The organism is Mesorhizobium sp. M0664, assembly GCF_040320565.1.
Classification (GTDB): Bacteria; Pseudomonadota; Alphaproteobacteria; order Rhizobiales; family Rhizobiaceae; genus Mesorhizobium.
In genome coordinates this window covers 1-111,865 of record NZ_JAMYPW010000003.1, presented here as the reverse complement: position 1 = coordinate 111,865, position 111,865 = coordinate 1, and the positions used below count along the sequence as shown (strand labels likewise).

Annotated in this window: 106 protein-coding genes and 2 pseudogenes (1 of these 108 cut by a window edge); 48 read left to right on the top strand and 60 right to left on the bottom strand. The window is 62.5% G+C overall.

Annotated elements, in window-relative coordinates; all coding sequences use genetic code 11:
• Nucleotides 1-1,261, bottom strand: the beginning of a protein-coding gene (locus tag NKI39_RS06000; protein WP_352831055.1) for a GcvT family protein. The gene continues 1,325 nt to the left of window position 1, outside the view; only the first 1,261 of its 2,586 coding nucleotides appear in the window; the start codon lies at nt 1,259-1,261; its stop codon lies beyond the left edge, outside the window.
• A gap of 132 nt (nt 1,262-1,393) precedes the next feature.
• Complete coding sequence (locus tag NKI39_RS05995) at nt 1,394-2,971, bottom strand: trimethylamine methyltransferase family protein (protein ID WP_352470303.1); 1,578 nt, start codon at nt 2,969-2,971, stop codon at nt 1,394-1,396.
• A 209-nt stretch (nt 2,972-3,180) separates the two neighbouring features.
• Between NKI39_RS05995 and NKI39_RS05990 the strand changes: the two genes are divergently transcribed.
• The 6 genes from NKI39_RS05990 to NKI39_RS05965 all read left to right on the top strand — a co-directional run bounded on the left by NKI39_RS05990 (nt 3,181) and on the right by NKI39_RS05965 (nt 10,190).
• Nucleotides 3,181-4,341, top strand: a complete 1,161-nt coding sequence (locus tag NKI39_RS05990; RefSeq protein WP_352470304.1) for an MFS transporter — start codon at nt 3,181-3,183, stop codon at nt 4,339-4,341.
• Between the two features lie 95 nt (nt 4,342-4,436).
• The gene (locus NKI39_RS05985) at nt 4,437-6,506 is read left to right on the top strand and encodes a prolyl oligopeptidase family serine peptidase (RefSeq protein ID WP_352831053.1); all 2,070 of its coding nucleotides are present in this window, start codon (nt 4,437-4,439) and stop codon (nt 6,504-6,506) included.
• A gap of 254 nt (nt 6,507-6,760) precedes the next feature.
• Nucleotides 6,761-8,140, top strand: coding sequence for an aspartate aminotransferase family protein (locus NKI39_RS05980; RefSeq protein WP_352539670.1), 1,380 nt, complete (start codon nt 6,761-6,763; stop codon nt 8,138-8,140).
• Nucleotides 8,141-8,625: 485 nt separating this feature from the next.
• A complete protein-coding gene (locus tag NKI39_RS05975; protein ID WP_352831052.1) occupies nt 8,626-8,934 on the top strand; it encodes a DUF6422 family protein in 309 nt (102 codons plus the stop codon).
• Between the two features lie 19 nt (nt 8,935-8,953).
• Complete coding sequence (locus NKI39_RS05970) at nt 8,954-9,253, top strand: hypothetical protein (protein ID WP_352831051.1); 300 nt, start codon at nt 8,954-8,956, stop codon at nt 9,251-9,253.
• Between the two features lie 112 nt (nt 9,254-9,365).
• Complete coding sequence (locus NKI39_RS05965) at nt 9,366-10,190, top strand: class I SAM-dependent methyltransferase (protein WP_352831049.1); 825 nt, start codon at nt 9,366-9,368, stop codon at nt 10,188-10,190.
• Between the two features lie 406 nt (nt 10,191-10,596).
• Here the strand turns inward: NKI39_RS05965 and mmsB are convergent, their stop codons facing one another.
• From mmsB to NKI39_RS05950, 3 genes are all read right to left on the bottom strand, one after another.
• Nucleotides 10,597-11,481, bottom strand: coding sequence for a 3-hydroxyisobutyrate dehydrogenase (mmsB, locus tag NKI39_RS05960; RefSeq protein WP_352831047.1), 885 nt, complete (start codon nt 11,479-11,481; stop codon nt 10,597-10,599).
• Between the two features lie 43 nt (nt 11,482-11,524).
• Entirely contained in the window at nt 11,525-11,893 is a 369-nt protein-coding gene (locus tag NKI39_RS05955) for a four helix bundle protein (protein ID WP_352613985.1), read from the bottom strand.
• A 79-nt stretch (nt 11,894-11,972) separates the two neighbouring features.
• Nucleotides 11,973-13,139, bottom strand: a complete 1,167-nt coding sequence (locus NKI39_RS05950; RefSeq protein ID WP_352613986.1) for an isobutyryl-CoA dehydrogenase — start codon at nt 13,137-13,139, stop codon at nt 11,973-11,975.
• 152 nt (nt 13,140-13,291) lie between these two features.
• Here NKI39_RS05950 and NKI39_RS05945 point away from each other — a divergent pair, with 152 nt between their 5' ends.
• Both NKI39_RS05945 and NKI39_RS05940 read left to right on the top strand, forming a co-directional pair.
• Nucleotides 13,292-13,906: a dimethylsulfonioproprionate lyase family protein gene (locus NKI39_RS05945; protein ID WP_352539675.1), complete on the top strand. Its 615-nt coding sequence runs from the start codon at nt 13,292-13,294 to the stop codon at nt 13,904-13,906.
• Between the two features lies 1 nt (nt 13,907).
• Nucleotides 13,908-15,377: a cobyric acid synthase gene (locus tag NKI39_RS05940; protein ID WP_352613988.1), complete on the top strand. Its 1,470-nt coding sequence runs from the start codon at nt 13,908-13,910 to the stop codon at nt 15,375-15,377.
• Between the two features lie 52 nt (nt 15,378-15,429).
• Here the strand turns inward: NKI39_RS05940 and NKI39_RS05935 are convergent, their stop codons facing one another.
• From NKI39_RS05935 to NKI39_RS05925, 3 genes are all read right to left on the bottom strand, one after another.
• The gene (locus NKI39_RS05935; protein ID WP_352613989.1) at nt 15,430-15,849 is read right to left on the bottom strand and encodes a VOC family protein; all 420 of its coding nucleotides are present in this window, start codon (nt 15,847-15,849) and stop codon (nt 15,430-15,432) included.
• A gap of 73 nt (nt 15,850-15,922) precedes the next feature.
• Nucleotides 15,923-16,750 (bottom strand): helix-turn-helix domain-containing protein, encoded by an 828-nt coding sequence (locus NKI39_RS05930; RefSeq protein WP_352490695.1) that lies wholly within the window; start codon nt 16,748-16,750, stop codon nt 15,923-15,925.
• Between the two features lie 111 nt (nt 16,751-16,861).
• Nucleotides 16,862-17,032 carry a hypothetical protein gene (locus NKI39_RS05925; RefSeq protein ID WP_352451984.1) on the bottom strand — a complete coding sequence of 57 codons (171 nt, stop codon included), beginning with the start codon at nt 17,030-17,032 and terminating at the stop codon, nt 16,862-16,864.
• Between the two features lie 153 nt (nt 17,033-17,185).
• On the opposite strand from NKI39_RS05925, the gene NKI39_RS05920 reads away from it, so the two are divergent.
• Entirely contained in the window at nt 17,186-17,617 is a 432-nt protein-coding gene (locus NKI39_RS05920; protein ID WP_352831045.1) for a TerB family tellurite resistance protein, read from the top strand.
• A 90-nt stretch (nt 17,618-17,707) separates the two neighbouring features.
• Here NKI39_RS05920 and NKI39_RS05915 read toward each other — a convergent pair whose 3' ends face one another.
• From NKI39_RS05915 to NKI39_RS05870, 10 genes are all read right to left on the bottom strand, one after another.
• A complete protein-coding gene (locus tag NKI39_RS05915) occupies nt 17,708-17,947 on the bottom strand; it encodes a hypothetical protein (protein ID WP_352831043.1) in 240 nt (79 codons plus the stop codon).
• A gap of 153 nt (nt 17,948-18,100) precedes the next feature.
• Nucleotides 18,101-18,739 (bottom strand): hypothetical protein, encoded by a 639-nt coding sequence (locus NKI39_RS05910; protein ID WP_352831041.1) that lies wholly within the window; start codon nt 18,737-18,739, stop codon nt 18,101-18,103.
• 455 nt (nt 18,740-19,194) lie between these two features.
• Nucleotides 19,195-20,238, bottom strand: coding sequence for an RHS repeat-associated core domain-containing protein (locus NKI39_RS05905; RefSeq protein ID WP_352831039.1), 1,044 nt, complete (start codon nt 20,236-20,238; stop codon nt 19,195-19,197).
• A gap of 395 nt (nt 20,239-20,633) precedes the next feature.
• The gene (locus NKI39_RS05900; protein WP_352719647.1) at nt 20,634-20,939 is read right to left on the bottom strand and encodes a hypothetical protein; all 306 of its coding nucleotides are present in this window, start codon (nt 20,937-20,939) and stop codon (nt 20,634-20,636) included.
• Between the two features lie 325 nt (nt 20,940-21,264).
• Nucleotides 21,265-22,017, bottom strand: coding sequence for a CPBP family intramembrane glutamic endopeptidase (locus NKI39_RS05895; RefSeq protein WP_352831037.1), 753 nt, complete (start codon nt 22,015-22,017; stop codon nt 21,265-21,267).
• A 151-nt stretch (nt 22,018-22,168) separates the two neighbouring features.
• Nucleotides 22,169-23,791, bottom strand: coding sequence for an ABC transporter ATP-binding protein (locus NKI39_RS05890; protein WP_352831035.1), 1,623 nt, complete (start codon nt 23,789-23,791; stop codon nt 22,169-22,171).
• Nucleotides 23,788-24,657 (bottom strand): ABC transporter permease, encoded by an 870-nt coding sequence (locus NKI39_RS05885; RefSeq protein WP_352831033.1) that lies wholly within the window; start codon nt 24,655-24,657, stop codon nt 23,788-23,790. The genes NKI39_RS05890 and NKI39_RS05885 overlap by 4 nt, the downstream gene beginning before the upstream one ends.
• Nucleotides 24,654-25,601 (bottom strand): ABC transporter permease, encoded by a 948-nt coding sequence (locus tag NKI39_RS05880; RefSeq protein ID WP_352816973.1) that lies wholly within the window; start codon nt 25,599-25,601, stop codon nt 24,654-24,656. The genes NKI39_RS05885 and NKI39_RS05880 overlap by 4 nt, the downstream gene beginning before the upstream one ends.
• A 241-nt stretch (nt 25,602-25,842) precedes the next feature.
• A complete protein-coding gene (locus NKI39_RS05875; RefSeq protein ID WP_352831032.1) occupies nt 25,843-27,321 on the bottom strand; it encodes an ABC transporter substrate-binding protein in 1,479 nt (492 codons plus the stop codon).
• A 130-nt stretch (nt 27,322-27,451) separates the two neighbouring features.
• The gene (locus tag NKI39_RS05870; protein WP_352831030.1) at nt 27,452-28,741 is read right to left on the bottom strand and encodes an acetylornithine deacetylase/succinyl-diaminopimelate desuccinylase family protein; all 1,290 of its coding nucleotides are present in this window, start codon (nt 28,739-28,741) and stop codon (nt 27,452-27,454) included.
• Nucleotides 28,742-28,963: 222 nt separating this feature from the next.
• On the opposite strand from NKI39_RS05870, the gene NKI39_RS05865 reads away from it, so the two are divergent.
• The gene (locus NKI39_RS05865) at nt 28,964-29,392 is read left to right on the top strand and encodes a L,D-transpeptidase (protein ID WP_352831028.1); all 429 of its coding nucleotides are present in this window, start codon (nt 28,964-28,966) and stop codon (nt 29,390-29,392) included.
• 143 nt (nt 29,393-29,535) lie between these two features.
• On the opposite strand, the gene NKI39_RS05860 is transcribed toward NKI39_RS05865, so the two are convergent.
• The 5 genes from NKI39_RS05860 to NKI39_RS05840 all read right to left on the bottom strand — a co-directional run bounded on the left by NKI39_RS05860 (nt 29,536) and on the right by NKI39_RS05840 (nt 34,469).
• A complete protein-coding gene (locus NKI39_RS05860) occupies nt 29,536-30,528 on the bottom strand; it encodes a lipid A biosynthesis lauroyl acyltransferase (protein WP_352831026.1) in 993 nt (330 codons plus the stop codon).
• A 1-nt stretch (nt 30,529) separates the two neighbouring features.
• Complete coding sequence (locus NKI39_RS05855; protein WP_352831024.1) at nt 30,530-31,558, bottom strand: zinc-binding dehydrogenase; 1,029 nt, start codon at nt 31,556-31,558, stop codon at nt 30,530-30,532.
• A gap of 36 nt (nt 31,559-31,594) precedes the next feature.
• A complete protein-coding gene (locus tag NKI39_RS05850; protein WP_352816962.1) occupies nt 31,595-32,884 on the bottom strand; it encodes a beta-ketoacyl-ACP synthase in 1,290 nt (429 codons plus the stop codon).
• A 74-nt stretch (nt 32,885-32,958) separates the two neighbouring features.
• Nucleotides 32,959-34,146, bottom strand: coding sequence for a beta-ketoacyl-ACP synthase (locus NKI39_RS05845; protein ID WP_352816959.1), 1,188 nt, complete (start codon nt 34,144-34,146; stop codon nt 32,959-32,961).
• Nucleotides 34,147-34,184: 38 nt separating this feature from the next.
• On the bottom strand, nt 34,185-34,469 hold the full coding sequence (locus tag NKI39_RS05840) for an acyl carrier protein (RefSeq protein WP_023719977.1): 285 nt from the start codon (nt 34,467-34,469) through the stop codon (nt 34,185-34,187).
• A gap of 198 nt (nt 34,470-34,667) precedes the next feature.
• Here NKI39_RS05840 and NKI39_RS05835 point away from each other — a divergent pair, with 198 nt between their 5' ends.
• From NKI39_RS05835 to NKI39_RS05825, 3 genes are all read left to right on the top strand, one after another.
• On the top strand, nt 34,668-34,937 hold the full coding sequence (locus NKI39_RS05835) for a ribbon-helix-helix domain-containing protein (RefSeq protein WP_352831022.1): 270 nt from the start codon (nt 34,668-34,670) through the stop codon (nt 34,935-34,937).
• Nucleotides 34,934-35,119, top strand: coding sequence for a hypothetical protein (locus tag NKI39_RS05830; RefSeq protein ID WP_352816954.1), 186 nt, complete (start codon nt 34,934-34,936; stop codon nt 35,117-35,119). Before NKI39_RS05835 ends, NKI39_RS05830 begins: the two co-directional genes overlap by 4 nt.
• 322 nt (nt 35,120-35,441) lie before the next feature.
• A complete protein-coding gene (locus NKI39_RS05825; RefSeq protein WP_352817182.1) occupies nt 35,442-36,602 on the top strand; it encodes an epoxide hydrolase family protein in 1,161 nt (386 codons plus the stop codon).
• 225 nt (nt 36,603-36,827) lie between these two features.
• Here the strand turns inward: NKI39_RS05825 and NKI39_RS05820 are convergent, their stop codons facing one another.
• Nucleotides 36,828-37,376, bottom strand: a complete 549-nt coding sequence (locus tag NKI39_RS05820) for a histidine phosphatase family protein (protein WP_352470325.1) — start codon at nt 37,374-37,376, stop codon at nt 36,828-36,830.
• Between the two features lie 106 nt (nt 37,377-37,482).
• Entirely contained in the window at nt 37,483-40,494 is a 3,012-nt protein-coding gene (locus NKI39_RS05815) for a caspase family protein (RefSeq protein WP_352831020.1), read from the bottom strand.
• 149 nt (nt 40,495-40,643) lie between these two features.
• On the opposite strand from NKI39_RS05815, the gene NKI39_RS05810 reads away from it, so the two are divergent.
• From NKI39_RS05810 to NKI39_RS05795, 4 genes are all read left to right on the top strand, one after another.
• Nucleotides 40,644-41,594 carry an AEC family transporter gene (locus NKI39_RS05810; RefSeq protein ID WP_352685107.1) on the top strand — a complete coding sequence of 317 codons (951 nt, stop codon included), beginning with the start codon at nt 40,644-40,646 and terminating at the stop codon, nt 41,592-41,594.
• 232 nt (nt 41,595-41,826) lie between these two features.
• Entirely contained in the window at nt 41,827-43,284 is a 1,458-nt protein-coding gene (locus tag NKI39_RS05805) for an NAD-dependent succinate-semialdehyde dehydrogenase (protein ID WP_352749015.1), read from the top strand.
• Nucleotides 43,285-43,364: 80 nt separating this feature from the next.
• A complete protein-coding gene (locus tag NKI39_RS05800) occupies nt 43,365-44,390 on the top strand; it encodes an aldose epimerase family protein (RefSeq protein WP_352831018.1) in 1,026 nt (341 codons plus the stop codon).
• Nucleotides 44,391-44,731: 341 nt separating this feature from the next.
• A complete protein-coding gene (locus NKI39_RS05795; protein ID WP_352831016.1) occupies nt 44,732-46,489 on the top strand; it encodes an adenylate/guanylate cyclase domain-containing protein in 1,758 nt (585 codons plus the stop codon).
• A 354-nt stretch (nt 46,490-46,843) separates the two neighbouring features.
• On the opposite strand, the gene NKI39_RS05790 is transcribed toward NKI39_RS05795, so the two are convergent.
• The 5 genes from NKI39_RS05790 to NKI39_RS05770 form a co-directional block, all read right to left on the bottom strand.
• Complete coding sequence (locus NKI39_RS05790; RefSeq protein WP_352500914.1) at nt 46,844-47,764, bottom strand: phosphorylase family protein; 921 nt, start codon at nt 47,762-47,764, stop codon at nt 46,844-46,846.
• Between the two features lie 14 nt (nt 47,765-47,778).
• A complete protein-coding gene (locus NKI39_RS05785; RefSeq protein ID WP_352804038.1) occupies nt 47,779-48,570 on the bottom strand; it encodes an ABC transporter permease in 792 nt (263 codons plus the stop codon).
• Nucleotides 48,563-49,450, bottom strand: a complete 888-nt coding sequence (locus NKI39_RS05780) for an ABC transporter permease (RefSeq protein WP_352816942.1) — start codon at nt 49,448-49,450, stop codon at nt 48,563-48,565. The genes NKI39_RS05785 and NKI39_RS05780 overlap by 8 nt, the downstream gene beginning before the upstream one ends.
• Entirely contained in the window at nt 49,447-50,484 is a 1,038-nt protein-coding gene (locus NKI39_RS05775; RefSeq protein ID WP_352816939.1) for an ABC transporter ATP-binding protein, read from the bottom strand. Before NKI39_RS05775 ends, NKI39_RS05780 begins: the two co-directional genes overlap by 4 nt.
• Nucleotides 50,485-50,610: 126 nt before the next feature.
• The gene (locus tag NKI39_RS05770) at nt 50,611-51,651 is read right to left on the bottom strand and encodes an ABC transporter substrate-binding protein (RefSeq protein ID WP_023676450.1); all 1,041 of its coding nucleotides are present in this window, start codon (nt 51,649-51,651) and stop codon (nt 50,611-50,613) included.
• 146 nt (nt 51,652-51,797) lie between these two features.
• On the opposite strand from NKI39_RS05770, the gene NKI39_RS05765 reads away from it, so the two are divergent.
• Nucleotides 51,798-52,847: a LacI family DNA-binding transcriptional regulator gene (locus tag NKI39_RS05765; protein WP_352831014.1), complete on the top strand. Its 1,050-nt coding sequence runs from the start codon at nt 51,798-51,800 to the stop codon at nt 52,845-52,847.
• A 12-nt stretch (nt 52,848-52,859) separates the two neighbouring features.
• On the opposite strand, the gene NKI39_RS05760 is transcribed toward NKI39_RS05765, so the two are convergent.
• Entirely contained in the window at nt 52,860-53,444 is a 585-nt protein-coding gene (locus tag NKI39_RS05760) for a TetR/AcrR family transcriptional regulator (RefSeq protein WP_352685094.1), read from the bottom strand.
• A gap of 106 nt (nt 53,445-53,550) precedes the next feature.
• Between NKI39_RS05760 and NKI39_RS05755 the strand changes: the two genes are divergently transcribed.
• The 3 genes from NKI39_RS05755 to NKI39_RS05745 all read left to right on the top strand — a co-directional run bounded on the left by NKI39_RS05755 (nt 53,551) and on the right by NKI39_RS05745 (nt 56,407).
• Nucleotides 53,551-54,366, top strand: coding sequence for an oxidoreductase (locus tag NKI39_RS05755; protein ID WP_352831012.1), 816 nt, complete (start codon nt 53,551-53,553; stop codon nt 54,364-54,366).
• Nucleotides 54,367-54,452: 86 nt separating this feature from the next.
• Nucleotides 54,453-55,400 carry an alpha/beta fold hydrolase gene (locus NKI39_RS05750; RefSeq protein ID WP_352831010.1) on the top strand — a complete coding sequence of 316 codons (948 nt, stop codon included), beginning with the start codon at nt 54,453-54,455 and terminating at the stop codon, nt 55,398-55,400.
• A gap of 5 nt (nt 55,401-55,405) precedes the next feature.
• Nucleotides 55,406-56,407: an NADP-dependent oxidoreductase gene (locus tag NKI39_RS05745; protein ID WP_352685087.1), complete on the top strand. Its 1,002-nt coding sequence runs from the start codon at nt 55,406-55,408 to the stop codon at nt 56,405-56,407.
• Here the strand turns inward: NKI39_RS05745 and NKI39_RS05740 are convergent.
• Nucleotides 56,400-57,329 (bottom strand): sugar kinase, encoded by a 930-nt coding sequence (locus tag NKI39_RS05740; protein ID WP_352831008.1) that lies wholly within the window; start codon nt 57,327-57,329, stop codon nt 56,400-56,402. The two genes, NKI39_RS05745 and NKI39_RS05740, sit on opposite strands and share 8 nt — an antisense overlap.
• 157 nt (nt 57,330-57,486) lie before the next feature.
• Between NKI39_RS05740 and NKI39_RS05735 the strand changes: the two genes are divergently transcribed.
• A complete protein-coding gene (locus tag NKI39_RS05735) occupies nt 57,487-57,933 on the top strand; it encodes a FixH family protein (protein WP_352470464.1) in 447 nt (148 codons plus the stop codon).
• 7 nt (nt 57,934-57,940) lie between these two features.
• On the top strand, nt 57,941-59,140 hold the full coding sequence (locus tag NKI39_RS05730; RefSeq protein ID WP_352816925.1) for a cytochrome-c peroxidase: 1,200 nt from the start codon (nt 57,941-57,943) through the stop codon (nt 59,138-59,140).
• Nucleotides 59,141-59,167: 27 nt separating this feature from the next.
• Here the strand turns inward: NKI39_RS05730 and NKI39_RS05725 are convergent, their stop codons facing one another.
• Nucleotides 59,168-59,620: an Lrp/AsnC family transcriptional regulator gene (locus NKI39_RS05725; RefSeq protein WP_023676441.1), complete on the bottom strand. Its 453-nt coding sequence runs from the start codon at nt 59,618-59,620 to the stop codon at nt 59,168-59,170.
• Nucleotides 59,621-59,782: 162 nt separating this feature from the next.
• Here NKI39_RS05725 and putA point away from each other — a divergent pair, with 162 nt between their 5' ends.
• The gene (putA, locus tag NKI39_RS05720) at nt 59,783-63,394 is read left to right on the top strand and encodes a bifunctional proline dehydrogenase/L-glutamate gamma-semialdehyde dehydrogenase PutA (RefSeq protein WP_352831006.1); all 3,612 of its coding nucleotides are present in this window, start codon (nt 59,783-59,785) and stop codon (nt 63,392-63,394) included.
• Between the two features lie 69 nt (nt 63,395-63,463).
• Here the strand turns inward: putA and tolA are convergent, their stop codons facing one another.
• Genes tolA through NKI39_RS05705 form a run of 3 tightly spaced genes read right to left on the bottom strand, consistent with a single transcriptional unit; the run spans nt 63,464 to nt 67,436 of the window.
• Nucleotides 63,464-64,738 carry a cell envelope integrity protein TolA gene (tolA, locus tag NKI39_RS05715; RefSeq protein ID WP_352831004.1) on the bottom strand — a complete coding sequence of 425 codons (1,275 nt, stop codon included), beginning with the start codon at nt 64,736-64,738 and terminating at the stop codon, nt 63,464-63,466.
• A gap of 48 nt (nt 64,739-64,786) precedes the next feature.
• On the bottom strand, nt 64,787-65,218 hold the full coding sequence (locus tag NKI39_RS05710; protein ID WP_352831002.1) for a hypothetical protein: 432 nt from the start codon (nt 65,216-65,218) through the stop codon (nt 64,787-64,789).
• 4 nt (nt 65,219-65,222) lie between these two features.
• On the bottom strand, nt 65,223-67,436 hold the full coding sequence (locus NKI39_RS05705; RefSeq protein WP_502898547.1) for a TonB-dependent hemoglobin/transferrin/lactoferrin family receptor: 2,214 nt from the start codon (nt 67,434-67,436) through the stop codon (nt 65,223-65,225).
• A gap of 201 nt (nt 67,437-67,637) precedes the next feature.
• On the opposite strand from NKI39_RS05705, the gene hemP reads away from it, so the two are divergent.
• The 5 genes and pseudogenes from hemP to NKI39_RS05680 all read left to right on the top strand — a co-directional run bounded on the left by hemP (nt 67,638) and on the right by NKI39_RS05680 (nt 71,739).
• Entirely contained in the window at nt 67,638-67,844 is a 207-nt protein-coding gene (gene hemP, locus NKI39_RS05700) for a hemin uptake protein HemP (protein WP_352830999.1), read from the top strand.
• Nucleotides 67,845-67,853: 9 nt separating this feature from the next.
• Nucleotides 67,854-68,911 (top strand): annotated as a pseudogene (locus tag NKI39_RS05695) (hemin-degrading factor).
• Nucleotides 68,912-68,922: 11 nt separating this feature from the next.
• A complete protein-coding gene (locus NKI39_RS05690; RefSeq protein WP_352830998.1) occupies nt 68,923-69,831 on the top strand; it encodes a heme/hemin ABC transporter substrate-binding protein in 909 nt (302 codons plus the stop codon).
• 5 nt (nt 69,832-69,836) lie between these two features.
• Nucleotides 69,837-70,940, top strand: a complete 1,104-nt coding sequence (locus tag NKI39_RS05685) for a FecCD family ABC transporter permease (protein ID WP_352830996.1) — start codon at nt 69,837-69,839, stop codon at nt 70,938-70,940.
• Between the two features lie 10 nt (nt 70,941-70,950).
• Nucleotides 70,951-71,739, top strand: coding sequence for a heme ABC transporter ATP-binding protein (locus tag NKI39_RS05680; protein WP_352830995.1), 789 nt, complete (start codon nt 70,951-70,953; stop codon nt 71,737-71,739).
• 245 nt (nt 71,740-71,984) lie between these two features.
• On the opposite strand, the gene rirA is transcribed toward NKI39_RS05680, so the two are convergent.
• Nucleotides 71,985-72,446, bottom strand: a complete 462-nt coding sequence (rirA, locus tag NKI39_RS05675) for an iron-responsive transcriptional regulator RirA (RefSeq protein WP_023676431.1) — start codon at nt 72,444-72,446, stop codon at nt 71,985-71,987.
• A gap of 191 nt (nt 72,447-72,637) precedes the next feature.
• On the opposite strand from rirA, the gene NKI39_RS05670 reads away from it, so the two are divergent.
• The 3 genes from NKI39_RS05670 (at nt 72,638) to NKI39_RS05660 (ending at nt 75,087) form a co-directional block, all read left to right on the top strand.
• The gene (locus NKI39_RS05670) at nt 72,638-73,942 is read left to right on the top strand and encodes a DUF445 domain-containing protein (protein WP_352830993.1); all 1,305 of its coding nucleotides are present in this window, start codon (nt 72,638-72,640) and stop codon (nt 73,940-73,942) included.
• An 81-nt stretch (nt 73,943-74,023) separates the two neighbouring features.
• On the top strand, nt 74,024-74,452 hold the full coding sequence (locus NKI39_RS05665; RefSeq protein ID WP_352830992.1) for a phasin family protein: 429 nt from the start codon (nt 74,024-74,026) through the stop codon (nt 74,450-74,452).
• A 137-nt stretch (nt 74,453-74,589) separates the two neighbouring features.
• The gene (locus tag NKI39_RS05660; RefSeq protein WP_023676428.1) at nt 74,590-75,087 is read left to right on the top strand and encodes a MaoC family dehydratase; all 498 of its coding nucleotides are present in this window, start codon (nt 74,590-74,592) and stop codon (nt 75,085-75,087) included.
• Between the two features lie 30 nt (nt 75,088-75,117).
• Here NKI39_RS05660 and NKI39_RS05655 read toward each other — a convergent pair whose 3' ends face one another.
• Nucleotides 75,118-76,521 carry an aminotransferase-like domain-containing protein gene (locus NKI39_RS05655; protein ID WP_352830990.1) on the bottom strand — a complete coding sequence of 468 codons (1,404 nt, stop codon included), beginning with the start codon at nt 76,519-76,521 and terminating at the stop codon, nt 75,118-75,120.
• Between the two features lie 104 nt (nt 76,522-76,625).
• Between NKI39_RS05655 and NKI39_RS05650 the strand changes: the two genes are divergently transcribed.
• A complete protein-coding gene (locus NKI39_RS05650) occupies nt 76,626-77,534 on the top strand; it encodes a DMT family transporter (protein WP_352830989.1) in 909 nt (302 codons plus the stop codon).
• A 42-nt stretch (nt 77,535-77,576) separates the two neighbouring features.
• Here the strand turns inward: NKI39_RS05650 and NKI39_RS05645 are convergent, their stop codons facing one another.
• Complete coding sequence (locus tag NKI39_RS05645; RefSeq protein ID WP_502898546.1) at nt 77,577-79,025, bottom strand: MFS transporter; 1,449 nt, start codon at nt 79,023-79,025, stop codon at nt 77,577-77,579.
• A gap of 139 nt (nt 79,026-79,164) precedes the next feature.
• Between NKI39_RS05645 and NKI39_RS05640 the strand changes: the two genes are divergently transcribed.
• Nucleotides 79,165-80,058 (top strand): LysR family transcriptional regulator, encoded by an 894-nt coding sequence (locus NKI39_RS05640; RefSeq protein WP_352831274.1) that lies wholly within the window; start codon nt 79,165-79,167, stop codon nt 80,056-80,058.
• A gap of 19 nt (nt 80,059-80,077) precedes the next feature.
• Here NKI39_RS05640 and NKI39_RS05635 read toward each other — a convergent pair whose 3' ends face one another.
• The 3 genes from NKI39_RS05635 to NKI39_RS05625 are packed head-to-tail and all read right to left on the bottom strand — an operon-like array spanning nt 80,078 to nt 82,509.
• Nucleotides 80,078-81,118, bottom strand: coding sequence for a zinc-dependent alcohol dehydrogenase family protein (locus NKI39_RS05635; RefSeq protein WP_352830987.1), 1,041 nt, complete (start codon nt 81,116-81,118; stop codon nt 80,078-80,080).
• Between the two features lie 33 nt (nt 81,119-81,151).
• Nucleotides 81,152-81,802, bottom strand: a complete 651-nt coding sequence (gene maiA, locus NKI39_RS05630) for a maleylacetoacetate isomerase (protein WP_352500892.1) — start codon at nt 81,800-81,802, stop codon at nt 81,152-81,154.
• Nucleotides 81,799-82,509, bottom strand: coding sequence for a fumarylacetoacetate hydrolase family protein (locus NKI39_RS05625; RefSeq protein ID WP_352614016.1), 711 nt, complete (start codon nt 82,507-82,509; stop codon nt 81,799-81,801). Before NKI39_RS05625 ends, maiA begins: the two co-directional genes overlap by 4 nt.
• A 372-nt stretch (nt 82,510-82,881) precedes the next feature.
• On the opposite strand from NKI39_RS05625, the gene NKI39_RS05620 reads away from it, so the two are divergent.
• Complete coding sequence (locus NKI39_RS05620) at nt 82,882-83,904, top strand: acyltransferase family protein (RefSeq protein WP_352830985.1); 1,023 nt, start codon at nt 82,882-82,884, stop codon at nt 83,902-83,904.
• 19 nt (nt 83,905-83,923) lie between these two features.
• On the opposite strand, the gene NKI39_RS05615 is transcribed toward NKI39_RS05620, so the two are convergent.
• Both NKI39_RS05615 and NKI39_RS05610 read right to left on the bottom strand, forming a co-directional pair.
• Entirely contained in the window at nt 83,924-84,421 is a 498-nt protein-coding gene (locus NKI39_RS05615) for a GNAT family N-acetyltransferase (RefSeq protein WP_352830983.1), read from the bottom strand.
• Between the two features lie 19 nt (nt 84,422-84,440).
• A complete protein-coding gene (locus NKI39_RS05610; RefSeq protein WP_352830982.1) occupies nt 84,441-85,205 on the bottom strand; it encodes a copper homeostasis protein CutC in 765 nt (254 codons plus the stop codon).
• Nucleotides 85,206-85,446: 241 nt separating this feature from the next.
• Between NKI39_RS05610 and NKI39_RS05605 the strand changes: the two genes are divergently transcribed.
• Complete coding sequence (locus NKI39_RS05605; RefSeq protein WP_352830980.1) at nt 85,447-85,902, top strand: carboxymuconolactone decarboxylase family protein; 456 nt, start codon at nt 85,447-85,449, stop codon at nt 85,900-85,902.
• A gap of 27 nt (nt 85,903-85,929) precedes the next feature.
• Here NKI39_RS05605 and NKI39_RS05600 read toward each other — a convergent pair whose 3' ends face one another.
• Nucleotides 85,930-86,838, bottom strand: a complete 909-nt coding sequence (locus NKI39_RS05600) for a LysR family transcriptional regulator (protein ID WP_352830978.1) — start codon at nt 86,836-86,838, stop codon at nt 85,930-85,932.
• Between the two features lie 128 nt (nt 86,839-86,966).
• On the opposite strand from NKI39_RS05600, the gene NKI39_RS05595 reads away from it, so the two are divergent.
• From NKI39_RS05595 to NKI39_RS05580, 4 genes are all read left to right on the top strand, one after another.
• On the top strand, nt 86,967-87,470 hold the full coding sequence (locus NKI39_RS05595; protein WP_352490639.1) for a nuclear transport factor 2 family protein: 504 nt from the start codon (nt 86,967-86,969) through the stop codon (nt 87,468-87,470).
• Nucleotides 87,471-87,529: 59 nt separating this feature from the next.
• On the top strand, nt 87,530-88,513 hold the full coding sequence (locus NKI39_RS05590) for an alpha/beta hydrolase (RefSeq protein WP_352830976.1): 984 nt from the start codon (nt 87,530-87,532) through the stop codon (nt 88,511-88,513).
• Nucleotides 88,510-89,064, top strand: coding sequence for a nuclear transport factor 2 family protein (locus NKI39_RS05585; protein ID WP_352685043.1), 555 nt, complete (start codon nt 88,510-88,512; stop codon nt 89,062-89,064). Before NKI39_RS05590 ends, NKI39_RS05585 begins: the two co-directional genes overlap by 4 nt.
• Nucleotides 89,065-89,194: 130 nt before the next feature.
• Nucleotides 89,195-89,641 carry a nuclear transport factor 2 family protein gene (locus tag NKI39_RS05580; RefSeq protein ID WP_352539721.1) on the top strand — a complete coding sequence of 149 codons (447 nt, stop codon included), beginning with the start codon at nt 89,195-89,197 and terminating at the stop codon, nt 89,639-89,641.
• 55 nt (nt 89,642-89,696) lie between these two features.
• On the opposite strand, the gene NKI39_RS05575 is transcribed toward NKI39_RS05580, so the two are convergent.
• Nucleotides 89,697-90,128 carry a cupin domain-containing protein gene (locus NKI39_RS05575; protein ID WP_352539722.1) on the bottom strand — a complete coding sequence of 144 codons (432 nt, stop codon included), beginning with the start codon at nt 90,126-90,128 and terminating at the stop codon, nt 89,697-89,699.
• Nucleotides 90,129-90,197: 69 nt separating this feature from the next.
• A complete protein-coding gene (locus tag NKI39_RS05570; protein ID WP_352685039.1) occupies nt 90,198-91,028 on the bottom strand; it encodes an AraC family transcriptional regulator in 831 nt (276 codons plus the stop codon).
• Between NKI39_RS05570 and NKI39_RS05565 the strand changes: the two are divergent.
• A pseudogene (locus tag NKI39_RS05565) lies at nt 90,933-92,302 on the top strand (amidohydrolase). The gene NKI39_RS05570 and the pseudogene NKI39_RS05565 sit on opposite strands and share 96 nt — an antisense overlap.
• On the opposite strand, the gene NKI39_RS05560 reads toward NKI39_RS05565, so the two are convergent.
• The 7 genes from NKI39_RS05560 to NKI39_RS05530 all read right to left on the bottom strand — a co-directional run bounded on the left by NKI39_RS05560 (nt 92,280) and on the right by NKI39_RS05530 (nt 98,445).
• Nucleotides 92,280-94,502: a xanthine dehydrogenase family protein molybdopterin-binding subunit gene (locus NKI39_RS05560; RefSeq protein ID WP_352830975.1), complete on the bottom strand. Its 2,223-nt coding sequence runs from the start codon at nt 94,500-94,502 to the stop codon at nt 92,280-92,282. The pseudogene NKI39_RS05565 and the gene NKI39_RS05560 overlap by 23 nt on opposite strands.
• Entirely contained in the window at nt 94,499-95,488 is a 990-nt protein-coding gene (locus tag NKI39_RS05555; protein ID WP_352830973.1) for an FAD binding domain-containing protein, read from the bottom strand. Before NKI39_RS05555 ends, NKI39_RS05560 begins: the two co-directional genes overlap by 4 nt.
• The gene (locus tag NKI39_RS05550; protein ID WP_352830971.1) at nt 95,485-95,970 is read right to left on the bottom strand and encodes a (2Fe-2S)-binding protein; all 486 of its coding nucleotides are present in this window, start codon (nt 95,968-95,970) and stop codon (nt 95,485-95,487) included. The genes NKI39_RS05555 and NKI39_RS05550 overlap by 4 nt, the downstream gene beginning before the upstream one ends.
• 671 nt (nt 95,971-96,641) lie before the next feature.
• A complete protein-coding gene (locus tag NKI39_RS05545; RefSeq protein ID WP_352766966.1) occupies nt 96,642-96,788 on the bottom strand; it encodes a hypothetical protein in 147 nt (48 codons plus the stop codon).
• A gap of 62 nt (nt 96,789-96,850) precedes the next feature.
• Nucleotides 96,851-97,054, bottom strand: a complete 204-nt coding sequence (locus tag NKI39_RS05540; protein ID WP_352470375.1) for a cyclophilin-like fold protein — start codon at nt 97,052-97,054, stop codon at nt 96,851-96,853.
• 66 nt (nt 97,055-97,120) lie between these two features.
• Nucleotides 97,121-98,167, bottom strand: coding sequence for an alpha/beta hydrolase (locus NKI39_RS05535; protein WP_352830969.1), 1,047 nt, complete (start codon nt 98,165-98,167; stop codon nt 97,121-97,123).
• A gap of 50 nt (nt 98,168-98,217) precedes the next feature.
• On the bottom strand, nt 98,218-98,445 hold the full coding sequence (locus tag NKI39_RS05530; protein ID WP_352470377.1) for a hypothetical protein: 228 nt from the start codon (nt 98,443-98,445) through the stop codon (nt 98,218-98,220).
• A gap of 186 nt (nt 98,446-98,631) precedes the next feature.
• Here NKI39_RS05530 and NKI39_RS05525 point away from each other — a divergent pair, with 186 nt between their 5' ends.
• Nucleotides 98,632-99,537, top strand: a complete 906-nt coding sequence (locus tag NKI39_RS05525) for a LysR family transcriptional regulator (RefSeq protein WP_352771454.1) — start codon at nt 98,632-98,634, stop codon at nt 99,535-99,537.
• Nucleotides 99,538-99,996: 459 nt separating this feature from the next.
• Here the strand turns inward: NKI39_RS05525 and NKI39_RS05520 are convergent, their stop codons facing one another.
• Nucleotides 99,997-100,170 carry a hypothetical protein gene (locus NKI39_RS05520; protein ID WP_352830967.1) on the bottom strand — a complete coding sequence of 58 codons (174 nt, stop codon included), beginning with the start codon at nt 100,168-100,170 and terminating at the stop codon, nt 99,997-99,999.
• Nucleotides 100,171-100,482: 312 nt separating this feature from the next.
• On the opposite strand from NKI39_RS05520, the gene NKI39_RS05515 reads away from it, so the two are divergent.
• From NKI39_RS05515 to NKI39_RS05490, 6 genes are all read left to right on the top strand, one after another.
• Complete coding sequence (locus NKI39_RS05515; protein ID WP_352830965.1) at nt 100,483-101,187, top strand: hypothetical protein; 705 nt, start codon at nt 100,483-100,485, stop codon at nt 101,185-101,187.
• Nucleotides 101,188-101,381: 194 nt separating this feature from the next.
• On the top strand, nt 101,382-102,284 hold the full coding sequence (locus NKI39_RS05510; protein WP_352830963.1) for a GGDEF domain-containing protein: 903 nt from the start codon (nt 101,382-101,384) through the stop codon (nt 102,282-102,284).
• A 391-nt stretch (nt 102,285-102,675) separates the two neighbouring features.
• On the top strand, nt 102,676-103,122 hold the full coding sequence (locus NKI39_RS05505) for a Csu type fimbrial protein (protein WP_352831272.1): 447 nt from the start codon (nt 102,676-102,678) through the stop codon (nt 103,120-103,122).
• 27 nt (nt 103,123-103,149) lie between these two features.
• Nucleotides 103,150-103,869 (top strand): fimbrial biogenesis chaperone, encoded by a 720-nt coding sequence (locus NKI39_RS05500; RefSeq protein ID WP_352830961.1) that lies wholly within the window; start codon nt 103,150-103,152, stop codon nt 103,867-103,869.
• Nucleotides 103,841-106,261 (top strand): fimbria/pilus outer membrane usher protein, encoded by a 2,421-nt coding sequence (locus tag NKI39_RS05495; RefSeq protein ID WP_352830959.1) that lies wholly within the window; start codon nt 103,841-103,843, stop codon nt 106,259-106,261. Before NKI39_RS05500 ends, NKI39_RS05495 begins: the two co-directional genes overlap by 29 nt.
• Nucleotides 106,262-106,275: 14 nt before the next feature.
• Nucleotides 106,276-107,226, top strand: a complete 951-nt coding sequence (locus NKI39_RS05490) for a Csu type fimbrial protein (protein ID WP_502898551.1) — start codon at nt 106,276-106,278, stop codon at nt 107,224-107,226.
• Nucleotides 107,227-107,318: 92 nt separating this feature from the next.
• Here the strand turns inward: NKI39_RS05490 and rnhA are convergent, their stop codons facing one another.
• The 5 genes from rnhA to NKI39_RS05465 all read right to left on the bottom strand — a co-directional run bounded on the left by rnhA (nt 107,319) and on the right by NKI39_RS05465 (nt 111,070).
• Nucleotides 107,319-107,801 (bottom strand): ribonuclease HI, encoded by a 483-nt coding sequence (gene rnhA, locus NKI39_RS05485; RefSeq protein WP_352830955.1) that lies wholly within the window; start codon nt 107,799-107,801, stop codon nt 107,319-107,321.
• Nucleotides 107,798-108,523: a hypothetical protein gene (locus NKI39_RS05480; RefSeq protein ID WP_352830953.1), complete on the bottom strand. Its 726-nt coding sequence runs from the start codon at nt 108,521-108,523 to the stop codon at nt 107,798-107,800. Before NKI39_RS05480 ends, rnhA begins: the two co-directional genes overlap by 4 nt.
• Nucleotides 108,524-108,629: 106 nt before the next feature.
• Complete coding sequence (locus NKI39_RS05475) at nt 108,630-109,949, bottom strand: hypothetical protein (protein WP_352830951.1); 1,320 nt, start codon at nt 109,947-109,949, stop codon at nt 108,630-108,632.
• 92 nt (nt 109,950-110,041) lie between these two features.
• Entirely contained in the window at nt 110,042-110,662 is a 621-nt protein-coding gene (locus NKI39_RS05470) for a recombinase family protein (RefSeq protein ID WP_352830949.1), read from the bottom strand.
• A 267-nt stretch (nt 110,663-110,929) separates the two neighbouring features.
• Nucleotides 110,930-111,070 carry a hypothetical protein gene (locus NKI39_RS05465; protein ID WP_352830947.1) on the bottom strand — a complete coding sequence of 47 codons (141 nt, stop codon included), beginning with the start codon at nt 111,068-111,070 and terminating at the stop codon, nt 110,930-110,932.
• Between the last annotated feature and the right edge of the window lie 795 nt (nt 111,071-111,865).

The following is a 111,865-nucleotide window of genomic DNA, read 5'->3' as shown; positions in this document are numbered from 1 at the left end:
GTCTTGCCGCCGGTAATTCCTCGTTGGGAAAGCGGATGGAGAAACGGCGCGAATAATTTTCGCGGACCTTTGCGTTGGTATAGCGCAGCGTTGCCCATTCGCCGAAGCGCGCAACGTCCATGCCCCAGACGTCGAAGCCGGGGTCGCCATGGACCATCCAGTTCGACAGCGCCAGGCCGACGCCGCCGCCCTGGCTGAAGCCGGCCATGACGGCGCAGGCGCACCAGAAATTGGTCAGGCCCTGCACCGGGCCGACCAGCGGGTTGCCGTCCAGCGCGAAGGTGAAGGGGCCGTTGATGATCTGCTTGATGCCGGCCTTTTCGATGCCGGGGAAATGCTTGAAGCCGATCTCGAGCGACGGCGCGATGCGGTCGATGTCTGGCTGCAGCAGCTCGTGGCCGAAATCCCAGGGCGTGCTGACCGGCGACCACGGCTTGCAGGCCTTTTCATAGGTGCCGAGCAGGATGCCGTTGCGCTCCTGGCGGGTATAGATCTCGCCCTTGAAATCGAGCACGCCAATCATCTCGCGGCCGGTCGACTTGTTGAATTCCTCGACCTCCGGCATCGGCTCGGTCAGGAGATACATATGCTCCATGGCCAGCACTGGCAGTTCGACGCCGACCATGCGACCGATCTCGCGCGCCCACAGGCCGCCGCAGTTGACCACATGCTCGGCTTTGACTGTGCCTTGCTCAGTGACGACGTTCCAGGTGCCGTCGACCTCCTGCGTCAGTTCCACGACGCGGTTGCGCAGTACGATCTCGGCGCCTAGCTTCCTGGCGGCCTTGGCATAGGCATGGGTGGTGCCGGAAGGGTCGAGATGGCCCTCGACTGGATCCCACATGGCGCCGACGAAATTCGTCTCGTCCATCAGCGGGAACATTGCCTTGGCTTCGGACGGCGTGATCAGTTCGGTGTCCATGCCGAGATAGCGGCCCTTGGCGTGGGCGAGCCGCAAGAAGTCCATGCGCTCGGGCGTGTCGGCCATCATCACGCCGCCGGTCAGGTGCAGCGAGCAGGATTGGCCGGAAATCTCCTCGATCTCCTTGTAAAGCTGCACCGTATAGGCCTGCAGCTTGGCGACGTTGGGATCGCCGTTCAGCGTATGGAAGCCGCCCGCCGCATGCCAGGACGAGCCGGAAGTGAGCTCCGAACGCTCGATCAGCATGATGTCGGTCCAGCCAGATTTGGCCAGATGATAGAGCACCGAGCAGCCAACGACGCCGCCGCCGATGACAACCGCTTTTGCATGAGATTTCATGAAGATAGATCCGTTTTTGAAGAGATTGAATCGAGTGAGCGGGGCGCGAAAACAAAGCGGAGATGGGATACAGCGATGTTTCGGGCCAGCCTGCCATCAAGACGGAGTGGGGGTCGACTACTCATCAGATGATCAAAAATCGGTCGGCGCGCCGCCTTCGGCCCGGCGCTTGTCGACGAAGGCGTTGAGCTCCTCCCGGATTGCCGGATCCATGTAAGGCTCTTCATAGGAGGCCAGCCGTTCCTTCCAGACGCGATTGGCCTTTTCGAGCGCCGTCGGCGATCCGGCCTCCGCCCAACTCTCGAAATTGCGCCAGTCCGAGATAATAGGCGCATAGAACGCGGTCTTGTAGCGGTCCTGCGTGTGCTGGGTGCCGAAGAAATGGCCGCCGGGGCCGACGGACTGTATGGCGTCGAAACCGAGTGCTTCCTCGGAAAGATCGAGCGGCGTCAGGAACTCTGCGACCATCTGCAACAGGTCTATATCCAGGATGGTCTTCTCATAGGAGCAGCGCAGGCCGCCTTCGAGCCAGCCGGCGGCATGCATCATCAGGTTGCCGCCGCCCTGGATGGCGCCCCACAGCGAGAACACACTTTCATAGGCGGCCTGCGCGTCGACCGTGTTGGCTGCGCAGGTGTTGGAGGTGCGGTAGGGGATGTTGTAGCGGCGGGCGAGCTGCCCGCCGACCAGCTGCGCCTTCATATATTCCGGCGTGCCGAAGGCCGGCGCGCCGGACTTCATGTCCACATTCGAGGTGAAGCCGCCGTAGCCGACAGGCGCGCCCTTGCGCACCATCTGCGCGAAGGCGATGCCGGACAGCGCCTCGGCATTCTGTTGCACCAGCGCGCCGGCAATCGTCACCGGCGCCATAGCGCCGGACAGGGTGAACGGCGTCACGATGACCACCTGGCCCTTGCTCGACATCTGGATGATGCCTTCCATCATCGGCACGTCGAGCTTGAGCGGCGAATTGGTGTTGATGATGGTGAATACCGACGGCTCCGCAAGCAACTGCTCATGGCTGATGCCACGTGCGATCCTGGTGATCTCGATGCCGTCGACGTTGCGCTCCTTGCCGAGCGAATAGATGTGGAACATCTTGTCGGTCAGCGTGGCGAGGTCACGTATGCATTCAAGGTGGCGGACGGACGGATGGATGTCGATCGGCTCGACCGGATAGCCGCCCGTGCAGTTCAATATGTTGTGCATCTGCGCAAGCTTGAGGAAGTTGCGGTAGTCCTGCTGGTTGCCCGGCCGGCGGCCGCGGTCGACGTCGGAGCAATTGGGCGCCGACGCCATCATCGAGATGATCAGATTATCGCCGCCGAAGCGCACGTTGTGCGCCGGGTTGCGGGCGTGGATGGTGAATTCCGGCGGGCAGTGCGCAACCAGTTCCAGGATCATGTCACTGTCGAAGCGCACCCGCTCGCCGCCTTCGCGTACATCGGCGCCATGCGCCTTCATGATGCGCCGGGCTTCGTCATGCAGCACGTCGACGCCGATTTCCCGCAGCACGCGCAGAGAGGCGAGGTGGATAGATTCCAGCTCGTCGTCGGAAACCAGCCGGGTCGGCGCCAGCGGGTTCTTCAACTGCCGAAACGGCGGCTGCTCGAACGCCGCCGATCCGCCGGCACGCTTTCCCGCGCGGCCGCCGCGACGGGCGCGGTCGTTTGCCAATGCAGGTTCGGCGGGCTGAATGGCGGCGGTCATGATAGTCCTCGTACGCTGCGGCAATGCGGCGGCATAATGGACTGCCGGCCGGCCAGCCATTGCGGAGGCGGCGACCACTAGGACGAGGGAAGCGACATGCCTAAAGGGCAGCCGGAGGGATCGTCAGGCTCTTATTCTCTTCCGGCTGGCGCAAGCGGTTTTCGTTGCCGGTGCTTACCGCGATGAAAGCGAAACGCTAGTCCTGCATCATGGACCGGGCGGAACAGGACAGCGGCGAGACAGTGCAATGGGCGGCGATCACCGGCGTGATCGCCACCGTCTCGGTGTTCGCCATCGCGCAAGGGCTGAGCTATCCGCTGTTGAGCTTCATCCTGCAGCGCCAGGGCGTCTCGCCGGCCATGATCGGCCTGTCGGCGGCAATGACGCCGATCGGCTTCATCGTCTCGTCGCCGCTGGTTCCGGCGCTGGCGGGGCGTTTCGGGGCAGGGCGCACCGCGCTTACTTGCGCGGCACTTTCCGCGCTGGTGCTGGCGCTGATCGGCTGGACGCAAAATGTCTATCTGTGGTTTCCTCTGCGCTTTTTGATCGGCGCCGTCACCAACCCGCTCTACGTGCTGAGCGAAGTCTGGGTGATCGCACTGGCGCCGCCGACACGCCGCGGCCGCGTCATGGGCATCTATTCGACCATCATTTCGGCGGGCTTTGCGGCGGGGCCGCTGTGCCTGCTTGCCGTCGGCACCGAGGGGTGGCCACCGTTCGTCGTCGGCATTGCCGCATTCCTGTTTTGCGGCGCCTGCCTCGCCTCGGTGCTGGCACGGCTGCCCAAGGTCGACGAGAGCGGGCACCGGGTTTCGGTCCTGGGGTTCGTGCCGCAGGCTTGGCTGTTGTTATCGGCCGTCGTCGTGGCCGCCGGTTTCGAACAGGCGGTGCTCGCCTTGCTGCCGGTCTACGGAACACATTATGGCATTGCGGAAGCGCGCATGTCGGCGCTGCTGTCGGTGATGATCGCCGGCAACATCGCTATGCAGGTGCCGCTCGGCCTGCTGGCGGAACGACTGACAGCGCGGCTGGTGCGGTTCATCTGTGTTTCGATGACGGTGCTCGGATGCGTTCTGTTGCCGGTTCTCATCGAGACGCCGCTGATCTGGCCGTGCGTCTTCATCTGGGGCGCGGTTTCCTACGGCATTTACACGATGTCGATCATTGAACTCGGCGAGCGGTTCACCGGCTCGGCACTGGTCGCCGGCAACGCCGCCTTCTCGCTGATGTGGGGCGTCGGCGGCATCGCCGTGCCGCCGCTGGCGGGCAGCGCCATGGATGTTGTTGGCGCCGGCGGCCTGCCAATGACGCTCGGTGCCATTTGCCTGGCGCTGGCAGTTGTAACGGTCATTCGAAGACGGATGGTGTGAATGCCAGAAAGCCGCCGTTTCTGACGAATGACTTGAATGTAAGCGGCCCCATGTCGATCTTGGCTATGTCGCCACCCGACTCAACCGGAGACCTCATGAGCAAATCGAATACCAAGGGCCAGCCGGGTTCGGCGGCCGAAGACCCGTTTCTCTGGCTTGAGGACAGGAGGGGCAAGCAGGCGCTCGACTGGGTGCATCACCAAAATGCAGTTACGGTCGGGGAGCTGCAGGGTGATCCGTCCTATCAGATGTCGTTCGAGACGGCGCTCGACCTGATGACAGCCGAGGATAACATCGCCGTCGGGGCCGCTATCAACGGCTACGTCTATAATTTCTGGCAGGACCGGACGAACGTACTCGGCCTCTGGCGGCGCACCACCGTCGCCTCCTACAAGACCGACAAGCCGGAATGGCAGACGATCATCGACTTCGACAGTCTGGCGGCGAAAGAGGGGGTGAAATGGGTGTTCAGCGGCGCCAGCCGGCTCTACCCCGACTTCAGCCGCTGCCTGCTCAACCTGTCGCCGGATGGCGGCGATGCCAGCGAGATGCGCGAATTCGATATCGAAAGCAGATCGTTCGTCGATGGCGGCTTTCGCGCTCCCGCCTCGAAATCGAGCTTTAGCTGGCTGGACGAGGACACGGTTATCGTTTCCGCCGCCTTCGAGGAGGACGACAAGACCCAGTCCGGTTATCCGCGCGTGGTCAAGCTTTGGCGGCGCGGCACGCCACTGGAAGCGGCGATGCCGATCTTCGAGGCGCTGAAGCAGGATCTTGCCGCCGGCGGGTCCGTCGAATTCGACGGCGACAAGCGTCATGTCTTCCTCGCCCGAACCATCGACTTCTTCGCCTCGCACAGTTTCCTGCGGCTGCCTTCCGGCGAGAACAGGCGCATCCCGTTGCCGGACGACGTCACCGATACAGCGCTGTTCAAGGGCCAGCTCGTCTTCGGCGTGCGTACCCCGTGGACTGCGCCGGGCGGCACTCTGTGTAAGCCCGACGGACTCTATTCACTCGATTTCGAGCGCTGGATCGAAACCGGGCTATTCAGATCCCTCGATACCGTGCTCGAGCCGGCGCACCGTGTCTCGATCGCCGGTATTGCCCGCACGCAGGACCGGCTGTTCATCAATTTGATGGACAATGTGCGCGGCAAGGTCGTCGCCGGCAAGCGCAGCGACAGCGACTGGGAGTTCAAGCCCGTGGCGTTGCCCGAAAACGGCAATGTCGGCATCAGCCATGCCGAGCATTTCGGTTCCAGCGTCTCCTTCTCCTTCACCGATTTCCTGACGCCGAGCTCGATCATCTGGTCGGACGACAACGCTGCGGGGCTGGCAACGGTGAAGTCGCAGCCGGCGCGTTTCGACGCGTCGTCCCTGCTCTCCGAACAGTTCGAGGCACGCTCGAAGGATGGCACGATGATCCCGTACTTCGTCGTCAGGAAGCGCGACTTGCATGGACCCGTGCCGACATTGCTTTACGGCTATGGCGGCTTCGAAGTGCCGCTGCTGCCCGGCTATGCCGGCGTGCGCGGCAGGCTGTGGCTGGAGAAGGGCAATGCCTATGTGCAGGCCAACATCCGCGGCGGCGGCGAGTTCGGCCCGAACTGGCACCAGGCAGCGCTCAAGGCCAATCGCCAGAATGCCTTCGACGATTTCGCTGCCGTCGCGCAAGATCTGATCAAACGCGGCATCGCTACGCCCGCCACACTGGGCATCCAGGGCGGATCGAATGGTGGCTTGCTGACCGGCGTCTCGCTGACCCAGCACCCGGAATTGTTCGGTGCAGTGATCATCGACGTGCCGTTGCTCGACATGCTGCGTTACACCGAGCTGCCGCCCGGCGCGTCATGGATGGCCGAGTATGGCGATCCGGCGAAGTCGGAAGAGGCAGCCTGGCTCGCCGCCTATTCGCCCTACCAGCATGTAGACACGGATGCAGCCTATCCGCCGGTGTTGCTGACGACCTCGACCGCCGACGATCGCGTCCATCCCGGCCATGCCCGCAAGATGGCGGCACGGCTGCAGGCGGCCGGCCACGGCAAGACGCTGTTCTTCGAGGAGACCGAAGGCGGCCATGGTGGACGCGGCGACCGGCGGCCGCAGGCCGCACAGGCGGCGATGAAGTACGTCTTCCTGCAGCGGGCCCTGACTGGCACCAATTGACTGGCACCAATTGACCGGCGTCGCTTGACCGGCACGGCTTGAACTGAGGGCTCGAGGCAGCCTAAGGTACATGCATGGCTCGGCTGGCGAAATCGGGTTGCGCATTTGGGGTGGCGGTGACGCCGTCGTCGCGCACGCTACGCGCCGAGCTGTTGCGGCTCTGCGCTCGCATCGGCTATTCGCCGCCCGCTGTCCTCTGACGAATCCGCCCCGGCGCGAAAGCTGCCGGATTGGTTCAAGAGGAAAGACCAGACATGACCTACCAGAATTATTCGCTGAAGCAGCTTCAGCAGATCGATGCCGCGCATCACCTTCATCCGTTCACCGACCACAAAGAGATGCGCGAGACCGGCTCGCGCATCATCACCCACGCCAACGGGCCGTTCATCTATGATGCCGAAGGGACGGAAATCCTCGACGGCATGGCTGGGCTGTGGTGCGTCAATGTCGGCTATGGCCGCGACGAGCTTGCCGACGCCGCCTACGCCCAGATGAAGGAGTTGCCCTACTACAACTCTTTCTTCAAATGCTCGACGCCGACGCCGGTTCTGCTGTCGAGAAAGCTGGCGGAGATCGCGCCAAGGCACATCAACCAGGTGTTCTACGGCTCGTCCGGTTCGGAGGCCAACGACACGGCGCTGCGCCTGGTCCGTCACTATTGGGTGCTGGAAGGCAGGCCCGAGAAGAACCGCATCATCTCACGCAAGATGGGCTATCACGGCTCGACCATCGCCGGCGCCTCGCTCGGCGGCATGGATTTGATGCACAAGCAGCTCGGAGGCGCCGTGCCCAACATCGTCCATGTGATGATGCCCTATGCCTATGAGCTCGCACTGCCCGGCGAAAGCGACCATGATTTCGGCCTGCGCGCGGCAAAAGCGGTCGAGGACGCCATCCTCGAAGCCGGCGCCGACAAGGTGGCCGCCTTCATCGGCGAGCCGGTGATGGGGGCAGGCGGGGTGAAGATCCCGCCGATGAGCTATTGGCCGGAGGTGCAGCGCATCTGCCGCAAATACGATGTCCTGCTGATGCTGGACGAGGTCATCACCGGATATGGCCGCACTGGCGAGTGGTTCGCCGCACAAGCCTTCGATGTCGAGCCCGACACCATCACCACGGCCAAGGCGCTGACCTCTGGCTATCAGCCGCTGTCGGCGCTGCTGGTCGGCGACCGCATCGCGGCGACGCTGGTCGAGAAGGGCGGCGAATTCTATCACGGCTACACCTATGCCGGGCATCCGGTGGCCTGCGCGGTGGCGCTGAAGAACCTCGAGATCATCGAGCGCGAAGGCCTGGTCGAGCGCGTGAGGAACGACACCGGGCCTTACTTCGCCAGGGCGCTGCAGGAACGTCTCGGTGGGCACGATCTGGTCGGCGAGGTGCGCTCGTTCGGGCTGATGGGGGCGATCGAGATCGTCAAGGACAAGGTGACCAAGGAGCGCTTCCTGCCTGCCGGCAGCGCGGCGGTGATGGTTCGCGACCACGCGATTGTCCAGGGCATGATGCTGCGCGCTACCGGCGACACGATGATCCTGTCGCCGCCGCTGATCTGGACGCGCGAGACGATCGACATGGCCTGCGACCGCATCGCCACGGCGCTCGATCTGGCGCAAGCGGATTTGCGCAAGGGGTAAGGTAGAACTATCGCCGGGCGTCCTGCAGTCGGACGCTCGGCGATCGCTGCGTCGATCGCCGAGCAGATGATCGAGGACGTGGACAAAGTCAGTTCGAATTCGGCTGCGGGTGGAAACGCGCCCCATCCAGGCACTGCCGACTATTCAGCTTTGGCGCGCCAAGCCTACCTCACTCCCCGGCTGGCAAAACTCGTCCATGCCGAGCGCGGCAAGCGTGCGAACGGCGCCCGTCTTGTCACCTGCCGCCGATCAGCGTGACTTCCGTAAGCCATCCGTAAGTCCGGTCCTGTCAACTTCGCCTGATCAACTTCAGCAAGGGATCATTCGTTCAAGGAGACCAAAATGGGCGACTAGCTGTCCTTAGCGCCACGTCGCAACGAATAGCGCCACGTTGAAGAGCGAACAAGTCGAGCGGTGTGCAAATTGAAGCATGCTTGCTTTCCCAATTGAGGCATTTGGCGAATCCAAATCTGAGGGAGTGACACATGTTTAAATATCTGTCTCGGGAGGGTCTCACGCGCGAACAATCGGAAGCCCTGGAAAAGGCCGCGTTCTTGATCATCAGCGCGCGGAAAGAAGCCGCGGCCCTACTGGCGCGGGCGGGAGTAACTTTACCTGATGATGGGTTTGGGTTCGGGAACCCTTGCAACGCGCACATAGAGGCGCACGGCAACTGCCCGTGCAACGATTACACGGGCGATGGTGGGCCATGTTTGACGCAGACTACCCTCGATACGGCCTTCCCCCCGTTCCGGAGTTGCGGCCATCCACCATCAAAACATCTCTCCACGTAAGGCGTATTGGAGACAGTTGATGCGCACCATTTCTTTGATCCTAGCCTTGGTTATGCAATCGGTCATCACTGTATCTCTTGCGCAGGACGCCAAAACACCTTTCAAAAGGCCGGCTCCAGAAGAGCACAAGGACTTCGTGGCGGAAATTGAGGGTGTTTTCAGGAAATATCCAAAGGCGATCGCTCGCTACAAACTCGTGGATGTCGGCCTCGTAAATATTGGCGAGATGCCGCGCGTGGAGTGCACAGTAGAATGCGAGTTTGATTCTACTTGGGGCGGATGGTGCAAAGACCGTTGTGATACGGAACGCGAAGAATAGCACCCTGCCGGTTTCCATTGCCCGGTTGCTAGTCGACAGACACGCGCTTTATGATGGCTGCGGAAGCGCCGATCGGGCCCGTTGCCCGAGATCGTTGTGCGGGAGGGACACTATGGCCCAGCAGGAGCAGTGGCAGCTGGAAGGCAGCGCCGCGGACCTCTACGAGCGCTACCTGGTCCCGGCAATCACAGCCCTGTGGGCTGCGGACCTGATGGATCGTGCTGCGCCTCAATCTGGTGAGCGGATTTTGGACGTAGCTTGCGGCACCGGCGTGGTGGCACGCTCGGCGGCCGAGCGTATGGGAAGTGGGCAGGTCGTCGGCCTCGACATCAATACGGGCATGCTCGCCGTTGCTCGGTCGCTCCCGAGAGGCGCTGGAGCGCGTATCGACTGGCACGAGGGAAGCGCGCTCGAAATGCCGTTCCCTGACTCCGCCTTCGATCTGGTTCTTTGCCAGCTCGGACTGCAGTTTTTTCCGGATCGATCTAGTGCGCTCCGTGAGATGTTCCGGGTTCTGGTGCCTGACGGCCGACTGGCTTTAAACGTTTTCAGCGCTATTGAGCACACTCCTGCGGCGAACGCGCTGGCGGATGCCTTGGATCGACACCTCGGTCCAGGCGCTTCGGCAACGAAAAGGTCTGAGCATTCACTCGCCGATGCGGACGAGCTTTACCGATTGGTGGCCGAGGCGGGATTTCGTCAGGTGACCATCCACACGACGACACAAAACATCCGATTTCCCTCGTCTAGGGAATATGTGCGACTACAGCTGGCAGCGACTCCGCAGGCCGGGCTGGTCAGCAGAATTGATGCCGGGCATCGGGAAGCAGTCATCGCAGCGATCACCGGTGATCTAGATTTTTCGCTGGCAATCTATTCAACTGAAGGGGAGCTGATGTTCCCCCAAGAGGCCCACGTCGTGCTCGCACGCAAGTAGCGTAGCTGACCGATGAGCCATGGCACCGACGCGCTGGGGGATTGGGGCGCGACCACCTGTGGGTCGACGTAGCTCAGGACAGCAGCCACGACGCCGACGATCATCTGGAGACACGCCAGGGCGATCGCCTCATTGTCCTTGAAGAATGCGAAACGCAAAAACCGCGCTCCATCGGAACGCGGCTTTGCCAGATACGCATGGCGCTTCGCCAACAATACACTTGCGAAACTTACGGCGAAACTTACGGGCTCCGGTACGCGAGACCTGATCCGGAGCGCCGGGCGGATGTCCGCCTCGCAATCCGTTTTAAACGCATATCGTTACTGCAGGGTTAGCAAGAGCTTAAGCAAACCTAAATTTGCCGGCTTTCCGCATTGGGCAGATCGAAAACCTGTGAACCTGGAGCTTACGCCGGGTCACCACGGAGGAAATTAATGATGCCGGAAAAATCCGCGCCGGCATTCCCTTGTGCGTTGAACAGCGCATAAAGCTGGGCTGCCTCGGCGCCGAGCGGCGTTGCTGCACCGACGCTCTGTGCGGCCTCCTGCGACAGTTTCAGGTCCTTCAGCATCAGTGCCGCCGCGAAGCCAGGCTTATAGCCATTGTTGGCGGGCGATGTCGGCACCGGGCCGGGCACCGGGCAATAGGTGGTCAGCGACCAGCACTGGCCGGACGAGGTCGAGGCGACGTCGAACAGCGCCTGGTGCGACAGGCCGAGCTTTTCTGCCAGCACGAAGGCCTCGGCAACGCCGATCATCGAAATGCCCAAAATCATGTTGTTGCAGATCTTCGCCGCCTGTCCGGCGCCGTCGTCGCCGCAATGAACGATGCGGCCTGCCATCGGCTTGAGCATTGGTTCGGCCTTGGCGAAGGCATCCTTCGAACCGCCGGCCATGAAGGTCAGCGTGCCGGCCGCCGCACCGCCCGTGCCGCCGGAGACCGGCGCGTCGATCGACAGCAACCCGTGCTTGGCGGCGATGGCATGGGCCTTTCGAGCCGACTCGACATCGATGGTAGAGGAATCGATGAACAGCGCGCCTTTTTTTGCCCTGGATACTATGTCTGCGTAAACCGACAGAACATGCTTACCGGCTGGCAGCATGGTGATGACCGCATCGGCGTCTTTCACCGCCGCAACGGCGTTGGCCATGATGACGACGCCGTGTTCCCTGGCGATGACGAGATTCTCCGGCACCAGGTCGAAGCCGTGCACGGCGTACCCGGCCTTGACCAGGTTGGAGGCCATCGGATTGCCCATATTGCCGAGGCCGATGAAGGCGATGGTGGTCATAATGGCGCTCCGTGGTTTGGGTAGGCAGTAGGCAGTAAGCGACCTATTCGGGCGCAAGTTTGCTAATAAGTTGGCGAAGCATTTTCCCGATGCCCTCGGTCGCTAAAAGCACGTGATAAGCTTGATCATACGTAGCAAGGCCAATGCGTTCGGCGATCTGGAGGTGTGTCTCGAACTCCTTCAGCGATCCCTGGGCAATCCTGAGAAATTGCTGATAGGAGCCTCTGTTGTCTCGGCCGTAACCTTCCGCGATGTTTGCAGGAATAGAGGTTGCTGAGCGGCGGATTTGGCTGGTCAACCCATACAATTCCTCTTTTGGCCATGCCTTGGTCAGGGAGTAGGTGGTGACGGCCAGATCCATCGCCTGCTGCCATACGATAAGATCCTTGTACGAATTGATCTTGCCGGTCATCTTTCTGCCTACTGCCTACTGCCTACTGCCTACTGCCTACTGCCTACTGCCTACTGCCTACTGCCTACTGCCTACTGCCTTACCGTCCGATCAGCGCGCGAGCGATGATGACGCGCATGATCTCGTTGGTGCCTTCGAGTATCTGGTGGACACGCAGGTCGCGCACCAGCTTCTCGATGCCGTAATCGTGCAGATAACCATAGCCGCCGTGCAGCTGCAGGGCGTCGTTGGCGACATTGAAGCCGGCGTCGGTAACGAAGCGCTTGGCCATCGCCGACCATTTCGAGGCCTCCGGCGCGTTGCGGTCGAGCTTCGAGGCGGCGGTATAGAGGAAGACGCGCGCTGCCTGCAGTTCGGTCTCCATGTCGGCAAGCTTGAACTGCAGCGCCTGGAACTGGTTGATCCTCGAGCCGAAAGCCTTGCGCTCGGCGGTGTAGGCGAGCGCCTTGTCGAGTGCCGATTGCGCGCCGCCGAGCGAGCAGGCGGCGATGTTCAACCGGCCGCCGTCCAACCCGGCCATGGCGATGCCGAAGCCGGCGCCCTCGACCGACAGCAGGTTTTCGGCCGGCACCTTGCAGTCCTCGAAGACGACCTGGCGCGTCGACTGCATGTGCCAGCCCATCTTGTGCTCGTTGGCGCCGAAGGAAAGGCCGGGCGCATCGTTCGGCACGACGAAGGTGGAAATGCCTTTCGGCCCGTCGGCGCCGGTGCGCGCCATGACGACATAGAGGTCGCTGTCGCCGGCACCGGAGATAAACTGCTTGGCGCCGTTCAGCACATAGTCGCCGCCGCTTTTGACCGCACGCGTCTTCAGCGCCGCGGCATCGGAGCCCGAGCCGGGCTCGGTCAGGCAGTAGCTTGCCAGCCATTCCATCGAGGTCAGCTTCGGCAGGAAACGCCGGCGCTGCTCGTCGCTGCCGAAGCGGTCGATCATCGATGCCGCCATGTTGTGGATCGAGATGAAGGCGGAAAACGCCGGATCGGCCCGCGAAAGCGCCTCGAAGATCAGCACGGCGTCGAGCCGGCCGAGCCCCGAGCCGCCGACGTCGTCGCGGACATAGATGCCGCCAAGGCCGAGCGGACCTGTCTCGCGGATCACATCGGCGGGGAAATACTTGTTGCGATCCCAGTCGAGTGCGTTCGGCGCCACACGGTCGGCGGCGAAGGCTTGCGCCATCTCCTGGATGGCGCGCTGGTCCTCGTTGAGTTCGAACTGGCTGGTGCTCGCATCGACAGCGGCGTCCATGACGTGCTCCCTGATGTTTCCGGCCTGCTGGCCTGATCGTTTTTGGCTTTGCGCGCCGTCCAATCTAGACCAATGATGCCGCCGCGCAACCCGATCGTCTCCATCCAACCATCTGGGCAGCGGCTGTGTGCGAATGCGCTTTGGAGCAAAGTGTGACGACAACTTTCGACGAACTGCTTGGATGCTTCCATGCCTATCTCCAGACGTTCGATGATGCGCTGGTGCGCGACGCCATGGCCCGAATCGACTGGGACATGCCGGGCCGGCCGCTCGAACCGCATGCACTGCCTTGTCTCGTCCAACTCGGCCGGATCGTCGAACTCGCTCCCGCTGCGGCCAAGTCGCTGGCGCGGCTGGTTGCGGAGCGTCGCGGCGATCTGCACTGGGGCCAGACCTATGGCGAGGCGGATTTCGGCACGGTTTTCATCGACAATTACGGCTGGCTGGAGGTGTTCGGCACACGCGGCCATTTCGTCAATGACGAGGTCGCGGGCGGCCTGCTGATCCTTGGGCCCGACATTGTCTACCCCGATCACCACCATGTCGCGGAGGAGATCTACATCCCGCTGACCGGCGGCACCGAATGGCGCATGGGCGACGGCGGTTTTCGCCTTCGAGCGGCGGGCGAAGTGATCCACCATGCCTCTGACATCAACCACGCCATGCGCACCGGCAAGGAGCCGCTGCTGGCGCTCTATCTCTGGCGTGGCGGGCCACTGGCGGCCAAGTCGACGATCACCGCAACCGTTGCGCAGGGCAGGGACTGATATGGCCAAGGCGATCATGCTGCAGGGCACGGGTTCGGATGTCGGCAAGACGGTGCTCGTCGCCGGTCTGTGCCGCGCGGCGAAGAAGCGCGGCTTGAAAGTGCGGCCGTTCAAGCCGCAGAACATGTCGAACAACGCCGCTGTCGCCGATATTCCAGGCGATTCAGGCGGCGGCGAGATCGGCCGCGCCCAATGGCTGCAGGCGATCGCCTGCGGCGCAGCGCCGACCGTCCACATGAACCCGGTGCTGCTCAAGCCGCAGACCGATGTCGGCGCTCAAGTCGTCGTGCAGGGCAAGGTGTTCGGCGAGGCGCGGGCGCGCGACTACCAGGCGCTGAAGGGCCGGCTGATGGATGCGGTGCTGGACTCCTGGGCAAAGGTCGGCGAGGGCGCCGATCTGGTCATTGTCGAGGGCGCCGGGTCGCCGGCCGAGATCAATCTCAGGAGCCGCGACATTGCCAATATGGGCTTTGCGACGCGCGCCGGCGTGCCGGTGATCCTGGTCGGCGATATCGATCGCGGCGGCGTTATCGCCTCGGTCGCCGGCACCCATCTGATCCTGCCGGAGGAGGACCGGCGCATGATCGTCGGCTACCTCATCAACAAGTTCCGCGGCGATGTCTCGCTGTTCGAAGACGGCATCGAGGCGATCGAAAAATTCACCGGCTGGCGCTGTTTTGGCGTCGTGCCGTGGCTGAAGGCGGCGGCGCGGCTGCCATCGGAAGATTCCGTCGTGCTCGAGCGACTGGCGTCCGGCGAGAAGCGAGCGCTGAAGATCGCCGTGCCGGTGCTCTCGCGCATCGCCAATTTCGACGATCTCGACCCGCTCAAGGCCGAACCGCAGGTTGAGGTGGTGTTCGTGCCGCCTGGTGAGCGCTTGCCCGAAGATGCGGGTCTGGTGGTCATTCCCGGCTCGAAGTCGACGATCGGCGATCTCCTGAAATTTCGCGAGAACGGCTGGGACCGCGACCTTGCCGCGCATAGGAAACGCGGTGGTCATATCGTCGGCATTTGCGGCGGCTTCCAGATGCTTGGTCATATCGTGCGCGATCCCGACGGCATCGAGGGCAGCGTTACAGAAACGCAAGGGCTTGGCCTGCTCGACGTCGAAACGGTGATGGAGCCGGAAAAGACGGTGCGCAATGTCAGCGCGCGCTCGGTGCAATTCGATCTGCCGCTCGAGGGCTACGAGATCCATCTCGGCCGCACCACCGGTCCGGACACGCTGCGGCCGTCCGCCGTTATCAACGGCATCGATGACGGCGCTATCTCGGCCGACGGCAAGGTGCTGGGCACCTATATGCACGGGCTGTTTTCCGCCGACGCCTTCCGGGCGAAATTCCTCGAAAGCCTCGGCGTCAAGGGCGGCGGCATCGACTACCGCGCCGAGGTCGAACGGGCACTGGACGAGATCGCAGCCGAACTGGAAACCCACCTCGACTGCGACACGATTTTTGGGCTGGCGCGTTAGATACTTTGCCTGAGCATGATCTTGTCCGAAAACCGGTCTCCACTTTTCGGGATCATGCTTTCTCGTCAGCCTTCGGCCAGTAGGTGCCGAACGACCAGACGTTGCCTTCCGGATCGCGGCAGATGAATTCGCGGCTGCCATAGTCGCGGTCGGTGAGTTCTTCCAGAATCTCGGCGCCGGCGGTCTTTGCTCGCGCGTATGCCGCGTCTGCGTCAGCGACCGCAACGTAGATCGACTTGCCGCCACCCGAACCCGGCGCGCCGACCATCTTGCCATAGGCGTCGTCGCGCGCCGTGCCGAGCATGACGATCGAAGAGCCGAAAGCGAGTTCGGCGTGGTGCACCACGTCGCCTTCGCCATAGCGGGCGCGAACGCTGAAGCCGAAGGCCTCGCACAGCCAGTCGATCATCTTGCCGGCATTCCTGTAGCGCAGCGCCGGATAAAGCAGCGGTGGTTCGGGGGTGTTCGGCATGGCTGATCTCCTTCAGCGGGTTGGTCGATCAACCCAGTCTGCGCGACGGCCGGTTGCGCGTCTTGAAGAAATGTTACCTCGCGGCAAGCGCCGTCGGCGCGACGCCTGCCAGGTCGCGAAACTCGCGTACCAGATGCGCCTGGTCGGCATAGCCGCAGTCGGCGGCGATGTCGGCCCAAGCGCTGTTGGCCTGTCTCGACAGGCCAAGCGCATGATTGAAGCGGACGATGCGCGAGAGCGTTTTTGGGCCGGTGCCGATAGCGTCCGAAAATTTTCCGGTAAGATGCTTGCGGCTCCAGCCAAGCTTTTCGGCCAGCGTCGAGATGCGGATCCGCCCACGCGTCGAGACGATCGTCTCATAGACCCAGACCATTTCGGCCTGAGTGCGGTCCGCGGTTGCCAACCGATCACCGACGAAGGCTTCGGCGATGGCAAAGCGTGTGCTCCAATCCGGCGCATTGCCGAGCCTTTCGCGAAGCGCGATGCCTTCGACGCCGAGCACGTCATCCAGGCCGACCATGCGGTCGGTCAGTTCGCTCATCGGCCGGCCGAAGAAGCGACGAGCGCCGAGCGGGGTGAAATTGATCTGCACACAGCAGGTGCCGCCGCAGGATTCGATCACTACCGGCCCGGCATAAAGGCCGGAGGCAAAACTGGTGAAGCGGTCATTGTCGCCCGGGTCCTGGCCGAGCCCAATGGCAAAGGGTTCGGCAAAGCTGATGACCAGCGGCACGGTCAGCGAGGCATATTCGACGGCGCGGAAATGGCCTGGCATGGTTTCGCGAAAGCCGCACATGTCGGTGACGACGCCCTGAAGCCGATGGCTCGGCGCGCGCCGCACCATCTCGAACCGATCGAGGCCTGGGCTTTCGTGGCGGCTGCCGTCTTCGCTGTCGGGCATGCGCTTTCCTTCCGCCACGCGACTTTAACAGACCATTCGTCGGAATCAAAAGCGCCCCGCTTTTGGCCGGGCGCTCCGAGTTGCCTGAGATTCTGAATTGTCTGGACGTGTTTAGGCGCCGCGCATCAGGCAGCCGGCGGCCAGCACGATGTAAGCGATGACGACAATCCACACAGCAGCCAAAGGGATGAACGCAAGGACGCCAAGCGCGGCGAGAACGCCGATAATGGCGATAACAAGGGATATAATGAAAATAAGCTGGGTAGGCGCACTGAGATTCATGTTCGGTCCCTCCTCAACATGATTCGTACAACGGCATACTATCAGTCGCGCGGTCACACACCAATGAGTGCACGCAGGCGGCTTTTCCACCATCGCACCCCGTTTGCGCCAAGCCGATTCCGCGCTACCTTCCCGACGAATCGGAAGGGGCTGATGGCGATGGGATTGCTGGACCAGATACGCTCGATCTTCGACGGCGACCCCGGCGTGCGCAAGGTCGCGGACGATCCTGTGCTGTCGGCGGAGCTGCTCATGCTGTTCCGCATGATCCTGGCCGACGGTTCGGTCAGCGAAAGCGAGATGACCGCCTTCAGGCGTATCTGCCGGGACGCCTTCGGCATACCCGAAACCAGCGTCGACAGTGTCATCGAATACCTCAACGATTTCGGCTACGAGACCAACAGCTCGCAGGCAATCGCGCAGTTTCGCGACCTCGACGTCGAACGGCGCAAGCTGCTCGCCCGCCACATGGCCGAAATCGCCAAGGCCGATTCGCAACTCGCCGGGAGCGAAATGCAGCTGTTGCGCCGCACGCTCGACCTGCTCGATATCAGCCCGGCCGATGTGGTGAAGCAGGAAGGCTGAGGCATCGGCTGACTTCTGAGTCATGGTAATTCAAGATTAATGTGAGAGCCCTTCCTGCTCTCGGCAAGGCCATTCTGGGCGCTCATGAGTTCACTGTGTATTGCAGCGGGGCGGCCGCCGTGCCGAGTCGAGCTGCACCGGCAAATACTGGGTGCGCAGCGTCTGGCCAGAGGCATCGCGCACGCTGGTCGTGGTGTGGGTCAGCGTTCCCAGCGTGACGTCCTGGCGGGCGAGCTTGCCAAAGCCGTCATACTTGTTGCCTTGAGTTGCGGCAGGGTTGGTGGAGGTGGTGAGCTGGCCACATTGTAATTGCCGGCCGCCGCTATGCATGCGAGGCGGGCCATGTGGTCAATCTACGTGCAATGATAGCCGGACGAACGCGATAAAAGTGCACCGAAATTGCGAAATTCTCTCCAATTCCTGCCGCACAATAGCGGCCACTAAGTAATGACCCGCGTCATAATTAGGATCTGTGAATGGCAACTAACGACCTTGTGCACTGGCTCGATAATCCAACAACTCTTGCATTTCTACAATCTCTTCCCCGTATTGTCCCGTGACCTTAATGGTGTTGGTGTCAAGATCAACCAGACTCTTCAGGAACAAGATGGTGGGCCGCGCGTGCTCAATTGGGGCTAAACCTAAAAGCCTTATCGCATAGAGCGAATTCGCATACCCACCCCCTGTTTGGGCCAAAGACATTTTCAATTCTTCCTGCAACTTTTCAATACCGTCGTAAATGCCAACATAAGAGTCCGTAAGCGATCGAGTTATTTGATCAAAATCTTTAGTTCTCTCGTCCAATTGCAATGGAGTCGCAAGATTCTTATCAATCAATCTTGCCCATATAAAAAGGTAAAGTGCACCAGTATCCTCATTAAATTCTTCAGCTTTCGTATCCCAGTCTATAAACTCCTTCGCAGTTTGCGAGGTTACGCGTGATATACATTGCTCTTCAACTCCTCGCCAAGTGAAGGGCCAATTATCGGCAAAGATTCCAATGGAACAGTTCAGTATCTCAGGAGTTGATGGCACAGTACCGCCGGCCTGCATCTGGGTCGATCCTCCGAAAAACCAAATTGCAACAAATCCGGCAATTTGCAATGCTATTTTAAAATGCATGATGTCAACTCATCACGGACCAATTGGGAAATCATTTACCTGTAAACTCGCACTACTCACCTTGTTCGGGCCGATTACATTCATAAGCGAGTTATAGTCTTTAGTGTTTGCCACCAAACAACCCAGTGACATCCCTCCTTCACCAGTCGTGGGGCTCCTCCCCGGATGAATGGTCCGCCCAGATACTAACGTTCCATCAGCTTCCAACGTCCAGCCAGGATCACCAGTGTTATCAATTTCGTATTGCCCCTCATGCTTATTCACGTTCATGCTAGAATTACCACTTAACAAGGAGCCAATCATCTGCTTTATTCCAGCAAATCCAGTCTTTTGAGTAATATGCGGTCTGGCAGATAAATTGTATTTACCGGGCGCAATTACATTATCATCAAAAGTGGTCGTCGTGTTAAATTGTCCACTGACATGTTTGGTGCCAAACTTTGAACCATAAGTTGCTACAAATTGAAGCCTTTCTTACTGTTAGCTGGATAGATATTGAGTAGACCAATTTTGTCATCGGGATTAGCGTTTAGCTTATCTCTTATTTCTTTTTCAGCTTTCTGGCGTTCGTTTTCCTTCGTGCTTTCCTTTCCATTAATGTTGTCAGGCGTGCCGCCAGGATCTTGTGATCCATAGGAGTGCCCATTCGCATCACTCTGGTTCACCGGATCATTTCCGGCATAGGCATACCGGTTTGTCCCAACCCCCGCCAGCGTCGGGTCCCAATTATCCGGTGAGATGAACCGCCCCAGCAGCGGGTCCATATATCTGGCATTGAGGTAGAGCAGTCCGGTCTCGGGATCGAAGCGTTCGCCGATGTAGCTCTTCTGCGTCTGGAAGCCGGTGTTGAGGCGTTCTCCGTAGGTCGCGTAGTTAGTGGCTTCGGCTACGGCGCCTGTTGCATCGGTGACCATGCGCACAGACGCTAAATGATCGCGGTGCAGGAAGGTTTTTACCGTGCCCACCACCTTGATGTCGGGATGGGGATAGCGGGTGTAGGTCTCTGCTCCGGGTGTCGCCGGATTGATCTCGACGGAGGCGTCGGGATAGAGCGTGGTGGCGACGGATGAGGTCTTTTTGGCTCGCGCCCCGTCTGGACCGTAGAACAGCGAGACGGTGCTGGCGGCCTGGGTCACCGTCTTCAGGCGGTTGGCCTCGTCCCAGGCGAGCGTCCTGGTGCCGTCGGAGGTCATGTTGCCGTTGGCGTCATAGGCGAGCGTCTTGACGCCGATCGCTGTTGGCGCGTGCGGACGCGGCGCTGTCGCCGCCGGGTAAACATAGGTGCCTGCAACGCGCGTGCGCGAGGTCAGATTGTCGTTGGCGGCACAGATGAACGTCTCGTCGAGCGTGTTGTTGCCAAGATTGTCGCTCGACGTCAGCCGGTCGGCCTTGTCGTGGCGCGATCGTTCTCGCAGCCAAGCGCGAAGAAACGGGTGCGGTTCAAAACCTGCCGCTAAGGGAAAGAAAAAAAGATGCAAATTGGCGGCTGACGCCGCCAAAAAAGTTCCGCGCGCCCTTGACGAGAGGCCGGCTAATGGATGTCACCGCTTTTCATCCAAGCCGCGTGGACGTTACCCCGATCCAATCGCTTCAACCACTTCCACCCCAACCTGCCGTCAGTCCTTTTATCTTGCCGTTCCCCCTCCACTTGATCCGTGTACTGAGGACTGCACGGAAGTTCACTCAGGGCAGCAAAACAGCGACACAAAAAAGCAGCGGAGAAAGAGCAAAATCCACTGTCCGCGAGAGCCCAAATTTCGTGCGCGCAAACCGGATTCGATGACAAAATTTACAGGCCGCGAACGCAAAATTCTACCCGCGCGAAGCACTATCAGAGGCAAAAATCAGCATGCAGAACAGCCAAAAATCGCTGCGCGGGCCCCAAGTGTCCCCTCTATTTGATCGTCAATCGACCGGTTAAATGCAACAATAGAAACAGCGCAAAGGACACAGTAACGGCAGCGAGAACTGCGATGCACGCCTTTCTTTCGGTCGGCTTGGCGTATCGCATCAGTATCAAGAGACCAAAAATGGAAGCCAGCGGAATCAGGTATTGCCTGACTAATTCGGGCTCCCCTATCCAAGCTCCGGGTACATCGTAGCGGAACATGTGCCAGATCAGTGAAGCAGTCAGTGCCGCATGCATCAATGCCAGCAGCCCAAGTACAGCGATGGCAATCCACTTCAGTATCGTCACCATCTTTCGCTCCCCACAGGATCGGGCGACAGGTCAACACGCCCACCAAAATCAAAGCCTCTCCACACACCCGCCAACGTCGCCGTCGTCCCCGTAGTGACAGGACCATCCGGCCTGACGTGAATTAATAACGAGTTTCTGTGATAGAAACTCTCCAGTTTTCGTCTTTGGTACAATATCTGTAAAGTATTGCCCGTCTCCATACTTAGCATCCCTTGGGTTACTTGCCCCACTCGGGTTTGTCGGGTTCATCATTCTCAGATTCGTCGTTTCCTTGGTCAGGCAGCTTTGCTCCGCTCGGCGTCAAGCCCTTCACTTCGTGCGGCATTCATGCAAGCCCGAACGCCAGGACCAGGAAGCCCATCGCTCCGAACCCGGCGTGGATAACCATCCCGGCCCATGTGCTGCGACGCCGCTGGACGACATAGGGCAGCAGCAATGTGATCGGCACAAGGGTCAACAGGACTTGCCAGGGGAAGGCAGCGTGGAACAGCAACCACGGGATCCCGTTGACCAGCCAAGCCCGCCTGCCGAAGGCAATCTCTTGCCGCGGTAGCGCGAAACCCCGCCAGACAAACTCTTCCCCAACGATGTTCAGCACAAAAAACGGAAGCCACGCGCCGAGAATCCAGTATCGGCCGGGACCGAGCGGCTCGAAAGCCATGAACGAGGGATTAAAATTCATCCCGTCTTGCAGCATCCGGAGCGCGGCGCCGATGCCGCCGGTCAACACGCCGACGGCCGCCAGCCCTCCAACAGCCCAGAGCCAGTCGCCGCCATTCATCGGGCGAAGCCATAGCCGCGCGCCCAACCACCCCGGCCTTCCTGAACGCCGTTCCCGATACAACAGCAGGGCAGCCGTGAGAAGCAGGGGGCCAAAAAGGACGATGCTTGCGGCCAGGAACCACATCACCACAGGCTCTGCCCCGGTGGCGGAGACGAATGCCGGGACGGCTACCCGCGTTGTCAGGAACAGCAGCAGAGCACCCGCGCCGAACAGAGCAGCGGAGCCGCCCAGGCCCAGCGGAGGAACCCGATCAGGCTCCGGCCCGTCGCGCCTTTCATAACCGTTTGCTGTCAATGGCCATTCTCCCGCCCGTGCGCCAAACGAATAAGGTTAAGCCGTGCCACGAAGCGACACAGCCGGGTCCCCGCTGCTCCGCAGCGTCCCGGCGTTCGCTGGCCTTTCATTGTGCCACCGGCACGATGAACTCGCTTTGCGAACCGGCTGCTTACCCCTGTTCGTGCAGCCGTTTTGCAATCGCCCGGTGCAGGTCTGGAGCAGCAGTGACCAGCGCCTTGGCCGCCTCGGACTGCGGGTGGTCGAGTACTTCGCTCGTCCTGCCGCGCTCGACGATCTTGCCGTCATGCATGACCATCACCTCGTCGGTGATGGCGCGGGCGACGGTCAGATCATGGGTGATGAACAGATAGGCGATGCCGAGCTTCTGGTTGAGGTCGGCGAACAGATCGAGGATCTGGGCGCGGATCGAGACATCGAGCGCCGAGACCGGCTCGTCGGCGACGACCAGTTTCGGCCGGGTGATGATGGCGCGGGCGATCGAAAGGCGCTGGCGCTGGCCGCCCGAAAACTCATGCGGATACTTGTCCATGTCGCCTGGTGAGAGGCCGACCTCGTGCAGCGCATACGCCACCATCTCGCGCCGCGCGGCGGGCGACGGCTTCTTCTCCAGCACATGCAGCGGCTCGGCCACCAGTCTCTCGACCTTCTGGCGTGGGTCGAACGAGCCATAGGGGTCCTGGAACACGACCTGCATGTCGCGCCGTGCCGGTTTCAGCTCCGCCTCGCTCTTGCCGGTGAGGGTATCGCCGCGGAAGCGGATCGTACCTGATGTCGGCCTGTCCAGCGCCAGGACCATGCGGGCAAGCGTCGACTTGCCGCAACCGGAGCGCCCGACCAGCGCCACCGACTGGCCGGGCGCCATCGAGAAGGAAACATCGTCGACGGCGCGGATGGGAGCCCCTCGCTTGAAAAGCGAAATGCGCCGTGCCGGATAGTCGCGCGTCACGCTCATTACCTCGAGCAGGGGCTTGCCTTGGCCGACCTCATGCGTTCTGGCGCGCGCGGGCACATGCATCGAGGCCTGCGCCAGCTGGCGCGTATAGGGATGAAGCTGTCCGGACAGAATGCGCGCCGTGTCGCCGGCTTCCATCACCTCGCCATGGCGCAGGATGGTGATGCGATCCGCCATCTCGGTCACCACGGCGAGGTCGTGCGAGATAAGCAGCAGCCCCATGCGGTTTTCCGCAACCAGGTCGCGCAGCAGGTCGAGGATCTGCGCCTGCAGCTCCACGTCGAGCGCGGTCGTCGGCTCGTCGGCGATCAGCAGCTTGGGCTTCAGCGCACAGGCGATGGCGATGACGACGCGCTGGCGCTGGCCGCCGGACAGCTCATGCGGATAACGCGACAGCGGGAACTGCGCTGCCGGCAAGCCGACCCGGTCGAGCATTTTTCGCGCCCGTTGCTCGGCGTCAGCGCGGCGCGCCCTGGTGTGCCAGCGAATACCCTCGGCGACCTGCTCGCCGATGGTCTTGACCGGGTTGAGCGCCGTCATCGGCTCCTGGAACACCATGCCGATGTCGTCGCCGCGCAGCGCGCACATCTGGTCCTCGCTCGCCGCCAGGATGTCGATGCCGTCGAAGGTAACGCGTCCCGTGGCGCGTGCCGCCCAGGGCAAGAGCTGCATCACGGTGAGCGCAGTCATCGACTTGCCGGAGCCGGATTCGCCGACCAGCCCCATCACTTCGCCGGGCGCCACGGACAGCTCGATGTCCCTGAGGATGGGCGTGCCGCCGATGGCCAGCGACAGCTTCTCGATTTCGAGCAGGCTCATCGCTGCCGCCGCGACTTCGGATCGAGAATGTCGGCAATGCCGTCGCCAAGCAGGTTCAGGCCAAGCACGGTGACGACGATCGCCATCCCGGGAAAGATCGCCATCCACGGCGCCACCACCATGCGGGTCTGGGCGTCGAACAGCATGCGGCCCCAGCTCGGCATCGGCGGCTGCGTACCCAGCCCGACATAGGAAAGCCCGGCTTCGGCCAGTATGCCCAGCGCGAACTGGATGGTGCCTTGCACCAGCAGCAGCGTGGCGATGTTGGGCAGCACATGTTCGATGCTGATCAGCGTCCTGCTTTTGCCGGCGGCGCGGGCGGCGAGGATGAATTCGCGCGGCCAGATCGCCAGGGCGCCGGCGCGGGCGACGCGCGCGAACACCGGGATGTTGAAGATGCCGATGGCAATGATGGCGTTGAACGCGCCGGGCCCGAAGATGGCGGTGATCATGATTGCCGAAAGCAGCGCCGGAAAGGCGAAGACCAGGTCGTTCAGCCGCATCAGCACGTCGTCGGCGATGCCGCCACGCGCCGCGGCAAAGGCGCCGAGCGGCACGCCGACGCCCATGCCGATGCCGACCGCCACCAGCGCCACGGCAATCGAGTTGCGGGCGCCAACCATGATCATCGACAGGATGTCGCGACCGAAATGGTCGGTGCCGAACCAGTGCGCCAGCGACGGCGCCTGGGTCTTGTCGGAAATGACCAGCCTGGTGACGTCGTAAGGCGTCCACTCGAAGGAGAGGATCGCGACCGCAGCCACCAGTGCGGTGACGACGAAGCCGGCGAGGAACGAACGGTTTCGAAACGCCTTGGCCAGGATGCCTGCAAGGTTCTCGTCGGGGATGTCGATGTGCAGCGTCATTGCCTGCCTCTCAGGCGCGGATCGACCACCGCATAGGAGAGATCGACAACGAAATTGACGATGATGACGGCGGCAACCAGCAGCATGACGACGCTCTCGACCACGATCAGGTCACGCTGGTTGATTGCCTGGAACACCAGCCGGCCGAGGCCGGGCAAATAGAAGACGTTCTCGATGATGATGGTGCCGGCAAGCAGGAAGGCGAATTGCAGGCCTAGAATGGTGACCACCGGGATCAAGGCGTTGCGCAGCGCATGCCGCCACAAGACAAGACGATAGGGCAGGCCCTTGGCGCGGGCGGTGCGGATGTAATCCTCATTCAGCACTTCAATCAGCGCCGAGCGGGTGACCCGGGCGAGGATCGCCGCCTGCGGCAGAGCGAGGGCGACCGCCGGCAGGAGCAGCGACTTCAGCGCCGGCCAGACGCCGGCGCCCCAGCCGGGAAAACCGCCGCCCGGCACCAGCCGCAGCCAGACGGCGAACAGATAGATCAGCATCAGCGCAAACCAGAAATTGGGCACGGCGACGCCAAGCTGGGCGGCGCCCATCGCAACCGTGTCGCCGGCCCGGCCGCGCCGGCTGGCGGAAAACAGCCCGACCGGGATGGCAATGACTGTGGACAGCGCCAGCGCCATCAGCGCCAGCGGCAGCGAGACGACGAGACGCTCACGGACCAGATCGATGACCGGCACCGAATAGGTATAGGAACGGCCGAAATCGAGGCTCAGCAAGCCGCCGGCCCAATGCAGATAGCGCAGCACGACGGGAGCGTTGAGACCCATCTGGTTGCGCAGCAATTCGATCTGGTCGGCGCTGGCGTTCAGGCCAAGCATCAGCCGCGCCGGGTCGCCGGGAATGATCTCCAGCACGGCAAAGACCACCATCGAGGCCAGAACCAGCGTGACGACGGCGATGGCGAGGCGCTTGAGGAGGTAGGCGGTCATGAGGAGACCGGTGCAAGCACTGGGCGAAGCTTGCGTTCCCGCCCACCCCCCTCTGTCCTGCCGGACATCTCCCCCTCAAGGGGGGAGATTGGCAGTTTCCACGCCGGCACTGTCCCTGCAACGCTAGTGGTTAGCGAAAGCGGCGGTGAGGGCTCAATCTCCCCCCTTGAGGGGGAGATGCCCGGCAGGGCAGAGGGGGGTGGGACGGAGTGCAACTTTCGCCCTTCTGTCAGCGACCCGCTCAATCCGTCCACTTCACCTTGGTCAGGTCGTTGGCCTGGATCGGGGCATTTTCCCACAGGCCCTGCAGTTTGGCGTCCCAGACGCCGACCTTCGGCAATTCGTAGAGGAAGCCGACCACGGCGTCATCGGCCAGGACCTTCTGCGCCTCGCCGAGCAGCGTCGTGCGCTTGGCCTCGTCGGAGGTAAGGTTCAATTCGTCGATGATCTTATCGAAGGCCGGATTGTCATAGTTGAAGTAATAGTCCTTGCGCGAATAGATATCGATGTCATTGGGCTCGGTGTGGGAAACGATGGTCAGGTCGTAATCCTTCTTGGTGAAGACCTGGTCCAGCCATTGCGCCCATTCGACCGGGATAATCTCGAGATCGATGCCGATTTCGCGAAGCTCGGAGGCGATGATCTCGCCACCAAGCCGCGCATAGGAGGGCGGCGGCAGCTTCAGCGTCGCCTTGAAGCCATTCTCCAGGCCGGCTTCCTTCAGCAATTCCTTGGCCTTCTCCACATTGTGCGGATAGAGGCCGGTCAAGTCGACATAGGCCTTGCTGGCGGGCGACATGTGCGAGCCGATCGGCACGCCGAGGCCGGCCGAGGCGCCGTCGATGATCGCCTTGCGATCGAGCGCAAAGGAAATCGCCTGCCTGACCTGCAGCTTGTCGAAGGGCGGCTTCTTGTTGTTGATCGACAGGATGGTTTCACCCTCGGTCGAGCCGATCACCACCTTGAAGCGCGGATCGTCCTTGACCTGGGCGACGCTGTCGGGGTCGAAGAACGGAAAGGCCTGAACGTCGCCGGAAAGCAGCGCCGGAACGGCGGCGGCGGCATCCGGAATGATGCGGAACTCGGCCTTGTCGAGGAACACCGGGGCGCCCCAGTAATTGTCCGACTTGACCAGCGTGATCGATGAGCCCTTGGCCCAGTTCTGGAACTTGAACGGGCCGGTGCCGATCGGTTTTTCCTTGTTGGTGTCGGCTGTCTCAGGCGCCACGATCACCGCGTCGCCCCAGCCCATATTGTAGAGGAACGAGCCTTGCGGGTTCTTCAGCGTGACCTTCACCGTCGCGGGATCGACGACCTCGACCTTGTCGATGGCGGCAAACAGGGCCTTTTGCGCGTTGACGGAATTGTCGGCGCGGGCACGGTCGAGCGAGAATTTCACGTCGTCGGCGTTGAAGTCGGTGCCGTCATGGAATTTCACGCCTGTATGCAGCTTGAAAGTGTAGACCTTGCCGTCGTCGGAAATGCTCCAGCTTTGCGCGAGATCGGGCAGCACCTCGCCGTTCGGGCCGATGCGGGTCAGGCCCTCGAAGACATTGGCATAGAGTACCTCGTCGATTGCCGCGGCGGCACCCGCGGTCGGGTCGAGATGCGGGGGTTCGAGCGTAATGCCGATGACCAGGTCGGTGCGCGCGGCCATCGCTGAGGTCCCGGCGGCCAACGCCAGCGCCGCGGCGGCCAGAATGGTTTTCCACAATTTCATCGTGCAACTCCCCATGTCTAAAACACGTGCTCAAACCCGGGCGGATAGAAGCGTGAATTCGCCCCCGAGTAAATTGCGTTTCGTACCGTGTGCCGACGCCGGGAGGAATGTTTTTCCGCCCATGGCCGGATCATGGCGGGCCGGCGCCCCTCAGCAGCACGCCGAGGCCGATCGCCATCACCTTTGCCGAGTCCAGCATGTCGGCAATGCCGACCCATTCATCGGGCCGATGGGCGAGATCGAGGATGCCCGGGCCATAGGCGATGCAGTCATAGATGTGGCCGATACGGGCGATGTGCTTCTGGTCGTAGGTGCCGGGCGAAATCACGTAATCCGGTTCGCGGTCGAATATCTCCATGATGCCTTGCGCGACCGCCTTAACCACCGGCGCGTCGCGCTCGGTCATCAGCGGCAGCACCTCCATCAGATCGCGGATTTCGTAATCGAACTTTTTGCGCTCGCGCTTCAGCCGTTCGAGGATATCGGTCACCTCGCTCTTGACCGCAGCGAGATCCTCTTCGAGCAGGAAGCGGCGGTCGATGGTCAGCCGGCAGGAATCGGGCACGTTGGGCGAGGGCAGGCCGGGCCGGAAATCCTCCGTCTGGCCGCCATGGATCGAGTTGATGTTCATGGTCGAGCGTTTTGCGCCTTCGGGCACGACCGGCATGCGCGTCATCTTGCTGTCGAGCGCCGGAAACAATTCATCCTCGAAGGCCCGCAGCACGGCGCCCATATGGCGCACCGCATTGTCGCCGAGGAACGGCATCGAGCCGTGCGCGATCTCGCCCTTGGTCTCGATCTCCGCCCACCAGACGCCGCGATGGCCAAGGCAGATGCGATCCTTGTTGAGCGGCTCGGGAATGATGACGTGGTCGACCTTCGGCCTGGAGAAATAGCCGAGCTTGGCCAGATGCGCGACGCCGCCAAAGCCGCCGGACTCCTCGTCGACCGTCCCCGAAATCTCGATGGCGCCGGGAAAATCGGGAAACACCTCCATGAAGGCTTCAGCGGCGATGATCGAGGCGGCAAGCCCGCCTTTCATGTCGCATGCGCCGCGGCCATAGACCTTGCCATCCCTGACGATGCCGGCGAACGGATCGAGGCTCCAGCCGTCGCCGGGCTCGACGACGTCGATGTGCGAATTGAAGTGCACGCAAGCACCCGGCGCCCGGCCATCGAAGCGGGCGACGACGTTGACGCGCGGGTAACGGTCAGTGTCGCCAGGCGTGCCCTCGGCACGGATGAATTCGATCTCAAAACCACGCTTCTTCAGCCGCGCGCCGATATATTCGGCACATGGCCGATAGGCTTCGCCGGGCGGATTGATGGTCGGAAAGCGGATCAGATCCGCAGTCAGTGCAACCAGATCATCGGCCCGGTCATCGATAGCCTTGAGGAGCCGTTCGTTCGGTTCGTTCATTCGGCGAATTGAGCAGCGGATGAGGGGGTTTTGCAAGCCCGATGGCGAATTGCCAGGCGATTGCGTGTCGTTACGGCAACTATTGCGGGAAATCGTTCAAATTCGCTGCTTTGGATTGGTGAAATCGTCAGGGAGTAGGTGTTAGCTCGCTGGCTTGCCATCAAAACGCTGGAGAACAGCGTGACGGCAGGCAGGCAAGGGGCATCAAAGGGGTTTGATTGCATGAAAAACACTGTTCTCATGGCAGCGGCATTGATGGCGATGCTGTTCGGTTCGTCGTTCGAGAGCCGGGCGGCCAGCCTGGTCGCGAACATCGACATATCCTCACAGACGATGACGGTAAGATACGGGCTTTCGTATTATCGGTGGAGCGTTTCCACCGCCCGCAAGGGCTACATCACGCCGCGCGGCAGTTACCGGCCACAGCGGACGGCCCGGATGTGGTATTCGCGCAAATACGACATGTCGCCAATGCCCTATTCGGTGTTCTTCCGCGGCGGCTATGCCATCCACGGCACCGGCGCGATCCGGCAATTGGGGCGCCCGGCATCGCATGGCTGTGTGCGCCTCCACCCCAGCAACGCCGCCGCGTTCTATTCGATGGTGCGCGAAGCCGGCTTCGGCAATACGCGGATTCTCGTGACGAATTAGGGCCTGCTCCTCGGCCCGCAATAAAAAACCCGCCGGAGCGGCGGGTTCGTTGGGGCCAAATAGCACCATACCGAAATTAGTAGCATAGCTGCCGGCACAAAGCAAGAACAAAATAAGGCTTGCACCCAAAAAAGATGGTGCGCTCAGGCGGGTTTGTCGCGCATTGTCGCTGGCCGACGCTTTTTGCGGCCGCTGATCTCCCAGCGCTTGTGGAACCACATCCACTGGCCGGGGTCTTCGCGCACCCAGCGCTCGACCACGTCGTTGAGAAGCTGGGTGGTGGCGCGGACGTCGACACTGCCGCCGGCGGTGCGCGGCAAGGTGAGCTTGTCCTCGATCTCGAGCCGGAAACGGTTGTTCGGCAGGCGTACGCAGCGCGCCGGGTAGACATCGCAATCGTAGTGCCGCGCCAGGGTGCCGAGAACCCGGTTGCTCTCGCAGGGGCGGCCGAAGAATGTCGTCTCGAGCCCGCCGGTGAATTTTTGGTCGACCAGCACGCCGATATTGCCGCCTTTCTCCAGGATGGCCGCAAGCGCAAACGAGGCACCGGTCGAAGACGGCAGCAGCGATCCCATGCTCGAGCGGCGGGTCGAGAGGATGTAATCGGCGAGATAAGGGTTGTTGGGCGGGCGAAACAGCGCCGTGATGTTCATGCCGAAGGTCGCCGCCGCCACTGGCAGCAGCTCGAAATTCCCGAGATGCCCGGTGAAGACGATATGCGGCTTGTCCTCGCCGGCAATGCGCACGAAATGCTCCACGCCCTTGACCTCGACACGGACTGGCTTCGTCGCAGCGGGATCGTAGTCGAACAAAGCATCGAGAAAGATGTATTCGGCGGCCAGGCGGGCCATGTTGCCCCACATGTCGGAAGCGATCGCCTCGATCTCGGCATCGCTCTTTTCCGGATAGGCCTTGCGCAGATTGTCGACGGCGACCTGATGGCGCGCTACCCAGGGGCCGATGCGGCGGGCAGCGCGGTCGGCGAAATTGAGCGCGCTGTCGGGCGGCAGCAGGCGCAGCGCGGAGATGATGATCATAGCGACCCGCGCGACCAGCCAGTAGTTGAACTGGCGAAGCCGCCTGCCATAGCGGAATCCCAGGTCCCTGCGGATCTTCCTGAAGGCGTTGCCGATCATTTCAGCCGACGCGCAGGATGATCTTGCCGAAGACGTCGCGGCCTTCCATGCGCTTCAGCGCCGCATCGATGCCGTCGAAGCCGACCTCGGTGTCGATCACCGGCGCGACCAGGCCCGCGGCCATCTTCTGCATGGCGTCGGCCATATTTTCCATGCGGCAGCCGAACGAGCCGAGCAGCTTCAACTGCTGCTGGAACAACTGCATCAAATTGATCTGTGTCGACACGCCGGAGGTCGAGCCGCAGGTGACCAGCCGGCCGCCGCGCTTCAGGCACAGCATCGAGGCGGCAAAGGTGTCGGTCCCGACATGCTCGAACACCACGTCGACGCCCTTCTTCTTGGTCAGCTTGCGCACGATGCCTTCGAAGCGGTCGTCGCGATAATTGATTACGTGGTCGGCGCCGAGCGCCTTGGCCTTGTCGATCTTGTCGTTCGAGCCGACGGTGGTGATGACCGTGCAGCCCATCTTCTTGGCCAGCTGAATAGCGGCGGAGCCGATGCCGGAGCCGCCGGCATGGACCAGTATCGTCTCGCCGGGTTGCAGCCGGGCATTGTCGAACAGCATGTGCTCGACCGTGCCGAAGGTGACAGGCGCCACCGCCGCGCCGATTTCGCTCACGCCGGGCGGAGCTGGGACCAGAAGGCGCGCCGGCAGGTTGATCTTTTCCTGCGCAAAGCCGTCGAGATGGAAGCCGTGCACGCCCGAAACATGCTCGCAGAGATTGTCGCGGCCTTCGCGGCAGGCGCGGCAAAGACCGCAGGTGCGGGCGCCATAGATCGACACCAATTGCCCGGGCACAAGGCTGGAAACGCCGGGGCCGACCGCCTCGACCTCGCCGGAAGCCTCGGCGCCGACGACCAGCGGCAGCTTGCGCTTGGCAAAAGCCATGCCGCGCCAGCCCCAGACGTCGATGTGGTTCAGCGCCACGGCCTTGATGCGCAGCGTCACCTCGCCGAGCGCAGGTTGCGGCGGGGGCGGCAGGTCCACCGTTTCAAGGCGGCGGTCCTCGATAAGTTGCAATGCGCGCATGGTGCCTGTCGGTTCAGTCTGGCTGAAAAAGGTCGCTTAGACCGGTTCCCGCGCCATGACAAGGCAGGTGTTCTGGCCGCCAAAGCCGAAGGAGTTCGACAGGACGGTGCCGACCTCGGCGTTGCGCTTGGTGTTCGGCACCACGTCGAGCACGATTGCCGGGTCGGGATTGTCGTAGTTGATGGTCGGCGGAATGATGCTTTCGCGCATCGTCATCAGCGAAAATGCGGCCTCGACAGCACCGGCAGCCGATAGGGTATGGCCGATCATCGACTTGTTCGACGAGACCGGCATTGACGAGATCCGCTCGCCGAATACCGTCGACAGCGACAAATGCTCCATCTTGTCGTTTTCGGGCGTCGAGGTGCCATGGGCGTTGACATAATCGATCCCGTCCTCGCTCAGGCCGGCATCGGCAAGAGCGGCGCGCACCGCCGCGATCGCCGGCGAACCGTCCGGCTTGGAGCGGGTGCGATGGAAGTCGTCGGCCTTTTCGCCGCAGCCGCGCAATATGCCGAGAACGGTGGCGCCGCGGGCAAGTGCTGCCTCCAGCGATTCCAGCACAAGGGCGCCCGAACCTTCGGCCAGCACGAAGCCGTCGCGATCCTTGGAGAAGGGTTTTGAGGCCTTTTCGGGGATGTCGTTATGGGTGGAGAGCGCCGACAGAAGCGAGAAGCGGATCAGCGCCTCGGCGGTCGCCGAGCCGTCGGCGCCGATCGACAGCGCCCTGTCGCATTCGCCGCGGCGGATCGCCTCGACGCCGAGCTGGATCGCGGTGGCGCCCGAAGCGCAGGCTGTCGACAGCGTGATCGGCAGGCCGCGTGTGCCGAAACGGTCGGCAAGCCGGTCGGCAATCGAGCCGAACTGGGTGGTCTCGAAGATGTCGAGTTCCCTGAGGCCGCGCGCTACCCGCAGCAGCCTCTCGGCACCGGTGTCGTGCCTGTCTGAATTATTGGGCGCGTCGAAATTGTAGAGCGAAAAGCGCTCGCTCCAGTCGAGCTCGACCGGCGGCGAAGCGAGGAACAGCGGTCCGCCGAAATCGCCGGCATCGAGGCCGGCCTCCGACATCGCTTCCTGGGCGGCGGTTTCGGCAAGCTCATAGGTGAGGAGACTGGCGCCCTTGGAACTCGACGGCAGGAAATCGACCATGCCGGAGATGCGGGTGTTGAGATGATCGACCGGGAAGCGGGTGATCGGATGGATGCCGGACTTGCCTGAGGTAAGTGCCGCCCAATTGTCGGTTTTGCCAACACCGAGCGACGTCACCACGCCGATGCCGGTGACGGCGACGATGGGCCTGCCCATGTGGTCGTTCAGATTGGCCATTTGTTGTCCAAAAACCTGTTTCTCTTGGAGCGTCGGATCGCCCGAAACCGCGCCACACTTTTCGGTCCGATGCTCTAGGCGGCTTTGATCAGCGCCATGCCCTCGAATTGGTGATAGCCGATCGCCGTTGCAAGGACGGTCTTCGGGACACCGGCAAACGGTTTTTCGACTGTGGCGTCGAAGACAGGATAGGCGGCCTTGCGGTCGACAGCCAGCGCCGCCAGCGCCACGGCAAAGGGGAACTGCGCTTCCTTCATGTGGCCAGTCAGCGTCGAAAAGCCGCGTGCGGCGATCGCCGGATTGGCGTCGAGCGCCGATTTCTCGGCGGCGGTCGCGGCATGGGCGCCCGAAGCGCCGGAGATCGCGAGCAGCTCGCCATTCGGCAATGCGGCTTGCTTCAACAGCACGGCGATCTCGCCGTCGAGTTCGTCCCGCCGGCGCCTGGCGCGACCGGACAGGACCGGGCCGAGTTCCGCATAGATCTTCCGGCCACGGCTTTCCGCATGCTCGCGCTGCTCCAGGACGAGAAACGCGCCGCCGGATCCGGTCACCACGCCGCCGCCTTCGGCACCTTGCCTCTGCCAGACCGGCCGCCACGGACCGCGATGCAGGTAGCCGGCCAGTTCATAGCCGAGCAGCATGTCGGAATGTTCGGTCTGGAAAGCGCCGCCGACCAGTATATGCGTCGACTGGCCGGAGCGGATGCGCGCGGCCGCGGTCTCGACAGCGGCAACGCCGGCACCTTCCTCGCCCATGAAGGTGCGCGACGACCCCGTCACCTTGTGGACGATCGAGATGTTGCCGGCGAGCAGGTTGGAAAGCTGTGCCAGAAACAGCGTCGGACGCAATTCGGTGGTCAGCTTCTCGTTGAGCAGCACGTCGCGGTCATTGCGGCTTTCCGATGCCGCGAGAATGGCCGCATCGACCGCCTCGTCGCGCTCGCCGCCGCCGGCGGCCACCACCATGTCCATGGTCGCGCAGAGTTCGTCATTACCCTTGATGCCGGCATCGTCGAGCGCAAGGCCGGCCGCATAGGTGCCGAGCCTCTGCCAGGTTTCCATCTGCCGCTGGTCGCCACGCTTGGCGATCTGCAGGTTCCAGTCGATCTCGGGCAGAGGATGGACCGTATAGGGCGAGAAGCGCGAGGCCTCCAGAACCGGCTCAAGCCGTGGCTGGAGGAGCTTTTGCCAATGCGCATCCGGACCCTCGCCCAGTGACGAGACAAGGCCGATGCCTGATATGACGACGTCGTGGGGGTTCATGGGAGGCTGTTGTGGGTCGGGCGCGTCAGGCGCTGTGTTCACGTGGCGTTCTTGGCGGCGACGAGCGCGTCGATCTTGGCGCACAGGTTCTTCATGACGAAATAGTCGTCGGTCGAAGCCTTGCCGTCATTGACTTCCTGCGTCCACTTTTCCAACGGCACCTTGATGCCGAATTCCTTGTCGATGGCAAAGACGATGTCGAGGAAGTCGAGGCTGTCGATGCCGAGATCGTCGATGGTGTGGCTTTCGGGCGTGATCGTCTCGATGTCGATCTCGCTGGTGTCGGCGATGATCTTGGCGACTTTGTCGAACGTGGTGGACAAGGGCTTTTCCTTCGATTGCGGGCGGAATCTGTCCGCATGTGTTTTGGGCTGTCTAATCGGTTTTTCCGGGCAGGAAAAGGCCTGATACGCCGCGCGCAGATGGGATTGCTGCCCAGGCAGAGCAATAGGGGTCGCTGGTAACCCCCGGCGATATGCCGAAACCGCCCCATCTCTGACCATTGGGTGTACCAATGTACCATGGTACAAAGATCTATGACCATAGAACGCGTGCAGACCGGGGTGCGCCTGGAAAAACGATTGGTGAAGGTGCTCAAGGCCTTGGCTGAGCATCGCGACATGAGCCTGGGTGACCTCATCGAGGGCATCCTGCTGCATGCTTTCGAAGGCCGGACACCGTTCTCCGCGGCGACCCTGGAAACAATCGGCCAATTGAAGCGCATCTACGAAATGGAGCTTGCCGCAGCGGACAGCCACGGTCTGGCGGAAACCGGCGGCGAGGGCGGATGACGAGCCATCTTGAGCGCAGCCACAGCATCGTGCTTTCGGGGCCGATCGACCGCGGCTTCCCGCTGTTCACGCCGATCGGAGAGACCCTGTGGGTGGACGGCTGGCGTATCGCATCCGCTATGTTCGCGTTACGCGGATTCGCGTTTCGGATTTGTCGAGGTGGCCTGCCGACCGACCACTAACGGAGGCACGGAGGCGTCGATTACCTATGCGTTCACGGCCTTGGAGCCCGGCAGGAGCATCCTATCTGTCCGAACTTACAGAGGACGCGTTCGCGGACATGATCGAGGGATGGAAGCTCCGTGTCGACGCTTGGCTGGTAGCGGTGAAAATCTGACGCCAAGTAACTTAAACGAATTGCCACTAAGGGTGGAATGTTACCTTCGTCTCGTAGATGGGAACGAGCAAGTAGCGGACAAAGCGGTCGCTCAGTGAAGTTTCCTGCGTTCTGTGCCTTGATGATGGGACAATTCTTCGCCGCTGATCGGAGCAACACCCGTGGCCATGCATTCCTTCCACATCCACATCCCGGATGAACAGATCGAGTACCTACAGCGTCGTATCCAATCGACAAGATGGCCGTCGTCGATCTTCGCATACGGATGGGACGACGGTACTGACGTTGATTTCCTCAGAAAGCTTTCACGTTACTGGGAATACGATTTCAGGTGGCGCGATCACGAAAAACGTCTGAACCTGTTGCCTCAGTTTAGGGTCACGATAGACGGGTGCGACATCCATTTCGTTCATCAGAAAGGAAAGGGGTCAGCACCCTTGCCGTTGATCCTCACTCATGGCTGGCCCGGCTCCTTCGCCGAGTTCGAGCACGTCATTCCGCTGCTCACGGATCCTGCCAAATACGGCGGGGATGCCGAGGACGCCTTCGATGTCGTCGCACCGTCGCTTCCGGGTTTCGGCTTCTCGTCCCCGCCGCATCAGGCCGGCGTTAGCTCAAAGCGTGTCGCGAAGCTGTGGCGGGGGCTGATGCGCGAACTGGGATATGATCGCTTCGCCGCACAAGGTGGCGACATCGGCGCAGGCGTCTCGACCTGGCTCGCTCGGCTTTACCCGGACGACCTTATCGGATTGCACCTGAATTACATTCCAGGCAGTTTCCGCCCGACCCTTGGTCGCGACGACCCACCTGTCACGCCGGAGGAGAAGGCATTCCTCGACAGTGCGGCGAATTTCGCTGCAACGGAGGGAGCCTACGCTTTTCTGCAGGGGACCAAGCCCCAGACGCTAGCCTTTGCACTGACAGATTCCCCAATCGGGCTAGCCGCATGGATTGCCGAGAAGTTCCGCAGTTGGAGCGACTGCGAAGGCGAACTCGAACGCGCCATCCCTCTAGACACGCTGCTTACCGACATCTCGCTCTACTGGTTCGGTAACACGATCGAGGCCTCGCTCCGGATTTACAAAGAGAACCGGCTCTGCCCCCTGATCTTCGGGCCAAGAGAGCGAATAACACCGCCCCTCGGCGTTGCAGTCTTCCCCCGAGAGCTTCCTATGCCACCTCGCTCCTGGGTCGAGCGAGTCTTCCGTGTCGAGCGCTGGACCGACATGCCGAAAGGAGGACATTTCGCGGCGATTGAGCAACCCGAACTCCTGGTCGAGGACATCCGGGCGTTTTTTCGGCCGCTGAGGCTCCGGCCGGCCAAGTAGAGGACGAAAACCTCGCCCGTTGTCACGGCTCGGAAGTCCTGATGAGACGGTACCATCGCATTCGCTTTCGTTGAAAGCGCCCGTTGGTCCTGACTAAGGGTCAATGGGTCAATGTCGACCTTCGACTCGATCAAGACCTCATCGCGGGTCGGAACCGGTATTCCGCTTAAGATACCAAACGCTAGATTTCACTACTAGCGAACGCTTCAACCGGCGCCGGCGCAGTCAGAAAGTGACGCGGCCGAGTACTCGCAGGCCGTCGCCTTGCGGCTCGACGACCACGGCCTCGCCTTCGCGCGGCGAGATGCCGGTCAATTCCTTGATGTTTTCGAGATGCGTGACCATGACCAGATTGTCGGACCCGGAATAGCCGCGGATCTCGGCCAGGATCGCAGCGATCTGGGCGGCCTTCTCCTTTTCGTCGGTCTTCAGCAGGTCAAGCGGTGCGAACGGCTCCGGTTCGCTTTCGAAAGCAATGCGGGCGGTCTCGAGGCAGCGGCAATAGCGGCTGGACAGCACGCGCTCGACCGGTGCGGCGCGGGCGCCAAACAGCGCGCCGATCTTGCGTGCCTGTTGCTTGCCGCGCTCAGAGAGATTGACCTGGGTGGCGCATTTGCCGAGATCGAAATTGGCCGCATCGGTGGTGCCTGTGACCATGGCATGGCGAAGCAGGACCACATGCCCGCCGTCGCGCAGCAGCGCCCAGCCGGCTTCCGTCGCATGGGCTGTGGCGGAAACGGCAAGCAACAGCAGCGCCAGCACAAATCGAAGCATCAGACATCCTTTTCGGGTGACCGGCAGGCAGGTCCCCGGTGACCGGCATATAGGGACGGCAAAGCCGGCTGAAAGACAAGCCGAGTGCAACCTGCGGCCGAAACGCCTATTTCTTCGCTATCTGCTTCTTCACCAGATCGATCTTGCGGTCGGTCAGCGGGATCGGGAGTGTGTAGCCGGCTTCGGTAAAGCCCTGCTTGGCGTTTTCGAAGAATTCGATCGCCTTTTGGTATTCGGCATTGCCACCGCCATAGCTGCCGCGGTTCCAGTGGACGTCGCCGAGATTGTTCTGCTCGAAGGCCCATTGCATCGGCTGGCTTTCGCGGGTGAAGACCTTGAGTGTCGCCTCGAAGGCGGCTTCGGCTTCATCCAGATATTTGCCGGTGCGTTCGAGATTGCCGAGATTGGTCAGGCTCATGCCGATGCCGTTCTGCGCGTTTGCCCAGTCGACGGGCGAGGTCTCGAAGGTCAGCACCTCCAGCGCCGCCCGGCGCGCGGCGATCGATGCGGCCAGTTTGCCGGGGTCGGCCTCGCTCATGCTCAGCCATTGCAGCGCCGAGCCGAGGCCGGCCTGCGCCAGTGCCCATTGCCGCGGCGTCGTCTCGCGCTTGTATTCGCGCAGTGCATCGCGATAGGCCTCGATCGCCGCCTCGTAATGCACCGGCTTGTCGGTCACGCCGCCGAGCAGTTGCAGCGTGTTGCCGAGATTGTAGTGGGTCATTGCCCAGTCGAGCGGAAACTCCTTTTTGGTATAGACGCGCCGTGCCGCCCGGTATGCAGCAGCCGATTGCTCAAGCCTGGCAGGATCGCGCGTGCGCTGGCCGAGCGTCTGGTAGATCGAGCCGAGATTGTTCTCCGCCGAAGCCCAATCCGTCGGAAAACGTTGGCGTGTGAATATGGTCAGCGCGTCGCCATAGGCAGCAACCGCCTCTTCGAGCAGGCCGGTGCCGAGATCGAAACGGGCAGCACTGCTCAGCGCGTTACCCAGATTGAGACGGCTGCTCGCCCAGGAGAGCGGGAAGGTGTCGCGTGTGCGGATTTCGAGCGCGGCGCGGAATGCCGCGGCTGCCTCGTCGATTTTCGCCTTGTCGTTGCGTTGCGTGCCGAGAGACACCAGCGTATTGCCGAGATTGTTCTGGACCATCGCCCACTGAACGGGCGCCTTTTCGCGCGTGTATTCTTCAAGCGCCAGCCGGTAGGCGGCCTCGGCCTCGGTCAGGCGCGCGCCGCCGGGTTCGCGTTCCGAAAGCGCGTAAAGCGCAAGGCCAAGGTTGCTTTGCGAGGCGGCCCAGTCCAGCGGGACTTTGTCGCGCGGCCGCTTCTCCAGCGTGGCGCGCATCGCCACCACTGCTTCGTTCAGGCGTTTCGGGTCGCTCTCGCGTTCGCCGATCTTCAACAGCACATTGGCCAGGTTATTCTGGGCGGCCGCCCAGTTGATGTCGTCCTTCTCGCGCTCGAACACGGCAATCGAATCGCGAAAGATGTTCGCTGCCTCTTCCAGCCGGTCGATTTGGCGCTCGCGCTCGCCGATCGTCTGCAGCACCACAGCCATGTTGTTGCGGGTGATCGCCCAGTCGCGGTTCTGCTCGCCATTGGGGATGAAGTTCAGGATGACGCGGTAGGCGTCGATGGCGTGCTGCAGCGCTTGCCTGTCGCCGGTGGCGTTGCCATGCGCGTTAAGCGCTTCCGCCTCCTGGTTCTTGTAGTTCCAGCGCAGCCTGTCGTCCCATTTCTCGACCAGCGAGAAGGCCTTGCCGTAATCGTTGGCGGCCGACAGATAGTCGAAGACCAGCGCCGAAGCGTCGGCGCGCCTGGCATAGATCGCCGCGTCGGCAAGACGCTTCTGCCTGACCAGATCCTCTGCCCGATCGACCACGCCGCTGGCCTGCTCGACCCGGCCCACCGCCTGGTCGAGGAAGTTGCGCGCGGTGACGATGGCGCCCTGGCCGATCGCCTTGTCGGCCGAGGCGACGAGGCGGCTGATCTCGGGGTCGTCGGTGCGCAGCGCGTCGCGCTCGGAGATCATCTTCTTCAGGCGCTCGGCCTGGGCGTCGAGCAGCTTTTGCAGGTCGGTGGGGTCCTCCGGCATGTTTTCGGTGCCGAGCGCCTTCAGCACGCCATAAAGCGCGTCGAGCGGGACGCCGTCCTGCAGCGAGGCCAGTTCGACCTGTACCCGCTTGGGGTCAGGCAACTCGGCGATCGTCAGCAGCAATTGCCGCCGCTCGCCGGTGATCAGGCCGTCGTCGCCGGTCGGCTCCTGCGGTGCAACGCCGAAATAGAGCAGCCGGCGCAGGCTTTCATTGACCCATGGCCGCTGCTTTGCCTTGGTGTCGAGATAGACCTCCTCTGTCACCATGCGCATGACCGAGCCGAACTCGGTGCCCTTCATCGCCGCGAGATGGCGCAGAAGTGCCGCTGCGTAGGGGCTGTTTTCGCCGACGATGCCATCGAGTGCCGGCCGCCCCGGCTCGGCGGCAAAGCCGATCACCGTTCCCAGATTTTCCGTCGCGGTCGCGTTCGCCAGTGCCCTGGCGCCGCGCACCGGCTCCAGGCCGCCGGCGCCAATCGGCGAGGCCGAGGCCGTCGGCGCCCGGCGCAGCACCGCATCCGCCGGAAACGGGTTGGTGCGGCAGGCATCGAGCAGCATGATCGTTACCGGCACGGTCGTCTTCAATTCGTCCATGACGGCGGAGATCGGCACCAGGGCCTGATCGGCGTCCTTCAATGAAGAAACGTCGGCGTCGACCGGCACCAGATAGTTTTCGCCGCCGGCCTCGATGCCGTGGCCGGAATAGTAGATCAAGGCGACGTCGGCGTCCTCTGCATCCTCGGCGAAACGCTCGAGGTCGCGCTTCAGCTTTGCCGTGTCGCGGTCGGTGACGCTGCGCGCGTCGAAGCCGAGATCGGTCAGCATCTTGGCGATGTCGCGGGCGTCGTTGGCGGGGTTGGGAAGAGCCGCTATGTGCTGGTATTTCGACTGGCCGACAATCAGCGCCACGCCCTTGAGGCTCGCCGGCTCCACGGCATGAGCCGAGGTCACCACGAGGCAAAGCAGGGCGCCGACGAAAGCCGTCAGCCACGCCTGCTTGAAGAAGTGCTGATTTCCGACAAGGCCCATTCGCCGCGTTTCCCCCAACAACCCTGTATAGCGCCGGCATCCAACCATGAGCAAATTCGGGCAAGATCCGAGCGCCCGGATTGTTGGCCGGTACATTCGCGAGGGAAGGGCGATTGCGCCGCCGCCGAGCCTCGCCTATCACGGGAAAAATGTCTCCGCTTACCGAAACCGTCCTCTTCGTTTTCAGTCTTGTCGGGCTCGGCTATCTTGCCGGGTTGACCAGCTATTTGAAGCCGGCGAGCGGCGAGGGCGTATCCGAATTCGCCATCAACGTGGCAATGCCGCTTTTGCTGTTCCAGACCATGGTAAAGGCTGATTTCCACGGCGTGGCTCCGTGGTCGCTGTGGGGCGCCTATTTCGCGGCGGTGGCGCTTACCTGGGCTGCCGGCCATCTGGTCATTACGCGTATCTTCGGGCGGGACGCCCGCGCCGGCGTCGTCGGCGGCGTGTCATCGTCCTACTCCAACGTTGTCCTGCTCGGCGCGCCCTTCATCATCGGCGTGTTCGGGCCGGCCGGGTTCGAAGTGCTGTCACTGCTCGTCTCCATTCACCTGCCGGTGATGATGATGGCCTCGATCATCCTGTTCGAGATGTTCGGCCGCGGCGGCAGCGAGCCGGTGCATCCGCTCCGCGTCGTCAGGAGCTTTCTCAGGCGGGTATTCATCAATCCGCTGATCATCGGCATACTGGCCGGGCTGGCGTGGCGCTTCACCGGTGCGCCGCTGCCGGTGCTTGCGACGCGGCTGAGCGACGCGCTGGCCGGCACCGCCGCTCCGGTGGCGCTGTTCGCCATGGGGCTCAGCCTGCGCCGTTTCGGCATTTCCGGCAATGTAAGGCCGGCGCTGGCGCTGTCGGCGCTGAAACTGTTCCTGATGCCGGCGCTGGTTCTCGGCCTGGTCTGGCTGATCGGCCTGCCGCCATTGACGGCCAAGGTGGCGGTCATGGTTGCGGCGTTGCCGTCCGGCATCAATTCCTATCTCATCGCGGTGCAGTTCAACACCGGCCAGGCGCTGGCGTCGAACCAGATGACCATCGCCACCGCCTGTGCGGTCGTGACCACTGCGTTTTGGCTGACAGTGGTCGTCCATGTTTTTGGATAAGAACTCGGGTTTTTGGATAAGAACCCGGGTTTTTTGGATAAGAATCCGGGTTTTTGGATAAGAACCCGGCTGCATCGCCTCTCGCTTTGGCTGGCCCAAACCCTATATGCCATCTTGTGATTGCTTGCGGGGCTTGCCCTGGGCTAAGAGCAGTGGCTCTAGCGATGCTATCGCGCACGTCCATTCACGAAATCAGCGACCGGCCCGCCAGGTGCCGAACGGAGGCGAGATCATGCTTCAGAAAACCAGCCATTTCATGCGGCAGGCCAATCTCATCAATGGCGAATGGGTGCAGGCCGATTCAGGCCAGACGGTCGACGTCAACAATCCTGCCACCGGCCTCAAGATCGGCACGGTGCCGAAGTCGGGCAAGGCCGAGACCCGCCGCGCCATCGAAGCCGCCGACGCGGCCTTCCAGACATGGCGCAAGACCACCGCGCTCGAACGCTCGAAGCTGTTGCGCAAGCTGCACGACGCGATGATGGATAATCAGGACGTGTTGGCCGAACTGCTGACCATCGAGCAGGGCAAGTCGCTGTTCGAATCGAAGGGCGAGATCGGCTCGGCCGCGTCCTACATATTGTGGTTCGCCGAAGAAGGCCGCCGCACCTATGGCGACGTCGTGCCGTCGCCTTGGGCGGACCGCCGTATCCTGGTGACCAAGGAGCCGGTCGGCGTCATCGCCGCCATCACGCCATGGAATTTCCCGTCCTCGATGCTGGCCCGCAAGCTCGGTCCGGCGCTTGCCGCCGGCTGTACCGCCGTGGTCAAGCCGGCGTCGCAGACGCCTTACTCCGGCCTTGCCTGGGGCGCGCTTGCCGAGGAAGTCGGCTTCCCTAAAGGCGTAATCAATATCCTGACCGGCGCCGCCGGTGAGATCGGCGACGAGATCTGCGCCAACCCGCTGGTCAAGAAGATCACCTTCACCGGCTCGACGGAGGTCGGCAAGATCCTGATCCAGAAGTCGTCGGTGACGGTCAAGAAAGTGTCGATGGAGCTCGGCGGCAACGCGCCGTTCATCGTCTTCGATGACGCCGATCTCGAGCGGGCCGTCGCCGGCGCCATCACCGCCAAGTACCGCAATTCCGGCCAGACCTGCGTCTGCACCAACCGCTTCCTGGTGCAGGCCGGCATCTACGACCAGTTTGTCGAAAAGCTGGCTGCTGCGAGCAACGGGCTGAAGGTCGGTTCCGGCCTCGAGGAAGGCGTCCAGCAGGGACCGCTGATCGACGAAAAGGCGGTGGAGAAGGTCGAGGAGCTGATTGCCGACGCTACTGCCAAGGGCGGCAAGGTCGTCGCCGGCGGCAAGCGCCACGCGCTCGGCGGCTCGTTCTTCCAGCCGACGGTGATCGCCAATGCGACGCCGAAGATGCGCTTCATGAAGGAAGAAATCTTCGGCCCGGTGGCGCCGGTATTCAAGTTCGAAACCGAGGAAGAGGCCGTGGCACTCGCCAACGACACCGAGTTCGGGCTGGCCTGCTACTTCTACACCGGCGATCTCGGCCGCGCCTTCCGGGTCATGGAAGGGCTGAAATACGGCATGGTCGGCGTCAATGAAGGGCTCATCACCACCCCTGAAGCGCCGTTCGGCGGCGTCAAGGAATCGGGCCTCGGCAAGGAAGGCGGCCATCAGGGCATCGAGGATTATCTCGACACCAAATATGTCTGCATCGGCGGACTTGGTCTCTAGAAGCCTGATGCGGTAATACCGAAAACGATCCTGGGCCGCTTCGAAAGGCCAGGCTGGCATCGATCAATGAACTTGCGAGCATGGCAATGAAGGACGGCGAGGTTTTCGGCACGACGCAGGCGGGCGAGGCCGTCCGCCGCTTCACCATCCGTGGAGGCGGCCTCACCGCCAACATCATCGGGCTGGGTGCGATCATCCAGGATCTGCGTCTGGCCGGGCACGACGCGCCGCTGGTGCTCGGCTATGATCGTTTCGAGCACTATGAGACGGACACCGCCTTCTTCGGCACCGTCGTCGGGCGCTATGCCAACCGTATCCGCGACGGCCGCTTCACGCTTGCCGGCAAACGCTATCAGACCGAGCGCAATTTCCTCGAAAAGCACACGCTGCATGGCGGTTCGCAAGGTTTTTCGCGCCGGGCCTGGGCGGTTTCGCTGCATGGCAGGGATTTTGTCACGCTGACCCTGCACGACCCCGACGGCACGATGGGCTTTCCCGGCGCGCTCGACGTGACCTGCACCTACCGGCTCAAGATCCCCGGCACGCTCAGCGTCGAACTGACCGCCACCTGCGAGGAGCCGACGTTCTGCAACCTCACCCAGCATTCCTATTTCAACCTGGATGACGGCGGCGCCGGCGACATTCTCGATCACCGGCTGATGCTGAATGCCGGCGCCTATCTGCCGGTCGACGCGGATCTCATTCCGACAGGCACGGTAAAGCCGGTCGACGGCACGCCTTTCGACTTTCGCCAGGCGCGGCCGCTGCGCATGGAGACCGAGGGCGAACAGCTCCCCTATGACCAGAATTTCTGCCTCGCCTCAACGCGCGGGCCGCTGAAGCAGGCGTCGTGGGCGCAAGGCGCGAATTCCGGCGTCGAGATGGAGCTCTGGACGACCGAGCCGGGCGTCCAGCTCTATACCGGCCAGTATCTGGCGCCGTCCTCGCCTGGACTGGGCGGACGCCATTACAAGGCGTTTTCGGGCTTTTGCCTGGAGCCGCAAATCTGGCCGGATGCGCCGAACCGGCCGTATTTCCCGCAAGCCACGCTGTGGCCCGGGCAGATCTACCATCACGTGACCGAATACCGGTTCAGGCTGCCTTAGGGCGGGACCCCCCGGAAACCGGCATGGTTTTGCTGCGCTGACCTCCGGTTCGGAAAGGGTCATGCAAAATTCAAAGTGTTATAGCGTCCTTTGCGCGTCCAATGACGCGCGGCGCACTGGAGTCAAAACGCAATCACTCTGAACGACCGACTTCGAACTCTCTTGGACCTTTGACGCCGAGAGCCCTGACGACGCAAGTTGACCCTTATCCGACATTCGGGCTCTCATGCAGCAAAGTACACAGACCTGAAAAGCTGTCTTTCAGGGGCGGCGGCAATGGCATCAACCTGCGACCTGCTGTAAGCTTGGAAAGCGGGTAACAATCCGCGAAGGATTGGGGGATGGAACGTCATCTCGCAGCCGTCCTGATTGCCGATGTCGTCGGCTATGGCCGCTTGAGCCAGATCGACGACGAGGGTACGCGTGCGCTTTTCCGAACCGACCTGAACGAAGTATTCAAGCCAAGGATCGCTGCGCACCATGGTCGACTGGTGAAAACCATGGGAGATGGGATGTTGGTCGAGTTCCACAGTGTGGTCGACGCCCTACGCTGCGCGGTCGAAATCCAGCAACAGAAGGCGGAGGTGAACGTTTTCACGCAGCCAGAACGGCGGCTTGATTTCCGCATCGGCATCAATCTGGGCGATGTTATCGTTGAGGGTGACGACATCCACGGTGACGCGGTGAACATCGCCGATCGGCTGCAAGGGCTGGCGGAACCTGGAGGAATCGCGATTTCCGCCACCGCCTGCGACCATGTGAGGGGAAAGGTGCCGATCGGCTTTGCCTCACTCGGCGTGCAGAAAATGAAAAGTATCGCCGAACCGGTTCGCGTGTACCGCGTCTTGATCGACCCTGCTACTGCGGGCAAGATCGTCGGTGCCAAACCACGCCTTTCTTCCGGCGACGACAGTAAGCCGCCGGTAATTGCGGTTTTGCCGTTCGAAAACCTGAGCGCCGACGACGGCTGGACGCGGCTGGCAGACGGCCTGTCGGCCGACATGATCGGCGACCTAGCGCGCTATCCCGACCTTGCGGTCATTTCGCGCCAGACCATGCAGTCCTATCGGGGACGGGCGAGCGACACACGCTCGGTCGGACGGGAACTGAACGCCGATTACCTGCTGGAAGGCACCCTCCAGGCGATCGGACAGCGTGTCCGCGTCGCGGTGCAGCTGGTCGACACCCGGACCGGAGCCAACCTTTGGTCGGCGCGGTTCGACGAGTCGACCGATGATTTTTTTCTCATGCAGGACAGCATCACACAGAACGTTATCAACGCCCTGGCAGGCACTTTCGGCAAGCTCGCCAATCTCGGGCGTGAGGTGGCTCGGCGGAAGCCTCCCTCGAGCCTGGGTGCTTACGACTGCTATCTACTCGGGGTGGAACTGCACGACAGATTCACGACCGATGCGAGGGCAGAAGCCATACGCATGCTGTCCCGCGCCGTGGAACTCGACCCCGGCTTCGCGCGGGCCTGGATGACGTTGGGATTGGCACATGCGGTCGATGCCTTCAATGCCTTCACGCCAGATTCAGCCGCTTCGGTCGAGCGCTGGCGAGAATGCGTGGAAAAGGCTCTGGCGCTCGACCCTACCGATCCGATGACGCGCCTTTACATGGGCGCTCTCCGCGCCATTGACGGCGATATCAGCGGGGCCGCAGAGGAATACGACCGGGCGCTGGCCCTGGCACCCAATGACGCCGATGTGCTGTCGATGCTCGCCTCAAGCCGAGCTCTCGTGTGTGGAAATCCGGAAGAAGGCTGTGCTCTCGCCGAACGGGCGTTTCGCCTCAATCCGCAGGCTCCGAGTTGGTACTACGCGCAGCTCGCCCGGGCGCGGTTCGTCGCCGGTCGCTATGCCGACAGTCTGTCGTCGCTGTGCCAAAGTCCGCCGGATATTCCCGTCACTCTGATGTTCCGTGCCCTGTGCCACGCGCTGCTCGAAGAGTCGGCGCAGGCGCAGTCGATCGCCAGGCGGATTGCCGTCGAGTTTCCAAGGTTCACCGTCGAGAACTTCATCCGAACCTATCCCGTCACCAATCCTCTGGCCCTCGCTGCGATTAAGGAAGGGGCTCGTCGCGCAGGCATAGCGTAGAGCCGAAAACGGTGCCTAGCTGAGGAGGGGGACGCGCTTCCTGGATATGCCACTTGGTAAGCCGGGCCTCGCTTCCGGCACAGGCTGAAGGTCTGCTTCGTAGCGTTAACTGGGCGCTGGCGTGACCCCTGCTAAGCTTCCGCTCATGGCGCTCTGTGCTGATTCCCGCCGACTAATTCAAACGGCAAGTTCCGCCCATCTGGGCCATTGGCGGCAGCCAGTCTGATTGAGTTTTGACCCTAATCCTCAAACGCCGCCCTCAACGTTTCGAACGTCGCAAACACGCCCAATGCAGCGCCCTCGGGATTGTTGGTCGGTGGCAGAGCTTCAGCTATCCGGCGCACCAAGGTCGTCTCAGAACCGGCTGGAGCGTTCTTTCGGCTGAGGCGACTTCAAGCCGTGACAGGAGCATTCCGGATCAGCGGGAAGTCGCGCGGCGGTCTCCAGCGCGACCCGCGAGGCTGTCATGGAGAGACTGGGCAGCACGTCCTCCTGCAGCAATTTCTGGCGATTGCGATCCATGTAGTCGTTGAAGCCCGCCGTCACGAACGCGCAAGGCACGAAACACGCGCCGATCTCGCGCGACAAGGTCGCCTCAGGGGCGATGGAATGGTTGAGTACATCCGCCCCCATGCCCCGATACGCCAAGGCTTCGGCAGGCGTTGTCAGCCGCGGCCCATAACAATGGGCAGCCACCAACTGCTGTTCGATGCCATAAACGCGGCATTCGGCTGGCCAATGACGGCGGGCCGTTTCGACCAGAACCGCCGCACATCTTGGACACACGATTTGCTTGCCCGAACAGTCAAAGCTCTGGCGGTCAGGAAGCAGTGAAAACGGGGTCTGCGTCAGTTCGATGATATCGGCAGTCACCACCATGTCGCCCGGCTGGATCGCCTTGTTGACGGCGCCTACGGTCGAGCAGGCGAGAACTTGCCGTACACCCGCCCGCATCAATACCCAGAACGCGCGGCGATGGCAGGAATGGTCGATACGGTCGCGGGGATTGCCGTGCGAATACATGCACAGCGCGCGTTTTGCTCTCCCTTCGGCTGTGATCGACGCATCGAACTCGAGCAGCTTCCAGTTGTCGGTGCGACCGAAAGGTGTTTCAAAACTCATGTCGCGCCGCAAGGTGCGCACACCATCGAATTCGATATCTTCCGGGAAGGCAAGCCCCCAGTTTGCCGATCCGGTGATGATGGCCAACCCTACCTGAGGGATGTCCGTCGAATGATCCGTCAGATCGTCGGCCGCGTGGTGATTGGTGGGCATGTTTCCAGTCTCGGTCAGGATTTTTGGCGAAGGGTCACAATCAGGACCACGGCCACGACGATGACGGTCCACAATGTCGAGATCGCCGCAATGGTCGGATCGATCTGATCGCGCAGCGACAGGAACATAAGCTTCGGCATCGTGCTGTTGCGACCGCTTGCGATGAAGATCGAAATCACAGACTCGTCGAGCGAAGTCAGGAACGCCATCAATGTCGCTGACAGCAAGCTGATCCGAAGTTGCGGAACGATTATTCCGCCAATGGCCCTGGCCCAGTTTGCACCGAGGCTGCGCGCCGCCTGAACCTGGTTCCAGTCAAAGCGAGCGAGAGCGGGTAGCAACACGATGCAGGCGACCGGAACGGCCAGCACCACATGTCCGACCAGCACACCGAATAGCGTTCCGATCAGATGTTGTGCGGCCAACACGAAGAAGAGACCGATCGCAAGCAGGATTCCTGGGGTGATCGAGGGGGTCAGCAGGACGCTCTGGATGGCCGCAGCGGTCTTTCCGCCCAGCCGATTCATTGAAATGCAGGCGAGCAGCGCAAATGGCACCGCGATCAACGCCGTTAATGTGCCAAGGATCAAACTCGTTCTGAGCGCGGCCATCCACGTTGCCGAGCCGAAGAAGTTCTCGTACCAGCGCAACGAGTAGGCGTGCGGCGGAAACTCGAGGAGATTCGACGCCGAAAAGGAAAGCGGCACCACCACGAGCGTCGGCAGCATCAGAAATGCCATGACAAGAGCGGCAAAGCTCCAGAGCAAGATGCGGGCGAGCCTGTTTTGCGGATAGGCTTCAAGCATGGGAGGCTTCCACGGTGTTCTGGGCCACCAGGCGGCGTGCCGCCAGCAACATCACACCGATCAGCGCCATAAGAACGAGGAGCAGAATGCCCAGGACGCTCGCCGACCCCCAGTCCTGAAAGGTCGATAGTGTACGCTCGATCCGGGTAGAGAGAGGATTTACCTTGCCGCCGCCAAGCACCGCCGGCGTGATGAAAAAACCTATGGCGTAGATGAGGACGATAATCGAACCCGAGAAGATGCCGCCCGCCGAAAGCGGCATAATGACTGTGCGGACGACCTGCCTGAGAGTGGCCCCCATGCTCGCTGCCGCGCGAATGAGATTTGGGTCGATATCGCGCATCGCAGCATAAACAGGCAGCAGAAAGAGCGGCAGCATGTAGTGAACCATGCCAATGAGCGTTCCCGTGAAGTTGTAGACCAGCGGCAATGGCTCCGCCGTCAGGCCTGAACCGGTCAAAGCCGCGTTGATCAGGCCGTCGCGCCGCAAGAGAACGAGCCAACCATAGGTACGCACCAGAATGGAGGTCCACAGCGGCAGCATGACGAACGCCATGAGCACGTTGGCCAGCCTTGGTCTGACGCTGGCCAGAGCCAGCGCCAGAGGGGTGCCGAGAACAATGCAGGCCGCCAGCGTACCCAAGGACAGTTCGAGGGTCGTGACGAGGGCCGACCATGTCAGTCCGCTCGAAAGGACCTTCTCGTAGTTGCCGACGGTGTACTCGCCCCCGGTGGTCAGGAAGGACTGCCGGATGATCCAAAGGATGGGCAGTATCGCCGCCAACCCAACGATGAACAGCGCCGGGAGCGAAAGTGAAAGAAAAAACCGCCGCTCGCGCCGCGCATCCGCCGCGAGCGCCGGGTCCCGGACGACGGTCACGCCATCGCTCCCGGTATCGCGTGAACCTTCGCTGCTGGTGCATATGCGGTCATCCGCTGACCGGCGGCAAGCTCGGCGCAGCCGCCGGCCAGCGCTGCCGGAATGCAGACAAGAACCTCTTGCCCGCCGTCAAGCGCCAGCGTCAAAAGCCAGTTCTCGCCGCGGAACGCTTTGGCGCGCAGTATTCCTTCGAGAGCCACTCCGTCTCCGCCGACGAGTTTCGCATCGAGATGGAAGCTTTCGGCGCGGATCATCAGAGTTTCGCGTGATGCTTCGGCGCCGTCGATTCTGCGCGCTGAGCCTGGGGCAACAATGTTAGCCTCGCCCATGAACTCAGCGACGAAGCGGGTCGATGGACGATCATAAATCCGCTGCGGCGTATCTATCTGCTGGATGCGGCCAGAGTTCATCACCGCAATCCGGTCAGACATAATCAGCGCTTCGCGCTGGTCGTGCGTCACATAGATCGTGGTGATCCGTAGATGATCATGCAGACGCCGGATCTCATACTGCATGGTCTCGCGCAGATTCTTGTCGAGCGCCGACAGCGGCTCGTCCATCAACATCACGCGCGGTTCGAAGACGATAGCCCGCGCCAACGCCACCCGTTGACGTTGGCCGCCGGATAGTGCGGCAACATTGCGCTCCGCCAGGCCATCCAGCTTCACCCGGGCCAAGGTATCGAGCGCCCGCTGACGTGCCTCCGCTCTCGGTACCTTGCGCAGCACCAGCGGATACGCGACGTTCGCCAGGACATTCATGTGGGGAAACAAGGCGTAATTCTGGAATACTATGCCGATGTCTCGTTTGTTGGGCGGCAGGCGGGTGATGTCTCGATCGCCCAAGAAAAGTTTACCGGAATCCGGCCGGACAAAACCAGCCAGAGCCATGAGTAACGTGGTCTTGCCCGATCCCGATGGCCCTAGCAGCGTGAGGAATTCGCCAGCCTGAATGTCGAGCGAAACATCATCCAGTGCGACGTAGGACCCATAAGCCTTGTGCACGCTTTCGACGGTGATCGCGAGCGACTTCATCATGTGCTCCAGCCTTAAAGCGCGTCGCGTTCGACTGGCTTCACGCGACGCGCTTTAGGTTTCTTGTTTTCATGCATGTCGTTGTCGCGCTGCACATTTTTGCGCGACATGCGTCAGAGCTGAGAGTCAGCGAGCCATCATTTCATCGAAGGCTCTTTGGGCAGCCTCGCCATTCTTGACCCACCATTCTGAATTGGAAAACACCGAAGTGCCAGCATTTTCAGGCGCGGTCGCAAGGGTCTTCAGACGGTCCTCGGGAATAAGGCCACCCTCATATGCCGCAGGATTGACTGGGCCGTAGGCAATGAAATCGGTCAGCTTGGCAACCCGCGCGGGCTGCGTCATCGCTGCGATGAGCTTCATCGCGGCTTCCTTGTTCGGCGCTCCCTTCGGCACCCCAAGACAGTCCGTGCCGATGACCGAACCCTTGAACGTGTAGTCAGCCGCGCCGCCATCTGCTTTCACGGTTTGGGCGCGTCCGTTCCAGGTAATGACCAAATCCGCCTCACCGTCTTTCAGCAACTGCGCGGACTGGGCGCCCGAGGTCCACCACACGGCGACATCTGGTTTGATCGCTTCAAGCCGCTTGATGGCGCGCTCTAGCCCTTCCGGGGTGCTGAGCACGGAATAGACGTCCGCCGGTGCCACGCCATCGGAGAGCAGCGCGATCTCGATCGAGTCTTGCGCATTGGCGCGCAACGCGCGACGGCCAGAAAATTTGGCAACATCCCAGAATTCCGCCCACGTCTTCGGCGGGTTCTCGCCATAGGTCTTGGTGTTCCACGACATGACGGTGCCATAGGAGTCAAACGGATAGCAGTAGTCGGACTTTGCACCCTCCGGCACGGATTTCGGATCGATGATCTTGTAGTCGAGTGGCTCCAGCAGCGATTGTGCGGCCGCCTGGGCACCTTCCGGTGAGCCCAGGTGAATGACGTCGGTCGTGACCGCACCCGAGGTGACCTGCATCTTCAAGGCGGCCAGGCCGTCGCTTAGGGTCTCCTCGCGGACGTCATAGCCAAGCTCTTTTGCAGCCGGGCCCCACATGGCCTCCTTCATGGCGTTACCATAATCGCCACCTGCGGTCGTGATGGTGACCGTCTGCGCATGAACGGGCAGGGCAGCCGAGATTGCGAATGCTGTTAAGGAAATGCGTAGCCAGGACATAGGTTCTCCTCCCCAACTTTATCAAACATCGCTCAAAAGAGCCATTATTTTGTAATCGTAACGTTACGATTGCATCTCAATGCACTGGAGTCAAGCTGCTTCCTACGGGAGTTTCGATTGACCGGGATGTCGAATTCGGTAACGTTATGGCGGTCAGCAAATCAGCCGGCGCTTTCGCAAATGAAGTCGGGCGAACAATGGCCAATCTAAAGCAGATCGCCGCGGAACTTTCCCTCTCGGTGACCACGGTTTCCCGCGCTCTGAAAGATGGACCGGAAGTGCAGCCCTCGACCATAGCCCGCGTCAAGGAGGCGGCTAAGCGGGTCGGCTATTTACCAAATCATCATGGTCGCGCGCTCAAAACCGGTCGAACGCAGACGCTGACGGCAGTACTCCCGATGGAAACACGAGACCATCTGTCCGATCTGTTGAAGCTTCCTTTAATCGAAGGCATGACGCTGGCGGCGCGGCAAGCCGGTTATAGTCTGTCCATCTATTCCACCACTCCCGACGACGATCCCGTTGAGAGTGTGCAGCGGCAGCTTCAGGCGCACAGCGCAGACGGCCTGGTCATCACGCGCCTGGTGTCGGCTGATCCGCGCGTCAAGCTGCTGCTGGATAGACGCATGCCGTTCGTCGCGTTTGGAAGAACCGACCTGGATATCGCGTATCCTTACGTCGATGTCGACAATGAACAGATTGCCTATGAGGCGACCCGGCGGCTCATGGATAAGGGCTGTCGACGTATTGCGCTGCAACTTCTCGTTCCGGAGGACCAGGCGAGTGCCACGCGTCTTTCCGGGTATGGAAGGGCAATGGCCGAGGCTGGCATTCCGATCGACCCATCGTTGATCGGTCATGGCATGTTCACCATGGAATCGAGCGCAGGCTGGTTCGATCGCTTGCTGGCGTCATCAGATCCGCCAACGGGCTTGGCGTGCGCCAACGAACTGGGCCTTCTGGGAGCGTTGCACGCTCTCGGCAAGTGGGGTCTCACACCAGGCCGCGACGTCCACATCGTCACCCGTGACAGCACGCGGCTGGCACGCTTCCTGCCGGCAAAGATCGGAGTTCATTCCGTGGATATGGCGGGTGTTGGACGCAAACTTATCGAAGTCCTGGAGAGCCGGATCATCAATCCGCTCGGGCCGGTGGAGACAGTCTTGGTGCAAGGCAGATTCGAGCCGGCCGAATAATCCGGGCTGCCCTCAGGAGGCCGCCTCGTCTTGAACCGGCCGGATCAGCGCCTTTGCGGCAGCTGCTCCCGCCGCCAGGATACGATCCGATAATTCCGTTCCTTCCACGGCGCGCGCGAGTTGAAGCGCGCCGATGAGCGTTGCAAACATGCCCAACGCAGCGCCCTCGGGATCGTTCGTCTGCGGCAGAGCTTCAGCTATCTGGCGCACCAGGGATTGAGCGCGCTTGGCATAGAGGGCTCGCGTTTCAGGCGGCTGCCGCGCGATTTCCGGCAACAACGCGGCCGAAGCGCAACCCTTTCCAGGATTGTCCCGGTGCTCGGCCGATAGATACGTCTCTATGGCCATTTCCGGACCGCCGGCGGCCAATGCTTCCTGCACTTCATGCGACTGCGCGTCCAAGGCCGCCGCCACGCTTTCACGGACGAGCTCCGCCTTCGACTGGAAGTGCGGATAGAAGGCGCCGTTCGTCAGCCCGGCGTCGCTCATAATGGTTGCCAGCCCGGACGCCGCGATGCCGTCAGATCGAAAACGTTCGGCGGCGACCTCCATGATCCGGCTGCGTGACGCGTCTTTTCGGCCCTTTTCGTAGCGCATGGTCTTTCTTTCCTGTCCTGCTATTGCATTATGCTCATAATCTGATATTACGATCATAAGTCAATTCGTGGAAATAAGCTAGACCTCTCGAACCTGGAACATCAAAATGAATGGGAATTCTGAAAAGACCGCAATCGTGACCGGGGCCTCCTCGGGCATCGGCCGCGCCAGCGCCGAGGCCTTGGCGCGGGCGGGTTTCACTGTCTTCGGGACAAGTCGCCGCAAGACCAGTAATGGTCCGGGCGGAGTGACCATGCTGGCATGCGACGTGACCGATGATGCGGCCGTCAATGCGCTCGTTGCCAACGTGCTCGCGCAGACCGGCCGGATCGACCTCCTGGTCAACAATGCCGGTGTCGGTCTGCTAGGAGGCGCCGAGGAATCCTCGGTCGCACAGGTACAAGCCCTGTTCGACGTCAATCTGTTCGGCGTCATGCGAATGACCAATGCGGTGTTGCCGTCGATGCGGCGGCGCGGCGAAGGGCGCATCATCAATATCGGCTCCATTCTGGGACTGGTACCCGCGCCATACTCAGCTCATTACTCGGCGGTCAAGCACGCGCTCGAAGGCTATTCGGAATCGCTCGACCACGAGGTGCGCGCCTTCAACGTCCGCGTTTCCGTCATCGAGCCGGCATTCGTCCGCACCGTCTTCGACCAGAACGGCATCGAGCCGGATTCGCTGTTGAAGGAATACGATCGGGCTCGAGCCGGGCTCAAGGCGCTGCTGGGCGATGTGATGCCCAAAGCCGATCGGCCGGAAGTGGTGGCGGATGTGGTTGTCAAGGCAGCGACCGATGCCCGCCCGCGACGGCGCTGTACCGCTGGCAACGCAGCGCGCCAGGTCAGCCTGCTGCGCCGCTTTGCCCCCGCGGGGATTTTCGACAAGAGCCTGCGCAAGCAGTTCCGACTGCCGGTCTGAACAACGGCGAGCCAGAGGATTTCACGCACATGCGACTAGCAACTACGACACATTTGGCCAGGCCCTACGAAACGGAGGCGCCAAGCATGACACATAGATCCAATCGGTTGCCGCGTTCACCGGCGTTGTTCCAGGACGTGCCAACGCTCTCGATCGACGTCGGCGGCACAGCCTTTGCTTACAGGGAACTCGGGCCCAGGGCGGGCGTGCCGGTGATCCTGCTCAACCATCTGGCTGCTCAGCTGGACAATTTTGATCCGCGCATCGTCGATGGCCTCGCTGCGACCCGGCGGGTGATTGCCTTCGACAATCGCGGCATCGGTGCTTCGGGTGGCAAAACTCCGTCGACCATTTCCGGCATGGCGCGGGATGCGGTCGCCTTTGTCCGGGCGCTGGGGTTCGAAGAAGTCGATCTCTTCGGCTTTTCACTTGGCGGCTTCGTGGCGCAAGAGATTGTGCTGACCGAGCCCAAGCTTGTGCGCAAACTCATCCTGGCTGGCACGGGGCCGGCCGGTGGGCAAGGCATCGACAAGGTGACGCCGCTGACGATCGTGGACATGATCAAGGGCGCGCTGACTTTTCGGGATCCGAAGTACTATCTCTTCTTCACAAGAACGCCGAATGGGCGCCGCGCCGCAAACGCATTTCTGCAACGGCTGAAGGAGCGCCGGAATAACCGGGACAAGGCGATATCGCTGAGCGCGTTTGGCGCGCAACTCAAGGCGATCAAGGCCTACGGACTCCAGGCGCCACAAGACCTGAGCACCATCCGCATTCCCACTTTGGTTGCGAATGGCGACCAGGACAGGATGGTGCCGAGCAGCAATACCTACGATCTCGCCGGGCGTATCCCGGGGGCGCATCTGGTCATCTATCCGGATGCCGGGCATGGCGGGGTATTTCAGAACCACGCCGCTTTTGTCCCGAAGGCGCTGTCCTTCCTCGAGGCTGAGGCCTTGCCGCAGGGCGGCCATGCAGCTGAAAACGTTCGGCTTGTTTCGTCCCGAACAGCAACAGACATTCTTGGAAAGTAACTGCCATGAAGGCATTCGTTGTCGATAAGTATAATAAAAAGGGCGCCCTGCGGCTGGCCGAAATGCCGGAGCCGGAGCTCCAGGACAGCGATGTCTTGGTCGAGGTCCATGCCGCAGGGGTGAACCTGCTCGATTCCAAGGTCAAAACCGGAGAATTCAAGCTCATCCTGCCCTACCGCCGGCCCTTCATCCTGGGCCACGACGTGGCTGGGAAGGTTATCCGCGTAGGATCGCAAGTCAGCAAGTTCAAGGCCGGCGACGAGGTCTATGCGCGGCCGCGCGACGGCCGGATTGGGACATTCGCCGAATTCATTGCCGTGAATGAGGCCGACGTAGCGTTGAAGCCCGAGAATCTCAGTATGGAAGAGGCGGCGTCGATTCCCCTGGTCGGTCTCACCGCCTGGCAGACGCTCATCGAACGGGCAAACCTGAAGAAGGGACAGAAGGTCTTCATTCAGGCTGGTTCCGGCGGCGTCGGGACATTTGCTATTCAGTTGGCCAAGCACCTCGGCGCGACCGTTGCGACAACCGCGAGCGCGGCAAGTGCCGATCTGGTCAAAAGTCTCGGCGCCGATGTCGTCGTCGACTACAGGAAAGACGACTTCGAGAAAGTTCTGTCGGGCTACGATGTCGTCTTGAACAGCCAGGACGCCAAGACACTGGAAAAATCCCTGAGGGTGCTGAAACCGGGTGGCAAGCTCATCTCCATCTCCGGTCCACCGGATGCCGAATTTGCCAGGGAAAAGGGACTGAACTTGATGCTGAGGCTGGTGCTGCGCTTCCTGAGTCGCGGAATTCGGGCCAAAGCCAAGCGCCGCGGCGTGCAGTTTTCGTTCCTGTTCATGTGGGCGCAGGGCGATCAGCTGAGCAAAATCACCGCTCTCATCGAAGCCGGCGCGATCCGCCCGGTTGTGGATCGGGTCTTTCCATTCGAAGCGACCAATGACGCCCTGGCCTATGTCGAAACAGGACGCGCCAAGGGCAAGGTCGTCATCAAGGTCAGATAGCGGGTGCCTCGAACGCAGCCTTGAGCCTCTCGAACGGCGCCAGGGCGCCGCGCACCTGCACGACGGCGGCGGCGACGCGATGAGCGCGCAGCACGGCTTTTGCCGGGGCATGGCCGGCAAGGCGGGCGGCGAGGTAGGCGCCGTTGAAGGAGTCGCCGGCGCCGGTGGTGTCGACCGGGGTGGCGACGTGTACCGCCGGCACCGATTGCGAGGTTCCGTTTTGCGCGATCAGCGCCGGTTCCTCGCCGTTCTTGACGACGACTTCGCCGACCAGCTTTCGCAGCCGTTCAGCTGTTTTCTGCGGTGTTGTATCACCAAACAGCATCTGCTCGTCGGGAAAGGTCGGTAGCGCGATGTCGGCGACGGCGAGCGCCTCGAGGATCGCGGCCTGCGCTTCCTCGCTTTGGCGCCACAGCCTCGGCCGGTAATTGGGGTCGAAGGCAATCAGCGAGCCGGCCGCGCGCGCCTTGGCCACGGCCGTCAGCAGTACCTTGCGTGGAGCCTCGTCGAGGATTGCCAAAGTTATACCGGAAAAATAGACAAGCGCTTGGTTTTCAAGGCTTTTCTGCAATGCGACTGGGTCCGAAGCCAACTGCCTTGCGGCCGCATCGGCCCGCCAATAGGTGAAAGAACGTTCGGCGCCGGTCAGCGTGATCGCATAGAGGCCGGGGCGCGCGCCCGCTATCACCGGGCTGGCGCCGATGCCGATGCCGTTCTCGGCCAGGAACTTGATCTGGTCGCGTGAGAACGGGTCGTCGCCGAAGGCCGACACATAGGTCGCCGGCCGCTCGCCGCTCAAGGCATGCAGCGCCCATAACGTGTTGAACGTGTCGCCGGCAAAGCCCATGCGCCAGTTCGGCCCGGCCTGGCCCGAAAGCTCGAGCATGCACTCGCCGATCGAGGCGATGCCGTTTCCTGCCATGAAGCACTCCTCCATCCTGCAATTGCGGTGCTGTAGCTTTTTGCAGCCGGCAGCGCCATGCTTGGCGACGGCGGATTCTTGCACTGGGCTCGATTTCCCACAGGGGCGTGGGACGCGATCTGCCCAGCGAAACGTTATCCGCAGAACAGGAATGGGTTTGGCATCGTTATGGCGTTATCTTCTTGGAGGCCTCGGCCTGGCTGCCTTGCTCGCCGGCGTGCTGGCAATCGTCTATCTGACGGCGCCGCATGCACCCCAACCAAGTTCGGACGTCGGCCGTTCCAAGACGACGGCGAACAAGCTGTTCGTGGCGACTTTCGAGCCCGAGAAAGGCGTCATCCGGCAGGGCGAACTGGAATCCTGGCTGCTCACGCTCAAAACCGTCGAGGGTGCGCCGGTGGAAGGTGCTGCGATAACGATTTCCGGCGGCATGCCGCAGCACAAGCACGGTCTGCCGACCAGCCCGCAGGCGACCGATTACCTCGGCGCGGGGCGCTATCGCATCGACGGCGTCAAATTCACGATGAGCGGGTGGTGGCAATTGCATTTTGCCATTTCCGCTGCGGCCGGTTCGGACACTGTCGTCTTCAATGTGGTGCTGTGAGCCACTGATGAGCCGGTTTCCCAGTCTTCTCGCGTTGGTGGTGGTGGCCCTGCTTGCCGGCTGCGGCAGACCGGAGTTTTCCGATGCCGAAAAGCAGACCATCGCCTCGCTGGCACTATCCAAGCTGCCGCCGCTGAAGCCCGACACCACCAATCGCTTCGCCGATGTGCCGGCCGCCGCGGCACTCGGCTCGACGCTGTTCTTCGACACCGGGATGAGCGGCGACGGCACGGTATCGTGCTCGACCTGCCACAAGATCGACCGCCAATTCCAGGACGACTTGCCGCAAGCGGTCGCCGTCGGCCGCACCAACCGTCGTACCATGCCGTTGGCCGGCGTCGCGCATGATCCCTGGTTCTTCTGGGACGGGCGGCGCGACAGCCTGTGGGCGCAAGCGCTGACACCGCTCGAAAATCCGCTGGAGCAGGCCGGCAACCGCGCCGCCTTCGCGCATTACATCAAGGCCCGCTTCGGCGAGCGCTACGAGCGCATCTTCGGGCCGCTGCCGGACCTTTCGGGCGTGCCGGCCAATGCCGGCCCGCTCGGCACCGATGCCGAGAAGGCGGCCTGGAACGCCATGCCCGCCAGTCAAGCCGAGGAGGTCAACCGCGTCTTTGCCAACATCGGCAAGGCGATCGCCGCCTTCGAGCGCTCGATCGCGCCGCCGCAGACACGCTTCGACCGCTTCGCCATCGACCTGGCTGCGGGCGCCGAGCCGAAAGGCGACGCCGCCTTTTCGCCGGAGGAAATCCTCGGCCTGAAGCTGTTCATCGGCAAGGCCAATTGCGTGACCTGCCATAACGGCCCGCGTTTTACCGACGGCAGCTTCCACAACACCGGCGTGCCGCCGGTCGCGGGCCTGCCGCCGGATCGCGGCCGCGTCGACGCGGTGGCGCAGGTCGAGGCCGATCCGTTCAACTGTTTCGGCGCCTTTCGCGACGGCGATGCCAGCGCCTGCCGCGAGTTGCGCTTCATGGTCAAGACCGGGCCGGAACTCGTCCGCGCCTACAAGACGCCGTCGCTGCGGGGTGCCGCCACCCGGCCGCCCTACATGCACGCCGGGCAGTTTTCCTCCCTCGACGAGGTGGTGGCGCATTATTCGAAGGCACCGGCAAGCGTCGAGGGCACATCCGAGATCCACCCGCTGCAGCTTTCGGACCGCGAACGCGCGGCGCTGGTGGCGTTTTTGAAGACACTGGCGGAGTGAGGGTGGCGGGACAACAACAGCGCTCTCCTACCGATCCTTCACCGTCTCCATCGCGACAAACGTCGAGGTCTGGGCAACGTGCGGCAGGGCGGAGATGCGCTCGCCGAGTACGCGGCGGTAGGCGGCGATGTCGGTGGTGCGGACCTTCAGCAGGTAGTCGAAGCTCGATGCCATCATGTGGCACTGCTCGATCTCCGGCACCGCCTGCACGGCGCGGTTGAAGGCGTCGAGCGCGGCCGAGCGGGTGTCGGACAGTTTCACCTGGACGAAGGCGACATGGCCTTCGCCCATGCGCTCACGGTCGATGATCGCCTGGTAGCCCCTGATGAAGCCGTCCTTCTCCAGCCGTTTGACTCGTGCCTGCACCGGCGTCTTCGACAGGCCGACTTTCGCCGCCAGTTCCGACATGGAAAGCCGGCCATTGCTGCCCAGAGCCGACAGGATGTTCCTGTCGATGCGGTCCAATTGGTCTTCCGTCACTGAATTCCTGGTCGAATTGGAGGTGATCAGTCCTAATGATAGATCGATCGATCTGTTCTGTCGACTTCTTTGGACCGACTGCAATCCCTACTTATGTTAGCTTGCGCCGTTCGGTCCGGTGACCGTCGGCCCGCTCCCTTATGCTCGCTCTACAGGACCGCCATGCCAGCGCTCGATACCATCCGCCAGCAGATCCGTGCCAATTATTTGCCCGACGAAGACCAGGCGGTGAAGCGGCTGGCCGAGGCGGCCGGGCTGTCCGCGCAAGACCGCAAGGCGATTTCGGCGCGTGCCGCCGATCTGGTGCGCGCGGTGCGCGGCTCGTCCGATCCGCGGCTGATGGAGGTGTTCCTGTCCGCCTATGGCCTGTCGACCAAGGAGGGCGTGGCGCTGATGTGCCTGGCCGAGGCGCTGCTGCGCGTGCCAGACACCGAGACGATGGACGACCTTATCGCCGACAAGATCGCGCCGCACGACTGGTCGGCGCATGCGGGCGGCTCGAGCTCGATCTTCATCAATGCGTCGACCTGGGCGCTGATGCTGACCGGCCGCGTGCTCGACGAGGGCGAGGGCGGCATCGAAGGCACGCTGCGCGCCATGGTGCGCCGGCTTGGCGAGCCGGTCATCCGCAAGGCCGTCGCCGCCGCCATGCGCGAAATGGGCGAGCAGTTCGTGCTCGGCCGTACCATTGCCGAGGCGGTCAGGCGCGGCCGACCGATGATGCAGAAGGGCTATCTCTATTCTTTCGACATGCTGGGCGAGGCGGCCCGCACCGAGGCCGACGCGCTGCGCTACCTCAAGGCATATGCCGATGCCATCTCTTCGCTCGATGCCGGCGCCAACGGCCCCGACATCCGCCAGAACCACGGCATCTCGGTAAAACTGTCTGCGCTGCATCCGCGCTATGAAGTGACGCAGAAGGAAAAGATGCTGCCCGTCATGGCCGAGCGGCTGTTGTCGCTGGCGCTGGCGGCGCGCCATTCGCGCATGGGCCTCAACATCGACGCCGAGGAAGCCGACCGCCTCGATTTGTCGCTCGACGTCATCGAGCGGGTGCTGGCCGAACCGGAGCTTACCGGCTGGAACGGTTTTGGCGTCGTCGTGCAGGCCTATGGCCCGCGCGCGGCCTTCGTCATCGACTGGCTCTACGAGCTGGCGAGGAAATACGACCGCAGCATCATGGTGCGGCTGGTCAAGGGTGCCTATTGGGACACCGAGATCAAGCGGGCGCAGACGCTCGGGCTCGACGGCTATCCGGTTTTTACCCGCAAGGCCAACACCGACGTCTCCTACCTGGCCTGCGCCAAGAAGCTGTTGGCGATGACCGACCGCATCTATCCGCAATTCGCCACCCACAACGCCCACACCGTCGCCGCGATTCTGTCGATGACGACGGAGCGCGATACGTTCGAGTTCCAGCGGCTGCATGGCATGGGCGAGGCGCTGCATGAGACGGTGCGGCGGGCCGAAGGCACGCGCTGCCGCATCTATGCGCCGGTCGGTGCTCATTCCGACCTGCTCGCCTATCTGGTCCGCCGGCTGCTCGAAAACGGCGCCAATTCCTCCTTTGTCCACCAGCTCACCGACGAGGAAGTCGAGCCCGAGGACATTGCCCGCGACCCGCTCGAAACGGTGGAGAAACAAGGTCCCGCCGCCAATCCAGCGATCGTGCCGCCGTCGGCAATCTTCGGTCCAGGCCGGCGCAATTCCAAGGGCTTCGATATCACCGACACGCTGACGCTGGCTGCGATCGACAAGGCGAGGGCCGAGTTCGCCGGGCCGGAGCGCTGGCACGCCAAGCCGGTCAGCCGCGCGGCCGGCTACGGCAAGCAGCGTCCGGTCGTCAATCCAGCAAAACCTTCGGAAGTGGTCGGCACGGTCAGCGAGGCCGGCGCCAAGCAGGTCGAGACCGCCGTGCGCATCGCCGTCGAGGCACAACCGGCATGGGCAAGACGGCCGGTCGCCGAGCGCGCTGCCATCCTCAACCGGGCGGCCGATCTCTACGAAGCAAACGCCGTCGAGTTCTTTGCACTCTCCGCCCGCGAGGCCGGCAAATCGCTCGCCGACGGCGTCGCCGAAGTGCGCGAGGCGGTCGATTTCCTGCGCTACTATGCGGCTGAGGCCGCCAATGCCGAGGCGGGCACCGAGGCGCGCGGCGCCATCGCCTGCATCTCGCCGTGGAATTTTCCGCTCGCCATCTTCACCGGGCAGATCGCGGCGGCACTCGTCACCGGTAATTCGGTGATCGCCAAGCCGGCCGAACAGACGCCGCTGATCGCCTTCCGCGCTGTCCAGTTGCTGCGCGAGGCCGGCGTGCCGGAGGATGTCATCCAGCTTCTGCCCGGCGACGGCCCCTCGGTCGGCGGCCCGCTGACCGCTGACCCGCGCATTGCCGGCGTCTGCTTCACCGGCTCGACCGAGGTCGCCAAGCTGATCGAAAAGCAGCTCGCCGACACCGCCGCGCCCGACGCCATGCTGATCGCCGAGACCGGCGGCCTGAACGCCATGATTGTCGATTCCACTGCGCTGCCCGAACAGGCGGTGCGCGACATCCTGGCCTCCGCCTTCCAGAGTGCCGGCCAGCGCTGCTCGGCATTGCGCATTCTCTACGTGCAGAAGGACGTCGAGAAGAAGATGCTTGAGATGCTGAAAGGCGCGATGGAAGCGCTCAGCCTCGGCGACCCGTGGCGGATATCGACCGATGTCGGTCCGGTCATCGATGACGAGGCGCAAGCGTCGATCCGTGACTATTGCACCAAAATGGGCCTGCAGGGCCGGCTGATCGCCAAGCTCGAAGCGCCGAAGGACGGCCGCTTCGTTGCGCCGCACGTCTTTCGGGTCAAGGGCATCGAGGAGTTGGAGCGCGAGGTGTTCGGGCCGGTGCTGCATGTCGCCACCTTCGATGCCGACGAGATTGATGCGGTGATCGCGGCGATCAACCGCAAGGGCTATGGCCTGACCTTCGGCCTGCACACCCGCATCGAAGGCCGCGCCCAGCATTTCGTCGATGGCATCCATGCCGGCAACATCTACGTCAACCGCAACCAGATCGGCGCCGTCGTCGGCGCGCAGCCGTTCGGCGGCGAGAGCCTTTCCGGCACCGGGCCGAAGGCCGGCGGCCCACATTATCTTCGACGCTTCCGCAAGGGACCGGAGGCCGGCACCCATCTTGCCGAAGGCCGCAAGGTGACTGCGACCGAGCTCGCCGGCAATCTGCCGGACCCGGCGCTTGGCGGCTGGTCGACGCGTCCGGATCGTGTCGCCATCCTGAGGAAACATCTGCGCGGCAAGGGTGCCGCCGCCATCGGCACCGCCGCCGCCATCGATTTCGGCCAGGTCGACCTGCCCGGGCCGACCGGCGAGGCCAACACGCTGTCGCTGTCGCCGCGCGGGCGCGTGCTGTGCCTCGGTCCCGACGCGGATACGCTGCTTGCGCAGACGATCCAGGCGCTGGCCGCCGGCAATGCCGTGCTCGCCGTCGCACCCGGCGCGCCGGCAGCGCTGTCGGCGCTGACCGGCAAGGGCCTGCCGCTGGCGGCCATCGACGGCCGGCCGGACCCGGTCGAAGCGCGCTCGCTGCGGGTCGATGTCGTGGCCTTTTCCGGCACGCCCGAGGCCGCGCGCATCGTGCGCAAGGTCATCGCCGAGCGCGCCGGCCCGATCGTGCCGCTGATCAGCGAAGTCTATTATCCGGCCGCCTACGCCCACGAGCGCGCCGTCTGCGTCGACACCACGGCGGCGGGCGGCAATGCCAGCCTGCTGGCCGCTGCGTAGGTTTCGCCAGGGTTCGCGCATCGCGGGGCAGGGGTGGCGCCGACTTTGGTATCCGCATGAGGACGATCGTTACCTGATACCGAGCGGCACTTCGAACTGCCAGGCCGAGCGACCGGCTCCTTCCGGAATAGGAGGAAACGGAGAAGCCCGGCGGACTGCGTCGAGTGCGGCTTTGTCCAGCGCGGCAACACCCGAACTGCCCGTCAGCCTAGCCGACCGGACGCTGCCGTTCGAGCCGACGGTAAAGGCAACGGTTGCTGTGCCGGTGGCGCGTGTGCGTGTCGAATTGAAGGCCCGCACCAGTTTTGATCTGATCTTGCCGGGATAGTTCGTGACGGCTGCATTGCCGATGCCTGATTTGCCGCCTCTGCTGGCGGTCAGGATCTTGCCGTCCTTCCTGCCGTCGGCCATGCCGCGCGCGACATCCGTTTCGTCACGGCCGCCGGAGCCGGTCTTTTTCTTCTTGGAATCGGCTTTCGCAAGTGCCTTGCTCGCCTTCCTGCGCAGGGCCGGCTTTTCAGGCTCGTTTGGTTCGGCCTTCCTGACCGGCTTGTTCTTTGCGGTTGCCTTCTTCGGCTGCTTGGGCTCCGGCCTGTCCGGCTTCGGTTCTTCCGCCGCGCCGACTGTCTCGGTCGTCTGAACCGTTTCGGCCGGCGCCGGGTCGGCTGGTGCCGGCGCACTCGTCTCGGCAGGTTCGGCCGTTTCGACCGCGCTGACTGGCGGCACGGCATTGTCGTCGGCAGGCACCAGCCTGTCGGTTGCAAGAACGTCGGGCGATGGGTCCTGGCGCGCCGGCTGCGCAGGTGCTGGTTCGGTGCGATCGGCAGGCGCAGCAGTTTCCGTGGCGGCCTCGTTGACCGGCTCAACCACTTCTTTGTCCGATGTCTCCGCCGCATCGGTGACCGGCTGGAGCGTCTCCTCTGCCGCGGCCGCCTGCGCCTCGACCGTTTCGACCGGCTTGGCGTCGAGCATGGTCACCATCGTCACGTTGGCCACTTCCGGATCGTCTCCGACATCGCCGGCCGCCTGCTGCGGGTCGGCGCCGAGCAGCATTTCGCCTTGCTGGTCGGCACCTTCGATGCTTGGCCGGTCGTCCGGCAGCGTGAGGAAGGCCAGCGCCACCGCCACGTGGAATGCGCAAGAGCAGGCGATCGCCACCGTCCAGTTGCGGCGCCGCCGCGTCTGTCGTGCCTGCCGCAATGGCTCCATAGGTACCGCAGTCAAGTCGCCGTCGGCATCGGCGATGTAACTGTCTTCCGGCCTGTCGCGCGGCGAAACACGCAGCGCCCCGCGCGGGATGGTGAAATCCGGATCGTCCGGTTCCGGCGGCAGGAAACCGGCCAATGGCCACGCGACGGGGTTTCGTGCGAATGCGGGTTCCGGTCCCAAAATTCAGACCCCGAAGGCGATGCCGGTCCTGGTCTGCGTCTTCAGCCCGCGCATGCAGGCATTCGGCTCGGCGCCGGCGCATTCCGTGGCGCTGTTGATCAACACGCGGCTGACCTTGCCGCAATCCGTGCCGGCAAGGTCGAAACGCGTCACCTTGGTCTTGCCTGCCGGCAGCTCCTTGAAATCGAGCACGGTCAGCCGGTCGACGACGCCGGCCTCGTTGAACAGCGCGATCTCGAACGCCGCCTTGGAAAGACCGGCGCCGAGATTGTTGGTGACCACGAAGGTCAGGCGGCAGCCCTTGTCGGAGGGCTGCGCGCCGTTGAGCTCGAGGATCAGCGCCGGTGCTTGCTGTTGTGTCCACGCTGGAGCCGCCGCAAGCAATATTGCCAGCACCGCGGCGAACAGACGAAGGGATGCCGTCATGCCTTTCATTGTCTCAGCCTCCAAACCTCATGGTCGCCGCCAGCTTCAGGGTGACGCCTGGCTCGTAGACAACACTGGTGGTCGATGCGTTCAGCGGGTTGGCGTATTTGACGTCGAACAGATTGTCGGCGCGGAAATCGACCTTGAAATTGTCGGTCGCCTGGTAGCTGGCGAAGGCATTGACCAGCGTGTAGTCCCTGGCCACCGGGTTGCCCTGCGGCTTGCCGTTGTATTGCACCTCGCCGCCGATGGTCAGCCTGTCCTCGAGGAAGCGAAAGCCGAGTTGCCCGGTGATCTGTGAGGAGGGGACGGTGACAAGGTCCGCCCGTTCGCCTTCATAGGAAATCGTGTGGCCGTCGGTGAACGACGCCGAAAGCCCGGCAAAGCCCCAGGCGGCATCATAGACGCCCTCCATCTCGAAGCCGTGAATCTTGGCCTTGGCGAAATTCTGATACTGGAAGCAGATCGGTATGCCCGGACCGAACGGGCAGCCGCTGGTCGGGTCGAACGCCGATAGCGTTACGCCATCGATGTAATCGTCAACATTGTTGTTGAAATAGGCCGCCTTCAGCCGCAGCGCGTCGTCGGCCTGGATGACGCCGTTGGTGCTGTAATTGACGCCGAATTCCACGGTCTTGCCGGTTTCGGGCTTGAGATTGGGATTGGGGAGGAACGGGAAGCTGACGCCGGCCGGATGATTGCCGCTGATCAGGGTCTCCGACAGCGACGGAGAACGATAGCCTTCAGCGTAGGTGCCGTAGAATTGCAGCCCGGAAAGGCTGGCGCTCTCGAAGGGCGAAATGCCCACTGTGATGCGTGGCGACAGCCGGTCGCCAGAGGTTTCGCCGACATCGCTGTCAAGCTTGTAGCTGTCGTAGCGCAGCCCGGCGATGATCTCGAGCCAGTCCCAGGTGAGCTTGTCCTGAACGTAAGCGCCGGAGACGTTCCTGTTGCCCGAGGGCGTATAGAAGCTGTCGCCGCCCGCCGTGCCGCCTGTCTCGACATCGTCGCCAACCCAGTCGCCGCCATAGGTCAGCTCATGCGCGATTCCAACGGTCTCGAATCTCGACGTGTTCCAAATGTCGATGCCGGAGGTGCCGATGTCGAACGTCGATTTCGAACCCGCCGGCAAAACCACGGGCAGACCGGTGACCGGATCAAACCGGTTTTGCGCCACAAGGGTCGTCAGATCGAGCTTGGTCTTGTTGTAGGATGCGTTGATGTGGAGGTCGAGCCAGCTCTTGTCTTCGTCGGTGATGTTGTAGCGGGCCGTGAACGTATTCGCCTTCAGGTCGGCGTCGTTCACCGGCGCGCTGCCGCTGGTCTCGGTCCATCCGTCGTTCGAGCCGATCCAGCCCAGCTTCAGCTCGCTGTTTTCGCTGGGGCGGATGGTCGTCTTGAGGAGGCCGCTAAAGACGTCGAAGCCAGTGCCCGCCACAGTGTCGCCGCCGCCATGCTTGTAGTCGTCATAGTCGCGGTAGACGATATTGCCGAGCACGTCCCAGTTCTCGTTGATCCGATAGGCGCCGGTGGCGCTGGTGGTCCAGCCTTCGCCGTTGGTTTCGTAGCGCCCGGTCGCGGATGCCGCCCAGGTCTCGTCGGGCTTGAGGAAATCCTGCGCATCCTTGGTGTCGAAAAATACGACGCCGCCGATCGCCCCGGAGCCATAGGTGTTGGCGACCGGACCGCGGATCACATCGACGGATTTGATCAATTCGGGATCGATGTAGAAGGTCGATTGCGTGCCATGATCCGAGCGCTGGAAATTCTGGCGGGCGCCGTCGACGATGACGGAGACGCGGCCGAAGTCCTGCAGGCCGCGGATGTTGATGCTGGAACTGACACGCCTTGTGTCGGCCTGGACGGCGACACCCGGCACACCGAACAGCATTTCGTTGGGCGTCGTCGCCATGCGGCGCTCGAGCTGTTCCTCGTCGACATGGCTGGCTGAAGCAAGCGACTCGATCGCCGTCTCGCCGGTACGGCTGAGGATCAGGATCTTGTCGAGCAGTGTGGCACCCGCCGGGGCCGGCTTTACCTTTTCGGGCTGTTGAGACGGGTCAGTCTGCTGCTGGTCGGCTGCCGGTTGGGCGGCCTGCTGGGCGCCGGCCGGTGTGGCAAGCAGCGGGATCGCCGCCGCGCCGGCCAGCAACGCGGCCATTTTGCTTGTCATAGAACAATGTGTCAGGCCGCTGCCCGCCAGCCGTCCCCAATTCGCCAACCCCATGCTGCAGCTCCAAGAATCCATGTTCGATGCTGGCTGGCTTGGGGCTCGCTGGCATTTTTCATCGTGTCCGGCGTCTTAAATGTTGACTCATTTACTCCGGTATTGCACTGCTAGATAACATGATCATTCGAGTCAAGAATTGAATCGGCATTTCACGCAGGCGCCGCGCCAGATGCCCGGCACAGGAAAGGGATCGAACCAATGAACACGCACAATCCCAGCGACTTTCGCTATCGCGTCCGCCGTTCCGACGAAAATTCCGTCCATTTCGACCGGGTCCAATCGGCCGTGAGAACGCTGTCCAGCAACACGCTGTTCCAGGGCGAGCACGAGATCGGCATCGAGCATCATGGTGCGCTGTACCGGCTGAAGATCACCCGGCAGGGCAAGCTCATCCTCAACAAGTAGGTGGCAGAAATGGACCAGCGCGTAAAACCCGCCCCGCACGAGATCCGGCGGGCACGGGCAGACAATCCGAAAATGCGCGAGCGCGACCTCGCCGCCCAGCTCGGTATTTCGGAGGCCGAACTGGTCGCCGCGCATTGCGGCGACGGCGTCGTGCGCGTCGAGCCGCGTGTCAACGACCTTTTGACTGGCCTCGAAGCTGTCGGTGAGGTGATGGCGCTGACCCGCAACGAAAGCGCGGTGCACGAGAAGATCGGCGTCTACGACAAGGTTGTCACCGGTAATCACAATGCCATGGTGCTCGGCGAAAATATCGACCTGCGTATTTTCCCAAAAGTTTGGGCGCACGGCTTTGCCGTGGAAAAGCGCGATGGCGCCGACATCCGCCGCAGCCTGCAGTTCTTCGACACCGCAGGCGAGGCGGTACACAAGGTGCATCTCAGGCCAGCCTCCAACCTCTACGCCTATCAGAAACTGGTGGCCGGGCTGGAATCGCCGAACCAGAAGCCGACGGTGGCGATTTCAGCGGGCACGGCTGACGAGACCGAGACTGCGGACAATTCGGCGAGCATCGACGATCTGCGCGACCGCTGGAGCGGCTGACCGACGTGCACCAGTTCTTCGGCATGCTGAAGACACTGAAGATCAGCCGCCGACAGGCGGTGCGCATGGTCGGCTAGGATTACGCCTGGCTGGTCGACAAGCATGCGGTGAACGCCATGTTCAACCACGCCGCTGCCGGCGCCATGCCGATCATGTGCTTTGTCGGCAATCGCGGCTGCATCCAGATCCATTCCGGCCCGGTCGCCTCGATCAAGCCGATGGGACCATGGCTCAACGTGCTCGACCAGAACTTCCATCTGCACCTGCGGACCGACCACATCGATGAGGTCTGGGCCGTGCGCAAGCCGACCAAGGACGGCCATGTCACGTCGCTCGAAATCTATGGCGCCGACGGCAAGATGATCATCCAGTTCTTCGGTAAGCGGCATGAAGGCGAAAGCGAGCGCGAAGACTGGCGCTTTCTGGCCGAAAACCTGCCGCGTATCCCAAGCCCGACCGCAGCCTGAGGAAAACGACGATGGTTCTTTTCTCCAGGCTGGCATCGGTCTCCAGGTCGGCGCCTGGTCCTGCGGCGGCTGTTTTCCTGGCGTTCGCCGCGCTGATGCCGGCTCAAGCCGCCGAGGGCATCGCGACTTTCGCCGATCGCTCGAGGATCGTGGCTATCGGTGGCTCGATCACCGAGATCGTCTACGCGCTCGGCGAACAGGATCGCCTTGTCGCACGTGATTCGACCAGCCGCTATCCGCAAGCGGCGGTGGAATTGCCGGATGTCGGCTACATGCGCCAGCTGTCGCCGGAGGGTGTGCTGTCGGTCAATCCGTCGGGCATACTGGCGCTGCACGGCAGCGGACCGAAGGAAGCCGTCGACGTCTTGAAGAAATCGAGCATCCCGTTCATCGAGGTGTCCGAGCGCTATGACAATCAAGGCATTCTCGAAAAGATCCACATCGTCGGCAAGGCGCTCGGCGTCGGCGCCAAGGCCGATGCCTTGGCAGCCGAGATAGACGCCAAGCTGAAGGCAGCTGAAAAGCAGACCGCCTCGATCAAGGAGCGCAGGCGCATCCTGTTCGTGCTGTCGATGCAGAGCGGCAAGCTGCTTGCCGCCGGCAGCGACACCGCCGCCGACGGCATCATCAAGCTTTCGGGCGGCATCAACGCCATCGACGGCTTTGCCGGCTACAAGCAATTGTCGGACGAGGCAGTCATCACCGCCAGGCCCGACGTGATCCTGATGATGAACAACGCCGGGCCGGCCACCGCGGATGACGAATTGTTTTCGAACCCTGCCGTGGCTTCGACGCCGGCGGGTGCAGCCCGCACGCTGATCCGCATGGACGGCGGCTACCTGCTCGGCTTCGGCCCGCGCACGGCCGACGCCATCCACGATCTCGCCGTCTCGCTCTATGGCGGCCAGGTCACGGATTGAGCGCGATGGCGGATCATTCGATCGCCGGTGCGGCGGGCATCATGGCGACGGCAGCCGAGGGTGATCGTTCGCGGCGCGCCCGCCTCGTCATCGTGCTGCTCTGCGTCGGGTTGACTATCGCCGTGATGTTGTCGCTGACCTCCGGCGCATCCGATGCCTCGGCCATCGGCGTCATGCATGACTGGCTGTTCGGCGCGTTGCCCGGCGACGCGGCATTGAGCGCCCGCGACCGCCTGATCATCCATGACATCCGTCTGCCGCGCATCATTATGGGCGTGCTGATCGGCGCATCGCTTGCAGTCTCTGGTGCCGTCATGCAGGGGTTGTTCCGCAATCCGCTGGCCGACCCCGGCCTGATCGGCGTTTCGGCCGGATCGAGCCTCGGTGCGGTCGCCGTCATCGTGCTTGGCTCGACCATGCTGGCGCCGCTGACTTCGGCGCTCGGCACGATGGCTTTGCCGCTGGCTGCGTTCTGCGGCGGGCTGGCTACGACATTGCTGCTCTATCGGGTCGCGACGCGGCAAGGCCAGACCTCGGTCGCCACCATGCTGCTCGCCGGCATCGCGCTGGCGGCGCTTGCCATGGCGCTGACCGGCATCCTGATCTTCATGGCCGACGACCGGCAATTGCGCGACCTGACCTTTTGGCAGCTCGGCTCGCTGGGCGGCGCAACCTGGCAGAAGATCGGCTCGGTCGGGCCGGTCATCGTGCTGGCGCTGGCGGCAATGCCGTTCCTGGCGCGTGGCCTCAACGCGCTGGCGCTCGGCGAGGCCACGGCCGGCCATCTCGGCATTCCGGTGCAGCGGCTGAAATACACCGCGATTGTCGGCGTCTCGGCAGCGGTCGGCGCGTCGGTCGCCGTCAGCGGCGGCATCGGTTTCGTCGGCATCGTCGTGCCGCATCTGCTGCGTCTGCTGATCGGCCCCGATAACCGTTACCTGCTGCCGGCATCGGCGCTGCTTGGTGCGGCGCTGCTGCTGTTGGCCGACGCCGTCGCCCGCACCATCGTCGCGCCGGCCGAATTGCCGATCGGCATCGTCACCGCGGTCGCCGGTGCGCCGTTCTTCCTGTGGATCCTGCTGCGCAAGCGCGGCGTCATCGACTTGTGAGAGTTTGCCTATGATCAAAGCGCGCGATGTCTCGGTGGCGATTGGCGGCAAGCGCATCGTCGCGAACGTCGATTTCGAGGCGCGGCCGGGCGAAGTCGCGGCCATTGTCGGCCCCAACGGTTCGGGCAAGACGACCTTCCTCAGAGCACTGTCCGGCGATCTTGGCTATTCGGGAGAGGCCACCGTCAACGGCCGCAATCTATCGGCGATGACGCCGGTCGAGGCGGCGACGGTGCGCGCGGTGCTGCCGCAGGCGACGACGCTGTCCTTTCCGTTCACCGTGCGCGAGATCGTCAGGCTGGGCCTGGTCGGCGGGCGCTCCGGCGCGCTGTCCGGCGAGGACCAGCGCCTGCCCGAACGGGCGCTGGCTCGCGTCGACCTCGACGGTTTCGCCGGCCGCTTCTACCAGGAGCTGTCCGGCGGCGAACAGCAGCGCGTGCAGCTTGCCCGCGTACTCTGCCAGGTCTGGGCGCCGGTGCTCGACGGCAAGCCGCGCTATCTGTTCCTCGACGAGCCGGTGTCCAGCCTCGATATCAAGCACCAGCTGATCATCATGGACATCGCCCGCGATTTCGCCAGACGCGGCGGCGGCGTGGTCGCCATCCTGCACGACCTCAATTTGACGGCGATGTATGCCGACCGGATTTTCGTCATGCATCGCGGCAGGCTTGCCGCTACAGGTTCGCCGCAACAGGTGCTCAGCGACGAGCTGATCGAAAAGGTCTTCGATTGCCGGCTGAAGGTCGGCGTGTTGCCGGCCAAAAACATGCCGTTCATATTGCCGCAGTCGGTCTGTTGATATCCAGGTGATGCCGGCCTGCAAATGGCGGTTTCCTGCGCTTCCGGCCTTCGCCGGCCGAAGCATTCATGAGAGGTGCGGCAGTTAAGGCTATGGCCGGCGCAGGCCGGTACTCACGTACCCAAACGTACGCTCGGTTCCGGTTCTCGGAACCCACCATTTTGGTCGCTTCGCGCCCGTCTTCGACTCCGGCTCGGCCTGACCTGAATCTCAACAGACCTCACCAATTGAGATGCGACCAAAAATCAGGCGGCCGGCGCCCTTTGCACCAGCATGTCGATGCCGAGCAGGTGCCGCACATTCGGGCGCGCCGCCACCAGATCGGCGATCGTGTAGCGCGACAGCACGGCGAAGAAGGCGTTGAGCGCTTCGCGCAATGCCGAATTCAGCGCGCAGCTGTCGACCAGCGGACATTCGGCGGCGTCGTTCTCGAAGCACTCGGCCATGGCAAAGCTTTCCTCCGTCACCCGCACGACATCGAACAGGCTGATTGATTCGGCCGCGCGGCCGAGCCTGACGCCGCCATTCCTGCCGCGCACCGTTTCGATCAGGCCGTTTTCGACCAGCGGCTGCAGGATCTTGAACAGGAAAAGTTCCGATACCGAATAGGCGGCGGCGATCTCGGGGATGCGGCTCAACCGCTCGGTGTTGGCGGCGCAATACATCAGAATGCGCATGGCGTAGTTGGTCTGACGGGTAAGCCGCATTGTGTCCTCACATAACAGTGGTTGGCGTCAATATGGCCTATAGTTTGGAACAATTCCAGACTGGCGCTGCATAATAGATGAATTCCGGCGTCAAGTTTGCGTGCACGATTGCGCGCACCGGAACCAGCGGCGCGCTTTCTAGGGCAGGCGGCACTAGATAAGTTCGCATACACGATCAGGAGCGGCCCATCATGTCACGACCAGCCCCGGCATTTGCATCCGTCGCGTCCGTCCGGTTCGACGCCGATGCCGACGCCAAGCTTTCGGCGCTCAGGCGCACCAAGTTCGTCGCCGCCGCAGCACTCGCGTTTTGCGTGCTGATCTTCGCGGTGGCGAAATCGCTCGAGAGCCGGCATGCATGGCTGGGCTTCGTCGCCGCTTTCGCCGAGGCGGCGACGATCGGCGGGCTGGCCGACTGGTATGCGATGGTGGCGCTGTTTCGGCGGCCACTTGGCCTGCCGATCCCGCATACGGCCATCATCCCGGAAAACCAGAATCGCATCGCCGACAATCTCGGCCGCTTCATCGAGGTGAATTTCCTGGCGCCGGAACCGGTGCGCGAAAAGCTCGCCGAGGTCGACTTTTCGGCGCTGGTCGCGGACTGGCTGGCCGACCCGAACCGCGCCGCCGATTTATCGCGCTTCGTCGGCCGGCTGGTGCCGCAGACGCTGGCGGCGGTCGAGCAATCCGGACTGCGCGGCTTCGTCACCAGCCGTGTGCTGGAGCAGATCGAAAAGGTGCCGCTGGCGCCGCTCGCCGCCGAGCTGCTGTCGGCGCTGACTGACGATCGCCGCCACCAGAAACTGTTCGACGAGTTCACCAAGGTGGTCGGCCGCTTCCTGAGCGACGAGCAGGCGCTGGCGACGATACGCGAGAAGATCCGCGAGGAACTGCCGTCGCTGTTCAACCTGTTTCGCGCCGACGCCTATCTGTTGAAGAAGATCGTTGCGTCGGCCGGCTCGCTGCTCGATGAGGTGCGGGCCGATCCGCACCACCCGATGCGAGCCGAATTCGACCTTTTCGTCGAAACCTTCGTCGAGCGGCTGAGGACATCCAAACAATATGCCAGGCGCGCCGAAAAGCTGAAGCGCGATTTCCTTGCCCGGCCGGAGCTCAGCGCGCTGGCCGGCGATATGTGGGACAGCCTGCGGCTGTTCATCGAACAGGACGCCAAGGCGCCGAATTCGATGATCCGCGACCATCTCGCCACCATGTTCGTCGAGGTCGGCCGCCATCTTGCCGACGACGCGCAGATCAGGGCCGACATGAACCAGGGGTTCATCGTGGCGCTGGCCTCCTTCGTCGAAAGCCAGAAGAGCGGCGTGTCGAAGTTCATCGCCGACCAGGTCAAGCGCTGGGACCTCGCGCAACTGACAAGGCTTATCGAAATGAACATCGGCAAGGACCTGCAATATATCCGCTTCAACGGCATGATCATCGGTGGCCTTGCCGGCCTCGTGCTCTACACTGCCGAACGGCTGTTTCTTGTCGGCTGACTAGTCCGAATGGACCGCTGAGCTTCGCTGCACTATCTTCCGTGCAGTGGCGGCGTTCGCGGCAACAGGGAGAGAACCAGCATGGCAAAACGACCGGAGTCCGAGTCCTTCATCGACATGTTCGGCAAATTCGGCCGCGACCTGAAGCTGCCGAATGTCGATGTCGAGGCGATCCTCGCCCACCACGCCAGGAACCTGGAAGCGCTGGAGAAGTCGGCACGGGCGAGCGCCGCCGGAGCGTCGGCGCTGTTGTCAAGGCAACGCGAGATGCTGCAGGACACGCTGCGCGAAATCACCCACATGGCACAAAGCTACAGAGCACCCGGCAATCCGCAGGAAATGATGCAGAAGCAGGCGGCGTTCGCCAGGAAATCCTTCGAGACCGCGCTGAAGAATGCCGGCGAGATGGCCGAACTGGCAAGGGCGTCCGGCACCGAATCAATTGAAATCCTGCGCAGCCGCATCAAGGAGGCGATGGAGGAGATCCGCGCCGGCGACGACAAGAGGTAAGCTGTTCCCCGGCAGCACGCTTGCCGGCAGCGAAGACCGGCGTTCGCGGCCGAAGATTATGGGCTGGAATCGCACTGGCGAATTGACAGGGGCGGCCCGTCGTGGTCCGGAACAGGCAAGCGATCGGGAAAGCAGGAATGACGCAGATACGGCCGAGGACGCCGCCGACCTTCGAGCAACTCAGGGCGATGGCCGGGCAGGAGTTGGGCGTTTCGGACTGGACGCTGGTCGATCAGCACCGCATCGACCAGTTTGCCGAATGCACGGGCGATCATCAATGGATCCATGTCGATCCCGAGCGGGCGAAGCGGCAAAGCCCGTTCCGCACCACGATCGCGCATGGCTATCTGACTCTGTCGATCATCGGCGCGCTGGCGCTCGAGATGGGGATCGTACCTGAAAACACGCAGGCCGCGTTCAACTACGGTTTCGACAAAGTGCGCTTCGTGGCGCCGGTCAGGGTCGGCTCGCGAATCAGGCTGCGCACCACGCTGTTGTCGATGGAAGACAAAGGTCCGGGGCAATATCTGATGAAGGCCGCCAATACGGTCGAGATCGAAGGCGAGCAGAGGCCGGCGCTGACCGCCGAGACGCTCGTCATGCTTTATGCACGCCGCAAGCGGGCAGGGGCCTGAGAGTTCAGCCTCAGTTTTGCGGCAGCGCAATCAACGCGACATCGCCTGTTCAAGCGCCCTGAAAACCCGGTCGTCTCCCGATTGGGCGACGTTGAAGCGCATGTAACGGCTGGCCGAACGAGACAGGCTGAACGCATTGCCGGGCGCAAGCACGACATTGGCCGACAGAGCATGGCGGGCGACGTCCGCGGCATCTATCCCCTCCGGCAGCCTGCACCATAGAAACATGCCGGCGGGCTGATCTATCCATGGCACGATGCCGATCGCCCTGAGGCGGGTGCCGGTTTCTTCCATGGCGCGCGAGAGCCGCGCGCGCAGCAGATCGACGTGCTTGCGATAGAGGCCGTCCTTCAGCAGCGTCAGTACCAGTTCGGATGCAAGCCGACCGCTGCCAAACGACGTGGCGATCTTGAGATCGGTCAATCCTTCCATCCAGTCGCGAGGAGCGGCGATGAAGCCGCAGCGCACCGATGCCGACAGCGTCTTGGAAAAGCTTCCGATATGAATGACCCGGCTGAGGCCGTCGAAGGCAGCCAGCCTGGGCGCCGGTGTGTGTTCGAAATCGGCGAAGATATCGTCCTCGATGATCGTCAGCCCCGACTGGTCGGCGAGCTTCAGCAGCCGATGGGCAACGACCGGGGACAATATCGCGCCGGTCGGATTGTGGAGCGCCGAATTGGTGATGTAGAGGCGCGGCCGGTGCTCGTTCAGCGCTTGCGCGAACCGTTCGATGTCCGGACCCGAGCGCGTGTAGGGGACGCTGATCACCTTGGCCCGATGGGCGCGCAACAGGGCATGGAAGTTGAAGTAGCAGGGATCGTCGACCAACACCGTGTCACCCGGTTCGAGCAGGAACCGGCACAGCAGGTCGATCGCCTGAGTGCCCGATTCCGCCAGCATGATCTGGTCCGGGGAGGCTTCGATACCGTGCTCGGCCATGCGCCGCGCCAGCAGATGGCGTAGCGCCGGCAAGCCGAGCGGCGTGCCGTAATCGGTCAGCGCTGCGTCGTCCGCGCGGGCCATCGTCCGCAGCGCGCGACGCAATCCGGCCTCGGGCATCCATGACGCCGGCAACCAGCCGCAACCCGGTTTCAGGACGCCGTCGCCGGCTTCCAGCGATTGGCGCGAGACCCAGAGCGGGTCGACAGCACGGTCAAGCCTGGGGCCGATCTCGGCCAGCGACAACGGAGCCAGCGGTCCGGCGGCATAGAAGCCCGAGCCCGGCCGCGAGCGGATCATGCCTTCCGCCGCAAGACGCTCATAGGCTTCGACCACGGTGGATTTGGAAACCTGCATGGCCTTGGCGAACGCCCGGATCGAAGGCAGCCGCATTCCCGGTGTGAGGCTGCGCGCGGCGATCCTGTGCCTGATCGTCGCCATGACGCTTTCGACAAGCGTCCGGCTGCCCTCATCTGTTGTCGTCTGCTCATCCATCCGTACTGCTCGCCCTACCATGACGGTTTTGTCAAACTGTACCTGATTGTCTCTGGCGGAGCCAGACGCCCGGCCCGATAGAGGGCGAAATCAGCGGGGCATCGATGGACAAGGTGGCGAGTAGTTGGGCGGCGAGTGGTTGGGCGGCGAGGGGTTGGGCGGCGAGTGGCTGGGTCAACGGGTTCATAGGCGTGCTGATCTTCAGCGGTTCGCTTCCGGCGACGCGCGTGGCGGTGATGGATTTCGATCCGGTGTTCGTAACGGTCGCCCGTGCGGCTTCGGCGGGCATCCTCGGCCTGGCGCTGCTGCTCGTTTTTCGCCAGAAGCGTCCGGAGCGGCGAGATCTGTTCCCGCTGGCGATCGTGGCGCTTGGCGTCGTGGTCGGCTTTCCCCTGCTGACGGCGCTGGCGCTCAAGCACATCACGTCGGCTCACTCCATCATTTTCGTCGGCCTGTTGCCGTTGGCGACCGCGATCTTCGGCGTGGTTCGAGGCGGCGATCGCCCGAAGCCGGCGTTCTGGCTGTTCTCGTGCCTCGGTAGCGCCCTTGTCGCCGGTTTTGCAGTCACGCAAGGCCTGTCGGTCTCGCCGCTCGGCGATATCTTGATGCTGGCCGCCATCATCGTGTGTGGATTGGGCTATGCCGAAGGAGCGGCGCTGTCGCGCAAACTCGGCGGTTGGCAGGTGATTTCGTGGGCGCTGGTGCTGTCGCTGCCCCTCATGCTGGCGCTGACGTTCATCACTTTGCCGCCGTCGCTCGAAAGTGCCGGCAGGGGCGCCTGGATTGGTCTGGCCTATGTTTCGCTGTTCAGCATGCTGATTGGTTTCGTGTTCTGGTATCGCGGCCTGGCGCAAGGCGGCATCGCCGCCGTCGGGCAGTTGCAACTGCTGCAGCCCTTCTTCGGCCTTGGGCTGGCAGCAGCGCTGCTGCATGAGCAGGTCAGTCCCGCCATGATCGTCGTCACCGCCGCCGTCGTGCTTTGCGTCGTCGGTGCCAAGAGATATGCGAGATAGATGCGCCGGCTGCCGGAGTTGCATGCGAACCGGGTGGAATCCTCAAGGATGCTTGGCAACGATATCAGTTCGCCCGGCAGTGGCGCGGGCTGAAAATACCGCAAGGATCAGCGCCATCAGCACCAGGCCCGTCGCCACCTGGAAAGTGACCTGCATCCCTCGTGCCGCTGCCGCAGGTGCCAACACTGCCAAGCCAGTGCCTTCCCCAGCCGATGCGAAGGCGAACACCGCGCCCATCACCGACGCACCGGTGATCAGGCCGAGATTGCGCGACAGATTGAGCAGGCCGGAGACGACGCCACGCTGGTCGGATGCGACGCCCGTCATCACGGCCGAATTGTTGGAGGTCTGAAACAGGCTGTAGCCGGTGCAGACGATGATGATTGGCAAGACATAGCCGGCAATACCGAATTCCGCCCCCGACAGAGCAAAGGTGCCAATAGCGAGATCGAACAGGCCGACGATCATCATCCGGTTCGCCCCGAAACGATCGACCAGGCGTCCGGCCGGCAGCGCCGCCAATGCGGTAATCAGAGGGCCGGTCGACAGAACCAGCCCGACCATGGCCGCGTCTAGCCCAAGCGCGCGCGACAGATAGAATGGTGCGACCACCAGCGTCGCCATCATCACCGTGGCGACGATCAGGTTCATGGCGAGGCTTGCGTTCAACGCCTGGTCGCGGAACCTCGCAGGTTGAATCAAAGGGTTCTGGACCCTTGTCTGCGCAATGACAAACAGCAGGCCAGCCACGGTTGCGGCAATCAGCAAGCCGACATTGAGAGAACCAAAACTGCCACGCCCAAGGGTCATGGCGAGCGCATAGGCGGCTAGCGTCAGCGCGAGCAAAGCCGTGCCGATCCCGTCGAAACCGCGCCGACCTGGCGTCTTTTTTCCGGCCGGCAGGAAGCGCCAGGCAAGCGCAAAGGCCAGCATCCCCAATGGCAGATTGATGAGGAAGATCGCGCGCCAGCCGAGGCCGGCGATCAACTGTCCGCCAAGGGAGGGGCCAAGCGTGGTGCCGATCGCCGACATGGCGCCGAGCAGGCCCATGGCGCTGCCGGTTTTATCCCGGGGAACCGTGTCGGCGACAAAGGCCAGCGTCAGAGCCATCATAATGGCCGCGCCGAGCCCCTGTGCCGCCCGAGCGGCAATCAGCAGCCAGAGCGTCGGCGCGAGCCCGCAAAGCACCGATGCGAACGTGAACAGGGCAATGCCGCCGAGCAACAGCGGTCGGCGGCCGAATAAGTCGGCGAGCCGCCCGACGCTGACGATCAAGGTAGTAATGGCGAGCAGATAGGCCAGGACGACCCATTGCACGAGCTGGAACGATGCGCCGAATGCCTGCATCAGCGATGGCAGCCCGACGCTGGCGATGCTGGTGGCGAGCGACGACAGCAGCGTTGAAAGCGACAGGCTTGCCAATGCCCATCGGGTCGAGCGTGCGCTCACCGGGGCAACTTCGTCCCAGGTCTTTTCAGCGGTCGATGCCAAGGTGAACTCCTTTGCCGGCAGCCCCCAATCGGAGCTGTCGGACGCTATTCCCTCGCATGATGTGGCGTAAGGCGCAGTATTTGCATCTTATTCGTGCATGAAACGCCACATCGCGGCCGAGCTGTGCTACGGTCCTTCCATGTCGTCACCCGATCTCAATCTGCTTGTCGCCCTCGATGTGCTGCTGAGCGAGGGCAGTGTGGCGCGCGCGGCCGGGCGGCTGCGCCTCAGTCCCTCGGCGATGAGCCGGACGTTGGCGCGGTTGCGCCAGGCGACAGGCGACCCATTGTTGGTCCGGGCCGGCCGTGGCCTGGTTGCGACGCCGCGCGCGCTCGAATTGCAGCAACAGGTAGGCCGCGTCGTTCAGGATGCGGAAGCGCTGCTGCGCCCGGCCAAGCTCCTCGACCTCCCTGCTCTCGACAAGGTCTTCACGCTGCGCGCCAACGAAAGTTTCGTCGAGGAGTTCGCACCGCGTCTTCTGACCCGTGTCGAAGCGGATGCACCTGGCGTGCGGCTGCGTTTTGCGCCGAAATCCGACAAGAACGACATGTCGTTGCGTGACGCGGCGGTTGACCTCGAAATCGGGGTTGCCAGTGAAACGAACCCTGAAATGCGCATTCAGGCGCTGTTTCGCGACCGCTTCATCGGTGCGGTGCGAACGGGTCACAGCCTGGGCGAGGGCCCAATGACGCCGGAACGCTATGCGGCCGGCCGCCACATCAGCGTTTCGCGGCGTGGCCGCGAAAAGGGCCCGATGGACGAGGCCTTGAAACTGCTCGGTCTCCAGCGGACGATCGTGTGCATGGTTTCCAGCTTCTCGGCCACGCTCGCCATGGCGCGCGCCTCCGATCTGATCGCCAGCGTCCCCGAACGGCACACGCTGGGCGCGCGCACGGGCATGTACAGCTTCCCGTTGCCGGTCGATATCGAGGAGGTTACCATTTCGATGCTGTGGCATCCGCGACTTGATGCCGATCCGGCACAACGCTGGCTGCGAGCCTGCGTGCGGGAGGTCTGCGCGTCGTTTCGCTGATCCAAACTCAGGGCGTGATCTAGAATCTGGTCACCACGCCGATGCCTATGCCTTCGAAGCCGCCCATCGCCATCAATGCGGCCGGCGCCTCTTCGAGGCTGATCTTCTTGCCGACCAGCAGTTCGGGTTTCAGCTTGCCGGTACGGATCATCTCCATCATCGCCTGGTAGCGAAACGCCTGCATGCCGTGGCTGCCGCGGATTTCGAGCTCGAATGCGATCACCTTGTCCATCGGTATCTGCGGCCTGGCATGGTCGCCGAGCATCAGGCCGACCTGCACGTGGCGGCCGCGACGGCGCAGGTTCGCGATCGAGTTGAAAGAGGTTGTGGGGTGGCCGAGCGCGTCCATCGACATATGCGCGCCGCCATTGGTGATCTGCTTGACCGCCTTGACCACGTTCGGCGTCTTTGCCGCGTTGATCGTCGCCACCGCGCCGATCTTTTTGGCAAAGTCCAGCTTCTCGTCCGTGAGGTCGATGGCGACGACATTGGCGCCCATGGCGCTGGCGATCATGATCGCCGACAGGCCGACGCCGCCGCAGCCATGCACGGCAACCCATTCGCCGGGCGTCACCCGGCCCTGATCGACGATGGCGCGGAACGAGGTGACGAAGCGGCAGCCGAGGCTAGCGGCGGTGGCGAATTCCATCTCGTCGGGGAAGCGTACGAGATTGGTGTCGGCATGGTCGATGGCGACATATTCGGCGAACGAACCCCAGGCGCTGAAGCCGGGCTGGAACTGATGTTCGCAGACCTGGTGGTTGCCCGACGTGCATTCGAAGCAGCGGCCGCAGCCGACGGCAAACGGCACAGTGACGCGCTCGCCGCCCTTCCAGCGGGTCACCTGGTTGCCCACCGCGGCCACGACGCCGGCAAGCTCGTGGCCAGGCACATGCGGCAGGCGGATACCGTCGTCGTGCCCCATCCAGCCATGCCAGTCGCTGCGGCAGAGGCCGGTGGCCTCAACCTTGATGACGACGCCTTCCGGCGCCGGCGTCGGATCCGGCACGGTCTGGATCGTCGGCGCCTCGCCGAATTTTTCGAAGACGACGGCTTTCATCGGCTGTTCCTCATGACTTCTGCGATTTGCGGTCTATTCGGCATCGATCTGGTTCTCAGGCGCGGCCTTCTGGAACGCCGGCAGCGCCGTGCAGGCGGCATTGATGCGCGAGATCGTCGGGTAGGGCGTCATGTCGACGCCGAAGCGGGCATTGCTGGTGACCTGTGCGACCAGGCAGATGTCGGCCAGCCCCGGCGTGTCGCCATGGCAGAATGTCTTGGTCTCGGGCGAGGAAGCCAGAATCTTTTCAAGCGGCTGGAAGCCTTCGTTGACCCAGTGCCGGAACCAGTTGACGACATCCTGGTCGCCGGCGCCGAACAGTGTGCGCAGCGAGGTCAGCACGCGCAGATTGTTCACCGGATGGATGTCGCAGGCGATCATCTGCGCCAGCATCCTGACGCGGGCGCGGCCAGGCGCATCCGTGGGCAGCAGCGGTGGCTCAGGCGTGGTCTCGTCGAGATATTCGATGATCGCCAGCGATTGCGTCAGTAGCCTGCCGTCGTCTAGGACCAGTGCCGGCACCAGCCCTTGCGGATTGACCGCGAGGTAGGCGGGTTCGAGATGCTCGCCGTGGCGCAAATGATGCGGCACGTAGTCGTAGGACAGGCCCTTCATCTCCAGCGCGATCCGCACCCGGTAAGAGGTCGAGGAGCGGTAGTAGTTATGGAGGACGATGTCGCTCATCGGATCGGTTGGCCGATGGTCAGTTCGATTTCGCCGATGCCGTCGACGCCACCGGTGATCTTTTCGCCCGGCCCGACGGCGCCGACGCCAGCCGGTGTTCCGGTGAAGATCAGGTCGCCGGGCTTAAGCTCTAGCGCCTCGCTGCAAATCGAGACGATGTCGGGAACCGGCCAGATCAGTTCGGCGAGGTCGCCGTCCTGCCTGATCTCGCCGTCGACCGCGAGCCAGATGCGGCCCTTGTCGGGATGACCGGATTTTTGCGCCGGAACCAGCGGGCCGCAGGGCGCTGAACGGTCGAAGGCTTTCGACCAGTCCCACGGCCTTGCCGCCTTTTTTGCCTCGTCCTGAAGGTCGCGGCGAGTCAGGTCGACGCCGACGCCGTAGCCCCAGACATGGTCCAGCGCGCGCTCGCGCCGGATGCGGAAGCCGGCTCCGCCGATCGCGACGACCAGCTCGATTTCGTGATGCAGGTTTTGGGTCAGCGGCGGGTAGGGGATAATCGTGCCCGAACCGACCGCCGCATCGACCACTGCGTCGCCTGGCTTGGTGAAGAAGAAGGGTGGGTCGCGCTCGTCATTGCCGAGCTCGCGGGCATGAGCGGCGTAGTTGCGGCCGACGCAGAAGATCCGGCGCACCGCAAAACGCTCCGGCGAGCCGGCCACGGCCACCGACGAGGTTGCGGGCAGGGGAAGGACGAAGCCGGTCATGCACTGTCTCTGTTCAGTGGATCTGTCCGCGGCACATTCGGCCGATTTGGGCAAACGGGCAAGGCATTGGATGGCGGAAGAGCAGGCCTGCCGCACGGTGCCGCGGAAATCGCCGGTACATTTTGCTCTGCCGGCCAAGATGGAGATGTACCATTTGCCGTTAGGCTGGCCATGGCGCGCAGCGCCTGCCGCCAACGCCTGAGACTGTCGACCGTTGGTTTCGAGTAACGGACGTGAGAGCCCCTTTTCGGTCCGTCCTGTACTTCGGGCGTGTCGTTATCTCGCACTTGCACAAAGCTCTGGTGCGCTGCAATATAGCTGGAGGAATGCGGCCTTCCGCCCGCCTTTCGCAGGTTCAATGAAGGGACCGGCATGACGGACATCTCCGCGACGCGTCTTGTCGTGTCCAGGCCTGTGGCCGATAGCTCGGCAAGAACCAGGCTTGCCTATCTCGACGGCTGGCGCGGCCTGTCGATCGCGCTGGTGCTGATCGGCCATTTCTTCCCCGTTCCCGGCATCAATCTCGGCGTCCTGGGCGTCGAATTCTTCTTCGTGCTCAGCGGCCGGCTGATGGCCGAGATCCTGTTTGTCGAATACTATCCGCTGAAGAAATTCTTCAAGCGCCGGTTCTCCCGCATCTACCCGGCACTGCTGATTTTTGTCGTCGCCGCGATGGTTGCCTTGTCCGGCACATTCATCGCCTTCAAGTGGAAGGCGGCGCTGACGGCGCTGACGTTCACCTACAACTATGCCGGAATTCTCGTCACCCGCGCCGGCGCGCTCGACCATATCTGGTCGCTCTGCGTCGAAGAGCACGCCTATATCATCCTGGCGCTGATCAGCGTCGTCGTCTCGGGGCGATTCCGGGTCATCATGTTGCTCGGCGTATTGTCGGTGCTGGCCATGGCAAACGGCGCCATCTCCTACTGGGTGCTCGCAATAGCCTACGAGGGCACCTATTGGCGCACCGACGTGCACATCGCCTCGATCCTGCTGTCGGCGGTGATATGCCTGCTCAAGGCCGACGACAGGCTGCCGGCGCTGTTCAAGGGGCCACATGTCGCCCTGGCGGCCTCAGTAGTGGCTGTGCTCCTTTTCATGGCTGCCGTGCCAACCCCCATCCACTATCTGGTCGCGGTGCCGCTGCTGGCACTCGCCGTCAATTCGCTCGACTTCGGCAGCCGGTATCTGACCGGGTTTCTATCGTCCCTGCCGATGACGATGCTGGGGCTGTGGTCGTATTCGCTCTATCTTTGGCAGCAGCCCTTTTATCAATTCGTCGACATAAAAGGCAGTTCGCCGTGGTTGATGCTTGCGGCGGCGTTCGCTTGCGCGCTGTGCAACTACTACATCATCGAAAAGCCGGCCCGCTCCTGGCTGAACCGCAATTGGTAGGGCGTACGGCGCCCGCCGTTCAGCCGGCGATCCGTCTTGCATAATACCGCACGGGTTTCCTGCCGCCGTGGATTACCGCGTCGCCCACTTCCGCAAAGCCGAGTGCGGCATGGAAGGCGTCCGAAGCCGGATTGGGTGGCTCGGCATTGACTTCGCAGGTGACGATCGCCTGGCCCGCGCGTGACGCCTGCTCGAACAGATCCTCATACAGCCGGCGGGCATGGCCGCGCCCGCGCGCTGCGGCGGCGACCACGACGCGATCGACATAGACGAACCGCGGGTAACGCTGGCGAAACCACAGGAAGTTCGGGCTGTCGTAGCTGGCGTCCTGGTCGAAGGTCATGATGAAGGCTTCGAGCGTACCGATGCGGCGCGTGTAAAACGCTTCGGCGAGCAGGAAGGACAGGCGCTCGGGTTCGAGCCACGACAATTCGGCGGCATGCTCGTTGTTGAGCGCGAGGATTGCGGACTCATCACGCGGCGAAACCCGTTCGATCGGCAAACGCACTTCGATCATGTTGTTCGATCTTCCAGGATCACAGCCGGGCGGCTGCGATGGTCGCCGCCACCAGCGCCTCGTCGGTCACGGTGTTGCGGTATTCGCGGTCGAGGTCGGTGCCGCCCATGCCGACCCTTGGGTTGCGGTAACGCATAGCGCTCTGCACGTCCTTGAGCGCGGCGAAGTGCATTTCGCTCAACCCGGTTTTCCCCCGCACCTTGCCGATGTTCTCGGGATCAAGCCCGCCGCAGCCGAGGATGATGATGCGGTCGCCGGCCTGCCTGACAAGATCGGCGAGCAGGTCCGCGCCCTCGAGCGCCGTGTCGCGCTGGCCGCTGGTCAGCACGCGGCCGACCTTGCAGCGGATCAGCGTCTCCAGCGCCTCTGTCGGGTTGCGGGTCATGTCGAAGGCGCGGTGGCAGGTGACGTTCAAGTTTCCCGCCGCCTTAACCAATTCGCTCATGCGCTGTTCGTCGATGGTGCCGTCGGCAGTGAGGCAACCGACGACGACACCGGCGACGCCGAGCTCGGCAAGCGCGCCGACATCGGCGAGCATCGAACGATATTCGGCTTCGCCATAGAGAAAATCGCCGCCGCGCGGCCGCACGATGACGTGGAAGGGGATCGTCGCCAGCTCGAGCGCCGTGCGCACCGTGCCGAAGCTCGGTGTGATGCCGCCCTCGATCAGGCTGGCACAGAGCTCAACACGGTCGGCGCCGGCGGCTTGCGCGGCCAGCAGGCCGTCTATGCCTTCGACGCAGATCTCGATCAGCGGCAGGCGAGGGCGTTCGGTCTCGATCATAGGCGATCCGTCGATGATTTCAGCTGCCCAGCGGTAGCATCGGGCATGGTGCGATGAAAGCCGGAACTGTTGGCTCAACACGCGACAGGGCGGCCGGCGGTGCTCCAATTTTGCCGCTTGACACATCCATAACCGTTCAGCTATATGTCGATTCATAGCCAGCGAGTTATTGATTGATTAACAGCACAGCCGACCGAAAGCTAAATGTGCGGCCGGCAGAAACACGCCTAAGGAGACCACCATGCAAGCACGGTTGAGAAACCCGGTGATGCTCATTCCCGGCGCCTTGCAGGCACTGCTCGCGCTGGACAAGTCGACGGAGACGGCCGACCTGTCCTATGTGACGCGCAAGCTCGTCCATTTACGCGCCAGCCAGATCAACGGATGCAGCCTCTGCGTCGATATGCATGCGCGCGAATTGAAGAAGGCCGGCGAGAAGGACGAGCGCATCTTTGCCGTGTCCGCATGGCGGGAGACACCCTACTTCACCGACGCCGAACGCGCCGCGCTGGCACTGACCGAGGCGGCAACCCGGTTGGCCGATCGGCCGGATCCGGTGCCGGATGCAGTCTGGGACAAGGCCGCCCGGCACTATGACGAAAAGGCGCTTGCCGCCCTGGTCGTCCAGATTGCCCTGATCAACGCATTCAACCGGCTCAACGCAACCACCAGGCAGATGGTCGGCGCCTGGGGCTGAACGGGGCCGGGTTCTCGAAAAGCCACTTCAGATCCGCAGCTTGTACGAATTCGCGCGGACGAAGTCGATGAAGGCCCGCAGCTTCGGCGGTACCAGGCGGCGGCTCGGATAATAGAGGTGGAGCGGCTCGTAAGCGGGACAGAAAGGCTCCAGCACCTTGACCAGCGCGCCTGAGGCGAGAAGCGGCGCGGCGAGGCCCTCGACGGCGAAGGCGAGGCCCAGCCCTTGCGCGGCGGCGGTAATGCACAGCGGAAGTGTGTTCACGACCAGACATGCGTCCGGCGTGAATGCGACTTCGCGTCCATCCACGGTGAACTCCCAGGGCGAAATCGCGCGCGTGCGGGTGAGGGCGAATGCGATGCAGCGATGGGCGGCGAGGTCGGCCGGCCGCTTCGGTGTGCCTTTGCGCGCCAGATAATCGGGGCTGCCCACCACGACCATCTGCAGGGGCCCGCCCAGGCGCGCGCCGATCATATCTCTCTCGAGAAGCTCGCCGATGCGCAGGCCGGCATCGAAGCCCTCGGCGGCGATGTCGACGAAGCTGTCGTCGAAAATCAGACTAAGCCGCACTTCGGGATAAGCATCCATGAACGGCCGCATCAGTGGCTCTATCAGCAGCGGCGCGGCGATCCAGGGCAGGCTGAGGCGCAGCGTGCCGGCGGGACGATCGCGAGCTTCGCGCAGTGCCGCGCCAGCCGCCCAGATATCTTCGGCTGCCGGGCGCACGTGGTCGAGGTATTCAGCGCCAGCTTCGGTCAAGCCAACGCTGCGGGTCGTCCGGTTGAGCAGCCGCACCCCCAGGCGCTCCTCGAGCCCCTTGATCGCCTCGCTTAACGAGGCCGGAGCGACGCCGAGCTCGGCGGCGGCGCGGGTGAAGCTTTTGGCCTCGGCGACTTTGACGAAGGCGACGATGCCGCTGAACTGGTCGAGGCGCATTGTAAGGATTTTCCAAATAGCCCTGTCGAATTCTACCGGTTTTTCCGGCGAACGAAAGGCGTCATGTTGGGTCTGACGAACGGGCCTCGGTGTTGGGAACGGCTCGAACAGGCAAGGAGACAGGACCGATGACCAGGCTTGCTTTACTCGCCGCCGGCACTCTTCTGGCGGTGTCTGCCGCCCCGGCGCACAGCGGGCCACTGGAAGACCGCAATATCCAGCTCATCAAAGGCTATTACGCAGCTTACGCGACCGGTAATCCCGAGGCCGTGCGGCCCTTCCTCGCGCCCAACATCGTGTGGCGCATTCCCGGCCATCATCCGCTCGCCGGCGACAAGCGCGGGCCGGACGAGGTGGTCGCCTTCTTCCGCGGCCTGGCCGACGGCAAGTTCAAGGCCGAGCCGATCTTCTTCCAGGCGCAGGGCGACCTCGTTGTCGACGTCCATCGCGGCTGGTCGAATGTCGGCTCAGGTCCCGAGATCGACCAGTTCTACGCGCTGATGTTCCGCATCAAGGACGGCAAGATCGCCGAGGCACAGAATTTTTTGACCGACATGTACCAGTCGGACGCTTTCTACTGGGCGCATTACCCGCTGAAGCCGCTGCCCGGCCGACTGGCCGGCCAGCGCTGAGACGGCGGTCTTTCTCGCAACGCGCCGCGCTTCTCGCTCCAAGCCAAAGGAGACTTGCGATGCTTAAAACCCTGACCCTTGCCGTAGCAACCACCGCCGCGCTCGCCGCCTCCAATGCCGTCGCCGCACCGCGCGTCGAGCGCGTCACATTCTCTTCGCATGGTGAGCAGCTTGTCGGCGAGCTCTATCTGCCGGAGGATCTGGACGAGGCAAAACCTCGGCCGGCGCTGGTCGTGACCGGCGCCTGGATGACGGTGAAGGAACAGATGCCGGCCCGCTACGCCCGCGAGATGGCCGATCGTGGCTTCGTCGCCTTGACCTTCGATTTTCGTGGGTGGGGCGAAAGCGGCGGCCTACGCCGCCAGTACGAGGATCCTAGGGCCAAGATCGCCGACATCGAAGCGGCGGTCGCCTATCTCTCGCGCCGGCCCGAAGCCGATCAGGACCGCATCGGCGGGCTCGGCATTTGCGCCAGCTCCGGCTATATGGTCACCGCCGCCGCCGAAAACGCCGCGATCAAATCGGTCGCCCTCGTTGCGCCCTGGTTGCAGGATGCCGAAGTGGTCGAGCAGGCCTATGGCGGCCGGCATGGCGTCGTCAGGCTTGAGGCCGTGGGCGATGCGGCCGAGGCTGAGTATCGCCGCACCGGCAAGCAAGCGTTCTTGCCGGCCGCGAGCCTGACCGACGAGCGCGCGGTCATGTTCAAGGTGCCCTATTACACCGAGCCCGATCGCGGCATGATCCCGGCCTGGCGCAACGAGGCCGATCCGGCGTTCTGGCGCGGCTGGCTGACGTTCGACGCCATCCAGGCTGCTCCGCGCCTGCACCAGCCTTTTTTGATGGTGCACAGCGAGGCGGCTGCCATTCCGCAGGGGGCGCACAAATTCTACACGCGGCTGACCAGTTCCAAGCGGGAGCTGTGGCTCGACAACGTCACCCAGTTCGATTTCTACGATCGTGCCGCGCCGGTGAAGGCCGCAAGCGATACCGTCGCCGCGCACTTCCGCGCGACGCTGGGCAGTGCGGGGGAGGCGGGACAATGAGCCTCGTCACGCGCCGGCATGTCCTGGCCTCGGCGGTTTCCGCTGCGATGATTTCCGCCGTCTCGGCGCCCGCCTCGAGCGCTCCGGGAGATGCGCTGACGGTCAAAGACAGGATCGCAATCGCCGAGGCGATTGCCGGGATCGGCCTCTATGCCGATCTGCGTGAATGGAACCGGGTCAGATCCTATCTCGCGGCCCGTGTCACGACCGACTACACCAGCCTCTTCGGCGGCGAGGTCACGACTAGCGGCCGCGACGCGTTGATCGCGCAGTGGCAAGGGCTGCTGCCGGGCTTCGACGCCACCCAGCACCTCATAACCAACATCACCGTCGAGGGCGCGGGCAATGACGCGGTCGCACGCAGCCATGTCCGCGCAACCCACTGGATCGGCGGGCGGTTCTGGACGGTCGGTGGCAGCTACCTCCACCGGCTGGTGCGGACGCCGGAAGGTTGGCGCGTCAAGGCAATCTCCATCCGCCGCTTGTACGAAGAGGGGGATCGCGCCGTTCTGGCCGCTGCGGCCGACCGGGTAAAGGCGAAGGCCAAATGAGTGTTCGGGTTTGCGCAGGCCCAATCGCGCGGCGAGGTTGCTCGGAGCATCGGCAACGTGAATATTGATCGAAATGTCGGGGCAGGCTTGGCGCATGCGGCATTAGTGCCGCCAACCGCGGAGACAGGACATGACCCTTTCATTGCAGGAGGTTTCCGATAGGCTTGAGATCGAACAGCTGCTTGTTCGCTATTGCTATGCGGTGGACGATCGCGACTGGGAAGCCTATCGCAAAATATTCACACCCGATGCCTTGCTTGACGACACTGTAACAGGTGGAATCAGGAGCGGTGTGGATGAGCATGTTGCTTACATGAAAGGCGCCCTTTCCAAGATATTGATCTCGCAGCACGCCATTTCGACAATCCTTCTGGATCTCCGAGGGGACGAGGCCAGCGCGCGCGTGCATTGTTCATGCCCGATGGTGGTAGACCTCGGCGAAGGCAAAAGGCAGGTCTTCTTCCAGGGGCTTTGGTATCGAGACCGCGTCGTACGCACGTCCGAGGGCTGGCGCATAAGTGAACTGGTCGAGGAAGGCTATTGGAATCACAATTTGCCGGAGGGGTTCGCGTTCTGACGTCTGTTACGCGCTGTGCTGGATCCGCCCCGGACGCCGTTCTCAGACCTGGCAGCTACTGGCGCAACACGGTGTTCTTGGTGCCTTCTTCGACCTGGTCGATGACCAGCAGCTTGACCGGGTCGGCGCCGACATTGGTCGCCTGATGCCATTGCCCGATCATCTCGATGATGAAATCACCTGTTTGATAGGTGTTGCTCTTGCCGGTCTCGACATTGGTGACCTGAAGCGTGCCGGCCTCGACATAGGCATAGCGCGGAAACGGATGCTTGTGGACCGGCAAGGTCGCGCCCGGCGCGATCTGATAGGCCGAGACCAGGACCTGGACGTTGTTCTGCGGCAGCGTGATCGGCTGGCCGGACGCGGTCTCGGTGCGAGAGGCAAGCGGGGTCACGACAACCGGCGTCCCGCCGGCATCCAGCGCCTGGGCGTTGTTTGCAAACAGTGCAGCCGCGAGCAGCAGCGTCGGCGCCAAGATTTTTCGCATGATTCCCCCAGGCTGCGTCAGCATCGCGCAGCACGCATTGGTGCGCAAGCTTGTCTGTTGGGGAGCGCCTTATCCCGCTCTTCTGAACATGCCTGGCGTCATGCCATGCATAGCCCGGAATGTACGGGACAGATGGCTCTGGTCCGCGAAACCTGCTGCGATAGCGGCGTCGGCGAGGCCAGATCCCTGTTCGATCAGCGCGCTCGCCCGGCGCAATCGCCGGTCCCGGATATAGGCCGCCGGCGTCAGGCCGATCGCCTTGTTGAAGTCGCGGATGACCTGGAACCGGGTCACGCCTGCCACGCCGGCAAGCCGCTTGAGGTCGAGCTGCGAACCAAGTTCGCTTTCGATAAGGTCGCGACAGAGCGAAAACCTCCGCTGCGATCCTGAGCTTTCGATCTCTTCGGCCTGTCCGCTCGAGCCGCCATGCCGAACGATCAGCCGTCGCAGCGCCACGAGCAGGGACGTCTCGGCCGTCATTGTTTCCGGGGATGTCGAGCCCTGGTGTGCTGCCATCAATGCCGCGGCGAGACTGCTGTCTTCGATCGTCGCGCGCGAAAACATTGGAGCGCCGTCCCGGCCGAGTTCGCGGGCAAGCGCGGTCATCAGCGGCACCGAAGGATAAAACGTCCGGTAGGCCCAGCCTTCGTCCGCGCCGCGTTCGCCGTCATGCCACTCCTCGGGATTGACGACGGCAATGGTGCCTGCCGGAGCGAGAACGCTTTTGCGGCCGATGCGAATGCGCTCGCAGCCAGAGGTGATCAGGGCGATCACATAGGTCGGGTGCGTGTGCAAGTCATAGCGATGCCGGGTGAAGCGCGCCTCGAACAGGCCAAGGTCGGGGAAGCACGGATGGCGCCAGTATTTCCCGGTCTCTGCCGCTTCGTTTGTCCTTGCCATGGTCAATCCGGTTCAAGACGCCTCTCGCCGGGCCTTCTATGGCTGGCAAACCAAGCCGCTTTTTGTCGGCGGAAAGGAGGCACCATGTTGCATAATGACCCCGTCGCCGCGCTGACACCAGAGGTTATAGGCTGGCGGCACCATCTCCATGCCAATCCGGAGCTCGCATTCAATGAATACGAAACGGCCCGTTTCGTTGCAGAGAAACTGCGCTCTTTCGGCGTCGACGAGGTGCATGAGGGGATCGGCGGCACCGGCGTCGTCGGTGTCCTGCGCAGCGGTGGCGGCGCACGCGCCATCGGCCTTCGCGCCGAGCTCGACGCGCTTCCGGTGCTGGAGAAAACCGGCTTGGCCTATGCCTCCAGGAAAGAAGGAGTAATGCACGCCTGCGGCCATGACGGCCACACCGCGATGCTGCTCGGCGCCGCCAAATTGCTTAGCGAGTCGCGCGCCTCGTCACTTTCATCTTCCAGCCAGCCGAGGAAAACGAGGGAGGCAGCATGCGCATGATCGAGGACGGCCTGTTCAAGCGCTTTCCGGTCAAGGCGGTCTATGCGGTCCACAACTGGCCGGGCTTCAGGTTGGGGACGATCGCCGCCCGCGCTGGTGCGCAAATGGCGGCCGTCGATAATTTCGAACTGACCTTCGAGGGTCTTGGCGCGCATGCCGCGATGCCGCAGCTCGGCGACGACCCGATCCTGGCCGCCGGCGCCTTCGTGCAAGCCGTCCAGCGCATCGTCAGCCGCTCGGTCGACCCGCAGAGCGCGCTTGTCGTCAGCATTACGCAGATCCATGGCGGCAATGTCGGCAACATCGTGCCGGGCAAGGTCTGGCTGCAAGGCACCTGCCGCTTCTTCGAGCACGGCCTTTCCGACCATTGCGAGAGGCTGATCGGCGAGATCGCACAAGGTATTGCCGCCGCGCATTCGCTCAAGGCCAGGCTCGACTACAGGAAGGGCTATCCGCCGCTGATCAATACGGCCGATGCGACGGCCCGCGCCGTCGTGGCCGCCGCCTCCGTCGTCGGCCGGGAGAATGTCTTGACCGAGTTCAGCCCCAGTCTCGGCTGCGAGGATTTCGCTTTCATGATCCGCGACGCCGGCGGCTGTTATGCGTGGATCGGTGCCGGCGAGGTCGGCCCGGGCGAAGGCCTGCACGGCGACCGCTACGTTTTCAACGACGAAATCGTGCCGACGGTGATGCGCTATTACGTCAACCTCGTCGAGCAGACGCTTCCGCGGGCCGATCCTTCTACAGCAGTTTTTCCGGCGTGATCGGCAACCCCCGGATCCGCTTGCCCGTGGCGTCGAAGACGGCGTTGGCAACAGCAGCGGCAACGCCGGTGGCGCCGAGTTCGCCGATGCCTTTGCCGCCGATCGGGCTGGCATGCTCGTCCACCTCATCGACGAAGTGGATTATGATGTCGCCGGGAATGTCGGCGTTGACCGGAATGGCGACCCCGGAAAGGTTCTTCGACAGGAACCGCCCTAGCACCGGTTCGTGCCTGCTCTGCTCCATTGCCGCCATGCCCCAGCCCCAGATGATGCCGCCCGTCATCTGGCTGCGTGCGGTGCGGGGATTGACGATGCGGCCGGCGCTGTAGCTGCCGACGGCGCGACGGAGCCTGAGCAGGCCGAGCCCCGGATCGACGCCGACCTCCATGAAAATCGCGCCGAAAGTGCGCATGGCGAGGCCTTTGCCATGCTGCGCCGGATCGAACGAGCCGGAGCCGACGATCTCGCCGATGTCGGTATGGCTCATCACATCGGCGATCGTCTGACCGCCGGCAGCGCCCCTGCGGCGAATCTTGCCGTCCTGCATCTCCACCTCGTCTGGCAGCAGATTGGCAAGACGGGCAAGCTGCGAACGCGCATCTTCGGCGGCGGCAAGCACCGCCGCGCCCACCCCCATGGTCGATGACGAACCATAGGTCGGTCCCGCCTCCGGCAGCTGCGTATCGCCCATTTCCAACTCGATCTTCTCCATCGGCAGGCCCAGCACGTCGGCTGCGATCTGCGGAAAGATGGTGAGTGTTCCGGTCCCTATGTCCTGCGTGCCGGTGCGGATGAGCACCGTGCCGTCCCTGTGCAGCCTGACCTCGGCTGCAGGCGTCGGGTGGCGGAAACAACCCATGGTACAGGTCGCCATGCCGTAGCCGATCAGCCAATCGCCGTCGCGTTGCGGCTTGCGCGGGCGCTCGCGCCAGCCGAACAGGCGGGCGCCTTCCTCATAGGCCTCGCGCAGCTTCTTCGATGACCAGGGCTGGCCGGTGGCCGGATCCGTGTCCGCATGGTTGATCAGACGCAGGTCGAGCGGATCGACGCCCAGGCGGTGGGCGAGCTCGTCCATCGCGCTTTCGAGGGCCCAGGTGCCTGGACCCTCGACCGGCGCGCGCAGCGCCGTCGGCATGGCGACGTTCGCGCGCTCGACGCGCTGGCTGAGACGCATCGCCGGCGTGGCGTAGAGACCCTTCGAGGCTTCGGTGGCGAACTCGACGAAATCGTCGCTCACGGTGGTCAGGTTGATCACGTCCTGTTGCACGGCGGTCAGCTTGCCCGAGCTGTCCGCCGCCAGCACGATCTTCTGCGCCATGCGCGGCTGATAGCCGAGACAGGAATAGGCGTTGGCGCGGCTTAGCGCCAGCCTGACCGGGCGCTGCATGATGCGCGCGGCGGCGGCGGCCAGCACCTGATGCGGCCAGATCCAGCCCTTGCCGCCGAAGCCGCCGCCGGTATGGCGGGAAATCACGCGGACCTTCTCGGCCGGGACATTCATGCGGGCGGCAAGCACCTGGCGGACACCGTAGACGTGCTGCGTGGCATCGTGCAGCGTCAGCTCTCCGTCATTCCACTCAGCGAGCGTCGCCGAGGGCTCCATCGCGTTGTGATGACGCGACGGCTGCAAATAGACGGCTTCGACCGTGGCGGCGGCGTCAGCAAGCCCGCGGTCGACCTCGCCCTTCGTAAACGTCGGCTCCAGGAACAGGAAGCCGCTCTCCCTCGGCGAGACAGCAGCCTTGTCGATGGCGGTCCACTCCGGCGGTGCCGGCAACTCCGGCTCGGCGAACTCGTAGCGCAACGCGACGCGGCGAGCGCCGGCTTCCGCCGCCTCCAGCGTCTCGCCCAGCACAATGGCAAGCGGCTGGCCCTCGTGACGTATCTCGTTGCCCTGCATGGGCATGAAGCTCTGCGCGGCCGGCGGGCCTTCGGCTTGCTGCATCTGCGTATCCGGCTCGGCCCTTGGCGATGCGAACCGGCCGAATTTTGGCATGTCCTCATGCGTGAGCACACGCACGACGCCCTTCTCGGCGAGCGCGTCGTCGACCATGATCGACGTCACGCGGCCGGCCGGAACGGGCGCGGTCACGAGTACCGCATAGAGCAGGTCGGGGGCGAAATAGTCGGCCGCATAGCGGGCGCGGCCGGTCACCTTGGCGCCGCCGTCAGGGCGGGCAACAGGCTGGCTGATCATCATGACGGCATCCTCGCTGCTCTTTCGATCGCCCGCAAAGCGGCGGTCTTGGCCAGTTCGATCTTGTAGGCGTTCTGCGACAAGGGACGCGCTTCGGCGAAGGATTGCTCGATAGCGGTGCTCAACGCCTCGCGATCGCCGATTTCGGCGCCGGCGAGCTGCTCCTCGGCGGCGCTCAGCCGCCACGGCCGCAGCGCGACGGACCCCAGCGCCAGGGCAGCCCGACGAATGGTTTGGCCGTCCATCTCCAGTACAGCGGCGGCGGAGACGATGGCGTATTCGTAGGATTCGCGCTCGCGCACCTTGAGGTAGGCAGATCGCGGCGCCGGCGCCGGCAGCTCGATTGCCGTAATCAGTTCGCCTTGCTGCAACACATTGTCCGCCTCGGGCCGCGTGTCGGGAAGCAGGTGGAATTCCGTTGCCGGAATGCGCCGGCCGCCGCTGCGGTGCGCGGTGACGATGACCGCATCAAGTGCTGCCAGCGCCACCGCCGGGTCGGATGGCTGGGTGGCGACGCAATCCTCGGTCCAGCCGAAGATTGCGTGATTGTCGTTGATGCCATGCAATGCCGAGCAGCCGGAGCCGAGCTCACGTTTATTGCATGGCAGCTGCTCTTCGGCACGGAAATAGGCGCAGCGCGTCTTCTGCAGCAGATTGCCGCCTATCGTTGCGAGATTTCTCAGTTGCGGCGACGCCGCGTTGAGGATCGCCTGGCTCAATACGGGATAATCGCGCATCACCAGCGGATGCTGCGCGACATCGTTGAGATGCGTCAGCGCGCCGATCGTCAAGCCGCCGCCGGGCAGTGCCTCGATCTGATCCAGCCCATCGAGGCGGGAGATATCGATGATCCGCGCCGGCCCGGCAATTCCAAGGCGCAGCCAATTGAGCAATTCGGTGCCGCCGGCGAGAAAGGCGCTGTCCGGCGCGGCACCGGCCGCGATCGTGTCGCCCAGGCTGTCGGCGCGCGCGTAGACGAATGGGGTCATTGGCTCACCCTCCCGGCCGCCGCGCGCACCGCCTCGGCGATTTGCGGATAGGCGGAGCAGCGGCACAGATTGCCGCTCATCCATTCGCGGATCTCGGCATCGGAGCCGGTATGTCCCTCCTCGATCAGCGCCGCCGCCGACATCACCTGGCCGGGCGTGCAGAATCCGCACTGGAAACCATCATGATCGATGAACGCCTGCTGCACGGGATGAAGCGCGTCGCCGTCTGCCAGCCCTTCGATCGTCGTGACCTCGCGTCCCTCGCAGGACACGGCAAGTATCATGCAGGCATTCACACGCCGTTCGTCGAGATGCACGGTGCAGGCGCCGCACTCGCCGAAATTGCATCCCTTTTTCGTTCCGGTCAGATGAAGCCGCTCGCGCAGCAGGTCGAGCAGCGTGACGCGGGGATCGAGATCGGAAAGGCTGTGGTCCTCTCCGTTCACCCGCAACCGCAATAGGTGCCGATCGTGGAAGTCCATTGGGGGTTACCTCGAAGCACATGCCGTACTCGTCGCAGGGACTCGTCCAGCAAGCAGCCACCCACCTGTCGAGGCGAAAATAGGGCGGTCGATTCCGGTGAAAAGGCGCCGCCGGTCAGGGAAGGCTAAAAAAGCGCATTTGAGATTTGCGGCGGAAAGGCCCTGAATGCCGCCGCAAAAAGTGTCACCGTAATTCCGTAATTCCCGTAATTCAGATTGGCTTGGGCGGCCTACATTGAGAACATTGCCGCGCCGCTGTCCAATCTAGGGCAGGCGGCTTTCCATGGCAGGTCGGCCTTGCGACTGGCAATGTCGTCCGGCAAATGAAAGATGAAGCTGAGAACTACGAGTTCGCGATCGGACGACGCCAGGATTCGCCGCAAGCGCACAGGAAACGAACCGTAACCGTGATCGCACTGAGGCGCTACTCGTTGCCGGCGGGCCGAGGAGGATTGCTCGTGACGGTCGGCTAGGGACGGTATCGCGCGGCAGTGTTGAACGCGGCCTGGGGATCAGTACGATCACGAGGGAAATCAGGGAGCGGATCGCCGCGGTGGCAAGGAGGTGCTCCATGCCGGTCGTGGCGTCTGTGACCGCAGGGGCAGGCGCTGTCGAAATCCGCACCCGGCTCATGCCGCTGTTTCCCGTGATGCCACCGCGCTGCACACGCCTCAGCCAGCACGTTCAATTCTCACCGTGACGGAACCGGGACGATCAAAGATCGAAACATCGCCGGCGACCTTCCCGAGCACAACGATGCCGGACGACGGGACGCGACCATTCCGATAGTAGATCACGAAATGATCGGAACTCCACAGCCCGAGCGTGCCGACCGAGAAGTCGCGCTGCCGTGTCTGTTCCGGAAATGGAGCCGGTAGATTTACCGGTCTTCTTCCTGGCGAAGGTGGTCGCTCATCTCAATGGTAAGCGGCAACATCTGAGCAAGAGATTTTGCGGCTTCGTTATCGGCAAGATCGGCCGTGACCTCGCCCCAGTCTGATGAAATGCGAATACGTTCTTGAGCCATCCTGGGTCCAACCATTCCAAATGCAATAACGCCAGCGCTCAGCAGTGATTTCAGCACGGGTCATTCCTCCGTTTTCTAGGCAGATGGAGCCCGCCCCAGCAAACACAGGCTCCATCTCGTCAGTCACGCGGAGAGGTGCTGATTGAAGAAGCTGGTAAGCCTGTCGAACGGAATCAGGTCCACACGGTCGTAGAGATCGACGTGACCGGCGCCCTGGACCCAAACCAGTTCCTTGGGCTCGGCTGCCAGTCTGTAGGCTTCCTCGCTGAATTCCCTCGAATGCGCCTGATCGCCGCTGATGAACAGCATTGGGCGCGGCGAGATCGTCTCGATGTCATTGAACGGGTAGAAGTTCATGAATTTGACGTTGCTGGTCAGCGTCGGCTTAGTCGTTATCTGGTCGGAGACACCCGCCGGGGTAAACTCTCCGCGGGGTGTCCGATAGAAATCGTAGAACTCGCGCTGGATGGGATGCGTCGACGCGGTCAGTTCGAGATCAGTGCCGCCCGTATACTGGATTTGGCCGCCTTCGAATTCGGAGTAGCGCTGTTCGGCGGCCGCCGCGATGATCTGCTTCCGTTGCTCGACGCTTAGCGAGTGATTGAGTGCGTTTCGGTTCGCCGCGCCCATGTCATACATGCTGACCGTGGCGATGGCGCGCATGCGCGGGTCGATCTTGGCGGCGCTGATGACGAAGCTGCCGCTGCCGCAGACACCAATCGCGCCAATGCGGTTGCGGTCCACGAACGCGTGTGTCCCGAGGAAGTCCACCGCCGCGCTGAACGCCTCGGCATAGACATCCGGCGAAACGATCTGTCGGGCTTCGCCCCCGCTCTCGCCCCAGAATGGCAGGTCGATCGCCATGGCGATGAAGCCCTGCTCGGCCATCTTGGTGGCATAGAGGGTCGCGCTTTGCTCTTTCACCGCGCCCATTGGATGGCCGACGACGATGGCCGGATGACGTGCATTGCGGTCGAGGTTCTTGGGAACGAGCAGATTTCCCGCAACATTCATCTGGTATTGGCTCTTGAAGGTCACTTTCTCCAGCGTCACCTGACCGCTTGTATAGAAATTGTTTGCACCGTTTGACATATCTTGAGCCTTTGCGAAGGGAAAGTTGAAGAGTGACGCCCCACTGAAGGCGGCGATGCCGGAGCCGGTCAGCTTCAAAAGCTCCCGCCGGTGGATTTCACGCGCTGGTATTTTCGTATCAGGGGTATTCAAAGGCATTTCCGATCTCCTGTAAGTTTGGGTTGGAATTGAACCACTCGCCACTTTGGCCAGTCCTCTTCGAGTTTGAGCAGACGCCGACCGTTGCCGATCAGCGCGATTGCGAAGCCGGCCAGAACCAAGCTGCCGATGAAGATCGCGGAGATCGTCAGACCATACAGCAGCACCCCTCCGACTACCGCGCCCAGAAGGATCGAAGCCTGGATCGCCGCGACCATCAGGCCTGCCGGCGGCCTCGGCCGCATTTTGCGACATCCATGTCATCCAAATCACCGACATCGCGGTAATGCATTGTTGCAGTGCAAACCTAATGGTTTTGCCATAAAGCGATTACCCGTATAAATCGGCATGAACCTATCGACTATATCGAATAATTCGCTGCAAGCGACGGAGAGAGAAACTTCATGGCCAGAACCGATCTCAACCAATTGACGTGGTTTCAGGCTGTCGCAGAAGAGCGCAGCTTCACCAAGGCTGCGGCAAAGCTCGGCGTCGCGCAATCGACGCTCAGTCACACGATCAAGCAGCTCGAAACACGCATGGGCATACGCCTTCTGACCCGCACGACGCGTAATGTCGCGACGACCGTTGCGGGCGAAAGGCTGCTACAGACGATCACCCCGCGCATTGGTGAAATCGAAGACGAGATCACAGCGCTGATGGCGCTCCGCGAAAAGCCGTCAGGCTCGATCAGGTTGACCCTGTCCGACCACGCGCTCGAAAGCGTGGTCTGGCCGAAGCTTAAGCCGGTCCTCAGCGGCTATCCCGACATTGGCGTCGAACTGATCCTGGACAGCACCTTCCGCAACATTGTCGAGGAAGGCTTTGATGCCGGTGTCCGGCTTGGAGAGAGCGTCGAGAAAGACATGATCGCGGTCCGCATCGGCCCGGACTGGCGCTTAGTCGCCGTGGCTTCGCCGCGATACTTCGCGGCGCACGGCGTGCCTGTGCATCCGCAGGATCTGGTCCGGCACGTCTGCATCAACATGCGTCACGAAACCGCCGGTGGTCTGTACGCATGGGAGTTCGAGCAGGATGGACAGGCGCTGCGTGTCCGTGTGGACGGTCAACTTACCTTCAACAACTCCTACGCCATGATCGACGCGGCAGCGAGTGGCTATGGCATCGCCTATGTTCCCGAGAACATCGTGGAGCGGCACGTCGTCTCAGGATTGCTGGTGAAGGTCCTCGACGACTGGTCACCCTTCTTCGATGGCTATTTCCTCTATTATCCGAGCCGCCGCCAAAACCTTCCTGCGTTCAAGATCATTGTCGACGCGTTGCGGCATAGGGATCCGTCGGGATCGTGATGTCCCTTCGTCATATTGCACTCAGGGGCGTGGTCGATAGCGGCTCATTCCTGAATCTCGATAGGCGCAGCAGGAAAGGCATAGGTCGAGGTCCGGTATCCAACTCGAAGCGTTAGTTATAACCAGAACATCGCGTCGATGCTTGCGCGAAGGTTGGCCACAACTTTCTTCCCCATCGCGCCGGCTGGAGCGAAGCGCATGATCCTACAGGGAAATTGAATAGGTCCGCGGCCGCATCGCACCGCAGCGTAGATGTTGGCTCCCCGGGCCGGACAAGTTCGATAAATCGAACCGCGTACAAAATGCCAGAAAGATCCTTTATTTCCAGTCTCTTGTAGCGACCTCTTCCTCAAAGAGTCTACCGCCTTGGTGTATCTCAAGAGGTATCAGCGGTGTATCTCTCAGTCAAGCGTCATGACGATACGCCAGTGCGCAGCATGCCTGCTCCTCCGTCGTGGGTCAGTTTGAAATTCGATCAAGACGCGTGACAGCTTTCATGTGAACTTCATCGCCGAGGACGAAAGAGCCTCTGAGGCAGCAGATTTCCGGCGGGTCCTTTGAAGCGATCGCCGCCAGGACCAAACCCACCGCAAGCGAAATCGCCAGGGCGACACCTACCGGAAGATGATGCATGCCGGCTTCGTACCGACCGCTCTGACAAGCGTCGACGCACGTTTGGAAACAGTCCTGTCACGGTCTCACACATGCCTAACAAACGGTTAACCGTCCTCACTAGCTCCAGCGCGAACCCCTGGCAGTCGGTCGCCGGGCCGGTGATATACCTCCTCCATTCGGTTCAAATTGTTTCAGGATATTTTTCTAATCGTAAGTTACAATCTCAAACATAGTTCCGGGTTAGCAATCCAATAAGTCTCTGAGCTCGTTATCGTTGAAGTAGCAGGCATGGAAACTGCTGCTATGAAGCAAGTATCAAAGGAGAGTGTCATGGCAAATTTCGTCAAGAGTTTCGCCACAGCTTTAGCCGGTGGTGCACTTGTTTTATATCTATCATTTCCTTCCAGTGCGGCGGGAATTAACGTCGGTGCCGGCGCATCAATTGGCGGCCCAGGCGGCATCAACGCTGGTCTCGGCGCTTCGATCGGGGGCAGTGGCGGCATCAGAGCGGGAGCCGGCGCCTCGATCGGTGGGCGCGGCGGAGTGAATGCCGGCGCTGGTGCTAACATAGGCGGCAGCAGGGGCATTACCGCCGGTGCCGGCGCTAATATTGGCGGCAGGAGTGGTGTCACCGCCGGTGCTGGCGCCAACATAGGTGGCACGAACGGCGTCACCGCTGGGGCAGGCGCTAACATAGGTGGCAGGAGTGGTGTCACCGCCGGCGCCGGCGCAAATGTAGGTGGCGCGGGCGGCGTTACAGCGGGCGTAGGCGTCAACGTTGGTGGCACGGGTGGCGTCGGCGTGGGCGTCGGTGTCGGCGTTGGTGGCGGTACCGTTCCCGGCACCCCTGGCACTCCCGGAACGCCGGGGACACCTGGAACGCCAGGGACGCCGGGCACCCCGCCGAGCGTTGTTGCTCAGCTGTCCAGCAGACAGCTGATGCGAATGAAAAAACGCTGTGTCGACGTGCTCAGCAGCGAAGGGACATATGACAGCGATCTGCGCCAGCTTTGCATGCTGATAGCGCGCCGCTGAGGAGAGTGCGGCGTTAACGGGAGCGTCGAATCGGCCGTGAGGCTTCGACGACACTCTCCTGGCCTCGTGGCCGGGCCCGTCACTCGCAAGGTGGCGGGCTTCTCTTCGTCAGGGTCGTTTCGCTGGGCGGCTGTCGGACCAGTGCTGACCCGCAGCCGTAATTTACTCTTAAGCCAGAGCCGGTAAAAACGGGCATGGATAAGATTTTTCGGAAGCTTCTCCATCTCTTCAACGACACGCCGGTATTGGCTGCGGCCTATGACGGCTTCGATCGCCTGCGCTATGCGAATCAAGCGTTCCGTTCAGCCTACTTCCTGGAGGCAGACGAGACGCCGCTTTGGTCCGATCTTATGCGTCGCAATTTTGAGGCTGGCCGAGGAACGGTCATCCGTGCGGGCGATTTCGATGCCTGGCTGATCTCTACACAGTCGCGGCGGGGCAAGATGGGCTTTAGAGCGTTTGAAACGGACCCAGTCGATGGTCGCTGGCTCTGGATGACCGAAACGGTTCAAAGCGACGGCTGGATGCTCTGCATTGCGAATGACATCACCAAACTGCGAGCCCACGGACGAACAGTCCGACAAGACCTGGACAAGGCAATAAAGGCCTCCAATACGGACGAGCTAACGGGTGTCGCGAACCGACGCTTTGTCACGGCACGAATGGGAGAAATGCTCCAGCGAACGCAAACCGAAGGCCGTGCTGGCTGCGTCTGCGTGCTTGACCTGGACAATTTCAAGTACATCAACGACAGGTACGGTCATCAAGCCGGTGACGTCATCTTGCGAGACTTTGCTGTGCGGATACAACGAGAAGTGAGGCGATCCGATTGCTTCGGTCGCATCGGTGGCGAGGAATTTGTGGTCGTCCTGCCAAACACCTCCACCGCAGCAGCGGAACTGATCGTGGCGAGAATGCTCGCTGCAATCCGCAATTCGAGACCGCTGTCGCAGAGCGCCGATTTTGGGTATTCCTTTTCAGCGGGGATCGCCCCCGCTCAACGGGGCGATACCATCGACGATGTGCTCGCGCGCGCCGACACGGCCCTCTATTCCGCAAAAATGGCAGGCCGCAACCGCATCCACCTGGCAGCTTGAGACCGGCCTATTCTGTGCAGCGGGGATTTTGTCCCGTTTCATCAACACCCCTGTGTTTTCCACAGAAATTTGCAACCAATGGTGCCAAGCCGCGGGTGCCGCACTTCCACCAAATCGGCAGGGAAAAAGACACGGGCCGCGAAGCGATCGACATTAAAGGGCCAAATCAGGCGACGAAATGCGCCTCATGACCCCTTGGGGCGTACCATTGGCTGGAAGTGCGGAGGGCTCGCGGACCAGCATGGCCTTACCGTTAGTTGAATCTTAAGGGAAGGCATGCAAGAGGGTTTGGTGACGGTTTTCGCGATGGGCGAGCAGCCGGAGACAAAGGAGCACTCCAATGCGCGCCAAGCTGGCAGCCACTTTGGCTTTTCTTTCGACAGCGTCCCTGATGACCAATTCTGCCTTTGCGGCGACAGCGGCTGGCAACATGACGGTTCGCCTGACGATCACCAACGAATGCAAGGTGCAGACTGGTGGCGACCTGAATTTCGGCAGCCATGGCGTTATCGACGCAAATCTCGATCAGACCACCCTCATCGGCGTGCAATGCACCTCCGGCCAGACTTACAACGTCGGTCTGGGCGTGGGCAAGGGCTCTGGCGCGACACTTGCGGTTCGCAAAATGACCTCGCCGGCGGCTGCCACGATAAACTACACGATCTATCGGGACAGCGCGCGGACGCTGGTTTGGGGTGAGACCGTTGGTACCGACACAGTTACGGGAACCGGTGACGGCAACGTGCAGAACATCACCGCCTATGGGCGGGTGCCTGCGCAGTTGACGCCGGCAGCAGGCGACTACACCGACACCGTCGCGATTACCGTAACCTATTGACCCTTCCCCAACCACGAAGGAATTGCCATGCGACCCATGCTGACACGCATCGGTGCCGCAGCGATCGTCTTGCTGTGCGCGGGTTTGTCTCATGCGGCTTCCCTGAGGGTAGCCCCGACCAACCTTGAATTGATCGCCCCCGATAGCGCGGCGGTAATTACCCTGCGTAACGATGCCAAGCGGCCCATAAATGTGCAGATTCGCGTCTTTCGGTGGAGCCAGGCCGGCGGCGTCGAGAAGCTGGAGCCGTCGACGGATGTCGTCGCTAGCCCGCCATCGACGCAGATCGGACCGAATGCTGACTACGTCGTTCGCGTCGTTCGCGTCAGCAAGGCGCCGGTAGCCACAGAAGAAAGCTATCGCCTCCTGGTGGACGAGTTGCCTGACCCGTCGAGGAAAAAGGCCGGAACCGTCGCTCTGGTGCTTCGCTATTCCGTACCTGTCTTCTTTCGCAACCCCGATGCGAAACCCTCTGACGTCTCGTTCAGCCTATCGCGAGCCGGAGGCAGGCTCGTCCTGACAGCGCGCAACAATGGTGAAAGCCGCCTGAGACTGTCGAATCTCAATCTGGTCCAAGGCAGCAAGAAGCTCGGAGCTCGCAGTGGGCTGGTCGGCTATGTTTTGGGCGGCGCTACAATGCAATGGCCGCTCGGCAACGCCAAGTCGCTGGCCGCAAGCCCTGTTATGCTCAAAGGGCAAAGCGATCTTGGACCGTTCGATGCCCCAGTTGCGATCAAGGGGCGCTAGGGCCGCGGTCGTCGTTGCGGGCATCACCCTCCCTCTCCTGGCGGCGAACGCGCAGGATTTACCAGCCGAACCGCAGATTACGGACTCCGCTTCCCCCCGAGCGGAACGCCGGGATCTTTACCTTGAAGTGTTCATCAACGACGTTTCGACGGAACTGATCGGGACTTTCACGGAATTTGCGGACGGCAGCCTGGCTACAACGCCGGACGAACTCACCCAAGTTGGCCTGAAGCCCGTGGATAGCGCGATCGATGCAGACGGTCTGGTCAGGCTGGATCAACTGCCGGAGCTGGCCTTTCGCGTCGACGACGCAACCCAGCGCCTTTACGTCACGACGACTAACGATGGTCGATCCGCGCACGTCGTCGACATTCGCGGCAGCGATAAGGAAGATCGCCTGAAGCCGCAATCCGGCTACGGTGGTGTGCTGAACTATGCGCTTTTTGCAAGCTCCAACAGCTGGTTCGAAGATGATCTGGACCTGTTCCAAGGCATTTCCGGCGGCTTTGACGCGCGCGTTTTCAGCCCCTTCGGCACGCTCGGCCAGTCATTCACCGCCGGCTATTCGGACGGCGAGTTCGGCGGGCTTGTGCGGCTCAACACGACCTGGAGCTACTCGGACCCAGAACGCCTGATGACCTATCGGGCAGGTGATTTCATTTCCGGCGGCCTGTCGTGGACCCGGCCCGTCTACCTCGGCGGCGTCCAGGCGCAACGCAATTTCCGGCTTCGGTCCGACCTGGTCACACTGCCGCTGCCGTCGTTCGGAGGAACCGCAGCCGTCCCTTCGACGCTTGAAGTCTATACCCAGAACGTCCGCACCTTCAGCGGCGACGTTCCCGCTGGGCCGTTCCAGATCACCAATCTGCCCGTGTTTGCAGGCGCCGGCGAAGCGCAGGTTGTCTTGCGGGACAGCCTTGGTCGCGAGACTAGCGCCACGCTGCCGTTCTACACGTCCTCCTCAATGCTGGGACAGGGTCTGCTCGATTTCTCGGCGGAAGTCGGATTTCCCCGGCGCAATTTCGGCATCGAATCTGCCGACTATGACCAGCGCCTCTTTGGCGTCGCCAGCGCCCGATACGGTCTCACCAACTGGCTGACACTCGAGGCCCATGCCGAGGGCGGCGAAGCATTGGTCAACGGCGGCGTGGGCGCGGACTTTCCGCTCGGGCGTTACGGCGCTGCCTCGGTGGCGGTCGCCGGCAGCCATCATGAGGGCCGCACCGGGGCGATTGTGAACGCATCGCTGGAGACGAGCTATGAGGGATGGTCGATTTACGGTCGCATCCAGCGTGCCTTCGGCGACTATCAGGATGTCGCCTCGGTGACTGCAGAACCTTCGTTCCCTAAGCCTGGCGATTTGCCGATCTTTAGCGGCAACGTCCCGCGATCGATTGATCAGGTAACTTTGAGCGTTCCGGCGCCCCTTGAGTTTTCTAGCCTCAACTTCTCCTACACGCATCTCGAAAGCGCCGAAGGCGAGAAGAGCCAGATTATCGGCCTTTCCTACAGCCAGCAATTGTTCAAACGAAGCAGCTTCTACGCCACGGCATTTGCCGACCTCGAAGACCGCGACAGCTTCGGGGTGTTTGCCGGGATTTCCATTCCATTCGGGGACGACATCACCGCCGCAACCGGCGTGGAGAGCGGCCCCGACGGCCTTAATGTGGTCGCCGACATTGCCAAATCCGAGCGTCTGGAGGACGGCAGCATCGGGTGGCGAGCACGGACGTCGGAAGGAGAAACGACCAGTCGCTCGGCTGCCGTCAGCTACAAGGCTCCCTTCGCTCGCTTCGAGGCCGATGTTCAACAACATGACAATGAGTTCAGAGCCACCGCGCAGATGGATGGCGCGATCGCGGTCGCCGGCGGCGGCATCTTCGCGGCCAGTCGTATCGACGATGCTTTCGCGGTCGTCGAGGTCGGTGCGCCTGATGTCGATGTGCAATTCCAGAATCGACCGGTCGGCAAGACGAACAGTCGCGGCCGCATTCTGATCACGGGTCTCAATTCATATGAGCCGAACACCGTGTCGATCGATCCCAAGAACCTGCCAGTCGATGCGGACATTCCGGCCACCAAGGAAATCGTGGTGCCGGCCGATCGCAGCGGCGTCGTGGTGAATTTCGGGGTTTCGGAAGCGCCGGAGGCGGCGCTCGTCACCCTGGTCGACAGTAGCGAGGTACCGCTTGAGGCGGGCCTGAACGGCCGCATTGACGGTGGCTCAGAAGCTTTTGTTATTGGCTACGATGGCCAAGCCTACATCCAAGGCCTGGGTGCCAAAAACGCGCTTGTGGTGGATCGTTCGGATGGGAGTTCTTGCAGGGCCGAATTTGCCTACCAGCCCACGCCCGGCCAGCAAGTGGCGATCAAGGATGTGACGTGCCGGTGAGAATGGGAAACAAGATGCTCCGTTTTGCGATGTTGTTGGGCGCTGCTCTATTCTCGTCGCACGCTTTCGCGCAAAGCTGCAGTTTTGGCGTCTCCAACATGAACTTTGGTTCGGTCGATACGCTATCGAGCAGCCAAACCAACTCCACCGCAACGCTAAGCATGAATTGCACCGGCGGCCTGGTTGGCGAGCAAATCCTGCTTTGTGCGCATTTTGCAGCTGGCAGTGGTGGCGCATCCACGGCGACGGCGCGGCAGATGCTGAGCGGAGCCAACAGTCTCAACTATCAGCTCTATTCGGACTCGGCGCGCAGCATCATCTGGGGGTCCTATGCATGGGCCTATGCGTCGCGCCCACCGGTCCTACGGTTGACGCTTGGTCTCTTGGGTACGGCCACCGGCACCGCCACCATCTATGGCGCGGCATTTGGTGGCCAGGGCACGGTTACGCCCGGGACCTATCTCTCGACCTTTTCCGGCGCGTATGTCGAATATCGTTACCGCGTCACCAACGCCAATAACTGCAATACGGCTAACAGCACCACCCTAGCGCCGGCTTCGACCTTCACGATAAATGCAACGGTCGCTGCGAATTGCCTCGTTTCGACCGGCAACATCGATTTTGGTTCGACGGGCGTTCTCGCCGCGAATGTCGATGCCACCGGCCAGGTCTCGATAACCTGCACGCCGGCGACGTCTTACACACTCTCCTTGAACGGCGGGACCACGGGTTCACCCCCAGCAGCCCGCAAAATGTCAAAGGGCGCGGAAACCGTGACTTACGGCCTCTACAAGGACATCGCCCGAACTCACCCGTGGGGTGACGCGTCGACGCCTGGCAGCACGGTGACGGGAACTGGGACGGGGGCACCCCAGGCCTTGACCGTTTATGGCCGGGTGCCGCCGCAGGCCTTGCCGTCGGCCGGTGTCTACACCGACACGGTGGTCGTCACAGTCACCTACTGAGTGGGACATGACGCGGCCCCGGGAGCGATATCCATTTGGGCAGCCTGGCTGCAACAATGGACGCGAACGCCAAGGCCGACAGCAATAAGCATTTATGAGAACTTAGCCGATCGAGCAGCCTCATTCGCCAGCCGATCAACCTCCTCGTTCAATGGATCGCCGTTGTGGCCACGCACCCAGTCCCAGGTGATGTCGCGACCGGCAACGACGGCTTCCAGTTTCTCCCATAGTTCACGGTTCAGAACTGGCTTTCGTTGGGCGGTCTTCCATCCCTTGGCCTTCCAGCCGACAAGCCATTCTGTGATGCCCTTGATCACGTATTGACTGTCGCTTCTGAGGAAGACCGGGTTATCGCTCTTGATCAACTTCACGGCCTCGACGGCTGCCGTGAGTTCCATCTGGTTGTTGGTCGTGTCCCCGTTCGACCCAGACGCCGCCTTTCGCTGCAACTCGTCCGGCCCGTCCATCGATTGCAGGATTGCCGCCCAGCCGCCTGGGCCAGGATTGCCGATGCAAGCACCGTCTGTGTGAATAACAATGTGCCGGCCGGGATGGCGGGCCTTCGCATCGGTCATTGGTGGTCTCCGGTTTGTCGGTTTGAAATCGGCATCGCTGGCAGGACAGCATGTTCGATGAGCAAGCCCGTTGCCTCCTCGATATCTTCCCCGATATGCCGTAGGACACGTCCACGGGAGCGAGGATAGACGTGAAGTTCCCGCACTCCGCCCGGTCCGGTTTCCCATCGCTTGTGGGTTCCCGATGCCATTTTATGGACGAGCTTGGCCACCTGAACGCGTTTGTACTCCGGCTTCCGGTCCGCTTGCGGGTCGGCTGCGATGGCCATCTCGACGGAAAGCCAAGCAACTATAACGCGGCGGGGCTCGATCTTCGCCTTTCGCAGCCTCGCCCACGCCGCTTTCGCCCGAGCTTCGGGAGATAGCCCGCGAAGCCTGAACGCCTCTACATGAGGCCCTGCGGCCCGGTAGAGCGTCTCCACGCGGTCGACTGCATTGCGCACCCATGAGTCCCCGGCGTTCGCCTCCAGCCATGCGTAGGCTGTCTGCCGATGGGGCGCGAGTTCCTTGGCAGTGAAGGAGCGCCGATAAGGGCTGCCATGCCGAGAGTAGTGATCAGAGTGTTGACGACAAAAGCGGGTGTCCAGACCATCGTCGGTACCAGCACGAGCGGGCTTGCCGCATCCCACGACACAACAACGCGAGAACATGCTGCTCGGCTCGGCGGCACGCTGCTTGACCTCGTTCTTGCGCTCGCGCTGTCTGATCCAATTAGTCGTCAATCTCGAGTCCCTCTATGGTGAGCTGTGGGTTTCCCAGTGGGGTAGGACAGGCTTTACCTGGGAGAGATAAGGGACAGAGAGATCAAAAGAACATCCCCTCTTACAGTCATTCCCTCGAGGCTTCCTCGGTAACAGTGCCTTCCACATGGGCATGTCGATGAAAGGTGTCGAGCATGACCTTCTTGGCCATGGAGACAACAGAGACTGGGACCAGCACAGCGTCGTGGATCGGCAATGCCACAATGCCCCTGTCTTTCAGTGTCAGCAGCACCTCGATCATTATCTCGCTTTCGATAAACTGGGCATCGTGCCCGAGACCACGATGAAAGTGGTTCCTGATCAGCGGGTGTTTCGCCTCGATCGCCTCGACCACATCACCGACCTTGTAGCTCCGCGAGAACAGCCTGCGCGTCCCCTTCGGGAAGCGGTTCAACGTATCTGAAGCGAAGATCATGGCGCTCATGACCTTCTTGATGCCGGGCCGATTCAAGCCATGGCCCCAGATGTCATAGAGGTCCTCGAATGGTGGCTTGTGACCAGCCATGCCGTAGAGGATGCGTGGTCCGACCTGGCCGTAATCGAGTTCAACGGCTCGCTCGCCACTCATCCATAATCCCTGTCGGCGTTCGTGCTTGCGGAGGCTCTGCCAGAAGCCGCCGAACAACCTGCCCCCGCTGTCAAAACGGGACTGAGTGAAGATGCGCCGGAGTCTTCGGTCACGGATGCTGAACTGCGTCCTTGGCCAGGGGAGGCCCTCTGAGTCGAACCGCAAATCGGCGTCAGCGATCCAACGATTGATCTCGTCAAGTTCAGCCCGGTGTCGCTCCGTGTCTGGCGTGTCGTCGTACTCCTCCAATCCGCCTTCGTCCCAGTAATCCTCGCGATCCTTGACGCGCTTCAGGACAATGGTCTCGCCGTGCGGGTATTCGTCGAGGTCCTCGATTCCAACTCCTTGCTCAGCGATCCTATCAAGAAGCCGGGTACCGAGCCGGATGACGCTCGCCCTTGCAGCGCCCTCCACCGGGGCAGCAATGTGCTGTTCGAGATAGGCCATCTCAGGCTTCGCCATGAGGTCAAGAATGTGTCGGAACATCTTGCTGTACGCGCGCGGCCGATAGCGACTCTTTGTGCCGAGAACACGGTTGGAGCGCGTTACATAGATGTCGCCTGGATGCTCGGCGACCTGATGGTGCATGAGGTCCGACAGAACGGCGTCAACGGTCAGGTCGAACGTTTGCTGATCCCGGTCCCGGCGCTTGTTCGTCCTGAGTCCGAAATGGGCCTCGCAGTTCAGGAGCAGCCCGATCGCTTCCACGATGATGGCCTTAGAGTTCTCCGAGGCGGCGAACCGGTAGGCGTTGAAGGGACTGTCGCGCTCTTCCTCTTCATCATCGAGTTCAATCACCGTCGGTGTAGTCTGGTCCATCTGCAAAACTTCTGGTCGTCAAAATAGCCACCCCGCATACGCGGGCACATCAACGGCGATAAGGAGGCAAGGTGTCGCGGCAGCGCTCCTCGCTACGCTGCCCTGTCCCGCTTTGCCAGCTTCGCCACGGTCGCCCGAGAGCAGCCCATGCTGTCAACAATCTGGTTCCAGCTTGCGCCGATCTTCAGCATCGCCAAGATGGCGGCGTTCCGCTTCGCGTCCTCCTGCCGGCCCCGCATGCGCCCGTCGGCCTTGGCCTTCGCGATCCCTTGGGCCTGTCTCCTTCTGCGGTCGGTGTAATCCTTCCGGGCAATGGCGGCGAGCATGTCCAGCATCATGCAATTGATCGCCTCGGCCATGCGCCGGGAGAACTCGTCACCTGCATCACTGACAGCCTGCCACGATGTCGGCAGGTCTAGCGCCACAACCCGCACCTGCTTCGCCTTCAGGTCGGCTCTCAGCTTCTCCCAATCGGCCTCATTCAACCGCGAAAGACGATCAACTTGCTCCACCAACAGCACGTCTTGGGGATGACAATCGCGCAAGAGCCGATCCAACTCTGGGCGCTTCAAAGTTGCCCCACTCTCGTTCTCTTCATACCAGGCCGCCACCGCCAGCCCACGCTCTTTGGCAAATCGTTCAAGGTCCGCCCTTGCGCGACCCGCGTCCTGTTCCTTGGTCGATGCGCGGAGATACGCCCTGATGAAAGACATGTTCGGAAACCCTCTGTGGTTCAGTTAAGATGGTTTCCATTAAACGGTTCATTATAGGTGATCAACAATTATCTTTTGGGGTCGGTTTGGCTGGTACCGCTGGAGCATACCCCCGCGAACCGAAGCGTGGCAGATTGTTCTTGCGGTAACTGCAGGCCGACTTGTTGGGACGAAGGGGCACCGACGATCCTCGCGAGCCAATTATCCGGCGGTCTACTGGTAATACTGGCAGGTATGGCAGCGAGCCTTAATGCTGCCGCCGAAGGATCAACGCAAGCGCGCCGAATAGCGCCAAGGCAGGCAAAACCACGTACCGACACGGTCGCCAACGTTCCAACGATAGAAACCAGCCAGCGCCACCATGCCGGACAATCCTGCGACGAACGCCGCGACCCAATCGAAATCCATTCGATGCCCCATAGCGGAAACCGCCTGCGCAACCTATACGCGCGGAGTTAAAGACCGATCAACACAACCTGGCGTGACCCTGCAGGATGGCCCTACCGTGTCCCTGATGGAGCGACATGGGCAAAGCACTTGGTTAGGCCCATCCTGTGACACAAGCTGTGCCATGGGGCAGCCCAAACGCGCCGCATTGCGTGAATCAAGAGGGGGCACGGGGGGTCGCCGCCCGAGCCAGTTATCCGATCCCCCGCTCAGAGATTTCTTCCAAAAATTCCGCCTGCGTATGTACGTTTTCAAACTCTTTAGAAGGTGGCTCCAAAGATTGCCGCTTGGGTTCTATCTCGGGAGGCGCTTGGAATGGACGTTCAGACGCACGGTGGACAGCCGAAAGCCACAGCCTGGGCACTAGTGCAGGAGGCCATCACCGGCACCCGGAGCGGCGACATTGTCTCTTAAAGGCAACCCTCGCAGTGGTGAGCGAATGCGCCCCTTATCTCCAAGATACCGACTGCGATTGATCACGGTTCTGATTGACCTAGCCACCAGCCAAGGTTTGTTCGTCGCCCTCGTACATACGAGAACCCTGATGGCAACCCATTGGTTCGGGACTGACCCTACCGGATGCCCCGCAACGTCAATGCCCCTCGGTAGGCCGGCAGGAGCTGCTTACTGACGAGATGGCCGGGTGGTCTTCGGCTATCCGGTCCAACAGCGTACGCATCCGGTGAAGACCGCAGACGTGCGCATCCGGCAGCCAGGAGAACCTGAGCACCGGAGTGCTGGGGTCAAGCTTTCTTT

Excerpts from the sequence above, each read along its gene's own strand:
- NKI39_RS05995 (WP_352470303.1), bottom strand. The coding sequence starts at position 2,971 with ATGACCGCCGCCATTCAGCCCGCCGAACCTGCATTGGCAAACGACCGC.
- NKI39_RS05990 (WP_352470304.1), top strand. The coding sequence starts at position 3,181 with ATGGACCGGGCGGAACAGGACAGCGGCGAGACAGTGCAATGGGCGGCG.
- NKI39_RS05985 (WP_352831053.1), top strand. The coding sequence starts at position 4,437 with ATGAGCAAATCGAATACCAAGGGCCAGCCGGGTTCGGCGGCCGAAGAC.
- NKI39_RS05980 (WP_352539670.1), top strand. The coding sequence starts at position 6,761 with ATGACCTACCAGAATTATTCGCTGAAGCAGCTTCAGCAGATCGATGCC.
- NKI39_RS05975 (WP_352831052.1), top strand. The coding sequence starts at position 8,626 with ATGTTTAAATATCTGTCTCGGGAGGGTCTCACGCGCGAACAATCGGAA.
- NKI39_RS05970 (WP_352831051.1), top strand. The coding sequence starts at position 8,954 with ATGCGCACCATTTCTTTGATCCTAGCCTTGGTTATGCAATCGGTCATC.
- NKI39_RS05965 (WP_352831049.1), top strand. The coding sequence starts at position 9,366 with ATGGCCCAGCAGGAGCAGTGGCAGCTGGAAGGCAGCGCCGCGGACCTC.
- mmsB (WP_352831047.1), bottom strand. The coding sequence starts at position 11,481 with ATGACCACCATCGCCTTCATCGGCCTCGGCAATATGGGCAATCCGATG.
- NKI39_RS05955 (WP_352613985.1), bottom strand. The coding sequence starts at position 11,893 with ATGACCGGCAAGATCAATTCGTACAAGGATCTTATCGTATGGCAGCAG.
- NKI39_RS05950 (WP_352613986.1), bottom strand. The coding sequence starts at position 13,139 with ATGGACGCCGCTGTCGATGCGAGCACCAGCCAGTTCGAACTCAACGAG.
- NKI39_RS05940 (WP_352613988.1), top strand. The coding sequence starts at position 13,908 with ATGGCCAAGGCGATCATGCTGCAGGGCACGGGTTCGGATGTCGGCAAG.
- NKI39_RS05935 (WP_352613989.1), bottom strand. The coding sequence starts at position 15,849 with ATGCCGAACACCCCCGAACCACCGCTGCTTTATCCGGCGCTGCGCTAC.
- NKI39_RS05930 (WP_352490695.1), bottom strand. The coding sequence starts at position 16,750 with ATGCCCGACAGCGAAGACGGCAGCCGCCACGAAAGCCCAGGCCTCGAT.
- NKI39_RS05925 (WP_352451984.1), bottom strand. The coding sequence starts at position 17,032 with ATGAATCTCAGTGCGCCTACCCAGCTTATTTTCATTATATCCCTTGTT.
- NKI39_RS05920 (WP_352831045.1), top strand. The coding sequence starts at position 17,186 with ATGGCGATGGGATTGCTGGACCAGATACGCTCGATCTTCGACGGCGAC.
- NKI39_RS05915 (WP_352831043.1), bottom strand. The coding sequence starts at position 17,947 with ATGCATAGCGGCGGCCGGCAATTACAATGTGGCCAGCTCACCACCTCC.
- NKI39_RS05910 (WP_352831041.1), bottom strand. The coding sequence starts at position 18,739 with ATGCATTTTAAAATAGCATTGCAAATTGCCGGATTTGTTGCAATTTGG.
- NKI39_RS05900 (WP_352719647.1), bottom strand. The coding sequence starts at position 20,939 with ATGGTGACGATACTGAAGTGGATTGCCATCGCTGTACTTGGGCTGCTG.
- NKI39_RS05890 (WP_352831035.1), bottom strand. The coding sequence starts at position 23,791 with ATGAGCCTGCTCGAAATCGAGAAGCTGTCGCTGGCCATCGGCGGCACG.
- NKI39_RS05885 (WP_352831033.1), bottom strand. The coding sequence starts at position 24,657 with ATGACGCTGCACATCGACATCCCCGACGAGAACCTTGCAGGCATCCTG.
- NKI39_RS05880 (WP_352816973.1), bottom strand. The coding sequence starts at position 25,601 with ATGACCGCCTACCTCCTCAAGCGCCTCGCCATCGCCGTCGTCACGCTG.
- NKI39_RS05875 (WP_352831032.1), bottom strand. The coding sequence starts at position 27,321 with ATGAAATTGTGGAAAACCATTCTGGCCGCCGCGGCGCTGGCGTTGGCC.
- NKI39_RS05870 (WP_352831030.1), bottom strand. The coding sequence starts at position 28,741 with ATGAACGAACCGAACGAACGGCTCCTCAAGGCTATCGATGACCGGGCC.
- NKI39_RS05865 (WP_352831028.1), top strand. The coding sequence starts at position 28,964 with ATGAAAAACACTGTTCTCATGGCAGCGGCATTGATGGCGATGCTGTTC.
- NKI39_RS05860 (WP_352831026.1), bottom strand. The coding sequence starts at position 30,528 with ATGATCGGCAACGCCTTCAGGAAGATCCGCAGGGACCTGGGATTCCGC.
- NKI39_RS05855 (WP_352831024.1), bottom strand. The coding sequence starts at position 31,558 with ATGCGCGCATTGCAACTTATCGAGGACCGCCGCCTTGAAACGGTGGAC.
- NKI39_RS05850 (WP_352816962.1), bottom strand. The coding sequence starts at position 32,884 with ATGGCCAATCTGAACGACCACATGGGCAGGCCCATCGTCGCCGTCACC.
- NKI39_RS05845 (WP_352816959.1), bottom strand. The coding sequence starts at position 34,146 with ATGAACCCCCACGACGTCGTCATATCAGGCATCGGCCTTGTCTCGTCA.
- NKI39_RS05835 (WP_352831022.1), top strand. The coding sequence starts at position 34,668 with ATGGTACAAAGATCTATGACCATAGAACGCGTGCAGACCGGGGTGCGC.
- NKI39_RS05830 (WP_352816954.1), top strand. The coding sequence starts at position 34,934 with ATGACGAGCCATCTTGAGCGCAGCCACAGCATCGTGCTTTCGGGGCCG.
- NKI39_RS05825 (WP_352817182.1), top strand. The coding sequence starts at position 35,442 with ATGCATTCCTTCCACATCCACATCCCGGATGAACAGATCGAGTACCTA.
- NKI39_RS05820 (WP_352470325.1), bottom strand. The coding sequence starts at position 37,376 with ATGCTTCGATTTGTGCTGGCGCTGCTGTTGCTTGCCGTTTCCGCCACA.
- NKI39_RS05815 (WP_352831020.1), bottom strand. The coding sequence starts at position 40,494 with ATGGGCCTTGTCGGAAATCAGCACTTCTTCAAGCAGGCGTGGCTGACG.
- NKI39_RS05810 (WP_352685107.1), top strand. The coding sequence starts at position 40,644 with ATGTCTCCGCTTACCGAAACCGTCCTCTTCGTTTTCAGTCTTGTCGGG.
- NKI39_RS05805 (WP_352749015.1), top strand. The coding sequence starts at position 41,827 with ATGCTTCAGAAAACCAGCCATTTCATGCGGCAGGCCAATCTCATCAAT.
- NKI39_RS05800 (WP_352831018.1), top strand. The coding sequence starts at position 43,365 with ATGGCAATGAAGGACGGCGAGGTTTTCGGCACGACGCAGGCGGGCGAG.
- NKI39_RS05795 (WP_352831016.1), top strand. The coding sequence starts at position 44,732 with ATGGAACGTCATCTCGCAGCCGTCCTGATTGCCGATGTCGTCGGCTAT.
- NKI39_RS05790 (WP_352500914.1), bottom strand. The coding sequence starts at position 47,764 with ATGCCCACCAATCACCACGCGGCCGACGATCTGACGGATCATTCGACG.
- NKI39_RS05785 (WP_352804038.1), bottom strand. The coding sequence starts at position 48,570 with ATGCTTGAAGCCTATCCGCAAAACAGGCTCGCCCGCATCTTGCTCTGG.
- NKI39_RS05775 (WP_352816939.1), bottom strand. The coding sequence starts at position 50,484 with ATGAAGTCGCTCGCGATCACCGTCGAAAGCGTGCACAAGGCTTATGGG.
- NKI39_RS05770 (WP_023676450.1), bottom strand. The coding sequence starts at position 51,651 with ATGTCCTGGCTACGCATTTCCTTAACAGCATTCGCAATCTCGGCTGCC.
- NKI39_RS05765 (WP_352831014.1), top strand. The coding sequence starts at position 51,798 with ATGGCGGTCAGCAAATCAGCCGGCGCTTTCGCAAATGAAGTCGGGCGA.
- NKI39_RS05760 (WP_352685094.1), bottom strand. The coding sequence starts at position 53,444 with ATGCGCTACGAAAAGGGCCGAAAAGACGCGTCACGCAGCCGGATCATG.
- NKI39_RS05755 (WP_352831012.1), top strand. The coding sequence starts at position 53,551 with ATGAATGGGAATTCTGAAAAGACCGCAATCGTGACCGGGGCCTCCTCG.
- NKI39_RS05750 (WP_352831010.1), top strand. The coding sequence starts at position 54,453 with ATGACACATAGATCCAATCGGTTGCCGCGTTCACCGGCGTTGTTCCAG.
- NKI39_RS05745 (WP_352685087.1), top strand. The coding sequence starts at position 55,406 with ATGAAGGCATTCGTTGTCGATAAGTATAATAAAAAGGGCGCCCTGCGG.
- NKI39_RS05740 (WP_352831008.1), bottom strand. The coding sequence starts at position 57,329 with ATGGCAGGAAACGGCATCGCCTCGATCGGCGAGTGCATGCTCGAGCTT.
- NKI39_RS05730 (WP_352816925.1), top strand. The coding sequence starts at position 57,941 with ATGAGCCGGTTTCCCAGTCTTCTCGCGTTGGTGGTGGTGGCCCTGCTT.
- putA (WP_352831006.1), top strand. The coding sequence starts at position 59,783 with ATGCCAGCGCTCGATACCATCCGCCAGCAGATCCGTGCCAATTATTTG.
- NKI39_RS05710 (WP_352831002.1), bottom strand. The coding sequence starts at position 65,218 with ATGAAAGGCATGACGGCATCCCTTCGTCTGTTCGCCGCGGTGCTGGCA.
- NKI39_RS05705 (WP_502898547.1), bottom strand. The coding sequence starts at position 67,436 with ATGGGGTTGGCGAATTGGGGACGGCTGGCGGGCAGCGGCCTGACACAT.
- hemP (WP_352830999.1), top strand. The coding sequence starts at position 67,638 with ATGAACACGCACAATCCCAGCGACTTTCGCTATCGCGTCCGCCGTTCC.
- NKI39_RS05690 (WP_352830998.1), top strand. The coding sequence starts at position 68,923 with ATGGTTCTTTTCTCCAGGCTGGCATCGGTCTCCAGGTCGGCGCCTGGT.
- NKI39_RS05685 (WP_352830996.1), top strand. The coding sequence starts at position 69,837 with ATGGCGGATCATTCGATCGCCGGTGCGGCGGGCATCATGGCGACGGCA.
- NKI39_RS05680 (WP_352830995.1), top strand. The coding sequence starts at position 70,951 with ATGATCAAAGCGCGCGATGTCTCGGTGGCGATTGGCGGCAAGCGCATC.
- rirA (WP_023676431.1), bottom strand. The coding sequence starts at position 72,446 with ATGCGGCTTACCCGTCAGACCAACTACGCCATGCGCATTCTGATGTAT.
- NKI39_RS05670 (WP_352830993.1), top strand. The coding sequence starts at position 72,638 with ATGTCACGACCAGCCCCGGCATTTGCATCCGTCGCGTCCGTCCGGTTC.
- NKI39_RS05665 (WP_352830992.1), top strand. The coding sequence starts at position 74,024 with ATGGCAAAACGACCGGAGTCCGAGTCCTTCATCGACATGTTCGGCAAA.
- NKI39_RS05660 (WP_023676428.1), top strand. The coding sequence starts at position 74,590 with ATGACGCAGATACGGCCGAGGACGCCGCCGACCTTCGAGCAACTCAGG.
- NKI39_RS05655 (WP_352830990.1), bottom strand. The coding sequence starts at position 76,521 with ATGGATGAGCAGACGACAACAGATGAGGGCAGCCGGACGCTTGTCGAA.
- NKI39_RS05650 (WP_352830989.1), top strand. The coding sequence starts at position 76,626 with ATGGACAAGGTGGCGAGTAGTTGGGCGGCGAGTGGTTGGGCGGCGAGG.
- NKI39_RS05640 (WP_352831274.1), top strand. The coding sequence starts at position 79,165 with ATGTCGTCACCCGATCTCAATCTGCTTGTCGCCCTCGATGTGCTGCTG.
- NKI39_RS05635 (WP_352830987.1), bottom strand. The coding sequence starts at position 81,118 with ATGAAAGCCGTCGTCTTCGAAAAATTCGGCGAGGCGCCGACGATCCAG.
- maiA (WP_352500892.1), bottom strand. The coding sequence starts at position 81,802 with ATGAGCGACATCGTCCTCCATAACTACTACCGCTCCTCGACCTCTTAC.
- NKI39_RS05625 (WP_352614016.1), bottom strand. The coding sequence starts at position 82,509 with ATGACCGGCTTCGTCCTTCCCCTGCCCGCAACCTCGTCGGTGGCCGTG.
- NKI39_RS05620 (WP_352830985.1), top strand. The coding sequence starts at position 82,882 with ATGACGGACATCTCCGCGACGCGTCTTGTCGTGTCCAGGCCTGTGGCC.
- NKI39_RS05615 (WP_352830983.1), bottom strand. The coding sequence starts at position 84,421 with ATGATCGAAGTGCGTTTGCCGATCGAACGGGTTTCGCCGCGTGATGAG.
- NKI39_RS05610 (WP_352830982.1), bottom strand. The coding sequence starts at position 85,205 with ATGATCGAGACCGAACGCCCTCGCCTGCCGCTGATCGAGATCTGCGTC.
- NKI39_RS05605 (WP_352830980.1), top strand. The coding sequence starts at position 85,447 with ATGCAAGCACGGTTGAGAAACCCGGTGATGCTCATTCCCGGCGCCTTG.
- NKI39_RS05600 (WP_352830978.1), bottom strand. The coding sequence starts at position 86,838 with ATGCGCCTCGACCAGTTCAGCGGCATCGTCGCCTTCGTCAAAGTCGCC.
- NKI39_RS05595 (WP_352490639.1), top strand. The coding sequence starts at position 86,967 with ATGACCAGGCTTGCTTTACTCGCCGCCGGCACTCTTCTGGCGGTGTCT.
- NKI39_RS05590 (WP_352830976.1), top strand. The coding sequence starts at position 87,530 with ATGCTTAAAACCCTGACCCTTGCCGTAGCAACCACCGCCGCGCTCGCC.
- NKI39_RS05585 (WP_352685043.1), top strand. The coding sequence starts at position 88,510 with ATGAGCCTCGTCACGCGCCGGCATGTCCTGGCCTCGGCGGTTTCCGCT.
- NKI39_RS05580 (WP_352539721.1), top strand. The coding sequence starts at position 89,195 with ATGACCCTTTCATTGCAGGAGGTTTCCGATAGGCTTGAGATCGAACAG.
- NKI39_RS05575 (WP_352539722.1), bottom strand. The coding sequence starts at position 90,128 with ATGCGAAAAATCTTGGCGCCGACGCTGCTGCTCGCGGCTGCACTGTTT.
- NKI39_RS05570 (WP_352685039.1), bottom strand. The coding sequence starts at position 91,028 with ATGGCAAGGACAAACGAAGCGGCAGAGACCGGGAAATACTGGCGCCAT.
- NKI39_RS05560 (WP_352830975.1), bottom strand. The coding sequence starts at position 94,502 with ATGATGATCAGCCAGCCTGTTGCCCGCCCTGACGGCGGCGCCAAGGTG.
- NKI39_RS05555 (WP_352830973.1), bottom strand. The coding sequence starts at position 95,488 with ATGACCCCATTCGTCTACGCGCGCGCCGACAGCCTGGGCGACACGATC.
- NKI39_RS05550 (WP_352830971.1), bottom strand. The coding sequence starts at position 95,970 with ATGGACTTCCACGATCGGCACCTATTGCGGTTGCGGGTGAACGGAGAG.
- NKI39_RS05530 (WP_352470377.1), bottom strand. The coding sequence starts at position 98,445 with ATGGTCGCGGCGATCCAGGCTTCGATCCTTCTGGGCGCGGTAGTCGGA.
- NKI39_RS05525 (WP_352771454.1), top strand. The coding sequence starts at position 98,632 with ATGGCCAGAACCGATCTCAACCAATTGACGTGGTTTCAGGCTGTCGCA.
- NKI39_RS05520 (WP_352830967.1), bottom strand. The coding sequence starts at position 100,170 with ATGCATCATCTTCCGGTAGGTGTCGCCCTGGCGATTTCGCTTGCGGTG.
- NKI39_RS05515 (WP_352830965.1), top strand. The coding sequence starts at position 100,483 with ATGGCAAATTTCGTCAAGAGTTTCGCCACAGCTTTAGCCGGTGGTGCA.
- NKI39_RS05510 (WP_352830963.1), top strand. The coding sequence starts at position 101,382 with ATGGATAAGATTTTTCGGAAGCTTCTCCATCTCTTCAACGACACGCCG.
- NKI39_RS05505 (WP_352831272.1), top strand. The coding sequence starts at position 102,676 with ATGACCAATTCTGCCTTTGCGGCGACAGCGGCTGGCAACATGACGGTT.
- NKI39_RS05500 (WP_352830961.1), top strand. The coding sequence starts at position 103,150 with ATGCGACCCATGCTGACACGCATCGGTGCCGCAGCGATCGTCTTGCTG.
- NKI39_RS05495 (WP_352830959.1), top strand. The coding sequence starts at position 103,841 with ATGCCCCAGTTGCGATCAAGGGGCGCTAGGGCCGCGGTCGTCGTTGCG.
- NKI39_RS05490 (WP_502898551.1), top strand. The coding sequence starts at position 106,276 with ATGCTCCGTTTTGCGATGTTGTTGGGCGCTGCTCTATTCTCGTCGCAC.
- rnhA (WP_352830955.1), bottom strand. The coding sequence starts at position 107,801 with ATGACCGATGCGAAGGCCCGCCATCCCGGCCGGCACATTGTTATTCAC.
- NKI39_RS05475 (WP_352830951.1), bottom strand. The coding sequence starts at position 109,949 with ATGGACCAGACTACACCGACGGTGATTGAACTCGATGATGAAGAGGAA.
- NKI39_RS05470 (WP_352830949.1), bottom strand. The coding sequence starts at position 110,662 with ATGTCTTTCATCAGGGCGTATCTCCGCGCATCGACCAAGGAACAGGAC.
- NKI39_RS05465 (WP_352830947.1), bottom strand. The coding sequence starts at position 111,070 with ATGGATTTCGATTGGGTCGCGGCGTTCGTCGCAGGATTGTCCGGCATG.